This is a genomic window from Neiella marina (genome assembly GCF_002165625.1).
GTDB classification, from domain to species: domain Bacteria; phylum Pseudomonadota; class Gammaproteobacteria; order Enterobacterales; family Neiellaceae; genus Neiella; species Neiella marina.
In genome coordinates this window covers 1-115,343 of sequence record NZ_NGNS01000012.1, presented here as the reverse complement: position 1 = coordinate 115,343, position 115,343 = coordinate 1, and the positions used below count along the sequence as shown (strand labels likewise).

Below are 115,343 nucleotides of genomic sequence, written 5' to 3'. Positions count from 1 at the left end.
AATATCGAGATGCGCTAATTCTGGTTGCGGCTCAATTTTGCTGGCCAGCTCTGGCTGCTGCAGTAGCAAAGCAATGGCTTTGCGCACAGGCGTCATAGTCATTTTCTGCTGTTGGTGTTGATGACCACTTTGGTTGTCTTGCTGTTGAATATGCCGTCCTAATTGCTCTGGAGTCATACCGACTAATTGCGCCAGCTGATCTTGCATGATGTCGAAGTAGACACCGGGAGGCAGTTGTTCCAACAGAGGTTTGGCGGCAGCAACTAAGGCACTTTTACCCGCATCGGAGGCCGCATTGTGCTCGGCAAGTAAATGGTCGAACAATACCTTGGATAGTGGTGTTGCCTGCGCTAATAGTTGCTCGAATGCCTCTTTGCCTTGAGCTTGAACAAGAGTGTCAGGATCCTCGCCATCGGGTAAAAACACGAAATCTAGCGTGAGCCCATCGCGCAGCAAGGGGAGGGCATTTTCCAGCGCGCGCCACGCGGCACTACGACCCGCTTTATCACCGTCATAGCAACACGTGACATGACGGGTTTGGCGGAACAACAACTGTAAATGCTCTGGTGTGGTTGACGTGCCGAGTGAAGCAACTGCGTAATCAATGCCGTATTGAGCAAGCGCCACCACATCCATATAGCCTTCAACAATCAACACTCTGTCGATGTTGCGATGAGCCTGTTTTACCTCGTAAAGACCATATAATTCCTGACCTTTGTGAAACAGTGGCGTTTCCGGCGAGTTGAGGTATTTGGGCTCACCTTGGTCCAATACTCGGCCACCAAAGCCAATTACCCGGCCGCGGCGATCGCGGATTGGGAACATGATGCGATCTCGGAAACGATCATAGCGTCGACCGTTGTCATTTTGGATCAACATTCCCAGCTCTACGAGTTGCCGCTGTTGCTGTTCGTCGGTTCCGAAGGTTTGCAGAATGTTGTCCCACTCGCCACCGGCATAGCCGATGCCAAATTTTTTCGCAGTGTCGCCAGTGAGACCTCTGTTTTTCAGGTATTCAACAGCTTTAGGGCCCTGGACGTGTTGCTTTAAGTTGTGCCGGTATTGCATGCTGATTTGGTTCATCAGCTCGTATTGGTCATTGGCAACTTGCTTGGGTTGTTGCTTGCGCTGGCCACCTGAACGTTCCTCATACTGCACTTCCAAACCATGTTGGCGGGCAAGCTCTTCAATCGCTTCTGGGAACTCGAGGCGATCAAATTCCATTAGAAAGCCGACGGCATTACCATGGGCCCCGCAACCAAAGCAGTGATAAAACTGTTTGTCTGGAGAAACGCTAAAAGAAGGGGTTTTTTCGTTGTGAAACGGACAGCAAGCCGAATAGTTCTTACCGGCTTTTTTTAACGGTACACGCTCATCGATCAGATCGACGATATCAGTGCGAGCCAGCAAATCGTCAATGAATGATCGGAGTATAGCCATGCAGCGTTCGTCACCTCTACCGTTGGAGCAGCAACCAAATGATAAAGACAAACAAGCCGCGCTTAAAAAAGCACGGCTTATTCGAAAACAGTTTGTGGCCTGGGTTCAGGTTAGGCGTTTAGCTTAGCGCGAACCTTGCCACTAACCGCACCCATATCGGCACGGCCTTGAAGTTGAGGCTTAAGCAACCCCATGAGCTTACCCATATCCTGCATGCCTGCGGCACCGGATTGGGCAATTGCTTGGTCAATGATGTCATCAACTTCGCTAGCACTCAGAGGTTGAGGAAGAAATTGCTCAATAGTGACAATTTCATCCTTTTCTTTTGACGCCAAGTCATCGCGACCGGCTGCCTCAAATTGCGTCACTGAATCTTTTCGCTGTTTAACCATTTTGGTCAAAATAGCGATGACGTCGTCATCATTCAACTCAGTGCGCGTGTCGACTTCTTTTTGTTTAACTTCAGCAAGAATCAAACGTAAGGCACCAAGGCGCGCTTTATCTTTAGCGCGCATGGCATCTTTTTGTTGATCTTTAATCTGAGCTACTAAAGCAGACACGATAGACGTTCTTCAGTCTGTAATTAGTACAGGCGAATGCGACGAGCGTTTTCGCGAGCCACTTTCTTCTGAGCGCGTTTAACAGCAGCAGCTTTCTTGCGCTTACGCTCAGTGGTTGGTTTCTCGTAAAATTCGCGACGACGAACTTCAGACAGCACGCCAGCCTTTTCACAAGAACGCTTGAAACGACGCAGCGCTACGTCAAATGGTTCATTTTCACGGACTTTAACAACAGGCATTAGCCAATCACCTCAAAGGTATGTTCAGTAGTTTATCAATCAAGCCCTCAACCAGATAAATGGTATAAAAAAGAGAGCTCGGCTAAAAATGGTGCGGCATTGTAATCCGCTCGTTTGGCATTGTAAAGGCCCTTTGCGTCTTTATCCGTCGCAGGCTAAAATCCGCCTCCGTTTTGTATCTGTTGTTGATAACCAATTTGAGGCTAACCCATGCGAGTACTAGGAATCGAAAGCTCTTGCGATGAAACCGGCATCGCCGTCTATGACGATGAGCGGGGCCTTCTCGCGCATCGGATTTATAGCCAGATAAAGTTACATGCAGATTATGGTGGCGTGGTACCCGAGTTGGCGTCGCGTGATCACGTCCGCAAAGCCATCCCCCTCATCCGTGAAGTAATGGCCGAAGCGAATTGTACCGCAGATCAGATTGATGGCGTTGCTTATACTGCTGGTCCAGGGCTGATCGGTGCGCTGCTGGTCGGAGCGACGTTGGGTAACAGCTTAGCTTTTGCTTGGGACTGTGCGGCGGTGCCTGTTCATCATATGGAAGGACACTTGTTGGCGCCGATGTTGGAACAAGAAATCCCGGATTTCCCTTTTGTCGCTTTGCTAGTCTCTGGCGGGCACACCATGTTGGTTAAGGTAGAAGGAATCGGACAGTATCAGTTACTCGGCGAGTCGATCGATGATGCTGCCGGCGAAGCGTTTGATAAGACTGCAAAGTTACTGGGGCTTGATTATCCAGGTGGCGCTGCTTTGGCAAGAATGGCCCAAAACGGCACTCCTGGTCGTTTTAAGTTGCCGCGACCGATGACGGACAGGCCTGGGTTGGATTTTAGTTTCAGCGGTTTGAAAACCCATGCAGCAAATACCATTCGGGATAATGGCAATGACCCGCAAACTCATGCTGACATTGCCTATGCGTTTCAGGATGCGGTGATTGATACCTTGATCATTAAATGTCGCCGGGCATTAAAGCAAACGGGTCTTAATCGACTAGTTATTGCTGGCGGTGTCAGTGCCAATATTGAGTTACGGCGCCAGCTAGAGGTAGAACTAGGTAAACGAAACGGCAAAGTTTACTACCCGCGCCCGGAGCTGTGTACTGACAACGGCGCCATGATTGCTTACGCCGGTATGCAGCGTTTGAAAGCCGGTCAAGTGGCAAAAGCTGGTGTTGAAGTATTTCCACGTTGGCCGTTGGAGCAGCTACCGCCGGTATAGTGTCATCAGCATGTTGGCCTAATCAGTCGGTTTTTGCTTTTTTACGTTTGCGCTGAGTCTTATCGAGAATATGTGGCTCAGTGCCGTTGAGCAGACGGCTGATATTGGCACGGTGTCGGACGACCATCAGGATGCTGAGCATCACTACAGCAATGGTGTATTCAGGTTTTAACCAGTAAGCATATAGTGGTGCCAGCACCACGGTAACTAGTGAAGCCAGTGACGAATAGCGCCCGATCACCGCAGTAACTAGCCAAGTCCCGAGCAACAATCCGGTCATATCCCAACCGATGGGGCCGATGGAACCCAATGCCGTGGCCACAGCCTTACCGCCCTGAAAGCCAAAAAATACTGGGTACATGTGACCGAGACAGGCTGCTATCGCTATTAAGCCCAAGCTAAATGGCGGCAAGCCTAAAAAATAACTGCCGTAGACTGGCAAGGTGCCTTTGAGAATGTCGAATGCCAAGGTGGCAACAGCTGGCGCCGCGCCGCCAATCCGTAACACATTGGTGGCGCCGGGATTTCTTGAGCCTTTGGTTCTTGGGTCTGGCAAGCCGACGATGCGACAGATCAGTACCGCACTACTAATGGAGCCGAAAACGTAGGCGGCAGTGACCATTAGTCCGGTGAATAAAGTGATTGTCAGCGTTTGATCCATTGCGTATCTAAGGTATATTCGGGCGCAGTTAGGGTGCGTAGCCTACAACGCTAGCATGGCTAGCCCTATCCGACCAGCCGATAATCTAACCAAAGAGCTCCAAGTTTTGACCGACACTGTGTTTATTCAAAGCCTGAGCGTAGACACCGTGATTGGGGTTTACGATTGGGAAAAAAAGATTCAACAAACTCTGCTTTTTGATATCGAAATGACAACCGATATCGCAGCGGCTGCCGCATCCGATGATTTGGCTGACACATTAGACTACGAAGCGGTGTCAAATCGCGTTATCGAACATGTTAAAAATGCTCGCGTTGAGCTGCTCGAGACGCTGATTGAACAGGTGGCACAAATTATTCTTGTTGAATTTGGGGTCAAACAAGTTGCATTGACGGTTCACAAGCCGGGTGCCGTCAAAGCTGCCAAATCCGTCGGCTTGCAAATTGTCCGCCGAGCAGACTAACAGTATGGCTCAGGTTTACATCAGCGTTGGTAGCAACATCAATAGAGCGGCAAATATTCGCGCGGCTCGGCAGGCGTTGGTTGCCGAATTTGGTGCTCTAGTGGTATCGCAAGTGTATGAGAGTGAAGCGGTTGGTTTTAACGGCCCAGCGTTTTACAACTTAGTCATTGGCGCGCAGACTGAGCAATCGCCGCAACAAGTAGCACAACGCTTAAAGGCGATAGAACTTGATAACGGCCGTTGCAAAACGGCAGAGAAGTTTAGTAATCGAACCCTTGATTTGGATTTGCTGCTGTATGACGATGTGATCTGTGACGAGGGCGTACAAATTCCTCGCCATGAAATTACTGAGAATGCCTTTGTGCTTTGGCCGTTGGCTGAAGTGGCGCCGCAATTGCGCCACCCGCTTACTCAGCAAAACTACCAGGAAATGTGGGCCAGTTACCCGCACCAACAAAATTTAAAGCCAATTCCATTCGATTGGTATTGATTGAATCAATGTAACAGGGATGTCCTATGTCGGTATTTGAAGCTATTTTGTTAGCCTTGATTCAAGGGCTCACCGAATTCCTGCCCATTTCTAGCTCTGCTCATTTGATTTTGCCTTCGCAGTTATTTGGTTGGGATGATCAAGGGTTAGCATTCGATGTCGCGGTGCATGCTGGCTCGCTTATCGCGGTGGTCGGCTATTTTCGCCATGAAGTAAAGAGTTTACTTCAGGCTTGGTTGGCCTCACTTGGTGGCCAGCACAGTGGTGAATCACGCTTGGCATGGACTGTTATTGTGGCGACGATACCGGCAGTGATCGTTGGCCTTTGCTGCTCGTCGTTGATTGAAGGGTATTTGCGTTCTATCTGGGTGATCGCCACTACCACGCTGCTGTTTGCCCCTCTACTGTGGTGGTCAGATCGTTTTTGCAAAGGTGATCGCGATGAGTACAGTGTCGGCTGGCACCAATCTGTCATCCTAGGTCTGGCTCAAGCTCTGGCACTGATCCCTGGCACTAGCCGTTCCGGTATTACCATCACTGCAGGTTTGATGCTGGGTTTGACGCGCCAAGCCGCAGCACGCTATAGCTTCTTGATGTCGATTCCAGTCATTATGTTAGCAACCGCCAATCGCACCATGGCGCTGGCGAGCTCATCAGAATCTGCAGACTGGGGCATCTTACTGCTCGGTGCATTTCTTGCCGCGGTGAGTGCATACCTTTGTATCCACTACTTTCTTAAGCTGATTGATCGTATCGGCATGACGCCGTTTGTGATCTACCGAGCGTTGCTTGGCATCGGTTTGTTTGCTTTTGGCTGGTCGCAACTGTAACCAGCTGCAATGCCATGCCAATTTAACTCGCTACAGCTTTTGGAGTGGCATTAAAATGGCGCTTAAATTCGCGACTGAACTGTGATGGGCTGCTATAGCCAACCATTAACGCTGCGTCATTAGCGCGTTTGCCTTCATTGACAATTAATTCCTTGGCTTTCATGAGGCGCACTTTCTTCAAGTATTGTAATGGTGACTCCAAAGTCACTTGCCGAAATGAACGATGAAACGCTGAGACGCTCATGTTGGCTGCGGCCGCCAAATCTTCCACTGTGATTGTTTCAGCATAGGTTTGATGAATGCGATTGAGCACTCGAGCAATACGGGCGTAATGGCCGTCGTGCTGGGCAAGATCGAATAGCACATGACCTTTGGGGCCAATCAAAATGTAATAGATAATCTCAGCAACGATGGCTGAGCCGATGATGTTGGCTTCGGCATCTGATTGCAGAGCGATTAACAAGCGCTTGACGGCATCCGCCATCCGCTCATCCAACTGCACTGAGTGCAGTCCCAAGTCAGGATTGCAGCGCTCTGACGCACACTGATAGCCAAACCGAATGAGCTGATCAACTTGCTGGTGTAACAATGACGGTTCAACATCGATGTTCAATCCCAGTAATGGCTTTCCATCAACCGCAAACGCCTCACACTCCAGTGGCATTGGCACGCCAAGCACTAGGTAATCGCCTGGCCCATAGTTGACGTGTTGCTCAGCCAGATGAATGGTCTTGCAGCCTTGGGCCAAAATAATGACGCCAGATTGATAGAGCAAGGGCTGGCGCTCACAGCCGACACTGGAGCGATAAAACCGAACGCCTTCAATTACCGTATCGATAATGCCCTCGCGGTCATTTAACCCGTGTTGGTCGACATACGACTGCATGAGCTGGCTAAGCATGGACTACCTCTATCTGCTGATAAGTGGCTAGTAAACCTTTTTTGATAGAAATAGGCAATAAATTTCGATTAATTGCGGTTATTAACTATCTTTATTGGGATTATTATGCTTTTCGAAAATTGCCGACTAGTTTTGCTCATTACATTAAAAAGAGGCTGAGAATGAAATTTTCATACGTAAATCACACCCAAATTCATTTTGGCCAAGGCCAAATACAAGCCATCGCTCAGGCTATTCCAGCGGATAGTAAAGTGTTAGTCATTTATGGCGGTGGCTCGATCAAACGTAACGGCGTTTATGATCAAGTTGCAGAAGCACTCAAAGAGCACCAATGGACTGAGTTTTCTGGTGTCGAGCCAAACCCAACGAAAGAAACCATGGACAAGGCTGTGGCCCTGATCAAAGAGCAAGATTTAGACTTTATTCTTGCTGTTGGTGGCGGCTCGGTGATTGATGGTTCTAAATTTGCTGCGGCAGCAGCAAAATATGAAGGTGACAGCTGGGATATCATGACTGGCGTTCATCAAGTCGCTGAAGCTGTGCCTCTCGGAGTTGTTTTGACGTTGCCTGCAACTGGTTCAGAATCCAATCCTGCGGCAGTTGTTACCAAGGCAGCAACCCACGATAAACTGCCGTTTTTCGCTGACGCCGTTCAGCCCAAGTTTGCGGTGCTTGATCCTGATGTGATGAAGACATTGCCAGAACGCCAGTTGGTCAATGGTATCGTTGATGCGTGGGTGCACATTTGTGAGCAGTACTTGACCTCTCCAGCCGGAGCGATGGTTCAAGACGGTTATGCCGAAGCGCTGTTGAAAAATTTGCGAGTGCTCGGTGGCAAATTTGACCAGCGTGATAACGATGAATGGCGCGCCAATTTGATGTGGACGGCCAACCAAGCACTCAACGGCTTGATTGGCGCGGGGGTTAGCCAAGACTGGGCGACTCACATGATTGGTCACGAACTCACTGCGCTGTACGGTGTTGATCATGCTCGTTCTTTGGCGATTGTTCAGCCATCGTTGCTGCGTAATCAAATGAACTTCAAACAAGCCAAGCTGGAGCAACTCGGGCGCAACGTGTTTGGTCTTAGTGGTGATGATGTTGCGGAGCAAACGATTGTTGAAATGGAGTTGTTCTATCACAGTTTGCAGGTCGCCACCCAATTGACCGAACATCAAACGGATAAGGCCAGCGCCATTGACGCTATTATTGACCAGCTAGAGAGTCATGGCATGGTCGAGCTCGGCGAAAACCAAGCGATCACGCTTAAAGAGAGTCGCGAAATCCTAGAGATGGCAGTTGCCGATTAATTTGGCTACTGACAACCAGTTGAATAAAGAGCCGCAGCGGCATTTTGCCCTGCGGCTTTTTTCATCTCTGGTTGTCGGTTGGAAAAACAAAATATTGCAGCAGAAACTCCTGCTCTAGCGGCGATAAATCAAAGCGCAAACAGGCCTCTTCAACTGCATGTTGGTCATGCGCGTGAAAGTCAGACATCCATCGAATCGCTCGGCGTAGGGATTCGCCATGTAAAATCAAACCGGGGTGTTGGCTGAGCATATTCATCACCTCCACCAACAAGTCTAATTCGTTATCAGTGCGTCGATGTGGGGTCCGTCAAAGTTCTTGCTTTATTGCACTAATGGCCGCTTCGCGACGCTTTTCAAGCTCTGACCGAATGGCAGAACCTTGGATGCCGGAGGCAATGATTTCCTGGACATTGACGGCGTTGGCGGCTTCATAGCAGCGCCGGAGGTAATCGCCCTGAGGATAGGGCAGTTGTTCGAAATTTAATCTGCCACGATGATCAGCTTCGCAAGCCATTAAAAACTCATCGAAGCGCTGTGGTTTTCGCCAAGCGTCGAGCTGATTGAGCATGTTGACGATGGTATCGGCTCGCAACTCAAACGCGCGATGCACTTTACCGTGGAGTTCGCCGACCAACAGGGCCAAGTCGCGATGATCATTCGGCAATTTAAAACGATCACAAATGCCATTGATTAGTGGTAACCCCAATAGCTCATGGCCATGGTGTGACGGCCAATGCTCCGGTGGCGTCAGTGCTTTACCTAAATCGTGAAGTAATGCTGCAAAGCGTATGGTGCTGGTGGCTGTGAGTTTTGCTGCTTGCTCTAGCACCATCATGGTGTGTACACCGGTATCGATTTCTGGGTGCCAGCGAACTGGATTGGGCACGCCATAAAGCGCCTCTAGCTCAGGGAACAGTACGTTCAGAGCATCGCATTGTCGCAGCGTTTGGAAGTAAATTTGCGGGTTAGGGCCAACCAAACTGCGCTGGGTTTCTTTCCACACTCGCTCGGGTGTCAAGTGTGCTAACTCACCACTACGGGCCAGCTCGGTCATTAGTGACAGTGTTTCCGCCGCTATGGTGAAGCCATAGTCGTGATAGCGGGCAGCAAAGCGCGCTACTCGCAATACTCTCAATGGGTCTTCAACAAAAGCGTTGGAGACGTGGCGCAGCACACGATTGTTGATGTCAGCTTGACCATTAAACGGATCGACTAGGCTGCCATCATCGGCCTGAGCAATGGCATTGATGGTTAAATCGCGGCGCAATAGATCTTGCTCAAGGGTGACATCTGGACTGGCATGCACAGTAAAGCCGGTGTAGCCGTGTCCTGCTTTGCGCTCGGTGCGAGCTAAGGCATACTCCTCTTTGCTTTTGGGATGCAAGAAAACCGGAAAGTCTTTACCAACCTGAGTGAAACCTTTGGCTAACATTTGCTCGGGAGTGGCGCCTACGACAACCCAATCTCGCTCATGAAACGAGTGATTGAGTAATTGATCTCGAACTGCGCCACCAACCAAATAAATCTGCATCGTGTTTTGTTGCTTATGTCATACCCATTTAATGATGGCACAGCCTACCACTGCTGGTAAAAACCGTACAACTCAAATCAATATCCGAGGGCCCAGCTCAAAGCCAATGTGGTTGGGCTTTGACAACGCTTGATGCAGGCGATACCTTGACGCCAACGCACGGACAAAAAGCCACTATGTATACCGAATTTTTTGGTCTCTCTGAGGTTCCCTTTTCAATTGCCCCAGACCCAGCCTACCTGTTTTTAAGCGACCGCCACCGCGAAGCGCTAGCGCACCTGACTTTTGGGTTTAACGATACCGGCGGTTTTGTGCTGCTGACGGGAGAGGTTGGTACCGGCAAAACCACGGTTTGCCGTTGTTTGCTGGAGCAATTGCCGGAGAACACCCGCACTGCCTTTATTCTTAATCCAGCTCTTGATGCACAAGAATTACTCGCAGCCATATGCGACGAATTGCATTTGCCGTACGAGATTCATCAAGACACTATCAAGGTGTTGTTCGATCGCTTGCGCGATCATTTGCTTGAACGCCATGAGGCTGGTGAAAATACGGTGTTGATTATCGATGAAGCGCAGCATTTGCGGCCTGAAGTGTTAGAGCAGCTGCGCCTGCTGACTAACCTTGAAACCAATAAGAAAAAGCTGCTAAAGGTCATTTTAATTGGCCAACCCGAGTTGCAGGAATTACTTCGTCAGCGCGAACTGCGCCAGTTAGCCCAACGCATTACGGCGCGCTATCACTTGCTGCCATTGACTCGTGATGAAGTGATTCAATATGTCCAGCACCGACTAAAAGTAGCCGGTTGTCAGCGCCCAGTATTCACTCGCAATGCACTGAATAAACTACATAAATTATCGGGTGGCGTGCCGCGATTGATCAATTTGCTATGTGATCGCTCAATGCTTGCTGCCTATGCTGCTCAGCAATGGCAAGTGGACGGTAAGTTGCTCAAAGCCGCTTCGAGAGAAGTGCAAGGTTTGGTTGAGGACACCAGCCAAAGCAATTCTTGGTTGTGGCAAGGCATTTCCGCTGTGGCCGCTAGCGTCGTTTTGGTGATGCTGATTTGGCAATTCTGGCCAATGGCCAAGCCTGAGCCAGTCATTGCCGAAGCGCAACCCGAATCGGATTGGATGGCAGTGGCACAACAAAGCCGCAATTTGCCTGAGGGCTTTAAAGAACTCGCAGCAATATGGGGGGTTAATGAGCCTCGCTCCGATTGTCAAAGTTTGCGTCGCTACGGCTTGCAATGTTTGTGGAGCCAGCAGCCAATCAACCGGCTGACGGTGCTCGATCATCCCGCTTTGCTGAAACTACAAGATGATCAAGGCATGCAGTTCTATGCAGTGCTGACCGGAGTGCAGGGCGAGTCAGTGCAATTACATATGGCAGGGCAGCAATTAGAGACCGATATGGATTGGCTGCTCAATCATTATCAGGGCTCTTCGGTGTTGGTGTGGCAACCGCCTCAGGGTTATCAAGGTAGTATTGGTAGCAACGCGTCGGCATCGCAAATTCAGTGGCTAGAAACCCAATTGAGCTTTTTGCAGGGCCAGCCACCTCGAGTCTTGAAGCGCTATGATGCCCAACTGGCGGAGCGCATTCGTTGGTTCCAGTTAAGTCAAAACCTCGAACCTGATGGTATCGCTGGCGATCAAACTTTGATTCAGCTGAATGCCCAAATGGGCGATGTTCCGCTGCAGTTATCGCAGGAGTTGTAAATGTCATACATTCTTGATGCTCTTAAGCGCAACGCCAGCGATGCTGAAGTGGGTGATGTACCAAGCTTGCATACTCAAGCTGGCGTTGATAAACCAACGAAACGAAGCAACTGGCTACCACCATTAGTTGCTGCTGTTTTGGTGATTGTTGCGGTCTTACTCAGTTACTGGTTGCAGCCTTGGAATCGTCAGCCTGAGCCAGCTGAAGTCATTGTTGCCGAAGCACCAGAGCCAGATATTAAGGTATTAGGCACGGTGGATTACAGTCGCTACAAACCGCGTTCGCCTGTTGTGCTTGCGCCTGAACCAGAATCAGAACCAACTGCCGATCAATTACCACAGCAGCCGGTCAACGCCGGAATTGCCAATGGTGAGCAAGCGCCTTTGGTCGAGGCGGAGCCGTTACTAGGTGATGATGATCGTCTTGGTGGCGATGAGTTGGCGGCTTTGTTCCGTAAAGCGGTTCAGGAAACCGAGCAAGCTGCGCCACCACCACAACATCAAGCCGTGAGCAATGAAGTCGAACCATTGACTCGCAAATCGCAAGCCTTTCAAAATTCTGTGCCAACCATGGAGTTTAGCGCCCATTCCTATTCGTCAGATCCGTCAAAGCGAATGGTGAAGGTCAACGGTAGTGAGATCCAAGAGGGAGATTGGATTAACGATTCGGTACAGATTGTCGCTATCTTGCCAAACAAAGTGGTGATGGAGATGCAAGGACAGCGCTTTAGCTTGCCTGCTTTGAGCGATTGGTAATCACTTAGCTTAATGAAAAAAACGCCGCAATTGCGGCGTTTTTTGTGTCTAGCCCGCTGTTCTATTGATATCAACCGCAAGTAGGAAGCCATTCGGCCTAGCTCAGACTCGCCGAGAAATCATCCCTGATGACTCTGCCGCAGCTTCCCTGCTGCGGAAGGTCTTCGCCAGAGCAAACGACTTCCTGCTTGCTACGTTTGTAGGTTCGCGCAGTTAGCGCAAACTAGGCGTCACCAAGGCTCAATAAGTTCGCGTTGCCGCCAATGGCCGTCAGGTTGTTGGTGACTGTACGTTCAGTAACAAAGCGCTGCAGGTAGTGAGGGCCACCAGCTTTAGGGCCAGTGCCAGATAAACCCTGGCCGCCAAAAGGTTGTACACCGACCATGGCGCCGATCTGATTACGATTGATATAGACATTACCGACTCGAACTCGGCTAGCGATTGACTGTGCTAATCCTTCATTGCGGCTATGTATCCCCAAAGTCAGTCCGAAACCAGTATTGTTAATAGCGTCAATGACCTGAGCTAAATCTTTGGCTGGGTAGCGAACCAAGTGCAATATTGGACCAAAGTTCTCCTCTTTCAGATCAGCGATGCTGTTAATTTCAATCAAACTTGGCGGCACAAAGTGGCCATCAATCTTTTTAGGTAGCGGCGTTTGGTAGATGAGTTTGCCTTGCTCGCTAATGTGTTCGATGTGAGCCAACAGCTTGTGTTGAGCATTGGCGTCAATTACTGGCCCTAAATCGCTGGCGTAGTGACCGGGATAGCCGACACGAAGCTCAGCCATTGCCCCCTGCAACAGTTCGATCACCCGATCGGCGATGTCATCTTGTACATAAAGTACTCTTAATGCTGAGCAACGCTGGCCGGCACTAGCAAATGCCGAGTGCACAGCATCTTTGACGATTTGCTCTGGCAGCGCGGTACTATCAACAATCATGGCATTCTGGCCGCCGGTTTCGGCGATCAATGGCACAATCGCCCCATCACGTTGAGCCAAGCTTAGATTGATTCGCTTGGCAGTGGCAGTTGAGCCGGTAAAGCAAACCCCTGCGACTCGCTCATCGTCGCTTAACAGTTGGCCAACGACTGCTCCTGCGCCTGGCAGCAACTGAATCGCATAGTCGGGCACACCGGCATCTAGCATCAGCTCAACCGTTCGCCCTGCGATCAAGCTGGTTTGCTCAGCAGGCTTGGCTATCACCGTATTGCCGGTAACCAGCGCCGCAGCCACTTGCCCGAGGAATATTGCCAATGGAAAGTTCCATGGGCTGATGCAGGCGAACACGCCTCGGCCTTCAACCGACAATAGATTTGATTCGCCTGTTGGCCCTGGCATCAATTGTGGCTTGGCGCAGAGCTGTCGCCCTTGTAAGGCGTAATAGCGACAAAAATCGACCGCTTCGCGTACCTCATCGATGGAGTCTTGCAGGGTTTTTCCGGCTTCTCGTACGCACAGTGCAATCAACTCGCCACTATTTTGTTCAAGCAAGTCTGCGAGTTTCTCAAGTGTTTGTGCGCGCTGCTCTACTGGTACTTTGTGCCATTGCGTAAAGCCAGTGTGTGCTGCAGCAATCGCTTGGTGGGCGATTGCTGCCGAAGCATCGAACACTTGGCCGACAGTTTGTTCCAGCTTTGCAGGGCAATGTATTAAGCGCGGATCAGCGGACTGGAGGCGTTGGCCGTTAATGATGGGGCCAGCTTGCCATTGATGATCTTGCCACTTCGCCAATTCATCGCCAAAGGGCTGGCGCTGGGCGGATATGTGTAAGTTGACGCCAGCAGAATTGGAGCGGTCACTGAACAAATCTTTGGGCATGACGATTTGCTCATTGGCCAGCGACGCTTTTTGCTTCAATAGTAACACTGGATGAGCGGCCAATTGCTCTGGAGCAACTTTGGGATCAAGCAACTTGTGAACAAATGAAGTGTTAGCGCCATTTTCTAACAATCGCCTGACTAAATACGGCAACAGATCTTTGTGATCACCGACAGGGGCATAGATGCGGCAGCGGACATTGGCATTTTGTTGTTTAACCAATGCATACAGATCTTCACCCATGCCGTGTAGTCGTTGAAATTCAAAGTTACGGCCACCGGCGAAACTCAAAATAGTGACCACGCTGTGGGCATTATGGGTGGCAAATTGTGGGTACAGGTTGCCTTTGGTTTGCTCCGACAAAGCATAACGTGAGCAGGCCAGATACGACACATCAGTTGATGCTTTGCGGGTAAACACGGGGTAGTAAGATAAACCAAGTTGCTGCGCTAACTTGATTTCAGTATCCCAATAAGCGCCCTTAACCAATCGAACAGGAATTTCATCGCCTTGTTGCTTGGCCAGAGCGTTAAGCCATTGCAGCACAGGCAATGCGACTTTTGAATAAGTTTGCACCACCATACCAAACTGGCCCCAACCTTTGGTCTCAGGATGGCGATACAGCGATTCAAACAGTTTCAATGCAAGCTCTTGACGATCCGCTTCCTCGGCGTCGATGGTGATGCCCACATCAAGTTGCCGGGCTTTGCGAATCAAGTTGAGTACGGCGTCGCGCATTTCCACCAAAACTCGTTCTGATTGGGCTTCCTCGTAGCGCGGGTGCAAGGCTGATAACTTAATTGAAATCGATGCCGAACGAGCATCACCAGCGCCACGATTATCTGCGACTTGCTCAATTGCCAGCGAGTAGGCGTTATGGTATCTGGCAGCGTCATGGGAAGTGAGCGCTGACTCTCCGAGCATGTCAAACGAATGCCAGTAGCCTTCCTTGCGGTCTGTTGAGGCGGCTTTGAGAGCAGACTTAATGGTGGTACCAAGGACGAATTGCTTGCCCATGATTTTCATGGCCGCATACATGGCTTTGCGAACAATGGGCTCGCCAAGTTTGGATACTAATTTACCAACTAATTTTTCGGGTTCGGGATCAAGGCTTTCGGGTGTACTGATCACCTTGCCAGTCAGCATTAACCCCCAAGTTGAAGCATTAACGAACAAACTATCGCTGGCCTTGAGATGCTGTGACCAATTTGCAGTGGAGAGCTTGTCGCGGATCAGAGCATCGGCAGTTTCAGGATCCGGAATACGCAGTAGCGCTTCTGCCAAGCACATCAACACAATGCCTTCGTGGGTTTCCAAGCTGTACTGCTGAAGAAATGCGTCCAGACCGTCACCGGTATTGTGTTGCCTGACTTGCTCAATCAGCAGGCTGGCTTGTTGACTCTGCTGTCGGGCGAGCTGCTCATCATCGGGCAGCAGCGCCAATAGTTGCTCGACAACGGTGTTCTCATCTTGCAGAAAGAATGTGCTGATGTGAGATTGAATACTGGAAGCTGATGCATCAGCAGGGAAAAGCAGGGCATTCGCGTCTGGCGAAATCGGTGCGTCCTGAAACATAGCAAGACCTCAATTTGTATCGGTAGTTTAGTTCGTTCTGAGTTATTTGTTGACTTGATAATGGCCTCTATAAGCACAACAAAGGAGTGTTAAAACACTCCTTTTTCAAGTCTTTATTATGACGTCTGAACAACCGTATAGCGTCTTGAGTTGTGGTCGCTACATCCAGTTGTCCTGGCGTTTTTTGCGGCGAGGCAAGAAAGAAAGGATGACACCTAGCAACAAGCCACCACCCGCAACCAGCGCGCCATTAATCATCCATTGCATTTCAATCTCATCGGTGTAGCTGTTGAGTTGTTGTTGCAATACATCGCGCTGCTTATTGGCTTCCTGCACCACTTGGCGTTGTTCTGCCAGTTGCTGCTCCAGCTCGTCAATCAAGCTACTAAGGCGAGTAATTTCACCCTTGTCGGTGTTGATATCGGTACTAACCGTCATCAGCTTTTGATTGAGGTCATCAATCATCTGCTGCTTGGTCTGGCCTTGAGCGAGAGTTGATGTTTCAACCCAACCTTCGCGCTCGCGATCATCGCGAATTTTGGCAAACTTTCCATCATCGCTGGTTTCCAGCAAGACTACTGGGGTTGATGCGTTGACACTACCAAGGATTCGGAATTGTTTTCCCGGTCCAGTGTGCATAAAAGTGTACAAGTCTTCGGTAATAAAATAGCTATCTTGCTCCTGCGCTTGGAGCGAGAAGGAAGATGTAGCTAGGGTCAACAGCAAGCTGAAAACTGATGCGAAACAGAATGATCTCATAAGAATTAAGATGTCAGCAGATGGGGCTAATGTTCGATGCTCCCATGCTAGGAAGATGTGAGCAGAAAAACAAGAGGGAGCCTGGGCTCCCTCTTATATTTCAAGCGATTCTCATGAAGATAGTCACACCGTTAAGAGAATATTCCCTTGAGCGTGTAGAAGAAGATAATCGATAGAATTGCACCCGCTGGCAGAGTGACGACCCAAGACACCACGATGTTGCGCACAACGGTGAGGTTAAGCGCAGCGATACCACGAGCCATACCAACACCTAATACCGCACCGACCAACGTCTGAGTGGTTGAAATCGGCAGGCCTGTGCCGGAGGCAATAACAACGGTTGAAGCGGCAGCAAGTTCTGCAGCAAAGCCACGGCTTGGCGTCAGGTGGGTGATGCCTTTACCAATGGTGGCTATCACGCGGTGACCGAAAATTGCTAAGCCAGCAACGATACCAACGGCGCCAAGTGGCAGAATCCACCAAGCCAGTGCCGCTTTTTTCGCAATTTCACCGTCATGCTGAACGATACTAACAACAGCAGCCAATGGACCAATGGCGTTAGCAACATCGTTTGAACCGTGGGCAAATGCCATACAACAGGCGGTTAGCACCATCAGCACCGCAAAAATACGTTCGAGGTTCATGAACATAGTCCGTCGATCGGCTTTTTCATCCAGCTTCAAACGGCCAATAAGCACAGCGCCAATGATACCAATCATCACCGCAATGGCGACGGCCAGTGTGTAGGCTTCAACGTTGGTGAACTCCATACCAACATGCTTGAGGCCTTTTTTGATCGTGACCAAAGACATCACAAACCCAGCAAAGGCCATGTACATGGGTACAAAGCGCTTGGCCTGACGAATGGGGTTTTCGGTGTCAAAAATCAGCTTTTGGGCGGATTGGAAAATCAGATAGGCGAGGAAGCCAGAGATTGCCGGTGTTACAATCCAGCTACCAACGATGCCACCCACTTTGCCCCAACTGACCGAATCGATACCAACGCCAACAGCAGAGAAGCCAACGATTGCACCAACAATCGAGTGAGTGGTTGATACTGGCCAGCCCAAGTAGCTTGCCACCAACAGCCATAAACCAGCGGCCATCAAGGCGCCAATCATACCGAATACTAACAACTCGGGAACGTCGGTGTAGTAGCCGGCATCGATAATGCCTTTGCGAATCGTGCTGGTTACTTCACCACCGGCGAGATAAGCGCCAGCAAATTCAAAAATCATAGCCACGATAATGGCTTGTTTGATGGTCAGTGCTTTGGAACCTACTGAGGTTCCCATGGCGTTGGCCACGTCATTAGCACCGATACCCCAGGCCATGAAAAAGCCTACGATGGCCGCAATTGCAATCAGCATTGGGCCGTGTTGAACGAGTACGTCAACCATTACAAATCCTTACAAAGCGATATTTACGAGCGCGACAGCATTTGTTCCAAACGGATACCAGCTGAATCTGCACGGTTAGCAATAGAGCCAATTTGTTCCATCATTTTGTACAGGAACATTACGTCAATTGGGTTCATCTCTGACTCTAACTTGAGGAGTTGACCGCGCAGCAGAATTTGCATGTGATCGGTGTCATCTTCAATTACATCTAGTTCGCGAACCATGTTTTCAACTAAATCGGCTTCTCGGCCTGCGAAGCCGGTTTCCAATAGTTCATCTAGTTCGTTGACTGCTTTTTTCGCTTGTGTAACGGCATCAATACAACGCTTTACATAAGCCATAAAGTCGGTTTGCATCGGCGCTGGAATTTCCAGGCTACGGCCAGTAACAGGGCCCGATACGTCTTTTGCCAAGTTTGCCATCCGATCTTGCTGACCAATAAGCTCCAGCATGTCGGTGCGCTCTACCGGCATAAACAAACCGGCAGGTAAATTCGCTCGTGCCTGAGCTTTGAGGCTATCCGCTTCTTTCTCTGCTAGCGAAATATTCCGGTGCAACTCGGCCACAAGAGACCAATCTTTTTCGATAACAGCTTCAAAAAATGGGATTAAACCTTCGCAGCACTGGTGAACTTTATTAATATGCTCAACCAGAGGTTTAATCGGCGACTGGGCAAATACACCCATAATGTTCGTTAATGGCATGGTTCATCCTTATCCGCGCAAATGCACGGTTACTGATCGGCGCGCATGTTAACCGAAACGTTTCGCTGTTGGTACACCCGAAATTAAGAATAGGCAGAATTTGTTCGATCGATCTGTTTTAGAACAAATCGAGAACTGATGAAGAGACATGGATACAGAGATTGAGTTAAAGCTGTTGGTTGACCCCAACGACTTGGAAACACTCAGTAATTGGATGCAACAGCGTCCACAGGTCATCAAAAGCTATCAACGCCAGCTGAGTAATATTTATTTTGACACCGCAGATCGACAATTGCGGCAGCTCGACTGTGGTTTACGAGTTCGAACGGTCGATGATCGCTCCGAGCAAACCATCAAAACGGCTGGCAAAGTGATTGGCGGCCTCCATGCTCGACCGGAATATAATGTGCCTATTGATGGCCGGCGGCCTGATTTATTCTTGTTTGATCGTGACATTTGGCCAGATGATACCGATGTCGCAGCATTGCAAGAATCTCTGCTATCGCAGTTTACCACTAATTTTACTCGCCAAACTTGGTTGCTCAGTTACAGTGATGACGCCATTGTCGAAGTGGTCATTGATCATGGCGAGATCAGCAGCGGCGAGCGCAGCGTGCCGATTTGTGAAATGGAAATGGAGCTGGTCAAAGGGCCTCCGTCATTACTTTTCAAGTTAGCGCAAAAAGTCTGCAAAAAATTTGACGTCAGGCCCGGACAAGCGAGTAAAGCTGCTCGTGGTTATCGGCTGTTGGAAGGGGCGCCAGAACCTGAGCCTGTCGTTCTACCGCTACTCAACTTAGACCCCGCAATATCGGTTGAAGAAGCGCTGACTGAATTGAGTTCTGCTGCATTGCGGCAGTTGCAAAGCAATCAAGACGTGTTCTTTGCCAACGATAGCATTGCCGCGCTACAGGAAGTTCGCCACGGTTTGCTATGGATGCTGCAAATCCGGCATTACTTCAATGACATACTCGATGAGGCCTCATTGAACTTACTGGCCAATGCCAAAATCTGGTTGGTGAAGCTCCAATGGGTGGCAGATGCCTTGTACCGCAAGCACCTACTAGAGCAAAAAGATCAGTACATGAAACGTCTGGAAGATAAGAAAAAAGTTCGCCGGACGTTAAAAGAATGTGATAACAGCACCAACTTAAAATTGGCTTCAGCATTACTATCGAGTCGAGACTATAGTCAATGGTTATTGCAATTGAGTGAGTGGCTCACCTGTCAACATTGGCGTCTCGAGGGGTTGGCTCAGCCGCAATTAGATGAGCCCGTTGCGCAGTTGGCGCGTGATGTATTGGATCACTCGAAGCAATATGTCGCCGAGCGCTTTCCCGCCAATGAATGCCTTAGCGCCGATGATTGCGCCAAAGGTTGTGAACGACTAGAACGAGCATTACTCAGTGGTAATTGTTTTCGCCGGATGTTCGACCCTGAAGCAACTTCAGCCTATCGGGGTCCTTGGCATGACATGTTGCGAGGCTGTCAAGAGTTGGCGCTGCTGGCGTTTTTACAGCGAGTCGTTAACGGCATTGACCTAAAAGACGAAGAAGCATTTGAGCGTTGGTTGCAGCGCAAACGCGAATCCTGGTTAGAGCTTGTCGAACAAAGCAAGCAAGCGGCGTTAGCGATGGAGCCCTATTGGCGCTGATGCACGCAATGAGCATTAGCTGTTCAAATTACATTACAAGGAATTTCCATGACGATTAAGCCCGTCGCATGGCAAGCCTTGGCGACTGACTTGCAAGACCATGGTCAGCGGCAATGGCACAAACTCAGTGATCGCCACGATGTGGCCAATCTTCTCCCTTTCCAACACCAACTCAGTCACGCCTTTGCTTTATCCGACTTTCTGTTTGATGTGGTGATGTACGATCCGAGCGCCGTGGCCGATTGGTTGCAGTCAGGCTCGCTAAACCAAGCTCTCAATAAACAACGCATCGCCGAGCAAGTTACTCATCACATTCAAGGCGCCGATAGTGAGCCGGTGCTAATGACCCGATTGCGTCAAGCCCGTCGTCTACTGCAGTTTCATATTATTTGGCGCGACCTACTAGGCGACGCAGATTTGGATGAAGTGCTCGAAGCCACGTCTGCGCTAGCAGATGAGATTATTGTTCAAGCCAATGATTGGCTGTATCAGGATTTGGTCCAGCGTTGGGGAACCCCCTGTAACAAAACCGGACAACCGCAGCCGTTATTGATTATCGGCATGGGTAAGCTTGGTGGCGAAGAACTAAATGTCTCTTCCGATGTTGATTTAATCTTTACCTACCCAGAGCCCGGCGCCACTCAGGGCGTTCGACGCGAACGTGACAATCAGGAATTTTTCATCCGTCTTGGTCAGCGATTGATTCATGTGCTGAATCAAACCACCGCTGATGGTTCGGTGTTTCGGGTCGATATGCGCTTGCGACCATTTGGCGATAGTGGGCCGTTAGTGATGCCATTTTCGGCCTTGGAAGACTACTACCAGCATCATGGCCGCGAGTGGGAACGCTACGCTATGGTGAAGGCTCGGGTGCTTGGTGATAACAGTGAATATGCCACCGAATTGCGGCAGTTGCTGACTCCGTTTGTTTATCGTCGCTATATCGATTTTTCAGCGTTTCAGTCGCTGCGGAAAATGAAACTACTGATTGAGCAGGAAGTAAGGCGTCGGCAGCTGAAAGCAAACGTTAAACTGGGATCCGGCGGTATTCGGGAAGTCGAATTCGTTGCTCAAGCGGTGCAACTGATGCGCGGAGGCAGGGAGCGTGGACTACGAGGCAGAAATCTACTGCAAACACTCGCCGTTATCGAGCAGCTTAAGGCGCTGCCAGATACCAATATGCAATCGCTCGCCGACAGCTACCGGTATTTGCGAAAGCTGGAGCATGCCCTGCAAGGGGTTCGAGATGCGCAAACTCAAACCTTGCCCGACGAGGCGTTTGAGCAAGCCCGAATTGCCGCCATTATGGGCTGCAGCAGTTGGCAACAGTTGCTAGACGACCTGGAGCAGCAACGTCAAGTTGTTCATCAAGGCTTTACCATGGTGATCGGTGAACAGCCGGGCGACGAGGAGCCAGAACAGGAGGTCTTGCAAGCCCTGCCGTTATGGCCAGACGTCTGGCAGCAGGAACTCGTTGAGGGAATTTGCCGAGAGCTTGGGGTTGCTGAGCCGGATCGCTTCGTAGTTGACCTGCAGACTTTTTACGACAAGAGCAAAAAGCGTCAGTTAGGACCGCGTGGGCGCGATGCGTTGGAACGGGTAATGCCGATGGTGTTAGCCGCGGTGTGCCAAACTGACCGCCCCGCGCAAACACTGCCTTCGGTGCTTGGCGTCATCGAACCTGTGTTAACCCGAACGACCTATCTTGAATTACTGCTTGAAAACCCTAAGGCGCTCAAGCAGTTGGTGAGTTTGTGTCAGGCCAGCAGTTGGATCGCCAATCAACTCGCTTTCCACCCAATGTTGTTGGACGAGTTACTTGAACCGGCCCAGCTTTATCAGCCAACAGCACTTGATGCCTATGAGGATGAATTGCGTCAATATATGTTGCGGGTGGATGAGGATGATTTAGAGCAGCAGATGGAAGCGTTGCGGCACTTTAAACAAGCTCATCAGTTGCGGATCGCAGCAGCTGATGTTGCCGGTCAATTACCAATCACAAAAGTCAGTGATCATCTGACTCGGCTGGCAGAAGTTTTACTCGATTATTGCGTTCACGCTGCATGGCAGCAATTGACCGTGCGCCACGGTACTCCAGAGGGGGGGACCAGTGCCAATCAATGTGTGGCGGTACTGGGATACGGCAAGCTCGGTGGTTTGGAGCTAGGCTACAATTCTGACCTCGATATTGTGTTTTTTCACATGGTCAAGCCCGGTGTCACGACGGGGGAGAAACCCATTGATACCACGCAATTTTTGGTGAAGTTGGTGCAACGATTTAGTCACTTGATGACGACTCGAACGCACAGCGGTGAGTTGTACGAAATTGACCTGCGTTTGCGGCCATCCGGCGCTTCAGGGCTGTTGATTACTCACCTTGATTCTTTAGCTGAATATCAAAAACAAGAAGCATGGGTCTGGGAGCATCAAGCGTTGGTAAGAGCCAGAGCTGTGTTTGGCTCTGAGCAACTACTGGATGCCTTTGCAAGCTTGCGACGAGAGATTGTTTGCTTGCCACGAAACATGGCGGAGCTGGCGCTTGAAGTGGTGAAAATGCGTCATAAAATGCGCGACCATCTGGGCTCCAAAGATGACGATTCGTTCGATCTTAAACAAGATCCCGGCGGTATTGCCGATATTGAGTTTATTGCTCAATACTTAGTTCTCGGGTTTGGTCAGGATCTGCCCAGCATGGCTGATTGGTCAGATAATCTGAGAATATTTGAGACTGCGGCAGAGCAGCAATTATTGACCGCTGAGCAAGCCTCACAGCTTACCGAAGCTTATTGTTTGTATCGCAATAAAGGCCATCATCTGGCGCTTCAGCGGCAAAAGGCAAAGGTTTCGGCGACGGAGTTTAGCAATGAAAGGCAACAAGTTATCGCAGTTTGGCAGCATTTGTTTGCTGATATTGAGCGGCAGCTTCAGCAACCTAGCTAGAGCTGATTGTGAGCAAACGCTAGCCGAAGAAAAATCGGGGTATCGGGTGTCGCTAAGCTTAACCGGAGACTGCAATAAGGGCATGTTTGTGCTGACCATTGATATGCCCGATGGTACCCAACAAACGCTTTATGAAGCTTACGGCCAGCCGTTTGCAGAAATGTGGCTTGATAAATTAGTTGGTAACCCCCAGCCAGATATCGTTTTGTTGCAACAGGTTGAAGAGCGCTTTGCCGGCTTATTGGTCTATTCTTGGCAAAACAACCGCTATAAAAAACAAACCATTAATCAACCCACAGATAGCTTGATGAGTGATTATGCTGAGCAAGATAAAGTGTATGTTCGGTGGGGGGCTCTGGTCAGGCAAATCAAGCTAATCGACCCAGAGGGGCCGGGTTGGCGACGTTTGAGCTATGACTTTGACAAAGCGAGTTGGGTCGAGTCGAACTAACAAGCTCAATTGAGTAACAGCAAAACGCCGCACTAGCGGCGTTTTTGGTATCGAGAAGGCAACTCTTTATTGGGCCTGGTTTTAAAGCGTCGGTGAACCCAAAGGTATTGTTCAGGGTGACGCCGAACATTCGCCTCAATGATGGCGTTGACGCGAGTCGTATCGGCATGTTCATCACCACTTGGAAAATCTTCGACAGGCGCTTGAACTTCTAACACGTAGCCGGAACCATCGGCTTTGCGGTACTGGAAAAAAGGCACCAGTGCGGCCTTGCCTAGCGCTACCATCGAACCGGTCGCTGGTGTTGTTGCAGCATCAGGGATGCCGAAGTAGGGCACAAAGATGGAACGTCTAGGACCGAGATCCTGATCGGGTGCATACCATACCGCATGCCCCTTTTTCAGTGCTTTAAACGCGGATCTGATATTGTTGCGATTGAGCATTAAAGCGCCAGTCTGACTGCGACCTCGATACTGAAAGTATTCCATCACGGCGTTTTTGTTTGGCCGATAAATGCCTCCAGCTGGGTAGTCGATGGCGAATCGGCGGCAGCCAACTTCCAAGCTCATCATGTGGCACGCGAGCAAGACAATACCTTGTCCTTGTTGCTGAATCTTCTCGAAATGCTCAACACCTTTTAGTTCGGTGATTTTTCGCAGGCGCCGCTCAGGCCAAAACCAAGCGATACCCGTTTCCATTAACGCCGCACCAGCTTCTTTGAGGTTTTGTTTGAGCATCTGGTGACGTTGCTGCGCCGTCAATTCGGGAAAGCATAGTTCAATGTTGGTTGCGGCAATATGGCGGCGGCGTGGCATTAACACCCCCGCTAACGTGCCTAGACCATAACCGATGGCGATAATCCAACGAAACGGCAATTGCACCAACAGCCAAAGCAAGCCATAGCCAAACCACACCGGCCAATATTTGGGGTGCAACATAAACCACTGGAAATCGCCGGGGGTCTTTTCTGTCATGAATTCATTAAGCGACTGCAAAAAAACGAGTCGGCTATTCTAACTAAGCTGCTGATGTGATGAAAGCTACTATAGAACACAAGACTCCCTAGAGGTGGTCCATGTGTTAGACTGTGCGCCACTTAACTTCTGACTCAGCCTTTTCGATCGGATCCGCTATGAAATTGACCTTACCCGACTATTCCACTGCCAAGGTTGCCGTTGCTGGCGACCTCATGCTTGACCGATATTGGCAAGGTCCGACGGGCCGAATTAGTCCGGAAGCACCAGTGCCTGTTGTCAAAGTAGAGCAGTTTGACGACAGACCTGGCGGAGCTGCTAACGTTGCTCTCAACCTCGCAGCATTAAAAGTTAATACCCGACTGTTGGGGATGACAGGTAACGATGAAGCCGCCGAAGTGCTGCAGCGCGCATTAACTGGCGTCGGTGTAGCAACTGATTTTCAGCAAGTTGAAGACTTGCCGACCATCACTAAACTGCGGGTGATTAGTCGCCATCAACAACTGATCCGTTTGGATTTTGAAGAGAGCTTTGCTGCCATTGATGCTGCGCCAATGACCGCCTCATTTGAACAGGCATTGGTTGAGGCCAATGTGGTGGTGTTATCTGATTATGCCAAGGGCGCGCTAAGTCAGGTGGCTGAGCTCATTCGCCTCGCTCGCAAAGCAGGCCGTATTGTGTTGGTTGATCCGAAAGGTACAGACTTTGAGAAGTACCGCGGGGCGACCTTACTAACGCCCAACCTTGGCGAGTTTGAAGCCGTTGTTGGAACGTGTAAATCCGAGGCCGATCTGGTCGCCAAAGCACATAAATTGCGCCATGATTTCGAGCTAGATGCGCTGTTGGTGACCCGAGGTGAGCATGGCATGACACTTATCTCCGGTGATGGTGACGAGCTGCATTTGCCGGCCATGGTAAAAGAAGTGTTTGATGTGACAGGTGCTGGCGACACGGTGATCTCGGTACTAGCTGCGTCGCTTGCTGCGGGCACGCCGATTGCTGAATCTTGCGCTTTGGCTAACATTGCCGCCGGAATTGTGGTTGCTAAGCTGGGCACGTCAACCGTTTCACAAATGGAGTTGGCCCAAGCCATTGCCGAAGGCACCGAATCGGGTTTTGGCGTGGTGACTGAGCAACAGTTAGGCTTTGCGGTTGCACAAGCGAAAGCTCGGGGTGAGCGCATCGTGATGACCAACGGTTGTTTCGATATTCTTCACGCGGGCCATGTGTCCTACCTACAAGCCGCTCGGGCATTGGGCGATCGGCTGATCGTTGCTGTCAATGATGATGCCTCCGTCACGCGACTAAAAGGCCAAGGCCGACCGGTAAATCCCATTGAGCGGCGCATGGCTGTATTAGCAGCGCTTGGCGATGTCGATTGGGTGGTACCCTTCAGCGAAGACACTCCGGCTCGGGTGATTGGCGAGACCTTGCCTGACTTGTTGGTGAAAGGTGGTGATTATAAGCCTGATGAGATTGCCGGTGCCGATGCCGTTTGGGCCAATGGTGGCGAGGTACAAGTACTGCATTTTGAAGATGGCTGTTCAACGACAAAGATTATCGAACAGATCAAGCAACAGTAACCGAGTACATCAACAAATAAAAAAGGAGCGCGTAGCGCTCCTTTTTTGTTCTCTCAATGGGCTAATGACCCTAGCTGGTTGGTCGAGTTAGGCCATTGTTAATCAGAATAATATCCTGCTCAGACAAGTTACCGGCGGCAAACTTCAATTGCACCACACTCAGAATGTAGTTGTAGCGCGCATCTGACAGACGACTTTTGGCGTCAAACAAGTTTCGTGTTGAGTCTAAAACGTCAACGATGGTACGAGTACCCACTTCAAAACCGGCTTCAGTAGCTTGCAGTGAGCTTTCCCGAGAAATTACAGTTTGTTCGAACGCTCGAACGGCACTGATTGAGGCTTTAACGTTGTTATAGGCGTTAATCACGCCACGCATTACAGCGCGATAGGTTTCATTGAGTACCTGACTCGCTTCAACAAAGTTAGCGCGAGCGACGCGAGTCTGGGCAGTTGTGCCACCACCAGTGTAGATTGGTAGGTTCATCTGCACACCGATAACATTGTCGGTGTATGACGATTTGCCGATTAGGTTGGAGTCATAATCGTTATCGGCAGCATTCAACTGAGCGAATAACGAGAACGTTGGCCAGTGACCAGATTGCGCTAACTCAATGTCTTGCATTGCGATATCAACACCCAACTGACTGATAATCAGGTTGAGGTTTTTGTCGTTGGCCATTTTTTGCCAATCGCTCGACAGTTTCGGGTCCGGTTGCACTGGGCTGAAGCGTTCGGTGTTCAACACGTTCAGGTCCTTGTGATACATGCCGGTGATTTCACGGAGGCCTTCATAGCTGTTTTCGAGTTGATTCAGTGCCACAATTTCGTCGGCAACTGACTGATCGAATTCCGCCTGCGCTTCGTGAACATCGGTGATTGCTGTCAGACCTACGGCAAAACGTTGTTTAGTTTGCTCTAATTGGCGGGCAATGGCTTTCTTAGTCGCTTGGACAAATTCAAGTTGGTCACGTGCGCTCAACACATCAAAGTAGGCTTCGCTCACTCGCACCATTAAATCTTGCAATGCCGCCTGGTAATTGGTGTCAGCTTGACTGGCGACTTTTTCAGCACGATCCAGACCGACCCAATTGGAGCGGTCATAAATGCTTTGATTAAGGCTCAGGCTTGCGGTGCCGCGATCTAATTCTCTTACGTCACGGTTACTGCCTGTCGTGCTGTAGTCTGCGGTAAGGTTTATTTGTGGCAGTAATGGTGCCCGACTTACGCTTATCGCTTCCATCGCTGAGTCACGCTGGGCGATCGCTTGTTGTAAAACCGCGTCTTTTTCCAGAGCTTTTTGATAAATCTGATGAAGATCATCGGCGAAGGATGGAGTGCTGCACACTGCGAGAGCAATTCCCATGCTCAATGCACGAAGTGTTTTTGTCATTGGTGTAATCCCATTCCTGATCTGTTGCTAGCAACTAGTGTATACGATTATGCACACGTATTATGAACTTATTACGGCTGCTGCCAACGTTAAAAATGTAAAATTCTGTTGGTAGCATAGACGGTTACAAACGGTTAACAAGTTCAAGGAGCAGTTGATGAGCAAAAAAAATGAAATCTCACAGTCAGGTTCAGGCTTGAGTGTTAGTGATGTTGAGATCGTTGCAACGGAAGCTGCTTACCAAGGATTCTTTCGTTTAAGTAAGTATCAGTTAAAACACCGGCTGTTTGCTGGTGGTTGGACCCCTGTCATTGAACGTGAAATGCTTGAGCGAGGTCACGCTGCTGTACTTTTACCCTATGATCCTGTTTTGGATCAGGTGGTTATGGTTGAACAATTTCGTCTCGGTGCGGTCGAAACCTCGGACTATCCTTGGTTACTTGAATTGGTAGCCGGGATCATCGAAGAAGGCGAATCGGCGGAAGATGTTGCTCGCCGTGAAGCTGTTGAGGAAGCTGGGCTGAATGTTGAACAGGTGGAACTGATTTGCAGTTATCTGCCAAGTCCGGGAGGCTGCAGCGAACGAATCAGCCTGTTTATCGGTCAAGTTGATAGCAGCGGGGCGGGCGGCTTACATGGTCTGGCAACAGAGCATGAAGATATTCGTGTCCATGTTTATTCAATTGAAGAGGCGTTAAAACTGCTTGATTCGGGAAAAATTGACAATGCTGCCAGCATTATCGGGTTACAATGGCTAGCAATGAATCATCAACGTATTCGACAACAATGGCTGGAAACCAAGCTCAGCGACAACTAAACAATAAACGCTATGTTCCAAATATCTCGGAGCTGCATGCATGTTGTGCGCGTAATTATGCGAGCTTGACCCGGCTGATCAATGGACTCGCAGGCGAAGCCACCATGACGTTTAGTCAAGCCGGCGAAACCCTTGGACTGGATATTGAAGATGAAGCGCCATACACCACGACTATTCGGTTAACCCAAAGTCGGCAGGGGATGCCGAAGTATTTGGCTCCGACCATGCAGGTGCGGTTGTACCATGATGCGAGGATGGCAGAAGTGTTAAGTTGTCAGCAGATCTGCAGTGTTCGGGCAAGCTATGATTATCCGAATATTCGCATGCATCAGCGTGACGAAAAAATGCAGCTTAATCAGTTTCTTGCCGAATGGATTGAATTTTGTTTAGACCACGGTGTCGGCTCAAATAACGAATTACATAAAAAATTGATAAATTGGTAATAAATTGAATAATCAGGATTTTCTGACATTAGCTGAGTCGGAAACTGGGACGCTACGAATCCTTCAAATCACAGATACTCATTTGTTCGGCGATCCAGCGAAAGACTTACTCGGAGTAAATACTCGCGACAGTTTTCTTGCGGTTCTGGCAAGCATTAAGTCTGACAACCAGTTGTTTGATTTGGTCGTCGTGACCGGTGATATTTCGCAAGATGATAGTCCCGCCTCTTATCAGGCGTTCGCTGAAGAAATCGCGGTTTTTGGCAAACCTGTGGTGTGGTTACCCGGTAATCATGATGACGGTTTGATCATGCCTGATTTACTTGGTGCAGAACCGCTGTCTAGCGTTGATCGAGTCCTTACTGACCACTGGCAACTGTTGATGCTCAATTCTCAGGTTCGCGGTTTTACCTTTGGCGAACTGGCGCAGTCTCAGCTTGAATTTGTTGCCCAGGCGCTGAGCGATAACCCCAACCATTTCACTTTGGTGTTTGTTCATCACAACCCGGTGCCAATGGGTTGCCGTTGGCTTGATCAGCATCGGATGAAAAACGGTGAAGCATTATTGTCATTGCTAGCACAAGCGGATAACGCTCGAGGTGTGGTATGGGGTCATGTCCATCAGGATTGGCAGCAAACTCGTGATCACTTGCATTTGATTGCAACACCATCAACGTGTATCCAGTTTAAACCGCGTTCAGAGCAATTTGCGCTCGATAAGCGGCCACCTGGTTATCGCTATCTGATGTTGGCCCAAGATGGCTCGTTAGCGACGGAGCTGAAGCGTTTAGCATCTGACGCATTTGTTCCCAACTTGCGCGCGCAGGGTTATTAATTGCAACAAACTCTGTTTTATATTCATGGCTTTATGAGCTCGGAGCAATCCCATAAAGCACACTTGACCGAGCAATACCTAAGTCAGCATATGCCGCAAGTTCGGTACGTAAGGCCGCGGCTGGCTGATGAGCCTGATGCCGCTATTCGGCAACTCAACAGTCAAGTAGAACAAGCGCTCGTTGACTCTCAGGTAGCTCTGATTGGCTCATCTCTGGGTGGCTTTTATGCCCACTATTTGGCCGAACAGTTTGATGTCCCGGCGGTGTTGATTAATCCGGCGGTGGCGCCATATGAGCTGTTGCAAAATTATCTAGGGCCGCAAACTAACCCATACACTGGCAATACCATTGATTTGGGGCAACGTCACATGGCGCAGCTTAAGGCCATTGAGCGCGATGTTAAAAGTGACCAATTGCTGCAGCTTTGGCTTGAGACTGGCGATGAGGTGCTTGATTATCGCCAAGCAGAGCAATATTTCCAGCGTTGTGATTGTCGCATTCGTTCCGGAGGCGATCACAGCTACCAGCATTTTGCTGAAGATTTACCCAAGATGTTGAAATTTCTGCTGGCCTAGCTCAAGTACTCCGGCCATAGAGCGCCAGCATAGTTGACATCCCAGCGCCCTTTTTGAACTATTAGGCAACCTAAAATTAACGACCCGTCTTATGTCAGAGCAATATACGTCCGATGCCATTGAGGTGCTCAGCGGTTTAGATCCGGTGAAGCGCCGTCCTGGTATGTACACCGAAACTACTCGACCCAATCACCTTGGGCAGGAAGTGATCGACAACAGTGTCGATGAAGCACTTGCTGGCCATGCCACCAAAGTGGAAGTTATCCTTCATGACGATCAGTCATTGGAGGTTATTGATGATGGTCGCGGCATGCCGGTTGATATTCACCCGGAACATGGGGTCTCGGGCATTGAGCTAATTCTCAGCAAACTGCATGCTGGTGGTAAGTTCTCTAACAAAAACTACCAGTTTTCGGGTGGTTTGCACGGGGTTGGCATCTCGGTGGTCAATGCTCTGACCAAGAGGCTGGAAGTGGTCGTTAAGCGTGACGGCCAAGTGCACGAGATTGTCTTTGAGAACGGTGAAAAAGTTCAAGAGCTCACCGTTACTGGCACAGTTGGCAAACGAAATACCGGTACTCGTGTGCGGTTCTGGCCTGATGCCCGCTATTTTGACTCGGCCAATTTCTCTGATTCTCGCTTGCGACACCTGCTCAAAGCCAAAGCTGTACTATGTCCTGGCTTACAGGTCAAGTATCACAACAAGAGTAAAGATGAAAAGCATGAGTGGTGTTATCAAGATGGCTTGAAGGACTATCTGGTCGACTCCGTCAAAGAATTCGAAATGTTGCCGGATACGCCGTTCACCGGCAATCTGGCAGCCAATAATGAAGCCGTTGACTGGGCCGTGGTTTGGCTACCCGAAGGTGGCGATGGTCCACAAGAAAGCTATGTCAACCTCATTCCTACCGCTCAAGGTGGTACTCACGTCAATGGATTCCGAAACGGCTTGCTTGAAGCGATGCGAGAGTTTTGTGAATTCCGCAATATTTTGCCGCGCGGAGTGAAACTGACACCGGATGACATCTGGCTGCGCTGCAGTTACATCCTATCGGTGAAGATGCAAGATCCGCAATTTGCTGGTCAGACAAAAGAACGGTTATCGTCGCGCCAATCGGCAGCATTTGTCTCCGGTGTGGTGAAAGATGCCTTTAGCTTGTGGCTCAATGAACATGTCGATTTTGCTGAAGCGTTGGCGGAAATGTGCATTTCCAATGCGCAAAAGCGGATGCGCTCGCGGGCCAAAGTGGTTCGCAAGAAAGTAACGTCTGGGCCTGCGCTGCCCGGCAAGCTGACGGATTGCTCTAGTGATGATCCGATGCGTGGCGAACTATTTTTGGTGGAAGGTGACTCGGCAGGCGGCTCTGCTAAACAAGCGCGCGATCGAGATTTTCAGGCGATCATGCCGCTGCGAGGTAAGATCCTCAATACTTGGGAAGTGGAATCAGAACAAATTCTTGCTTCGCAGGAAGTTCACGACATTGCGATTGCGTTGGGGATTGACCCTAACTCTTCTGACCTAAGTGGCCTGCGCTACGGAAAGATCTGTATCCTCGCCGATGCCGATTCCGATGGCCTACACATTGCCACTCTGCTGTGCGCATTATTCATGCGCCATTTCCGCACGTTAGTGCAGGAAGGACATGTTTATGTCGCGATGCCGCCGCTTTATCGCATCGACATTGGCAAAGACGTTTACTACGCCTTGGACGAAGCAGAGCGCGAGGGAATCCTCGACCGCATTGCTGCCGAAAAGAAAAAAGGCAAAGTAAACGTCCAACGATTCAAAGGCTTGGGTGAAATGAATCCACTGCAGTTGCGCGAAACTACGATGGATCCAAATACGCGCCGCCTAGTCCAGCTAACCATTGATGAGCTGCAGCATACCGAAGAGCTGATGGATATGCTGTTGGCCAAGAAGCGCTCCGGCGACCGCAAAGAATGGCTGGAAACCAAAGGCAATTTGGCCAGTATCGACTAACAGAATAACAACACGCTAACGACAGAATTACTATGACTGATGACGCAGCTGACTTAAGTCTGGAAGGAATCGAACGACTTCCACTGCATAGCTTCACCGAGCAAGCGTACTTGAACTATTCGATGTACGTGATTATGGATCGGGCCCTGCCGCACATCGGTGATGGCTTGAAGCCGGTTCAACGACGCATTGTCTACGCCATGTCTGAACTTGGCCTATCGGCAGTAGCGAAATACAAAAAATCGGCTCGTACCGTCGGTGACGTGTTGGGTAAATACCATCCCCACGGCGACAGTGCTTGTTATGAAGCCATGGTGTTGATGGCTCAGCCGTTTTCCTATCGCTACCCGCTGGTTGATGGCCAAGGTAACTGGGGCGCGCCGGATGATCCGAAATCATTTGCCGCTATGCGTTACACCGAGTCCAAGCTGACCCGCTTTAGTGAAGTGTTACTGAGCGAGTTGGGACAGGGGACCGTTGATTGGATCCCGAATTTCGATGGCACCATGAAAGAGCCATCGGTATTGCCTGCGCGCTTACCTCATATTTTGCTTAATGGTGTCACCGGTATCGCTGTTGGTATGGCCACTGACATTCCTCCGCATAATGTGCGCGAATTGGTCTCAGCCTGTATTCATTTACTCGATAATCCCAAATCGACAGTCGAAGAGCTGATGGACTTTGTGCTCGGTCCAGATTATCCGACTGAAGCGGAAATCATCACCCCGAAAAAAGATTTGCTTGCCATGTACGAGAAAGGTCGAGGCAGCATTCGAATGCGTGCGGTGTGGAAGCGCGAAGATGGCGATATTGTGATTTCGGCATTGCCTCATCAAGCCTCCGGGGCCAAAATTCTGGAGCAAATTGCTGGCCAGATGCAGGCCAAAAAGCTCAGTATGGTGGCTGATCTGCGTGACGAGTCCGATCATGAAAACCCAACTCGCCTCGTCATTGTACCGCGCTCAAATCGGGTGGATTGCGAGCAACTAATGCAGCACCTGTTTGCTTCGACCGATCTGGAGAAAACTTACCGGGTCAATGTCAACATGCTTGGCCTTGACGGTCGACCTCAGGTGAAACCGCTCAACAAACTGCTTAACGAATGGTTGGTGTATCGCAAAGACACGATTGTTCGACGTCTGCAGTACCGCCTCGACAAAGTGCTTGACCGTTTGCATGTGCTTGAAGGCTTGTTGGTGGCATTCCTCAATATTGACGAAGTCATTCACATCATTCGCACTGAGGATGATCCGAAAGCCGCTTTGATTGCCCGTTTTGGTATTTCTGAGCGTCAGGCAGAAGCGATTCTGGAACTGAAGTTGCGCCACTTGGCGAAACTTGAAGAAATGAAAATCCGCGGTGAGCAGTCAGAACTGGATGCTGAGCGGCTCAAACTTGAACAGTTATTGTCGTCGGATCGTCGTTTGAAAACCTTGATGAAAAAGGAATTACAAGCTGACTCTGAGAAGTATGGTGATGATCGCCGTAGTCCGATTGTCGAGCGTAGCGAAGCCAAAGCGCTAACCGAAAAAGATCTGCTGCCATCCGAAGCAATTACTGTGGTGTTGTCAGAAAAGGGCTGGGCGCGAGCGGCCAAGGGCCACCATATTGATGCAGAAAATCTTAGCTACAAAGCCGGCGATCAATATCAAGACAGTGCTGAAGGCCGGAGTAATCAGCCGGTGGTGTTTATGGACTCCTCGGGGCGAACATTCTCGACCGATGCTCACACCTTGCCGTCAGCGCGCTCCCAAGGTGAGCCAATGACCGGCCGCTTTAGTCTGGTTGCCGGAGAAAACCTTGAATATGTGTTGATGAGCAGCGATGAGCAGAAGTACCTGATCAGCTCGGACGCTGGCTATGGCTTTGTCTGTAAGTTTGACGCCATGCTCAGTCGTCAGAAGGCTGGTAAAGCGCTGCTGAACAAACCTGCCGGCGCTAAAGTGCTGGAGCCAAAACCTGTGCCTGCAGATGATGCCTTAGTGGTGACCGTCACCACCGAAGGACGGATGTTGGTATTCCCGATTGATCAACTGCCTGAGCTTGGAAAAGGCAAAGGCAACAAAATTATCCAGGTGCCGCCAGCCCGAGTGCAAAGCCGCGAAGAATACGTCAAACAGATTGCCTTAGTACCGCCGGGCCTCTCTGTGGTGTTGAAGGCTGGTAAGCGCAAATTAACCTTGAAGCCAGCGGATCTCGAGCATTACAAAGGTGATCGTGGACGTCGCGGTAACAAACTTCCTCGGGGCCTGCAACGTGTTGAAGAAATTCTGGTTGAGCAACCAGAAACGCCCGAGGTTATTGAGCCGGATAGCGATTCCTAGACTCGTGCTCTGGAGCGATTGGCTGCCTCGCTAACTGGTAGGCAGTCAAACGTCAGACCTAGTTTTGGGCCGTCAAATCACTATGGCGGCGATCTCTAGTAAATAACTGTTTCAAGCAATGGACTGCCTAATGAAAGCGGCTATACTGCCGCGACATAAGTATGAAAGGCATTGTCCATGCTATATCCCCTCCGAGTTGTTGTCAGTGTTGGCTTTTTACTGCTCATGGCAGTGCCTTTGCTCATACTTTGTTTGTTTCGACCATTTCATAAAAATGCGGTGTATTGGGTTTCTCGGCCTTTCGGCTGGGTTGCACCATTGCTTGGGTTTAAGGTGCAAGTAAACGGCCGCGAGCACATCAACAAGCTTGGCCCCTGCGTGTTAATCTGCAATCACCAGAGCACCCTTGACCTGGTAATTTGTCCGGCACCGTTTCCGCAAAATGCAGCCACCATTGGCAAAAAAAGTTTGATTTGGTTGCCTGTCTTTGGCTTGTTTTTTTGGCTCAGCGGTAACATATTGATTGACCGCCGTAACTCAGGGAAAGCCAATGATACGCTGCGCCAAGCCGCGACCGAAATCGATCTTAAACAGCGCAAGGTATGGATGTTTCCAGAGGGGACTCGAAGTTATGGCCGGGGATTACTACCTTTTAAAACCGGTGCATTTCGGCTCGCCAAGTTAGCCAAGGTGCCGCTGGTGCCAATTTGCGTCGCCGATACATCTCAACTGGTTGACTTAAAGCGCTTTAGTAATGGTGTTGTGCCGGTCCGAATTCTGCCGCCGATACAGTTAAACGAGGCTGATGATGTCCGTATCGTTGCCGATGAGCTTCATCAAAAAATGGCTGCTACAATTGCCGAACTGACCGAGCAGGCACTGCGGCAGCGCGCTAACAGTTAAATTCTAAGGAACAACATGGATCAAGAACTCGAATCACTCCAACAATTTAATCGCGAAATACGACAAGCATTACTTGATGACGGTAGTGACCCAGATGGCCTTTATGTGTTGGAGCATCATTTTTCAGCTGAGGATTTTAATCTATTAGAAGCCGCTGCTGTCGCTGCATTTAAAGCCGGTTATGAGGTCACTGATGCCGAGCAAGTGGAAGATGAAGATGGCAACAACCTGTTTAGTTTTGATGTTGTCAACGAGCAGCCTCTAGATTTGGCAGTACTTGATGATGAATGTAAAACCATGCTGGAAAACGCAGAAAAATGGGGCGTTTATTACGATGGCTGGGGCACCTATTTTGTTGATCCAGATGGTACCGAAGAGCCTTCCGAAGACAACTCATAGGCTCATAGTTAGAATCATCGCAATGACAGTAAACGCTTAGTCAGGTGGTTTGCCTAACGAGTCAAAAACTATTGGAACCAATTCGTCATGGTTTTGCCATATACAGCCGCTATGCTGGCCAAAGGTGCCAGAAGGACAAGTGCTTGACGGCAGGTATTGGTTTTCAGCCTTGATTGCTGATTGAATTGAAAGAGATTTTCCGATGAGACTTTATGTAGGCAACCTGTCGTACAAATTGACTGACGAGGGGTTAAATGAAGCATTTGCACCGTTTGGCGTGGTCAGCTCGGCGAACATTGTCATGGACCGAGAAACAAATCGCTCAAAAGGCTTTGGTTTTGTTGATATGCCGGATGATGGCCAAGCACAATCAGCCATCGAAGCATTGAATGGTCAGCCATTGGCTGGTCGCAATTTGGTCGTTAACAAAGCTCGCCCTCGAACGACTCGCTAATTGGCTCCTGCATGCTTAATGGCCGAGCCACTGAGCATGCTTGCTAACCCACCTAATTTTCATTTCCTCGCGTCATTGATTACAATGGCCGACTCAGCCATTGTGGTTGAACTGGCGCTATAATCAGCCCAAACTAGTGGCGAGCCTGAAACGAAGTTAATCGTCAAGGCAGTTGCGTGTCGCTTGGCATGGATATGCCAAGCTATCAAGGAGCTTGAACCCCATCCATGAACAGTTCGTCGACAGCTCCAGCTGTTAGTGTCTTTATCATCACGCTGAATGAAATTGAGCATATCGAGCAAGCGATTCGCAGTGTTCAGCATCTTGATGAGATTATTGTCGTCGATTCTGGTTCTACCGATGGCACAGTCGAAGCAGCTAAAGCTCTTGGTGCAACCGTGGTTCATCAGGACTGGCTTGGTTACGCCAAGCAGAAACATTTCGCGATGCAGTTATGCCGCAATCAGTGGTGTTTTAACCTCGATGGGGATGAGGTTGTGCCGGCAGCTGTGCTCGGCGAGATCCTTGCCTTGGTTGCTGATGATCAATGTGATGCCATTCGGGTTCGTTTTGAAGACTTTTTCATGGGTAGTGCGATGCATCCAAAGTCTCATAAACGATCAATCGTCCGCGTGTACAAAAAGGATCGCATTGAGTTTCCATTGCACAAATCGGTACACGAAAATGTCAAGGTGACAGGTCGTGTGGCGAAGATAAAGGGCTGTATTCACCACTACGGCTACGATTCGGTGGCCAAGCTGCTTGGCAAGCAAAACAAGTATTCAAGCCTCCGAGCGGCAGAAAAATATGCCGGTGGTAAGCGCAGTCGTTGGCTCAAGTTGCTATTGGTGATGCCAGTGATTTTTGCCAAAAGTTACTTTTTACGACGCATGTTCTTGTCAGGATGGCGAGGCTTTATCCATGCCGTTGTAGAAGCTATGTATGCATTTCTTAAGGAAGCGAAATTGCTTGAATTAACCCGTGTCGGCAGCTCAGAGAAGGAAAAGAGCTGGCCCAACGGCAGATTAAAATAAAGACTCCAGATGTTGTTATCTCACAAGCACAATTTTTTGTTTGTTCATATCGCCAAAACTGGCGGTACCAGCGTGCGCACCGCTCTGTCCAAGTATCGCTGGGGTCACAAATATAGCTTGCCGCAGTTTGTTTGTAGCAAGTTGAGCCAAATGACGGGGCACCACATTGGCTCTAAGTTTCCGCGTCACTCAAAGGTCATTGCAGCCAAGGAAATGCTGCCCGGCGACTACTTTGAGCAATTGTATAAGTTCGTGTTTGTGCGCAACCCTTGGGATTTACAAGTTAGTTCGTTCCACCACATCAAACGCGAACGTCCTAAGGTGATGGCTGGAAAAGATGATTTTGAAACGTTTTTAAAATGGAAATTTGATCCAGAGCGCCCATATCAGTACCACATTGATACTTCTATCGAGCTACAAACTGATTACTTGGTCGATTTGCACGGTAACGTCATTGTTGACTTTATCGGTCACTACGAAAATTTGCAGCAGGACTTCAATAGCGTCTGTGACAAGTTAAAATTGCCGACTATCGAGCTACCTCATAAGCGCAAAGCAACCGATCGGAAAACCTACCACGATTACTATACCGACGAGACCGCGGAACTGGTTGCTAAACACTTTAAGCGTGACATCGATATTCTTGGCTACAGCTTCGATTGATTGCTAGAGGTATTGACGCTTCAACTGCTCAATCAATGAATCTGGCGGGAACTGGTGATTCTTGTCGATCTTCTTGGCGGCTAAATATTCATTCCACAAATGCAATGCATAGGTGTTGCTGAATAGTCGGTCGTTGGCAAAAGTGCGGTCGAAAATAGCATCACAATTGGTGGCGTGGACGGGGTAGAAGTAAGTGTAGGGCTTAGCCTGATCCATAACGCCAAAGTGTTTTGCTGCTTGGGTAAAGCCTTTCGGACCACCAATACTTCCTCTTGATCCAAATTGCGCTGAACGCGGCAGCGCTTTGCGGAAAAAGCGCTGAATCTTATGCTTGGTTTTGTCATTTGGCCAGGGCGCTGTGGGCTGGCGGCAAGCCTGCGCCATAAACTGACAGACTCGGTGACCGGCCGGAAATTTCAGCATGGCGACGTTTAACTCAGCCATTTTTTGACTGCCAAAAACCACGTCCTCGGTAAAGTCGAACGGTTTAATGCACACCAAATCCATATCTACCCAAGTGCCGCCTTGCTGGGAGAGCAATTCCCAACGAAACCAGTCGGCAAAAATGGCCAGACTGCCGCCGTTGGCTTTGAAAATACTTTGCTCTGGTAATATTTGATTGGCATCTAGGATTGTTGTGCCTTCCGGAATACCTTTCACTGGTCCATAGGTGTACAAGTGGAACTGGTGACCATTGGCGAGATATGAACAAATAGTCAATTGTTCGAGAACGGATAGTTGATTGCCAATCCAGAGAGATTGCACCACCAGATTACTGTTGCCATTTTGAGTGACCATGATACGTCCTATGGTTGTTGCATGTTGCTGTATAAGTCTTGTTTAGAAAGCAGCCGCTCAGCAGTGCTGGCGTAGTCAACGGCAGCGACGATGGCTTGGTAGACGATGGCTCGCTTAGGGTTGAACAAACGATAAAAAAGGGCCTTGCGTTTCGCTTTGCGCCAGGCTTTTGGGTTGATTTCAATGGCAGCAAGTTCTGCGATCTGATAGTGGTTTGCCGCTTCAATAAACAGCTTATTAGCTAAGTACTTTCTCGGCTCGCTTTGGTGCGGCTGCCAAGGCTTAGGTCGGTTGATATAGTGAATATTCACTTTGGGTAGAGCGCCAGCTAGTTGGCTGGCATTGACTGTTTCTAACACCCAATTATTACTCTTTTCTATCACAGTTTTGTGGCCTTGGCAGACCATATTGATGATGGTTTGGTCGGCGTGGGTGAGGTGCTCAAGGCCGATATCTGAGACCCATTGCAGTACCTTGGTTAATGGTAAATTGCATCGCATCCAATCTAAATTCAATAACAGCAGGCCAGCATTTAAATAGGGATCATCAGGCAGCTGTAACTGCTCTGGGCAGGGACAGTCATGCTTGATTGTGCCAATTGGATCTCGGACCCCGACAATCGCCTCTGCACCAGTTTGATGAACAATGAAATCCTCAACCCCTCGTAAACACAGGATGTCAGAATCGAGATAGACGACATGGGATTCGTCGATCATGTCGGCCAATAAGAACCGTGCATAGGTGATCCACGAGCCCAGATGTTCGGGCAAGCTGGCGATGGTATCAGTAGGTGGCTTGATCACAGCTAGTTCATAACTGGCGCCATTGAGTAAGGCAGTATGAGCTAGCTTTTGTTCGAGAGCAGTGATTGAAGATGCGGCTAACCCGCAATCGATGACATAGAGTTTGTAGTGATAATGGCCACTCGCCTGAGCAAAACAAGAAACCATAGCCATGGTCAGACCGATGACATAGTTTTCATCGGCACAGCAGGCAACTGCGATATGGGGCTTGGGCATTCCGTTATCTCTGGCTTTGTTCGTTGCAATCGGCGGTTAAGTTAAAACTGATAACCCAGTATTTCTAAGTCTCGTTGGTAATGCTGCTCTACGAGCTTGATGTCTTGATCTGAATAATATTGCTGGTAGCCACTGCGGCTACTTGCTTTGCGTTTGTGCGGTAGTGCGAGTCGTGGAATGCCGATGGCATCGCACGCTTCATCAAAATCATGCTGTAGTTGTTCGAAGCGGCAAATTTTATCAACAATGACCTTACCATGGAGGTCAACCACATAGTCAGATTGCAGCGGTGCATGCAGTAGCTCCTCAAAAGGGCGTTCTGGGTCCAGCCGCACGCTGAGGAACTCGGAGAAGTTACTGATGTTGTAGCGTTTGAAGATCTGTGGATGCTCTTTTTTGATGTGGTAGAACGAGCTCACTTGTAAATCGAAAGGGTTGCGCACCACACAGAATTTGTAGAGGCCATTGAAATACTCTCCCGGTAGCATTTCTTTGGCGGCAACGGCTTTGCAATGACGAGGAAATTTGGCGCCGATGTGATGACCGGTCAAGCCGCTGAGGCGGCTAGCTAGCCATTGAGGCAAGGAGTAACGGTGTCCCCATCGATATTTGGCAAGCGCGGAGCGGACGCTGGTACCACCGGTTTTAGCAATGTGGATAAATAAAAATTGATGTTTGTGGGAAAGTAACAAAGGCTGGCCCCGGTGGCATAAAAAACGCCCCGATAATAGCTCAAAATCAAGAGCTTCAACAGAGCGTTTGAAATGCCAGTAACGGGGGGAAGGTTAGCTTACGGCGCTGTACATTGCCTCGATTTCGTTTTGATAACGTGAATAAATGACTTTTCGGCGCAGCTTCAGCGTTGGTGTAATTTCTCCCAGTTCCATTGAAAATGGCTTGGTGAGCAAGGTAAATCGTTTTACTTGTTCGTAGCGTGCAAGGCTTTTTTGCAGGGCTTCTAAGCGCTCATTGAACATAGCGACGATTTGCGGATGCTTGACTAATTCTAAGCGCTCTTTGTAAGCCAAATTGAGTGCTTTGGCGTGCTCTTCTAAGGTTTCGAAGCAGGGCACAATGAGGGCAGAAACAAAGTTACGGGCATCGGCAACAATCGCAATTTGTTCAATCAAGCGATCTTTGCCAAGCGTTCCCTCAACTAACTGCGGCGCCACATACTTGCCGTTAGATGTCTTCATCAATTCTTTCAAGCGTTCGGTGAACACTAGGTCGCCATGATCATTGATGTAGCCAGCATCTCCGGTCTTCAACCAGCCATCTGCTGTCAATACTTCAGCCGTTGCTGAAGGCTTGTTGTAATAACCTCGCATGACGGTATCGCCTTTGACCCAGATTTCATTGTTAGGGCCCTGTTTAAGCTCGATACCAGGCATTGGTGTGCCAACCGTGCCAAGGGTAAAGTCTTGATCATTGAAGCAGCTGACTGTCGCTGTAGTCTCAGTCATGCCATAGCCCAATTTCAAGTGTATGCCGGCAGCGAGAAAGAACTGATGGACATCCTTATCTAGCCCCGCCCCGCCAACCGGGAAGAAGCGACAATTACCGCCAAAACGAGCTCTTAGTTTGGTAAACACTAGTCGATCGGCCAGTTTGTACTGTTGTTCAATCCACCAATTCGAAGCCAAGCCACTTTGGCTTCGGCGCAAGCGAGCTAAAGCGATCTTGCTCGCCCAGCTAAAGATTTGCTGGCGCAATTTAGGCGCTTGAGCCACTTTGGCGTGGATAGTGGCGTAAGCTTTTTCATAAAGGCGAGGGACCGCGCACATGACCGAGGGTTTTACTTGCTCAATCACATCCATCACTCGGCTTGGATCGCGTAAGTAAACGTTGGTGGCTCCTTTGAACAAGGCAAAGTAAGTCCAGCCGCGCTCATACACGTGGGACAATGGCAGCATGCACAATGACACATCGGATTCGTTCAGTTCGAGACGCTCATCGTGCACTTTCATTGCCGCCGCAAAGTTAGCGAAATCGAGCATGACGCCTTTCGGTTCGCCGGTAGTACCCGAGGTATAAATTAAGGTTACCAGATCCGTCATATCGAACTGTTCCGAGCGATTGAGCAGTTCACTATGGGCGTTGCTATCGGCAGCGACGAAATAGCTGGAATAAACCGCATTGGTGCAGCCTTTTAGATCAACACTGTCATCAAACACGATGATTTGCTGAATATCGCCATTGTTCAACAGTTCGAGAGCTAAATCGTATTGGCCTTGCTCGCCGACGCAAAGGATATCGATATTGGCGTCTTGGATGATGTAGCGCGTTTGCGCCAGGGTATTGGTCGGATAAATGGGGACAACCACACCGCGTGCGGAGAGAATACCGTAGTCGGCAATTGTCCACTCTGGCATATTGCGGGAAAAAATGCCGACCTTATCGCCGACTTGGTGACCGCTGCTGATTAAAGCTTGAGCGAACACTTGTACTTGCTCGCCGAATTGTTGCCAGCTAATAGAGCGCCAGCCGCCATTGGCCTCGTAGCGCATTGCTTCGTTGTTACCACTTTGCGAAATCCTTTCGCGTAAGAGCTCCACTAAGTGATATCGAGTCATAGAACAGTCTTTTGTTGATGCGGCCATAGTCCGCCGCAAGCCTACTTATTTTCCATTGAGCTTACAAGTGTTCCCTGAATGTGGGTTGAATGACGACGCGGTTTACCTGTAAAGAGCAGACTCCAAGAGGTAACTGAGGGGGCTGGCACAAATTGCCAGCACGCCGAGCTAGGGCTCGATGGTATTAATGTTCAGCAGCTGCGATGGTATGCATCCAAGTGCGGCTGAATAACTTGCGAAAAAACAGTATCGCTTTGACGATTTCTTCACAGTAAACCATGAAGTAAACCCAGATGAAGGGCCACTGCATTTCGACTGCTAACCAAGTCATTGGGATGCCAACGCACCACATGCCAAATGTATCTGATAGCAAGCAGTAACGGTTTTGTCCGCCGGTACGCAAAATGCCCATCGACAAGGTCATGTTGGTGACCTTCAACCAGCTTAATAATGCCATCATCAACAATATCTGACTCGCTAGGCGCAGTGTTTCTTCACCCAAGGCTGCGTAGGGAGCGAGCACATATTGATAGTTGAGTGCCAGCACGATACCTACCAACATTGCGACCGCGGGATTGTAGAGCGCAAAACCACGAGCCAATGTCCAAGCTTGCTGATGATCGTTGGCGCCCAGTTTCTGCCCAACCAAAATGGCGCTGGCAGATGACATGCCAAAGAACAGAGCTAGCATTGCCCCTTCAATTGGCGTCAACATGCTGGCAATAGCCAACGCCTCGGTACTGACCCGGCCATACAACATGACATAAACGAAGGTGCCACAGGACCAAATACCAAAGTTCACCATCATTGGCAGGCTCAATAGCAAGTAGCGACGCCAAGCAATGAGTGAATTGGTGACGGCCAAGTTCTCCAATCTTGGCAGCGTCACGTGACGCCGCCACAGCATAAAGCCAAGTAACATGGAGACGTGCAGCGAGCGAGCTACAGATGTCGCTATCGCAGCGCCAGCAACCCCCATCGCCGGAATCGGGCCCCAACCAAAGATAAACACAGCATTGAGCACAATGTTGAGAGCAATTGCTGCGGTACTGATTGCTAATGGGGTTTTGACTTCGCCGACACTGCGCATCGCAGCTTCAAAAATGATCAAGAATAAGCTACAAATCAGCGCGATTAAGGTTAGCCGCAAGTAATTTGCGCCTAACGCAATCACTTCCTGATCGGGAGAGCCCCAAGCCACTACCACTTCTGCCTGTAGCCAAAGCCAAACCACTACCGGAGCCAATAATGCAGACCCACAAATGGTGGCGAGCAGCACCGAATTGCGGATCCCTCGAATATTCTTTGCTCCCCAGTACTGCGCGACCAAAATGCTCAGGGCCGTGCCAAGGCCAGCAAAAATAACAATGATGACAAATTGAATTCGGTTACCTAATCCCACCGCAGCAACAGCAGCATTGCCCAAATGGCCCACCATCATCACATCGACCATTCCCAATACTGTCATTAGTACTTGTTGGATCGATATTGGCCAGGCTAAAGCAAAGCTGGTTTTGAGGGCGTTTGGTAACTGCATTATTTGTCCTCCACATCAAACAGCGTATGAGAAATAGCGAATAATAAGGCTGTGATTATTCTTGGTGACAAAATGACCAGCCGAGTAATAGGGGCGAAGTATAGGGCGAAGCGTGAAGTTGAGTAGGTTCAGAGTTATCATTGGTATGTTTAAAACTATCATCGAGGTGATTGATGGAATGGCGCGATATCTTCCATTTGCATCCTGATTGTGAGGAGCGATTTGTTGCGACCTTGGATGTACCGGAACTGAAGAACGCCGGCGTGACCCTCGCCGGGCAATCATTGTTGAAAACCAGTTATCGCATTGGTCGTGCTGTACCTGACTATCATACAGTGCTGTTTACTCTGGCTGGTGGTGGACTGCTGCAAACCCGAGATGGGCATTGTCAGATCGAACGCGATAGCATTATGGTATTGCCTGCACGCGCACCCCACTTGTTTGTGCTAGAACAACATGAACAATGGCAATGTTGCTGGTTTTTGCTAGCTGATGATGAGCGTTGGCAATTTCTTCATCAACAACAAAGCCGAGTTGAGCCTATTTCCGGGCAGGGCGAACAGTTCAATCAAACCCTGTCGCTTCTTGCGGCAGAGTTGAAGCGTCCGGCAGATATCCAACAACTCGATTTACTGGCAAAAGTGCTGCTGAACTTTCTGGATCGTATTCTTGATCGCAACAGTGAATTGCCACGGCAGCAAATCAGACTTCAACGATTATTCGACGAAGTTGGCCGCCAGCTCCATTTCCCTTGGACCGTCGCCGAGTTGGCACAACGTATGTTCTTGTCGGAGCCACAGTTTTATCGTTTAGTTCGACAGCACCTTGGTGCCAGCCCGATGCAATTTATTACCCGCATGCGTATTCAGCGTGGCCAGGATTTGCTGATTCACTCGCAACTATCGGTCAAGCAAATCGCTCAATCATTGGGTTATGAAGATGGATTAAGCTTTTCTCATTGTTTTAAAAAGCATGTTGGCCTGTCACCGCAGCGCTGGCGTAATCATCAGCGCAATCTTTAGGGCAACTGAGACACCACCGATTTGTTGTGCAAAGCGAGAAATGCTTTGAAGCTTGCCAAATCGCGATTGATGATTTGCGTCGACGCCAATCCCACTTTATCGATTGCTTCTAAGCTTTTGCTGAATTCACCAAGTTGATAGCTGATATGGCTATCGCTACCGACACTGACCAAACCGCCTAGCTCCTTTACCACCTGCAAAATGCCCATGCAGTTAGGTTCGCTGCCGTGGCGAGATTCCAAAAACGAGCTGTTATTAATTTCAATCGCTACGTTGTGTTGTATCGCGGCTTCAATCACGGCTTGATAATCGAATGGAAAATTGGGGTTGCCGGGATGACCAATGATCTGGCATTTGCCAGATTCAATGGCACCGATTAGTGCTTGAGTGTGATCACTTTTACTGGTTGGTTTGATGACTGGTTCATGAAAACTCGCGATCACCAGATCGAGTTTATCGTGGAGCGCGTCGGGCACGTCTAGACGGCCATTACTGTCGAGGATGTTTGCTTCCATTCCGCGGAAGATAGTTATGCCATCAACACTGCGTGGAAATATTTTCATGTTGACGAAATGATAGATGTGCGGGCTATCGGGCATAGCCACTCCGTGGTCGGTAATGGTAAAACCCTGTAAACCGCGCTCTTTGGCAACGATCAGGTAATCGTGAACGGTACTGTAAGCATGAGTGCTGGCTATCGTGTGAGCGTGGGTGTCGACCAAAATTCTCATGGTTACCTCTTAATATCGGTTGCGCTGCTTTGTGGCAAAATTGTGAAGCGGAGAAAACCCATTTATTTGCTGCTTTTCTATACTAAAGCCTGTCTATGGCAAAGGTATTAAACCATGAATAGGCTCTTCATCTCGCTAATTGCTCTGTTAAGTCTAGCTGCTTGTAGTTCAACTGAAACGCAAGCGCCGGTTGTTCAGCTTAGTCAGCTCAACTTACCCACTCCCAGTCATCAAGTGGGGCAGGATATCCCGTCTCGCAAGCAGATTTTTGCCCTATCGAGAGAAGCAGAGTTACTGCTCAACAAAAAGTTCGCCATCGACCGTTCAGATAAAGACCGCTTGATGTCGTCATTTCGCCGCTGGATGGTCAAGCCCAGTGGTTTTCAAGTGGATTATGACAATAAAACCACCTTCACCGCTGCTCAGGCGTTTGAAGAACGAGCGGGCAATTGCTTGTCGTTGGCTATTCTGACTCACTCATTTGCTGAGCATTTGGGCTTGAAAGCTTACTTTTTAGAGCCGGATGTGCCGTTTTTCTGGGAGATGCATGATAGCTTCGAAACGTTGGGCGATCACATCAATGTCTACGTTCGAAGTCCTCATAATATGGATCAGGTATGGGGTCCAAGTGGCTTTATTGTCGACTTTACTGAGAATGATCTATACCGCTATGCCAAGCGTTATGAGCTGACTAAAGATGATATTGTCGGCTCGTTTTATCACAATCGAGCGGCCGAATCGCTGGCGGCCAATGATTTAGACCTTGCGTACAGTTTCTCTTACCATGCGCTTCGGAATGCTCCGCAAAAATCGAAGAGCTATTCTCTGATAGGTATCGTGTTGCGCCGGATGGGAGAAGTAGAGTTGGCGGAGCAGGCTTATAACATTGGCATGCAACTCGATGCCATGGATCCGGTATTACTGAACAATTTAGCATTCTTCTACCGCGCCGAAAATCGAGATTATGAAGCGTTACTGATGTCACTTCGGCTTGATCAGATCAAGCTAGAAAGCCCTTTTGTTTTGGCTCGAGAAGCCGAGGAGTACTTTTCAGAAGGTTCTTATAATGATGCCCTAAGCCACTACAACAAAGCCATTCGGCGGGCTGATTACATTCATAATTTTTACTTTGGCAAGGCCAGGGTATTGTTGGCTCTGGGCGAGTATGAGGATGCTTTAGTGGCGTTAGAAAAGGCTCAAGAATTGAGTACAACCCGAGAGCAAAACGCCAGATATGGCGGCAAAATTGCCGCCCTTAATAACCTATTATAGGTTGCTTATTCAGGCAGCCGAGGCCGCATGTAACTGGCGAATCGAGGCTTACCGCTATTAGTGAAGCCACTGTAGCGGTAAGTAATGGTGGTGCCGACAGAAGGGGGCTGCCGTCGCTCTTGGTCGCTAAATCCGGTGCCGATTTTAAATATTTGGCCACTAGCTGCCCGAACCACCAAAGCGCCCAGTTGTCCCGAGTACTTTCCTTGTCCCGGGCGATGGCCAATGACTTCCGCTTCGGCATCTTGCCATGGTTTCAATTTGAGTAGCTGCATGCTTCGTTTAGGTTCGTAAAGACTATTGCGATGGCGAAACATCAATCCCTCCCCGCCACGTTGAAGGACTTTAGCTAGAGCGTGGCGAACATCATTATCAGTGCTCAGAGTTTGCTGCTCGACCCTTTGCAGCTGCGGATGATCGAGTTGCTCCAGCAAGTTGCCCAACTGACCATACCTCATATCGAACGGTGCTCGAATTGTTGGTAAATCGAACACCATGAATAGGACATTTCGCCATTGAGCTTGTTGTGTTGTCGCGCTGTTTAGTAGCGCAGTTAACTGGCTGAATTGGCCATAGCCAAACCACAACTCGCCATCTAAAGGGATTTTTGGAAAACCTTGAGTAAACCAGTCTGGCGCGTTGATGAGATTGCCCGAACGAGTGAGCAAGTGCTGGCCATCCCAGAAGGCGCGAATGCCATCGAACTTTTCGCTAACTAGATAATTTCCCAGTTGAATATGCTCTTGGTATTCGCTGGCAAGCATTAGTGGTGGTTGTGGGTGTTGTCCAGCAAGTAATGCCGGAGCTGGCAGTAAAGCGCAGCCAATTAGTGTCAGAGTGTGGCTTTTTAGCATGAGTAAATCCTCCATGATTGTGACTCACAAATTCAGCCTAGCTCAAAAATCAAACAGTATTGCAATTGTTGTAGGATTTCTGTCACTTTTATCTGTTCAGGTCGTCATCACCGCCACTAGCCAGATGGCTCGGCGGCATAGAAAGAAAACAGGGAGAGAATCAATGATTGTTTACGGTGATATTGCGTCAGGCAATTGCTACAAAATTAAACTGCTACTGTCTTTTCTGAAACGTCCCCACCAGTGGCACCATGTCGATATACTTGGCGGGGAGTGTCAGCAGCCAGAATTTAAGCAACTAAACCCAAACGGCAAGATCCCGTTATTGCAGTTGGCTAGCGGCGAAACCCTATCTGAATCAAACGCGATTTTGAATTATTTGGCCCAAGGAACATCATGGTTGCCGGAGGAGCCATGGCTGCGGGCCAAAGTGTTGCAGTGGCAATTCTTCGAGCAATACAGTCATGAGCCATACATTGCCGTCGCCAGATACATCGCGGTTTATTTGGGGTTGCCAGATGAACGCAGAGCTGAGTATGAGAGCAAGCAGGAGGGAGGCCACAAAGCACTGCATGTGATGGAGCAGCAATTGATGCAATCAGATTTTTTGGTTGGCCCTTGCGCTACTATTGCTGATATCAGCTTGTATGGTTATACCCATGTTGCAGCAGAGGGTGGTTTTGACTTATCAGGCTATCCGGCCATTGTCAGATGGCTGCAGCGGATGACTCAACTGCCTGATTATATTCCAATGCAAGACAATGAGTTGTAGGATTCAGGTAGAGGATTGCTTGGCAATCGTAGTTTGTAGGATAAGCCATGGACTTTTTTGTCATTAAGAAACTGGTAGCGACCTTAGTATCGCCAATGCCATTTGCATTTTTGCTGATGACTCTGGCTTTGCTCGCTGCTTGGTTTTCTGGTGCATCGCGTTGGGTCCGCTGGCCATTGAGTTTTGCTTGGTTGGTACTTGGCGCTCTCAGTGTCTATCCAATATCCTCGTCATGGTTGCTGAAATACGAGGGGATGTATCCAGCCTATAGCGCCCGACTTGATCGTCCTGTCGAACAAATCATTGTCCTTGGCTGCTATGGCATTGAAGATCCGCAGCTACCGGTTAGCTCACAACTTCATCCATGTTCATCTATTCGTCTAATCGAAGCGATGCGGATATGGCGCTTTCACCCCAATGCTAAGCTGATTTTATCCGGTGGTAAGACTCGCTTTGGACAGCTCAGTAACGCCGAGTTAGGAGCCAATTTGTTGATTGCTCTGGGGGTGCCAAAAGACGCCATTGTCATCAGCCCGGTAGCTCGCGACACTGAAACTGAAGCCATTGCAGTGAAGAAATTACTCGGTCCAAACCCGCCTGTATTGGTGACCTCAGCGACCCATATGAAACGGGCTGTGCGGCTGTTTGCGCGTCACGACATCGCTGTCATTGCGGCACCATCTGAACATTTAGTCCGTGCTCCGTCGGGCCAACAAAGCAATTGGCGCGAGTGGATCCCGAAAGCGACCAACCTCTACAACTCGGAACGAGCTTGGTACGCGACCTTGGGGAATACCCTTGTGACCCTGCAAAATTTGTTTGCCAGTAAAGACAAGCCGCAACCACCAGCACCACTTGATCTATCGCCCAAGCAGACCGATGAGGCTTCCGACAGCGATGCAAATGACGACACTGATAATCGCGCCGAGACAATGCCTGAGCCGCAATAAAATCATCGTCTTTGTCTGCGCTTGCTGGGCAATATACGTTCCTCAATACACCATTCAAATAGTCACCCTAACGATAGATTAGAGAAACTAATCTGGATGCCTATTTGTTTACGGTATCATTTTAATTGTTAACTAGTTCGTCGTTTCATCATTACCTCACTTGACCTAGATCAATACAAACTTAAAACTTCGAACTGAGCCATGAAATTGAATATTTAACAAACAAAAAATCGTAGATTGTTAACAGAAAACCGGTTTCTTTGTTGCGGAAATGTCAATGTCGCATATGTTCAGCGGGCAAGTTCGGGGATCGAGTCTGGGGGGAATCGTCAGTCCTGAGCTTGTTTATCTAACTTATAAATCTAATGCACTAAGGGCAGCGATAATGATAAACAACAGATTTAAATTAAATTCTGTTTATATGGCGATACTGATGGCCACCGGATCAGTAGCTACAGCTCACGCAGCTGAAGGACAAGCAGAGCAAGACCAGAATGGAGAGGTTGAAGTAATCCAAGTATCTGGCATTAGAGGTTCATTAACTAAGTCGGCTGACGTTAAACGTTCATCGTTTGGTGTGGTTGACGCAATTACCGCCGAAGACATCGGTAAGTTCCCCGACACCAACCTTGCAGAGTCTTTGCAGCGTATTTCCGGTGTTTCAATTGATCGCGATAATAACGAAGGTAATCAGGTTACTGTTCGCGGTTTTGGCCCGAACTTTAACTTGGTGACCTTGAATGGACGGCAAATGCCGAACTCGTCGGTGCTGCAGTCGGCGGGCATCTCGCGTAGCTTTAACTTTCGTGAAATCGCATCAGAGACGGTTTCAGGTGTAGAAGTACATAAAACCGGTAAAGCATACGTCAGCTCTGGTGGTATTGGTGCCACCATTGATATTCAAACTGCCAAGCCGTTTGACTACGACGGATTTAAGGCGTTTGCTAGCGCCAAGGCCATTCACGATACCAGCGTTGAAGAAGGCGATGATTTGACGCCGGAAGTGTCTGGCATGATCAGCAATACCTTCCTCGACGGTAAACTTGGGGTGTTGCTGTCAGCTTCGTATTCTGAACGCCATAGCCATCGTGACCGTGCTGGTACCGAGGGTTGGGTCCGCAACCGTGGTAACCGCGACAAGATCGACACCAGTGCCATTGATACCAGCAAAAATCCAGAGCAGGCATTTTGGACCGCGTGGACGGCAACATCGGAGCATTATGATACCGAGCGCGAGCGCACCAATGCCCAACTGGTATTGCAATACTCGCCAATTGATTCATTGACGGCCACTGCTGATTACACCATTTCTCGCTTTGAGGAGACCAGTTTAACAAACCGCTCATCGTTTTGGTTTGATGACCCTAGCGGTGCCACTGATGCCAATGGCACCTTGGTGATGCCGCGTAACCCCAATGACGAGTTGAACTTCTGGGCTTGGGAGTTCTACGAAGAGAAAGAAAATGATTCGTTAGGCTTGAATTTGCAGTGGGACTACAGTGACAAACTCAGCTTTGAGTTGGATTTCCACGATTCAGAATCGCATTCAAACCCAGATGGTGATACTGCCGAAACCCTAGCCAACTTGAAAAACCCGCCAGGCTCAGTGGATCTTATCGGCGCTGATTTTGTTGGTGATATTCCTGCCATTATTGTTGATGATTCATCGCTGCCAGGTGGTGCATACGACAAAGCCAATATCGTTTCTGATTTGTATCAGCAGCGCGGCTATGAAATGGAAAACAACATCCAACAAGTGCATTTGTCGGGCACTTGGTTCAATGATGGCTCCGGCGATCTCAACAAGATCACCTTTGGTATCCACAAAACCAAATACGAAGTAGATACCTATTTGAGTGAGGTCTTTGCCTTCGTCAACGTGCCGCTTGATGACCTAGATCTGAAGTTTGTCGACGCCGGTGACACGATGGATGAGTTTTCGGGTTACAAAGATTTGTTCCCGTACATTCCAAAATACAATGTTCACGATTTTGTCGATATTGTTGAAGCGGAGGGCGTTTATCAGGAGCCAAATATCACCTCCAATGGGATGGAAGAAGACACCTTAGCTGCGTACCTTTCGGTTGATATCGAAACCGAGTTCAACGAGTTGCCTGTGCGTATTAACGCAGGGGTGCGTTATGAAGATACCGACGTCGATGCATATTCGATTCAGCCCGGTATTATCGCGATGAACTACAACCACCCAGAAGAATTGCGCGAAGTGTTTGCCGATGATGCCACGCCGCAAAAGCTGTCAGGTGATTACACTCGGATCTTGCCGAATGTTGACTTCCAATTGGATGTCACCGACGACATCGTCACCCGCTTCTCTTACAGCCGGACCATTTCTCGCGCCGATATTAGTGCCATGTTCCCTGGCACCACCACCGATGCGCGACCTGATGGCCCTTATCTGGCTTCGCAAGGTAACCCAAGCTTGCTGCCAATCACCTCGGACAACTTCGACTTCTCATTGGAGTGGTACGGCGATGATGGCAGTTATGCGTCGGTCGGTTACTTCAAAAAGTTTGTTGAGAACTTTATTGGCGCCGGTGTTGAAAACCGCACCATCGCTGATGTCAACGGTAATGCACTGACCAATCCGAGTGTCAATCCGCGTCCAGGTTGTCCTGACGCATCGGCCACGCCAAATCCAAACTGTTTGAGCCAGCCGGATGATCCAGTGATTATTTGGGAAGTCTCGACGCCATCAAATCTACAAAACAATGAGATTGATGGCTGGGAATTCAATGTGCAGTACATGTTTGGCGAAACTGGCTTCGGTACTGTGGCGAACTACACCATTGTTGATAGCGATGAGAGTTTCAATCGCTTTGACTTTGACACCACAGTGGCGCTGACCGGCTTGAGTGACTCAGCCAACTTAGTGGGCTTCTATGAAAACGATAGCTTGCAAGTGCGGTTAGCTTATAACTGGCGCGATGACTTCTTACAAGCGCTAGGTAATGAGCCAACTTACACTGAATCCTATGGTCAGTTGGATGCCAGCATTAGCTACGACATCAACGACACCTTCTCGGTATTTGCCGACGGTATCAACTTGCTCAATGAGACCGTGCGTCGCCACGCTCGATTCGAAGAGCAATTGTTGACTGCCGAGCAGTATGGCCCGCGCTACACGGTTGGTGTTCGCGCCAAGTGGTAACACTAATGGCCCAGCCGTTTGTGGCTGGGCATTAGTGAAACAACACCAGAGTTTGCCAAGGAATATACAGGTGGGCTCTGAGTTATTGTTTGAAGGAGTAGCTAAATGAGTCAGGCAGTAACATCGATTGTCATTGTTGGCGGCGGCAGTGCCGGTTGGATCACCGCTGGCACTTTAGCGGCGCACATTTGCAAACAACATGGCAGTGCCATTCAAGTCACCCTGATCGAATCACCGGACGTTGCCACCATAGGTGTTGGCGAGGGCACTTGGCCGACGATGCGCCGGACCCTCAAAAATATGGGGATCCGCGAGACCGATTTTATTCGCCGGTGCCAGGTGTCCTTCAAGCAGGGGGCGAAATTTGCCCGCTGGACCACTGGTACCGCCGATGACTATTACTACCATCCGCTGGTTTTGCCGCAAGACTTCGACAACAGTAATTTAGTTTTGAACTGGCTCGAACAGCATCAACACAAGTCATTTTCCGACTCCGTTTGTTATCAGCAAGCCTTGTGTGAGCAGGGCCTTGCGCCGAAATTGATTACCACTGCCGAATACGATGCGCTGGCCAACTATGCCTATCACCTTGATGCTGGCGCGTTTGCCGACTTTGTCCGTAAGCACTGTGTTGAGCAATTGGGTGTTCGCCATATTCTTGATCATGTCACTGGCATTGACGCTGCCACCAACGGTGACATTACCGCTTTGCAGACCGCTAATCATGGTCAGCTTGCTGGCCACTTATTTATTGATTGCACCGGCTTTAAATCGTTGTTGTTAGGCCAGCATTATCAGGTGCCGTTTGTGTCCTGCCGCGATGTATTGTTTGCCGATCGCGCGTTGGCGACCCATGTGCCATACCCAAATGAGCAAAGTCCGATTGCTTCCCACACTATCTCAACAGCGCAAAGTGCAGGTTGGGTATGGGATATTGGCCTGCCATCGCGTCGCGGCGTTGGCCATGTTTTTTCCTCTGCTCATATTAGCGAGCAGCAAGCCCATCAAGAGTTGATTGATTACATCAAACCGAGCTATTCAGATGCTGAGTCGTTATCGGTACGGACCATTGAGATTAACCCTGGTCATCGAGCTAAATTCTGGGTCAATAATTGCGTAGCGGTTGGCATGGCTGCAGGCTTTTTGGAGCCACTCGAAGCATCAGCGCTGATGCTCATTGAAATCGCCGCTAACACTATTGCCGAGCAGTTGCCGGCGACTCGCAGCAGCATGGATGTTGTGGCCAAGCGCTACAACGAAAGTTTTGATTACCGTTGGCAACGGATCATCGATTTTCTCAAGTTGCATTATCTATTGTCGCAGCGCACCGACAGCCAATTCTGGATTGACAACCGAGCAAGCGGCAGCATCCCCGATCACTTGCAGGAAATGCTCACCCTTTGGCAACACCAGCCGCCATGGCACAGTGATTTTGACCGCCTGCAAGAAGTGTTTCCTGCCGCCAGTTATCAATATGTGATGTATGGCATGGGCTTCCAAACTCAATCGCCACATCCTCTGACCGCAGCGAGCCATGCCAATGCGAACAAATGGTTCGCCAAAAACTCGATGCAAATTAAACAGCTACTGGCGTCGATGCCGAGCAATCGAGAGCTTCTGAATAAGATTTATCAGCATGGCTTACAACCGGTGTAACTGCACAAGATTGCAGGCATTGAGCACCGCCAGTATGAACAAACTAAGGAATAATGTAGTGAGCAATTTTACCCCGCTCGATCCAGCTAGCCATCAAGACATCCGCGTGATCACCGACCGCGGCGCCGACTATGGCGAAAACATTCATTTGGTGCCAGTGGTCGCCGATGAGCTACGCCAGCTGGTGTTGGAGTATCCAGTGTGCCTGTTAAAAGATCCCAATACCGGTCAGTTTGGTATGCATGCGCTACTGGGATTTGAACCAGGCAACAATTTGTTTTTGCAAGCAGAACGTTGGCAGGCCAATTACATTCCGCTGCATATTCGTCGGCAGCCATTTATGGTGGCGGTCAACGGTCCTACAGGTACTCCGGCAACACCAGAAAACACGGTGGTTACGATCGATATGAACCACCCAAGGGTGACTCAAACCGGTGGCGAGAGTTTATTTTCTGCTGAGGGAGAGCCATCGGAGTACACCCGCCAAATCAGTAGCTTACTGGCGGGCCTCATTCCGGCAGTGATCCGCACCGAGCGTTTTGTCGAAGCCCTTGTTCAACATCAATTGATTGAAGCAGTTCAGTTCACTGTCAATCTAGCCGATGGCAGTAAACAGAGTTTTGGCGGGCTTTACACCATCAATGAAGAAGCCTTGGCTCAGCTCTCTGAGCAACAGGTGATGGAGTTTCATCAGCAGGGCTATTTCCAAGCCTGTCACTTACTGCTGGCATCCATTGGCAATATTCAAAAGCTAGTGACATTGCAAAGTCAGCGGAGATAGTTGATCCAGCTATCATGATGTAAATTATTTTGTAGATTGTTGACAATATGTATTGTTAAGCTAGTTTGACATTGGTTTCATGATTGGAGCGTCAACGCTTGATCACATCATTTATTGCTATCGAGTCTGGCAATCAAATTAACTGTCGCAAGGATGCGGCGGTAGACCCATCAAGGACGATGTAAAGGTCTCAAGACCAGACAAATTGATTGTTCCGCCGCAATAAGACAGCGCTACCTTATCGAGCGTTGTTCGTGTTCGGTTGGAAATAATTTGATTCGATTTTGGTGCACTGTCGATTTGAGCAATCGCCAGTGCCAGTGATAAATAAGGATCCTACCCATGGATTATCCAACGCCATTGGGCGTGTCTCTGCGTCCGTTAGCGCTCAGTTGCGCCCTGTGTTTTGCTGCAACCACTCTGGTTGCCTGTAATGAAACGTCAACCCAACAGGCATCTGCTAGTGTGGCAGAGCAGCCAGTAAAAGCCGCGTCGTCTACTTACACTGACGCCTTCGCCAATGAACAAAAGCTACTGCAACTGGTTGATTTTGATAAACACATGAATTGGCTGTCGGCCGAAGGTGTGACGGCTAAAGCGGTCAAACAACACAACGCCACTATGCTGCAGCTCGATTTTGCCAGTGACCACAACATCCCCGAGTTGTTGATTGCACCGCCCAAGGCGTGGTCGTTAAGTCAGTACGGCAATTACAACCTTGCCTTTGATGTGGCAAACAACAGCACCATTTCAACTCATCTTTACCTCAACTTGATCAACCCAGAAGGCAAAGCCATCAGCAAATCCATTGCCTTAGCGCCAGGCTTTGATGGCACGGTTTATATCCCGCTAACTGGCGTGGAAGCCGAGACAGAAGCGGGCTTTTGGGGCGATGTGCCGGCATGGCATAGCGAAGATAAGCAAATGGTGTGGCGCTCGTGGCGCTCGGACAATGTCGACTTATCGACGCTGGCCGCTTTGAAGTTTTTTACCATTGGCAACCTCCAAGATCGCCAGGTGGTGATTGGTGATATTCGCTTGCGGGCTAATCCTCCGACGCGAAAAGACTGGATGATTGGACTGATCGATCGTTTTGGTCAAAATGCCAAAACGCCGACAGAATTAACGGTTGAGAGTGAGCAGCGGCTCAAACAGTTAGCCGATCAAGAACTCGCCGATCTAGCCAAATCAGAAGGCATGCCGCATCGCTCAAAATTCGGTGGTTACACCAATGGTCCTCAGCTTGAAGCCACTGGTTATTTCCGCACCGAGAAGGTCAATGGCAAGTGGTGGATGGTCGATCCAGAAGGCTACCCATTCTTCTCTCACGGCCCCGCCAACGTTCGTATGGCTAACCTATCGACCCTGACCGGTATCGACTTTAAAGATGACAGTATTCGCGTTCGTCATGCTGATGAAGTGACGCCCGAGGATTCCATGGGCATTGTTCAGATCCCAGAGCAGGCTCGTGCAAGTCGCTATGTCGCCTCGACCATTCGTCACAACTTATTTGAATGGCTGCCTGATTACACTGACCCACTGGCCGATCATTACTCTTATCGCCGTTCGACCCATAAAGGCGCAATGCCCCACGGTGAAACCTTCAGCTTTTACCGAGCGAACCTAGAGCGGCGTTATGGCGATGATTATCTGCCAATGTGGCATCAGGTCACCATGGATCGGATGAAAGACTGGGGCTTTACCTCATTTGGTAACTGGGTTGATCCGGCTTTCTATCATGCCGAGCAGGTGCCGTACTTTGCCAATGGCTGGATTATCGGTGACTTTAAGACGCTCTCCGGTTATGAGAACCACTGGGGCTTGATGCCTGATCCATTTGATCCTGTGTTCAAGGAACGAGCGGTCGCCACTATTGAGGTGATTGCCCGCGATGTCAAAAACTCGCCTTGGTGCGCCGGTATCTTTATCGACAATGAGAAAAGTTGGGGCGAGCGTGAAGGCTCGGTACCGCAGCGCTATGGCGTGATCCTTGACGGTTTAAGTAAGTCTGCTGAGCAAAGCCCTGCCAAAGCGGCATTTGCTCAACGCCTGCAGCAACAATATGGCTCCATTGATGCGTTGAACAAAGCTTGGCAGAGCAATTTCGATAGTTGGCAGACGCTCAATGAAGGTGTCGCATTGGATAGCTATTCCGATGCCATGGTCAATGACTTGTCGATGTTGTTGGAAATGCTCGGAGAGCAGTATTTCAATGTCGTTCACAACACCCTCGCAGAGCTGATGCCGCACCATTTGTACATGGGGGCAAGGATGGCCAACTGGGGTATGCCCGATGAAATCATCAAAGCATCACTGAAATACTCAGACGTGTTGAGCTTCAACATTTATGAGGAGGGGATGCAAGATCATTACTGGCAGTTCCTCGAACAAGTTGATTTGCCGGTGGTGATTGGCGAGTTCCATATTGGCACCACGGATGACAGCGGCATGCTCAATCCGGGCATTGTTCACGCTTCTGATCAGGCCGATCGGGCTCGAATGTACAAAGATTACATGAAGAGCGTATTGGAGAAGCCGTATATGGTTGGTGCCCACTGGTTCCAGTACGTTGATGAGCCAGTATCTGGTCGCGCGTTTGATGGTGAAAATGCCAATATTGGCTTTGTGACTGTTGCCGACATACCGTATCCAGGGTTGGTGCAAGCAGTCAAAGAAGTGACCTCGACTATGTATCAGGAGCGCTTAGCGGAATAACCTCGTATCTTTCCTAGCACTGCCGCTATTTGGCGGCAGTGCTGTTAGTTCGAGGCCTTAGACGCAGCCAACTGAGAACGATGATAACCGCGCAAAAAGCAACAACTGTTGACCAGTAGAAGCAAGCCACTTGTGCTACTGAATAGGCTTTGAGTTGACTCAGATTCACTATGTCATGGTTCTCGGACAGTTTGACTAAGTTCTTCGATAGATCATGCAATACGGCTTGACCATTGGCCAATGCCGAGAAGTTTCCTGCGGTAAAAACCAGATAGCCAATCAAAATAAACAGCGGTTCTTTGAAGGACTTTGTCGCTTTTTCGCTGCCAATAACGAAGCCTGCGGTACCCATGCTGACGACGCCAAAGTAATTCCATATCTTATCGACTTGTTAGAGCCTGTTGATCTTTGCTGTGTGTTTTTGCAGCAATTTATTGGTGATTTAGGCAAGGAAGTGGTTATGAAGTTGACTGGCCGTCAATGAATAATCGCTGACGCGGAATAAATTGCCAATAAACGCTGCCCGAAGGGTTCGTCAAAATGCTCATTTCGCTACGTCACTCGCTATTTGTATAGATTGCTATACGGCATAGCTCGTTTCTTGCTCATATGAGCATTTTGAACGAACAAAATTCATACACCAAAGATCAACAGGCTCTAGTATTGAAGGTTGTATATATCAAATAGCGCTTTTATTTCTTCCATGTCATTAGTCCCTATTGTTCAAATTGCTATTGGTTGATGATCATCAAACAGTTTTGGGTTTTGCGTTAACAGCTTACCAACGATTTCAGCCATACCTAAGGCATCGCACAAGTAGCTATTGGCATCACCAATCCGCCCTTGTCTCGCCACCCCTTGGCGCAAAAACTCTGGAATCATTTTGTCGTAGTGTTGCGAAACATCGCCCCTAGAGCTGTGGTGTTTATGTTGCGGGCAGTCGAGTAGATTGCCGTTTGGCTGGCGAATACGGTACATGGTTGCTGAGGTGGCTAGACGATCAGGGATCTGGTGCCATTCCTCAACGCTATGCAAAAATGTATTGGTCTTGGGGCTGGCACCTAAAAACAGAATCTTGGCGTTAACTGCAGCCAAGCGACCCCAGCAGCCAAGTTTAGGGCAAGGCGACCGGCTCAGTTCTTCACCATAAATATAAGATTCAGCGTCTTGACCCAGTGCACCGATCGAGTGAGTTGGGTGCCACGATCGAACCACTCCAGGCCGGCGACGAAACAATTCGGTCAGAATACCAACACATGATGGTTCGCTCTGCGGATCAAAGATGTTGGCTTGGCAATTCCAGTCTTGCCAAGTGTGCGTGGGCAGCAACAGCAAGCCTTGTTTAGCGATGGTGTCGCTTAGCGCGTCAAGTACCGTCTCTGCGCCACCCTCAACCTCACCAATGGCCTTCATCGAACTATGCACCATCACCGTATCGGTGGCTTTGATGCCAAGGTTGATGAGATCTTGGCAAAGTGATTGATATCCATGCATGTGACTAATCCCTATAAGGCTTGTCATTGAGCGCACCTTCCAGCGCCTGTTGGCGAGCTTGCGGAGAGCGGCTAAAACCAGCGAGTAGATTATACAAACTTGGGATCACCACTAATGTGATGATGGTCGACAACAACATGCCGCCGACAATGACCACGCCGATGGCAAAGCGGTTTTCTGATCCTGCGCCGGAGGCTAGCAACATCGGCAGCGCGCCAAGTAAGGTGGTACATGCCGTCATCAAAATAGGGCGCAGTCGATATCCGGCAGCGGTCAGGGTAGCGTCAATAATTGACTTGCCTTGATCGCGCAATTGGTTGGCAAACTCAACAATCAAAATGCCGTTCTTAGTCACCATACCAATCAACATCAGTAAGCCTAACTGGCTGTAGATGTTGAAGGTTTCTCCGGCTATTAATAGGCCTAACAATCCACCCAGCAACCCTAAGGGGACCGTGATCATGACAATGCTGGGGCTGATAAAGCTTTCAAACTGGGCTGCTAGTACCAAATAGCACACCAACAGTGCCAAACCGAATAGTAGGGTGACATCGCGCTGACTATCAAAGTACTCTTTTGATTCACCGGCGTAGTCAAAGGTGTAGCCAGATGGCAGCAGTTGTTGTGCTTCGGTGGCAAAGAAATCCAATGCTTCACCTAGGGTGGCATCAGCCGTTAAATTGGCTTTGATATTGATGGATTTCTTGCGTTGATAGTGGAATAGCCCCCGAGCTGACGCTTGCTCTTTAGCCATCACCACAGTGTTCAACGAAATTAACTCACCGGATTCACTGGGCACATAGACTTTGGCCAAGTCCGTTTCGGACATGAATTGGCTTTCATCGGCCTTCAAGTAAACATCGTATTCATCACCGCGTTCTTCAAAGCGGGTTTGATTGCGACCGCCAAGCAGCACTTCCAAGGTTGAGGCAATGGCTTGAACTGAAACGCCAAGCTGGCGCGCAGCTGGTAAATCGACCGTCAGAATCAGTTCAGGTGTGGTTGGGTTGTAATCTAGATCGACCCCTTCCATTAAGCCACTGGCACTGGCTTTGTCGGCCAACTCTCGAGCATAGTGCCAAAGCAATTGATAATCTTCGCCTTGCACGACAAATTGTACTGGCTCGCCCATGCTACCGCCGAAACCGGGCACGTACGGAATGACTTTGACATCCGGGACATCAATCGTTGCAGCGCGGATCATTTCCACCACGTCATAAGCACTCTCTTCGCGATCGGCCCAATCCTCCAGCTGAATAATAAAAAAGCCTTGATGATCAGCCCATGAGCCAAATGCTGGAGAAGAGTAGTTGAGCGAACGAATGGGGCCGTCATCACGCAGCGGAATTAGTCGTTGCTCGATCGCCGACATGCTTTTAAGCATGCGCTCATAGCTAGTGGCTTCGACGCCAGCGACATAGACATTGACGGTGCCGCGATCTTCTTTCGGTGCAAACGCCTTCTTTTGTGCCTGAAAGCTAATGACCAGCGCAACCAAAGCAACGACTACCAATGATAGGGCCAGCCAGCTATGTTTGAGTAACTTGCCAAGTAAGCGAATATAAGCCAATCGCAGCTTTTCTAAACCATTGTTGATGGCCGCTTGAAAGCGATTTTGGCGACTGCCATCGTCTTTAAACAGAGCGCCACCCATGACCGGCGCTAGGGTCAAAGCGACCAATGATGACACTACAATTGCGGCCGATAATAGCACTGCAAACTCGGTGAATAGGCGGCCCATTTGACCGTCCATAAACAGTAACGGCAAGAACACCATGACCAACACCACCGTGGTGGCAATGACTGCAAAATTCAGTTCCCGCGCGCCTTTAAAAGCCGCCACCAATGGCGATTCACCATTAGCCCGATGACGGGCGATGTTCTCGGTGACCACTACGGCATCGTCAACCACCAAGCCAATGGCCAATACCATGGCCATTAAGGTCACCAGATTGATCGAAAAACCTGCTAGATAAGCAACAGTGAGTGAGGCAATCAGCGAAATTGGCACCGTGATGGCAGGGATCAAGGTGGAGCCTACTCTGCCTAAAAACACATACAGCACCAACAGCACAAACACCGCAACGTAGGCTAGGGTGTAGTAAACCTCATTAATCGCCGCGCGAATGAACTTGGTGCTGTCGTAATCGATGTAGAGCGCTGTGCCGTCGGGCAAGAATTGCTGCAAATGTGGCAATTGGCGCCGCACTTCATCCGCTACCTCCAGCGGGTTGGCTTGCGACATCGGCACAATGCCAATGCCGTAGCTATCAACGCCGTTGGCACGAAAAGTGGTAGTGTCTTTTTTAGCGCCGATATAGATATTGGCGACATCGCGCAGATAAACCGGACCATCAACGCCACTGGTCAACTGGATGCTCTCAAAATCTTGCTGTGACTGATATTGGCGATCAACCCTGACAACGCGATTAAGGGTTTCATTGCGAATGTAGCCGGCGGGTAATTGGATGTTTTCTTGCGCCAGTACATCAATAATGTCTTGGGTGGTTAGGCCGCGAGCGGCCAGCTGGGTGGGGTCGATCTCAATGTACATGACCCGCTCAACTACACCGGAGGTATTGACCGCGCTGACGCCGGGCAACAAGCTCAAGCGTTCGACCAATACTCGCTCAGCAAAGTCGCTCATATCGACACGGTCAAGTTGGGAGCCGACCAAGTTGAGCCACATGATTGGCGCGTTGTCGCCATCGTCTTTGCGGATCACCGGTTCATCGACATCATCGGGCAGGTCGTTGCGTGCTCGGTTGACCGCGTCGCGCACATCACTCAACGCCTCGAGCATGTCATGACCTTGCTTAAAGGTAATGGTGACACCTGACCAGCCATCCCATGAAGACGACCAAATGTAGTCGATGCCATCTATGCCGCTGAGTTGATCCTCAATTGGGTTGGTGATTTGGCTTTCAACGATATTGGAGGCGGCGCCGCGATAGGCGGTGCCAACCGAGATCACTGGGTTGTCGATGTCGGGCATTTCCCGCACCGGTAACAAGGATAGCGACACTATGCCAAACACCACGAGCAGAGCGCTGATCACAATGGCCAGCACTGGCCGGTACATGGCTAAGTCGGACAATCTCATGAATTAGTTTGCTCAATGACTAGCACTCGAGTGCCGTCATTTAGTTTAACCAATCCTTCAGTGACAATCGCATCACCTGGATTCAAACCGTCAATGACCTCAACTTCATCGGCATTGCGAGCGCCGAGTTCAATTTCAACTTTTTCGACGTAATCGCCACTTAGGCGGTAGGCAAAGCGCTGGTGACCTTCGTAGGCAACAGCTTGCAGCGGCATGCTAAGTACCGCCTCGTCCGCCAATGGCAAGTTGCCGGTAAGAAATGAACCCGGCAGCATGTAGCCATTGGCATTATCGATCACCAGTTGCAGACGTAAATTCAGCGTGGTCTCTCTAACTCGAGTATCCATGTAGGCTAACTTTGCCTCAACCTGATGGCCGTGAAGCTTATTAGTGCTCAGCATAAAGCGAGAACCGAGTCGAATGCGGTGCTGATATTTAGCGGGCACCGACGCGTTCAGTTTCAATACGCTCGTATCATCCAAGGTGGTTAGCACTGAATCACTATTGACCAACTGACCAAGGCTCAGATCAACCAAGCCAATAGTACCGGCAAATGGCGCTCGAATAGCGCGATCAGCCAATGCGGCTTTGGCGAGCTGCAGTTCAGCTTGTTGGATAGCAACTTGGGCATCGGCGCGGTCAACTTCGGTTTCAGAGACGGCTTGCTGATCAAATAGCTGACGGATTTGTTGCTGGTGACGCAAGTCATCTTGCAGTTTCGCTTGCTCGCGACTGACATTGGCCTGCTGGTGGCGATCATCAAGTTGAATGAGCAGTTGGCCCTGTTTCACGCGCTGACCTGATTCGATTTCAACGGCAGTAATACGGCCATCAACTTCCGGGGTGATATCAACGGCGTGATGGGAAAAGACCGTACCTTGCAACGGAATACTTTCGGCAATCGAGGCTTTATCGAGTGTTTTCACCCGAACGCTAACCGCAGGAGACTGTTGCCGCAGAGATGCTTCAGCTGAATCGCTCGATAGTGCCAACCAACTGCCTGCCGCTATCAATGTCACGCCACAAACCAGAGTTGTTAACCGCATCGGTTACCGCCTTTTTGTCATTGAAAATACTAGCCTTATACGGGCGCGAATTTTACCAATAAGTGTGGTTGCAAATCGCCCACAGACAGGTTTTATTTCCGATCTGTTTTGTTGCACAGGTGTGGCTGATTGTTAAGTTAGTGTTGCGTTGCGAGGAGGGCGGCCGATGACGATTCAATGGCTTGACAGGTGCCAGATTGTTGCGGGAAAAACTGCCGGATTAAGCAAAAAAAGGCCCAGAGTATTCTGGGCCAAAGCTAGGTAATTACTGATAAGGGTGGAGAAAAATTGATTAGTGGTGCGTTGCCTCCAATGCGTAAAAGGTGGCTTGGGCATAATCTGAAATGCGCGGGTCATCGCTGGCGTATTCACTGATGTCTTTTTCCAGTTTGTCCTGAATGTAAACACCTGCTTTGAAATACATGTATTGGTCAGCAGAATCATAGCCACTGCCATTCATGCTGATTGATTTGGTAATGGTGTCTTTACCTTCGCGCAAAATACTGACGCTCAGGGTGTTGCCTTGAACATGAATCTCATAGCTAAATTTCTCGTTTAGGGCGATGCCGTCAGCTGGATTTTCGGCGTCGGAGTCTTTTGAGCCAATCAATTCAAACCATAAGTCGGAACGATCAATGGGTTCATGGGCAAAATATATCGAGCCTTTATCATTGCCGGGCAACTTGCGGTAATAGAGTCGAATGGGTTCATCATCGTTGGCATGGATTTGCCCGATGACGATCCGGCCAACGCGATAGTCACTGCCGTCTTCAACGGTGGATGTGACATAGTTAACCGCTAGGGTCGCTTTTAATACGCCATCAACGCCACCGGCGGCGGATTGTGCAGCACTTGGCGCAGAGCTAAAGACCCAGTTGTTTTCATTCACCCCTTGGGTTCGGATGCTGGTGTCGCCAGAGCGTAACATGCCGCGCAATTCAACGCGGGTGTAGCTGGTGTTCGTGGAGGTTTTATAGCCATAGATTGGGCAGACAAAGGTCATTCCACCATCGTTGGTGGTGTAGAAATAGGTTTGATCTTGATAACCCGCGTTTAGCTCGGCTTCGTAAATGCTGTCAGACTTACCATTGCCATTGGTATCGGTCGGCACGCTCAGGTACCAACGACTTAAATCGAAGTTGCCCGATGGCGGCAAGCTCGAATCGAGAGCAACCACTGGTAGCGGCTGAGATGGCGTTCCATCGGGTGTTGTTACTTCCTCTCCCGGCTGTTCGGTTGGATCAGCCGGTGGTTCAGGCAGCTCAAGCTCTTGGGTGACGGAGTTGGTAGCTCCGCAATCCGCAACTTCAATTTCAAGCAAGCTGTTCCAGTTGTTGTCAGCAGCAGAGTTACCGTGCCCGATAACACGAATGTAGCGGCCATCGGCATCGCTAACCGGCCATGTTTCAAATCCTGATGTGCCTATTGTTGATTGATATTCCTCACCAATGAGCTGCCAAGTTTGACCATCCAATGAATACTCAAGGTCAAAGTAAGATGATCGCTCTTCTGCTTTGTACCACGCGGTGCGAACCTCGCGAATATCAAATGCTTCGCCTAGATCGACAATCAGCCACTTGCCATCCCCTTCGGAAGACCAACGCGAGCTTTCCTCTAGACTGCCATCAATGGCATCGGTCGGTGAATGGCCATCATTGCTGCCATCATCGTAGGCGGCAACTAACGTTGTTGTGGTTGGAAGGGTACAAGCCTCTGGCTCTGCCGGAGGCGTAATAGGTGTTCCTGTATTCGGGGACGAGGAACCACCACCGCCACCACAGGCGGTCGCAAGCGACAATGTCGATACTACGATAAGGCAAGTTGAGCGAATTGGTGTCATGGGCACTACAAATGGTCGACAAGTATTGTTGATTGGTATGTTAATTTGTAATGTCTATTTTGTATTTGTGTATGACCAATTTGTTTGCTCGGGATTTAGTTTTTTGTTAGGAGCTGAAATACAGCAATCAGAAGAAATAAGAAAACTTCGTCGAACTATCGCGATTTGAACTGATTTAGATCTTAAATTTGGATTTGTTCTTTTTCCGGGCCGGTAAAGTCAGTGCCATAAGCAATTAAAGTTGCTAGTATCCTGCGCCTGCAATGCTGGTGTTTAGGGTCTTGCCCTGCTGGTGTTTGCATAACGTGATTCGTTTAGGGAATAAATCCGTGGCCGTGATAGCAGCTGTTATTGCCAACCGCGGTGTGATTTGAAAAGGCAAAGTACAAATAATGTCACAACAAAATCTAGCCCCTGAGGGGCAAACGCCAATGAAAGCTGAGCAATCTTGGGCGCTGGTGCAAATTGCCCAGGGCAACACCCTGCCACGCGGCAAGGTGTTTGATGCATTTCGCCAAGCCGACGTTAACCAAGCTGCCAAGGTGAGGCCTGTTGCTCAACCAAAAGTACAACAGGTTGTAGAAGCTGAACCTGTCGCAGCTGAGCCCGCCGCCGTTACTGGCTTGTCTGATGCACAAGCAAAGGCACTTGCGGAATTGCAAGCTGCCGCTGATTGGGTGGATGCAAAAGCGCTAAGCGCTCGCAAAAACACGCTTGATGCGCTGGTGAAAAAAGAACTGGCCGAAAGCCAGGAGCAAGATGGCGCGGTTGCTTATAAAGCTAAGTAGTCACGCATTTGCGATAAACCAAAAAAACGACCCGAGGGTCGTTTTTTTGGTTTAACTCATTGTTATTTTTATGATGTTTCTATCAATTAGCTTCTATTGTCATAGAAACAACTGAATCGATGGAGGCGTTTAACCTCGGGTCTTTCGCTCTCAACCCAGCGTTCGCAAGACTGAGTCACCTCTTCGGATGAGTAATTAACAGTAGTCGCGAGCTTAATGGTGTTACTTGAGGCGGGGCTACTCGGATAAAAGCTAATTACAAAGGTAGTAATCAGTAGTCCGAGGGTTGTCATACAGGCTTTAATTGACATAGTTCAAACACTCCATGTGTATCGCGTAGCATATTTTCGTGCCGGTACGTTTCAAAATTAACAAAATGTGAGCCTCGTCACAATAGTTGGTTGTTAAATTTATGTTGATCGATTTGAAGTGTTGAACAAGCCTGCTGAAATGAGCTGGGATCTCGTCACAGCATTGCGGTGCAACCGGTGATGTCATATCGACTTTTGTTACTATGGGCGACCGCTATTGACGCCGTGAATGATATTGAAAACGCTACTTAGAGGTTAGAGGAATCGATGAAATCATTTCAATGGAGCAGTAATTTTGTCACCGGCATTGATAGTGTCGATTCTCAACATCAAGAGTTGATTGCCTTGGTGAATCAACTTGGTGATTTACTGTCTGCTGCTGACAATTCTCAGGCCGAGTTAATGCCAGTACTGGAACAGCTAAAAAACTATACCGCCTATCATTTCAGCGACGAAGAAGACTTAATGGCTAAGTGGCAAATCGACAGTCGCCATCTTCAGCCTCATATCCAAGCACATCAGCGTTTTCTATTTGAAATCGACACATTGCAGCAAGATTTGGCATCAAATGGCTCTGGCAATGCGCGCTACTTGATGGAGTTTTTGGTTCATTGGCTTGCTTACCATATTCTTGGCCAAGATCAGAATATGGCTCTACAGCTGGACCAGATTCAACAGGGATTATCGCCGCAACAAGCTTTTGAAGCTGAAGAACGAGGCAAAGATCGTGCAACAGCCCCTCTGTTATCGGCAATGAACGCCTTGTTCGAGCAAGTGTCTCAGCGTAACCGAGAGTTGGTGCAACTGAACCAAACGCTCGAGCAAAAAGTGAAACAGCGAACAGAAGATCTGTATCAGGCAAATAAGTATTTAGAGCAGCTGTCATTGACCGATGCACTGACGTCGCTGGCCAACCGGCGCCGTGCTATGCAAGCGCTTGAACATATGTGGCTGCATGCACTGGAGAGACGACAACATGTTGGTTGTATGATGATTGATGCAGACCATTTCAAACAGGTCAACGATAGCTATGGCCATGAAGCTGGCGATCAGGTACTGGTGGCGCTGGCTCAGACCTTGGCAACGTCGGTGCGCAATGACGACTTGGTTTGTCGTCTCGGCGGTGATGAGTTCTTGGTGCTTTGTCCCAATACCGATCTTGACGGCTTGCAAAAGGTGGCAGATAAAACTCACCAAGCCGCAACAAGACTTGAAGTTGCCACTGGCGGAACTCCCTGGCCAGGCAGTATTAGTGTTGGTATTGCTGCAATGGTTCCGACCGACGGAGATTTTAAAGTATTGTTGAAGTTGGCGGATGATGGCGTTTATGCCGCTAAGGAAGCGGGAAAGAACTGTGTCAGAGCAAGCGCTCCGGTTGTGAGCTGAAACAGACAGCGTGACTAGCTAAGAAAAAGGCGCCCCGTAGAGTCGCCTTTTTCTATTCTGAGCCGCAGGTTACAGTGCTTTTAGCTGCTCGATTTGCGTTTCCAGCTTAGCCATATCGCGCTGAGCTTCGGCCAGCTTTTCTTTCTCTTTGGCAACCACGGCTTCTGGCGCCTTGGCAACAAAGCCCTGATTGCTGAGTTTGCCTTCAATGCGGGCGGCATCTTTCGCCATTTTCTCAAGCTGCTTGCTGATCCGAGCAATTTCCGCTTCGGCATCAATCAGGCCAGCCATTGGGATCATCACTTCCATATCGCCAACCAGTTGAGTGGTCGACATTGGCAGTTCGGCATCGGCCGCTGGGATCTCAATGGACTCAACATTCGCCATCGCCTTCAAGAAGGTCTGGTTTTCGTCCAAACGACGCTGGGCTTCGGCATCGACGTTGCGCAGCAAGCAAGTCAGTCCTTTGCTCGGTGAGATGCCGAGCTCGCCACGAACATTACGTACCGCAACGACAAATTTCTTCACCCACTCCAAGTCATGAACGGATAACTCATCGACTTTGCTGTCATCAAAGCCTGGGTAGGCTTCGAGCATCACCGAATCAGCGTCGATGCCAACCAGTACTTTCACTTGCTGCCAGATTTCTTCGGTGATAAACGGCATCAGTGGGTGCATCAGACGAAGCAACTGCTCTAATACAGAAACCAAAGTATGGCGTGTGCCGCGCAACTCTGCTTCAGTACCTGATTGCAGGGCAGGCTTGGTGAGCTCCAAGTACCAGTCACAGAACTGGTTCCAAGTGAATTCGTACAAAGCGTTAGCCGCCATATCGAATCGGTAGCTATCGAGTGCTTCGCGGACATCTTTCACGGTTTGATTGAAGCGGCCAATGATCCAGCGATCGGCCAAGCTCAATACCATTTCTTTATCGGCGTCAGCACCAAAGCCGCAATCTTGCTCTTGGGTATTCATCAGCACGTAACGGCTGGCGTTCCAAAGTTTGTTGCAGAAGTTGCGATAACCTTCAAGGCGCGACATATCCCAGTTGATGTCGCGGCCGGTTGAGGCCATCGCCGCCAAGGTAAAGCGCAGGGCGTCGGTGCCGTGGGCTTCAATGCCATTAGCAAACGCTTTGCGAGTGTTCTTTTCAATCTTGGCGGCAAGCTTAGGCTGCATCATGTTGCCAGTGCGTTTTTGTACCAAGCTTTCCAAATCAATGCCGTCGACCATGTCGAGTGGGTCGAGCACGTTACCTTTCGACTTCGACATCTTGTCGCCGTTTTCATCACGGATCAGACCGGTGACATAAACGGTTTTGAATGGCACTTGCGGCTTGCCATCTTCATCTTTCATGAAATGCATGGTCATCATGATCATGCGCGCCACCCAGAAAAAGATGATGTCGAAACCAGTGACCAAACAAGAAGTCGGGTGGAAGGTTTTCAGCGCATCAGTATTGTCAGGCCAGCCTAGCGTTGAGAAGGTCCATAATGCTGAGCTGAACCAGGTATCCAGTACATCGTCGTCTTGGCGCAGAGCGACATCGGCAGCCAACCCGTTATCGGCACGAACTTCTTCTTCGCTACGGCCGACATAAACGTTGCCGTTGTCGTCATACCAAGCCGGAATGCGGTGGCCCCACCACAACTGACGGGAAATACACCAATCCTGAATATCGCGCATCCACGAAAAGTACATGTTTTCGTATTGTTTTGGCACAAACTCAATGTCGCCGTTTTCAACCGCTTCAACCGCAGGCTTGGCCAGCACATCGGCACGGACATACCATTGATCGGTCAGCATTGGCTCAATCACCACGCCACCACGGTCGCCATAAGGCACAGTCAGTTCGTGATCTTTGATTTCTTCCAGTAAGCCCAGCTCTTCGAATTTAGCAACAACCGCTTTGCGCGCAGCGAAGCGGTCCATGCCAGCGTATTCAGCTGGTAATTCGGTGCTGTAGGCATCGGACGCTTCACCTTTGGTGTTGAACACTTCCGCTTCGGAACGGATGGCAGCGTCAATGGTGAGGATGTTGATCATCGGTAACTGATGACGCTTACCCACCTCATAGTCATTGAAGTCGTGGGCTGGGGTGATCTTCACACAGCCGGTACCTTTTTCCATATCGGCGTGGTCATCGCCAACGATTGGAATGCGACGGCCAACCAATGGCAGTTCAATGAACTTGCCAATTAAGTCTTTGTAGCGCGGATCTTCTGGATTCACTGCCACACCGGTGTCGCCGAGCATGGTTTCCGGACGAGTGGTAGCAACCACGATGTAATCTTTACCATCGGCAGTTTTGACGCCGTCAGCCAGTGGATAACGGAAGTGCCACATGTGGCCTTTTTTGTCTTTGTTTTCCACTTCCAGATCGGAGATCGCCGTGTGTAGTTTTGGATCCCAGTTGACCAAACGCTTGCCGCGGTATATCAAATCTTCTTTGTACAAACGAACGAATACTTCGAGAACAGCTTTCGATAAGCCTTCATCCATGGTGAAGCGTTCACGATCCCAGTCCACTGAAGCGCCCAAACGACGCAGCTGCTTGGTGATGGTGCCGCCGCTTTCGCCTTTCCAGTCCCAAACTTTTTCTAGGAAAGCCTCACGACCATAGTCGTGTTTGGTCTTGTCTTCTTCGGCGGCGATCTTGCGCTCAACCACCATTTGGGTGGCAATACCAGCGTGGTCAGTACCCACCTGCCATAAGGTGTTTTTGCCTTGCATGCGCTGGTAGCGGATCAGGGTATCCATGATGGTGTCTTGGAAAGCATGACCCATGTGCAGGCTGCCGGTCACGTTTGGCGGCGGGATCATGATGCAGTAGCTGTCTTTGCTGGTGTCACCATGTGGCTTGAAGTAGCCCTTTTGTTCCCATGCCTGATACATGGCGCGCTCAACCGCGTTTGGATTGAAAGTTTTTTCCATGACGTCGTTCTTAAAGTAACTCGTTGTAAATTAGTTGAATGCAGGTAACTGCTGCTCTGACCCTGTGGTGGGCGCTAAGCCGTAGCTCTGATACAGGCGATAGCGATCGCGCGCTTGCTGTTTCAGATCGGTTTGTGTTGGCACCAGGTCAAGAATGTGGCGGCATTTTACAGTATTCGACGGCCCTTTGGCAGAAAGATTAATCAGCAGCGGAACAAAATTTGTTGGCTCGCTAGTGCTAATCATCACCGGCGCCCCGTAACGAGGGGCAAACTGGCTTTGAGCGTGCGGTACGAACTGTTCAAGCGGCGCGGCAAATAACTGATCATCAATGAATTCTGCTTGCTCTGCGCTATCGACCAAAACATGTAGTTTTAAACCGCGTTGTTGGTAGTTGATGCAAAGCGTTGCTGCCAACTGCAAGTGAGCGGCCAAAGCAAAAGGAGCAGACCCTTCGGTCTGCTCCTCATCATTGCCTTGGTCCATCAGGACAAAATGGGCGCTTGCAGCCATTTATTCCTCGGTTTGCGAAGCGCGAGTCAGTAAGAACTGAGTCAACATTGGCACTGGGCGGCCGGTTGAACCTTTGTTCTTACCTGAGCGCCATGCGGTGCCAGCAATGTCCAAGTGAGCCCAGTGGAACTTCTTGGTAAAGCGGCTTAGGAAACAGCCTGCAGTGATGGTGCCGGCAGCTTTGCCACCAATGTTGGCCATGTCAGCAAATGGGCTGTCGAGCTGTTCTTGATAGTCTTCCCACAATGGTAAACGCCAAGCTCGGTCGCCGCTCTGGTTAGAGGCGTTTTCCAGTTCATGTGCCAATGGATTGTGGTTACTGAGCAAGCCGGTGGCATGGGCACCGAGGGCAATGACACAAGCGCCAGTCAAGGTAGCCACGTCAATCACGCATTCTGGCTCAAAACGCTCGGCGTAGGTTAGGGCATCACAAAGTACCAAGCGGCCCTCCGCATCAGTGTTAAGCACTTCAACGGTTTGACCAGACATAGTGGTGAGGACATCACCTGGACGGTAAGAACGACCATCAGGCATGTTTTCACAGCCGGCTAAAATACCAATGACATTGATTGGCAGGTTGAGTTCCGCCAATGCTTTCATGGTGCCGTAAACACCGGCTGCGCCACCCATGTCGAACTTCATTTCGTCCATGCCTGCGCCCGGCTTGAGCGAAATACCGCCTGAGTCGAAGGTTAGACCTTTACCGATTAACACAATCGGTGCCGTGTCATCGTCACCACCACGGTAGTGGATCACAGACATCATGGATTCGTTCTCGCTACCACGACCAACCGCTAGGTAACTGGTCATTCCCAGTTTTTCCATCTGCGACTCGCCGATCACTTCGGTGGTCACATTGTCGTAGTCTTTGCCTAGCTGCTTGGCTTGCTCAGCCAGATAGGCTGGATTGCAAATATTCGGTGGCATGTTGGCCACGTCTTTACAGACAAATACACCTTCGGCCACAGCCAGGCCGTGAGCAATGGCCTTTTCGCCAGCAGGCAAATCGCGGCGAGTCGGCACGTTAAAAGTGATCTTACGCAGTGGACGGCGGGTTTCACCTTTTTTGGTTTTCAGCTGATCAAAGGCGTAGAGCGAATCCTGTGTGGTTTCTACCGCTTGACGAACTTTCCAATAGGTATCGCGACCTTTGACGTGTAGTTCAGATAGAAAGCACACTGCTTCCATTGAGCCTGTCTCATTCAACGTGCTGATGGTCTTGGCGATGATTTGCTTGTATTGGCGCTCATCCAGCTCGCGTTCTTTGCCACAACCAACCAGCAATACTCGTTCACTGAGAATATTTGGTACTTGGTGCAGCAGTAACATTTGGCCTGGCTTGCCTTCTAAGTCACCGCGTCGCAGTAAGTTAGACAGGTAACCGCCACTGATTTTATCGAGCTGTTCAGCTACTGGGGTGAGCCGTCTTGGATCAAAAACGCCAACAACGATGCAAGCACTGCGTTGTTTTTCGGGGCTGCCACTTTTTACACTGAACTCCATGGATGCTCCTATTATATAAAGACTTATAATTCTATTTGTTGGATAATCAGCGCCTGCTATTTGGTGCAATCGCTGCGTCGGTAAAGAAAAGTATTCTTTTTGAGCTTTTCTATAGATAATGCGTGTTAAGCAGGCTTACTAGCAAATATTAGTAAAAACCTGAGGTTTGTCGCAAATCATAGTCTCAGGCATTAAAAATGACACATTTATCAGTCAGGAACAAACCTTGATTGTATTTCGCTTTTTACTCGTTGAAGTTCTGAAGTCCACGCTCGCTGTATTCAGCGTGCTGATGGTGGTTTTTATAAGCCGCGAACTGGTCTCCATTCTGGCAGATGCCTCTGAAGGCAAAATTGCCGGTGCCATACTGTTTCAATTGTTGAGCCTTAATGTTCCCGCCTTGGCGACAATGATCTTACCTTTGAGCTTGTTTTTGGGCATTTTGATGGCTCTTGGCCGAATGTACGTGCAAAGCGAGATGGTGGTTCTGTTAGCAACCGGTGTTAGTGAGTGGTATGTAACCCGCGTCACACTTATTCTCGCCGCTGTGATTACTATTGTTACCGCATTCTTAACGCTTTACTTGGTTCCGGTGAGTAAAGAGCGAGAGTTACAGTTATTAGAACAGGCAGAAGCCGATACCAATGTCCAAGCCTTAGTCGAAGGCCGTTTTCGTCAAAGTAAAGACGGTAATACGGTGATTTTCGTAGAAAATATTAGTAAGCGTGGTAATCAACTAGACAAGGTGTTTGTCGCGCAGATGGCCGATGGCTGGAGTGCCGATAAACGAGGTAGCCTAGTTTTGGCTGAACAAGGCGTGTTAAAGGAGCAAGCCGATGGCTCAGTTAATCTTGAGTTGAGCAACGGCGAACGATACGAGGGTTCGCCGAGTCAACAGGATTATAATCGCGTTACCTTTGATACCTATGTAATTGACGCGAAGGCACAAATTTCTGAACGCAAACGCCGCAAACTCGATGCTGTGCCAACCACAGAGCTCTATAACAGTGATGATCCAGACCGGGTGGCTGAATTTCACTGGCGGATCGCTCTACCATTGGCAATTCCTATTCTTACGCTGTTAGCTGTGCCGCTTTCAGTGGTTAATCCGCGGCAGGGTGCTTTTGCTAAAATGCTGCCGGCAATCTTACTTTATCTTGCCTACTTCATCTTTTTGATGGCGGGCCGAAAAGCCCTGCAAAGTGAAGCGATTCCTGCATGGATGGGACTCTGGTGGGTGCACTTGATTGGCTTGGCAATTGCGGTGAGTTTGCTATTGAGTGGTCGTGAGACCGGCGCCAAGTTCAAGCGCAAGCTTATGGTTTGGAGGCGCGCTTAATGTACTCAATTATCGACCGCCATATCGGTCGCACTCTGCTTGGCACTACCAGTTTAGTGTTACTGGTGCTGGTAGGTTTGTCTTCTCTTATCCGTTTCGTTCAACAGCTCAAGCATGTCGGCAAGGGTGACTATGACATCGTTGATGCAGTCATTTTCATGCTGTTCTCTGCGCCGCGAGATATTGAAATCTTCTTCCCCGTTTGTGCTCTGATGGGGGCTTTGGTTGGCTTGGGCATGCTGGCATCCCACAGTGAATTGGTGGTGATGCAATCCTCTGGTCTGAGCAAGTTGAATATTTCCGGCTCGGTACTTAAAACTGCGATTCCCTTGGCGTTACTCATGATGGCTATTGGTGAGTGGGGAGTTCCGGCCAGTGAACGGTTTGCTCGAGAGTTGAAGTCAGCAGCGATTTCCGGCGGCAGTATCTTATCGAGTAAGTCGGGAACCTGGGCCAAAGATGGCGACAGTTTTGTTTACATTGGCTCGGTGCTCGATGCTGATGAGCTGCATGCAGTGACTCAGTATCATTTCGATGAGCAGAACCGCTTGCAAGAGGTATTTCACTTTCGAGAAGCACACTACAGTGGCAAGGGCTGGCAAGTGAATGAAGTCCACCACACGCGTTTTACCGACAGCCAAATTTCAACTGACTTCAAAGAGCAAGCGCAGTGGAATAGTACCCTGACGCCGAATAAATTGAGTGTCGTATCGATTAAACCCGATGCCTTACCGATAGCTGGTTTGATGGATTACGTCGATTACTTAAAAGCGGGCAAGCAAGACTCGACACTTTATGAGCTGACGATGTGGCGCAAGATCCTTAAACCGCTAGCTGTGGCCACTATGATGCTGTTGGCGTTGTCATTCATTTTTGGCCCGCTACGCACGGTAACCATGGGCGCTCGGATTGTCTTGGGGGTGATTGCCGGTTTCGCGTTTCATCTGGCTGATCAGCTATTTGGTCCGCTGTCGGTGGTGTTCGCGGTACCGCCATTGATCTCGGCGGCACTGCCATCGTTACTGTTCCTCGGTTTTGCGATTTATCTGCTAAGGCGAAGTTAACAACAACTATTTCCGCGTCGAGTGGCACGATTAGCGCCGCTTGAGCGGTCCATTTTCGCCTTTGGGCAGTGTCACTACCATCGAATCGGACAGTCGATCTTGCAGCGCTCGCTTGTTCTGCCAATCAACTAGAATCAACAGATTGCCCAAACCGCCAAGGGCAAAACACACTCTTACCACCGCCTGACGGGGGTGAATCGGCGTGCCATCGTCATTTTGAATTCGCAGACGCCAAGCTTTCATCCCCAGTGTTTGGCCGCCATGGGTCCAGAACCACATGAAGAAAATCGCAACTGTCGATGCAAGAAATAGCAAGTGAGCTGAGCGATAGGTGGCTAGGAAGCCAACGAGGCCTTCTTTGTATTGTTCTAAGTTGAGTACATCGCTTTGGGCAACAATGATCAGCACAACACTCAGTAATAAGTGAGCAATGACGACAATGGATGCCGCGAGCAGTAAATCATAAATCAAAGCGGCAAAACGGCGAATAAAGCTGGCAGGTGGATAGTTGACTGACATGAAGCACTACTTGCTATTGGCACAAAACAGAGGCGCTATTGTAGCAGCCATTATTGTTGCGATGTAATGTCAATGGCGTTGATTGCCTTGGTTGAGGTTGTTGCTGCCAGTTCTGTTGAAAATATCAACGATATTGAGCTTCTCTGAGCAACAAATAATCATTCGAGCTTGGGATTGCAATCAGAACGACATTTTTTTTTAGTTTAGGGCTTGTCAGCCTCAAAACTAACGATATAATGGCGCCCACCTTGATTGAGGTGGTGCTGACAAAAGCGCGAAAACAATCATGCCAGAGTGATGAAATTGGTAGACATGACGGATTCAAAATCCGTTGCCTTCACGGGCGTGGCGGTTCAAGTCCGCCCTCTGGTACCATTATTCCGAAGCCCTGCTCATCTGAGCGGGGCTTTTTTGTTTGTGCTCTTCTTGCTTTCTTACAAACTTGTTTGTTTCAAATTGTTACCAGAATTAGAGCACATATAATTGGGTCGTTTCGGTATGCGTCAATAACAACTGCTAGTAGCGATGCTTACTGTGAGCGCGCTTGAGCTACTCAAGTTCAATTCAACTCAAGGCCAGCTGGTTCGGTGGGGCGGTATTTATGCGCTTTTGCTGAGTAGTTAGTCAAATCGCTGATGCCGTGGAAAATTCCGCCGAGCAAATGGCTTTGCTATTAAAAAAACAGCTAATGTATAGTCACTGCGCAAAATAAAAAAACAACAAAAAACCAACAACTATCTACTACCGAGAAAGAAAGATCAGGAGACAAAAGGAAATGAGTTTCAATCCTTCATCTGTGCGTCAATCTGTCATTGCCCTATCAATCGCTTTGGCATTGGGCGCATGCTCTGAACAACCCAAGAATGAACAAGTAACCGCAGAAGTTGCTGCTCCTCAAACACAGCAAATTGCAGCGGAAAACCCGGTACAGCAAACCAACCCATTTTTCACTGAATACGACACGCCGTTCCAAATTCCACCATTTAGCAAGATTAAAGATGAACACTACATGCCAGCTTTCGAGAAAGGCATGCAAGATCACTTGGCGGAAATTGATGCCATCGTGCAGAACCCGGAAGCACCGACTTTTGCTAACACCATTGAAGAATTGGAGCGAACCGGTAAGTTGCTCGGCAAAGTGCAGCGTGTGTTTTATAACCTAGCTGGCTCAAATACCAATCCGCAATTGCAACAACTGCAGCGAGAGTTGAGTCCACTGATTTCTGCCCACTACGACAAAATCAACCTCAATCAGGGGCTGTTTGAGCGGGTCGAAGCGGTCTACCAAGCTCGACAAGGGTTGGATTTAACTGCTGAACAACTGAAGTTTCTTGAAGATACTCGTAAAGACTTTGTTCGCAGCGGCGCGCTATTGTCTGCTGAGCAAAAACAGCAAATCACCAAGATTAATTCTGAGTTGTCACAATTGACCACCCAGTACGGCCAAAATCTGCTAGCAGAGACCAACGGCTTTGAGTTGATTCTGGATAAATCCGATCTCGAAGGTCTGTCCGAAGGTGTTATTCAAGCAGCGGCGAGCGCAGCTCAGCAGAAAATGGACGCAGCTGAAACTGACGAAGACAAAGCGAAGTACAAAGACAAGTACGTGTTCACCCCGCATCGCTCAAGCATGTACCCATTCCTGACCGAGTCGGCCCGTCGCGACCTGCGTGAAAAGTTGTATAACTCATACATCTACCGCGGTGATAACGACAACGAATTCGATAACAAGGCTGTTGCTGCCAAGATTGCTAAATTGCGTGCCGAGCGGGCCAAAATTATGGGCTATGAAACCCATGCTCATTTCATCCTAGAAGAGCGCATGGTCAATACCCCAGAAGGTGTTTACGACTTACTCATGCAGCTTTGGGCGCCAGCGTTGGAGCGAGCCAAGCGCGAAGTCGCTGACATGCAAGCAGTTGTTGATGCCGAAGGTCATGACTTTAAAGTCGCGGCTTGGGATTGGTGGCAGTACGCCGAGAAAGTTCGTAAAGCCAAGTATGACTTAGACGAAGCCAGCCTGAAGCCCTATTTGTCGTTGGACAATGTATTGAAAGGCGTATTCGATACCTCAAACAAGCTTTGGGGCCTGACCTTCACAGAGCTGCACGATATTGATACCTACCACCCAGATGCTCGCGTGTGGGAAGTGAAAGATAAAGATGGTAGCCACTTAGGTATCTTTATTGGCGACTACTTCACCCGCTCGAACAAACGTGGTGGCGCTTGGATGAGCAGCTTCAAAGGCCAATCCAACTTGGATGGCGTTGAGCGCCCAGTGGTGGTTAATGTGTGTAACTTCCCAGGTCCAGTTGGCGATGCACCAGCGCTGTTGAGCTTTGAGAATGTCACCACTTTATTCCACGAGTTCGGCCATGCCCTTCATGGTTTGCTAACCAATGTGACCTATCAGAGCATGTCAGGTACTTCAGGTCCACGTGACTTCACTGAATTCCCGGCTCAGATCCTTGAGCATTGGGCCGCTGAGCCAGCCATTCTGAAGACCTTTGCTACCCACTACGAAACCGGCGAAGTGATCCCTGATGAGCTGATCGCTAAGCTGTTGAAAGCATCGAAGTTCAACCAAGGCTTTGCTAACACCGAGTATCTGGCTGCATCACTACTAGATATGGATTGGCATACCCTGACTGCTGATGATGAGCTCAAAGATGCCGGCGAGTTTGAAAAAGCGTCGATGGCGAAAATTGGTCTCATCGATGAGATTGCTCCGCGCTATCGTTCCACCTACTTCTCGCACATCTTTGCTGGTGGCTACGCTGCGGGCTATTACAGCTACGTTCACTCAGCGGTACTCGATTCAGATGGCTTTGAAGCCTTTAAAGAAGCCGGTGATGTGTTCGATCCTGAACTAGCCCAGAAGCTTCGGACTCATGTCTATGAGAAAGGCTCAACTGAAGACGCGATGACCTTGTACAAGAAGTTCCGTGGCCGGGCGCCGACCATTGATGCTTTGCTGAAGGTTCGCGGCTTGGACGGCAGCGAAGACTAAGCTCATGACCACGCTGTTAATGAGGCCTGTTATCAGGCCTCTTTTTTTTCTCAAGATACTGTTGGTTGCTTTGTGGTTATCTTGTTTGATGCCCTCAAGTGCTCACGCTCATCCGCAGGATGAAGACATTATTCTCGATATTGAGCTGGGTGAAATGCAACTTGAAGCAGGCCAAATCGATGAAGAATATCAGGCAGCTCTGAAACGTAAACGACTGCGTAAACTCGCCGCGATGTCATCGTTGGAGAAATTCCAGCTTTATATCGGCGCTGGCTTTGAGCACATCATTCCCAAGGGGCTGGATCATATCCTGTTCGTGTTGGGGCTGTTTTTCTCAAGTCTGTTATTGGCCTCGCTACTGTGGCAGATCACGGCGTTTACTCTGGCCCATTCGATTACCTTGGGGTTAGCTGCGCTTGGTTTAGTCGCGGTGCCGGGCAGTATTGTCGAGCCATTAATTGCCTTATCGATTGTTTGGGTGGCGGTTGAAAACTGCATCTTCAAACAGGCTTCGAAGTGGCGACCGGCAGTGGTGTTTGGCTTTGGTTTACTGCACGGGCTCGGGTTTGCCTCAGTGCTCAGTGACTATGGTTTGCCAAAAGATGACCTTGTTCCTGCCTTGCTTGCTTTTAATCTTGGTGTTGAATTCGGCCAGATCAGTGTCATTCTGTTCGCCTTTATCGCCACCTTTTTGATTCGCAATCAATCTTGGTATCGCGCTGCGGTGCAAATACCTGCCTCGGCGCTAATAGGCTTGGTTGGTCTCTATTGGTTTATTGAGCGGGTGTTCTTGTAGGTGTTCTTATAAGTATTGGTGCCCCGCAATGCCATGCGGGGCAGTATTCACTTGCTCGAAGGTAACAGAAAATTCTGCCCCAGCTGGCCACCTTCGACTTCAGTTTCATCTTTCAAATCCACGCCGGTATAGCCTCTGCCCAGCGCTTGTTGAATTAGATAAAGCAACCTTTTGGTCGCTTCTTGCGGGCTCAACCCGCCCTCGCGGATGTTGGATAAGCAATTACGTTTTGAATCGGGTGTTCCGACCTCGGGTTGAAAGGTCAGGTAGGCCCCCATGCTATCGGGTGAGCTTAGCCCTGGTCTCTCTCCAACCAATATCAGCACTAGTTTTGCGTTGAGCGATTGACCGATGGCATCGGCTACTGCGACTCGCCCTTGTGTAACGATGGAAAGTGGCGCCAGCGACAACTTGCTGTTGTCTAATGCCGGTAGCAACACCTCAAGTAATTTGCAGGCATTGGTTTCTATTGCCAACGACGATAGCCCTTCGGTGATCACGATGGCGACGTCGTAACCGAACTTGTGCCCGGCTTGATATGTTTGCAGTTGCTGCAGCGAGGAGTCATCGAGTAGGCGGCCAAGATCTGGCCGTTGCAGGTAAGTGGCGCGGTCTTTCGCCTGGCTGTGGAGTAGTAAGGAGGACAAGCCAAAGCCGTCTAGTTGGCGTTTCAGCAACTGGTAGTCAAGTGGCAGATGAACGGCATCGCGAGCGCGGGCATGGGCGAGTTGAAACTCTAAATGGGCTTGTGTCGGCAAACTGTCTCCGACCCGCCCCAAGGCAATTCTGGCATCAGTATAACGACGAAGTTTTTGCCATGGGTTGGCTTGAACCGAGGGTGGTTGCTTTGGCGTTTGACTCATGACGACTCCAATTCGCTGCGCAATTGTTGAGAGAAGGCGGGTGGCAGCTGATCGGTAATCATCAAGCGACCGGCTTGATCGGTGATCTGCAGTTCTGATAACCAACGCTCAAACTCAGGAGCTGCGCTTAAACCAAGAAGTTGGCGGGCATAACGGGCATCATGAAATGAGGTGGTTTGGTAGTTCAGCATGATGTCATCGGAACCGGGAATGCCCATAATGAAGTTGACGCCTGCAGCGGCTAACTGGGTCAACAGCATGTCCATGTCATCCTGATCGGCCTCTGCATGGTTGGTGTAACAGATATCGCAGCCCATTGGCAGACCTAATAGTTTGCCGCAAAAATGATCTTCCAATCCAGCTCGAATGATTTGTTTGCCGTCGTACAAGTATTCAGGGCCAATGAAACCGACCACGGTATTGACCAGCAGCGGCTGGTAACGCCTGGCAACGGCATAGGCTCTTGCTTCACATGTTTGCTGATCGACGCCGAAATGGGCATTGGCACTCAAAGCGGATCCCTGACCGGTTTCGAAATACATGCAATTGTTGCCAATGCTACCGCGCTTGAGGCTTTTGGCGGCATCCCAAGCTTCATCGAGAATCGCTAGGCTAACACCAAATCCATCATTGGCTTTTTCAGTACCGGCAATTGACTGAAACACCAAATCTACTGGGGCACCGCGCGATATTGCTTCAATGTGGGTGGTAACATGGGTGAGGACACAAGATTGGGTAGGGATTTGATAATGCTGGATGACATCGTCAAGCATATTCATCAATCCAGTCACTGCCTGCAGGTTATCGGTTGCCGGATTAATACCAATCACTGCATCACCATTGCCATAGAGTAAGCCGTCGAGCACGCTCGCTGCGACACCGGCTGGATCATCGGTTGGATGATTCGGCTGCAAGCGCGTCGACATCGTCCCTTTGAGCCCTATGGTGTTGCGAAACCTGCTTACCACTTCACATTTACTCGCCACCAGAATGAGATCTTGGATGCGCATAATTTTGCTAACCGCTGCCGCCATTTCTGGGGTTATACCGGCGGCAACAGCAGCCAAGGTGGCACTGTCTGTTTCATATTGCAGCAGCCAATTTCTAAAGTCGCCGACGGTTAAATGGCTAATTGGCGCAAATGCACTGGCATCATGACTATCGATGATTAAGCGTGAGACTTCATCCGACTCGTAGGGAATAACTGGCTGCTGCAAAAACGTTTTGAGTGGCAGGTCAGCCAATGTCAGCTGCGCCGCAACGCGCTCTTGCATGCTGGTGGCGGCAATACCGGCTAGCTGATCACCGCTGCGAAGTGGTGAGGCTTTGGCCAATAAGGTTGCTAGATTATCGAAGTGATAGCGTTGGTAACCCAGAGTGGTGCCAAACTGTGCCATTTAAACTCCCAGATAGAATCCGCCTGAATGCCAATCATAGTCGTTGATTGGCGCAACGTAATACCGCGCCTGATTGACATTGCTCAGCTTCATTTTAGCGCTTGATCAAGCAAAGCAAGTGCCAATTACAGACATCACAAGGACTGATACTGCAGGCTTCCTTGGCGTTCAAGATGTGCCACACCTGCTCATAGAGTAACTGCACTAAAGGTGTGGTTTTTGTTCGATTATTGGGCGCTATATTTGTGCGCGAGTGCATTCACCAAGTTGGTAGTGGCCAACTTTACCTAGTCTTCGAGCTTACTGCTGCTAAGGCTTTGAACCGGCAAGTCGTTAATTTCTGTCAGTATCGTCAACATTTAGTGAGCTATCTCAAGGCCGCATTGCGGCATTTTTTCATGGCATGTTTTTTCTGGCTCGGTTGTTGCTTTTGTGTTCATACCCAATGAGTTGTCGGTGTCAGATCCGACCCGGCAGCTGCGTGATTATGCAACGAAGCTTTTCGCGACAAGGAATCTAAATGCCAGGATTTATCTGTGCCTATGTGACTTATGTGGATGCGTTTAACCGACGTATTGGTCGTTTGGCGATGTACGGAATATTCCTCATGGTGGGCGTCCTGATGTGGTCGTCAATCTCTAAAACCTTCTTTATGCCATCGCTATGGACCCTAGAGTCAGCTCAGTTTCTGATGGTTGCTTATTATGTTCTTGGTGGTGCCTACGCCATCCAGCTCAATGCCAATGTTCGAATGGATTTGTTTTACGGCAATTGGTCTCCTGTTAAACGCGCTTGGTTCGATGCCTTCACCGTTTTCTTCTTAATCTTTTATCTTGCCGTTTTACTTTATGGTGGCTTCGAAAGCCTGATGTATTCCTTCGACTATGGTCAACGAAGCCGTACCGCTTGGCGCCCTTATCTGTGGCCGATTAAAGCCGTGATGTGTTTCGGCTTTGTGATGATGATCCTGCAAGCCATTTCCCAGTTATTCAAAGACATAGCCTTAATTCGAGGAGTAGCCATTAAATGAGTTACGGAGTGATCGCCGCGGCGATGTTTTCACTAATGATGTTGCTCATGGCCACAGGTCAACGAGTGTTTGCAGCGATTGGCGCAGTGGCTGCAATCGCCGCCATTGCGCTGTGGGGAACCGGCGGAGTTGAGATTCCATTTACCGCCGCGATGAAATTAATGAACTGGTATCCGATGTTGACCCTGCCAATGTTCATTTTTATGGGCTACGTACTGTCCGAATCGAAAATCGCCGATGACCTTTACAAGATGTTCCATGTTTGGATGGGGCCCATGCCCGGCGGCTTAGCGATTGGCACCATTGGTTTGATGGTCTTGGTATCGGCGATGAATGGCTTGTCGGTCGCAGGGATGGCGATTGGAGCCACCATCGCATTGCCGGAATTGTTAAAGCGTAAATACGATAAAAAGATGGTTACCGGGGTGATTCAGGCAGGATCGTCCTTGGGTATTTTAGTGCCGCCATCGGTGGTACTGGTGTTATACGCCATGATCGCCCGTCAGCCGGTGGGGCAACTGTGGTTAGCTGGCATCGTTCCAGGCTTGCTGATGGCCACGCTGTTTATTGTCTACATTGCCGTGCGCTGCCGAATGAATCCTAAGCTAGGGCCGGTGCTGGCTAAGGAAGAACGGGCGGTGCCGATGCCGGAAAAACTGCGGTTACTCGGCGCTGGCATGCTGCCATTGGCGATCTTCGCGGTAATGATGGTGCCGTTTGTAAACGGCTGGACCAGCTTGGTGGAAAGCTCGGCGATTGGCGCCATGGCCTCGCTATTGGCCGCTATTTTGAAGCGCCGCTTGACTCGCAAAGTGTTTGAAAACTCAATGCGCAGCACGCTTGGGATCTCGTGCATGTTTATGTGGATCATCCTTGCTGCACTTGGCTTTGGCGCAGTGTTTGACGGTCTAGGCGCGGTGAAAGCCATCGAGCATTTGTTCACTGAGCAGCTCGGACTGAGCCCTTGGACCATCTTGATTCTGATGCAGCTGTCGTTTCTCATTATGGGCACTTTTCTTGACGATACCGCCATGTTGGTGATCGTCGCACCGCTTTATGTGCCGCTTGTCCATGCCCTTGGTTTCGACCTGATTTGGTATGGCGTGCTGTACACAGTGACTTCGCAAATCGCCTACATGACGCCGCCCTTTGGTTACAACCTGTTCTTGATGCGCGCCATGGCACCACCTGAAATCAGTTTAAGAGACATTTACGGCTCGATCGGGCCATTCGTCGCCATCATGTTGGTGTCACTCATTCTCATCATGGTGTTCCCACAACTCGCGATGTGGTTACCAGAAACGGTTTACGGCAATTAGCCCACAGTGGGCTTGTTACCAGCTACAGCAACAACGATTGAAATCCCGGCGTGGCGTTGTGCTCGCCAAGACATTGTTTATCGGAGGAACAACCATGACATCAAGACGCAAGTTTTTAACGTCCGCCGCCGCACTGGCAGGCGCTACCGCATTGGCTCCGGCGCGTACCTTCGCCGCTAAACCGAAAATCACTTGGCGCATGCAAACCTACGCCGGTCCTGCACTGGCTGAGCACGTGGTCAAACCGGCGATTGAAATGTTTAACCGAATTGCCGGTGAAGAAATGCAAATTGAGCTGTATTTTGCCGATCAGCTGGTACCAACAGGCGAGCTATTTAGAGCGTTGCAAAAAGGCATTATTGATGCGGTGCAGTCGGATGATGACTCCATGGCGTCACCCACCGAAGTGACCACTTTCGGCGGTTATTTCCCATTTGGTAGTCGCTATTCGCTTGATGTGCCGGTGCTATTCAACCAATACGGTTTGGGTCAGATTTGGGAAGAGGAATATGCCAAGGTCGGGGTCAAACACTTATCTGCTGGTGCTTGGGATCCATGTCATTTTGCCACCAAAAAGCCAATCACCAGCTTAAATGATCTGAAGGGATTGCGGGTCTTTACCTTCCCGACTGCGGGTCGTTTCCTTGCCAAATTTGGTGTCGTGCCAGTCTCGATTCCTTGGGAAGACGTCGAGATGGCAATGCAAACCGGTGAGCTTGATGGTATCGCTTGGTCAGGCATTACCGAAGACTACACCGTCGGCTGGGCGAATGTAACGGACTACTTCCTCACCAACAATATCTCTGGCGCTTGGATTGGCTCTTTCTTTGCCAACATGGACCGCTACAACGAATTGCCAGCTCACCTCAAAGATTTATTGCAATTGACCATGGATAGCTCTCACTATTACCGTCAGTGGTGGTATTGGGGCGGTGAAGCCAATCTGCGGGTGAATGGCACTAAGATGAAGCTCACCTCGATTCCTGATGAAGAGTGGGCGACGGTTGAAGCGGAAGCGCACAAGTTCTGGGAAACCATTGCCAAGGAATCGCCAACCAAAGCCAAAGTGGTGGAAATCTTTAAGAAGTACAATGCCGATATGGCCAAAGCAGGCCGACCGTATCGGTATGGCTGACCATCAATTGATGGCGAATTATCAATAGGCCCGCCGCTTGCTGTGGGCCTTTTTTGTGGCGGATTTTGACCGTTGCTCAACGTACAACTACGCAATAAACAACTATTCAATCGCAAGGCTTTGATCTCAATGACGGTCATTCCCATAAACAAACAAAATATTCAATAAAATGAGAACACTATGGTTCAACGACGACATCGATTGGCAGCTTGCAGCTGGCTGGTTTTGCTGTCAGCAAGTTTTCAAAGCACTGCTGATACTCTGGAAGTTGATTGCTTAACCAGCAATAGCTGTGAACAACCCAAGCCGTTGTGGGAAGCCGGTATTGCCGCTGCTGTGGTCTATGGCCCTGATTATCCGGCGTCAAATCAGCGTCATGCCAACCAGCTGGTGGTGCCTTACTTCATCTACCGTGGTGAGGTCATTCGAGCAGGCGAGGATGGGCTGATCAAAGCTCAAGCCTTTGAAGATGATCGTTGGCAATTGAGTGTGTCCATTGATGGCGCGTTTAACGCCGATTCTGATGATAACGATGCTCGACAGGGCATGGATGACTTAGATTACCTGTTTGGCATTGGCCCAGAGTTAAACTACAAAATTTACCAAGCACAACAACAGGAGCTGGAACTCAAGTTGCAGCTGCGCTCGGTGTTCTCGACCGATTTTTCCAACCTCAATCAGCGTGGCTATGCCTTTGAAACCCAGTTGCGCTATGAAGATCGTGAGTTCTTCGGCCAACAACTGAAGTTTGTTGGCACCGTTGGACCGGTGTGGGCAACTGACAAGCTGACACGCTATTTCTATCAGGTCGATGAGCGAGATGTCACCGACCAACGGCCTCGCTACAAAGCGTCCGGTGGGTACATGGGCACCGATGTTGGTATCGGTTTTGTGTTACCCATGCTCAACAAAAAAGCGACCTTATTTTTTGGCGGGCGGGTAAGTTTCCACCATGGCGCGGCCAACGATGATAGCCCGTTATTTCTCGATAAAACCACCTATGGCGTGGGCCTCGGCTTTGCTTATCAATTGTTTGCTAGTGACGAACATGCACGTTAATGGCTGGTCATTCGGCCATTGTAGGATGAGATCCATCAAAGCCGATTAACGAAACAATCACTGCCTCATTAGTATGCCGCCATCGCAGCGGGCGATTTAAAACTTTTGAGGTAGGTATGTTTGTTATTCATTGTGAAATAGTTCATTCGTGGCGAGCCTGCGGGCCAGCCTTCATCCAAGCGATTCCAGGAGGCCAGCAATGAGCCTGTTAGAATCCTTGTTCCAAAGCGCACCTTACATTGCGCTGTTTATCACCTTGGCCCTAGGTTATTGGGTTGGCAAGATTACCATCGGCCGATTTGTCCTTGGTGGCGTTGCCGGCACCCTGCTCATGGGCGTGTTGGTTGGCCAGGTTGGTGTTGACATCGATCCTGGTGTTAAAAGCATCTTCTTTGCACTATTTATCTATGCCGTAGGCTTCCAAGGCGGGCCGCAGTTTTTCGGCGCGTTGAACCGTAAAGCCGTTAAGATCTTGCTATCGGCGGTGGTGATGACTGTTGCGGGTTTGCTGTGTGTGTTGGCGGCGGCCTATCTGTTTGGCTTAGACCGAGGCACTGCAGCAGGTCTGGCTGCCGGTGGTTTGACCCAATCGGCAATTATCGGTACCGCAGGTGATGCGATAGCGAAGCTGGCCGGTGTTAGTGCTGAAGCGAAACAGATGATGCAAACCAATGTTGCTGTTGGTTACGCGGTGACTTACATCTTTGGCTCTCTCGGACCAATTTTGATGGCGACTTGGATTATTCCGAGCTTGATGAAATGGGATATTCGCAAAGAAGCGCTTGAGCTGGCTGAGCGGAATAACCATGGTAAAACTGAGTTAGCACCGGGTGAGTTCAATGCGATTACGCCACTTGATTCACGTGCTTATCAAGTGAACCAAGATAGCCAATTGATTGGTCGCTCACTGGCAGAAGTTAATCAGCAGTTGGTCGATGCCAATATTGCCATGGTGCAACGCGATCAATCCTTAATGGATAGCGACACTGACGTTGAAGTTCAACAGGGCGATATCTTGGTCATCAATGGCCGTCGTCAAGCCGTCAAACGTTACGGTGATTCACTTGGCCATGAAGTGAGTGTGCCAGCCGATGTGACCTTGGTAGAAGAAAACCGTCAGTTAATCGTAACTAACCGCAAATTGGTTGGTAAGAGTCTGGCAGAAGTGAAACAACTGGCGCAGAAATCACCGATGCGTGGTATCTACATCACTGGCTTGGTGCGCTCAGGCAAAGAGCTTGATATTACACCCGAGCTGGTGCTTGAAAAGCATGACGTGATGCAGTTGACAGGAAAGCCAGCGGATCTCAATCACGTCGCCGGTATTGTTGGCCAGCGCTTGGGCTCTCAGTATGCCACTGATTTCATTCTGTTTGGCCTAGGCATGGTTGCCGGTTTGCTGATTGGCATGATTAGCTTCAAGATTGCCGGTATCCCAGTGACCATAGGCTCAGGTGCAGGCTGTTTAATCTCTGGTTTGTTTGTTGGCTGGTTACGCAGTAAGAATCCGAAAGTTGCATCTTTCCCAATGGGGGCATCGAGCTTTATTCGTGACTTTGGCTTGGCGGTGTTCGTCGGTATTGTTGGCTTGCAAGCTGGTCCCCAAGCGATTGATGCAATTCGTGAAAACGGCTTGTCACTGCTAGCTCTTGGTGCTGGGGTGACCATCATTCCACAGTTTATCGGCTTCTTTTTCTCTTACTACGTACTGCGAGTGAGAAACCCAATTGAAGCGTTGGCCGCATTAACTGGTGGTCGCAGTGCGAACCCTGCTTTTGCTGCGCTGTTGGAAAAAGCAGGTAATGCTACCCCAGTGTTTGCATTCACCGTGACCTATGCCATTGCTAATGTGCTGCTGACATTATGGGGGCCAATTATTGTTGGCATCATTACCACCAATGTCACACCATAACCGGAGTGAGCTGCGCAGCTAGGCGCTGGCTAATGACCACAACTGGGAGCCTATATGGCTCCCTTTTTTGTGCTTTTTCGCGTGGCCGATTGGAGGTAAGAAATGGAGCTCAAAGTCTAATTCAGTAAAGTGCTTGTAACGTATTTATGTCCCGTAACGTGTTTCGATTCCTTCGAGCCGCGCATGCTACGGCTCTTTTTGTTTGAACGGTACCAGAACACTGATTGGTTTAAACAGCTACAAGCACAAAAGCCGATTTTGGCTTCAAAAAATCGCACTTTCTCGCAAGTGACAATTTTTATCTTTATGATTTGAAACACGAATTAGCTAGGGCTAATGTGTTTATATAGACCTACATAAATCTTCATTCTCACTTTCCACACCAAGGACTGGTTCGAAAGTAGCTCCTCAGCTCTCCTACCTCCTTGTTCTTGATGGAAAAATCAGGAATGGACCACTAAAAATTTAGATTGCGAATTTCGGGCTTACTGCGAATTCGCAGTAATACACTGTTATGAACTAAACCATGAATAAGCATCTAAAAAAATCTTGCCTATGGATAAAAGAATACAAGCACGCTCTTAGAGTAATCGGCGGCATCTTTTTCGCGTTAGCACTGATAGCCGGACTATTTTGGATGGCCGGTAAAGATATCGAGCCCGTTGCCTTTGTTCTTGGCCTACTGAGCTCCTTGTTCTTAGCTTCTCCATCAATTGCAGAATATTTCCTGCCCGAGCGTAAGCCGGTCAAGAATATGACCTTCGAGGAGATACTGAGCTTTATCCCTACGACTAATGCCAAGGAAGATTGGCATGGGATATCGACTGATTGGATTAGCGAACGATTCTTAAAAGAAGATCCACGGTTGAGGTTTCGAGCAAAGTACACGGACGATGGTATTCAGAATAATGACTTCAAAGAACAGTGGGCCAACCGGCATCCCGATAACAGGGCCGTGGGGTATTGGTACGACCTTTATTATGACGGAGCGTTTCTAGATAGAATTATTCTAGTATCTGTAGATGGCGGGCGGGCTAGTCTTCCGCCTCCAGAGTTTTCTTCAGGAAAGGTAAGTTTATATAAATATCATGTGGCAAAAATCCATGACACACTTGGAACAGTCGACCAATATTTAGGCCGCTCAAAACTAGAGTTAGAAAATTCATAACAAGCAAAGACAGCATCGCCCTACGGGCTGGACGCGCTAACGCGCACCCCTGCTTTGAGCGTTATGTGTCACTAGGAGTATGTTTTTGGAACAGATGGACGAGCTTTCCTTCACTTTTTTCAAGCTCTTTTCACGAATGGAGTATGCCTTAAAGGCTGCTTCGTTCAACAATGGGGACGGTAATGCAAATGCAAATTGGACCGCTTTTGCTGGCCATATTGATGCGGCTTTTCAGGCGCTTGATGATTCGTCCCTTAAGGAGGCGATAGAATATATATTGAAAAATCCGCCTAAGAAGCAAGTGATTAAAGATGGTTTGATTAACTGGTCATCAGTAGAGCCATCTCATCAAAATACTACTGACCTGCTGATATTGTATATTCGACGCGTAAGAAACAACCTTTTCCATGGTGGAAAGTTCAATGAACATTGGTTTGATCCTGAGAGAAGTGAAGAGCTTATATCGAGCTCCATTTGTGTTTTGGAAAGTGCACTTCCTCTTAGCCAAGATGTTCAAGATGCGTACGATGGGTGAGTGAGCCACATAACAAGTGACTGTGGTCTTCCGTCAAGTTAATCGAGCAAGGTGCCTTAAAACACAGGGCACTGGACTTCGGCGCTTTGCGCCTCGCCCCTTATTAAGATCGTTTTGAATTCTCCCTAGAATCGCCATATCGCATTGAAGTGGCGCAGTCTTGGCCAATGCTCGAATCCCTGCGTTGCAAAAATTACTATTTTTTACCTTATTTTTCGTTGCGCTAGCTAGTTTCAATAACGTCCCACTTATTGCTTTTTATGAACTTATTTTCAATAAAAACATCATGTTGTGTGGTTTTGTTCGGTGATTTGTGCCAATGGTTTGGCGGCCAAATATGACTTTGTAGGATGTGATCCTACAAAGCCGATTAACGCGATATTCCCTCTCTCCCTACTATGCCCCCATCCCGACGGAGGGGGCTAAACAAGCTTTTAGTCGATCCGAATTGAAGCTCAGTGTCAGCAGTTGACGCGGGCCAAGCCACTTACATTTTTTTGACTATTTTTATTGAGGATACAACCCATGCAAAACATCGATTTCAATCAATTTGCCGACTTAAGCCCATTTGAATTGAAAGACAAACTGATTGATTTGGCCAACACCGTTCCTGATCGCACCTTGCTTGATGCCGGTCGCGGTAACCCTAACTTTCTGGCGACCTTACCTCGTAAAGCGTTCCTGCGCTTGGGTGATTTTGCGCTGGAAGAAGCGGAGCGTAACTACTCCTATTTAGATGGCGGCTTCGGCGGCATTCCAAATGGCGACGATGTGGTTGCTCGTTTTGACACCTTCGCTAAGCAGTATGGTGATAAAGAAGGCGTCCAGTTCTTACAAAAAGCGTTGAGCTATGCCAAAGACCGTTTGGGAATTGAGCAAGAAGCATTTTTGAATGAATTAGTGTTGGCGTTCTTGGGTTGTAACTATCCAGTTCCATCACGCATGTTGACCCACATGGAAACAGTTGTGAAGCAGTACATTGGTGAAGAAATGTACGGCAACGTGCCAATGACTCAGAACTTTGACGTATTCGCGACCGAAGGTGGTACAGCGTCAATGACTTACACCTTCCAGACCATGTTCAACAATGGCTTGTTGAAAAAGGGCGATAAAGTAGCGCTAGTGACACCGATTTTTACCCCGTATCTGGAAATCCCAGAACTGTCCGAGTATGAGTTGGAAATTGTTGAATTGCGTCTTGATGAAACAACGTGGCAGTTGCCTCTCTCCGAGATTGAAAAACTGGCAGATCGCGACATCAAGCTGCTGTGTGTGGTGAATCCAGCGAACCCAGCTTCGGTCAAAATGTCAGATGAAACACTCTCCTTGTTGACTGATTTCGTGAATGAAAATCGCAAGGACGACCTGTTCATCGTCACCGATGATGTGTACGGCACTTTCGCAGATGACTTTGTGTCGCTGTTTGCCACACTGCCATACAACACCTTGTGCGTGTATTCGTTCTCAAAATACTTTGGTGCCACTGGCTGGCGTTTGGGCACGATTGCGATTCACGAAAACAATGTCTTTGATGATGCCATGCGCCGCTTACCGGAAGCTCATCAGCTGCAGTTGGATGATCGCTACAAAACGCTGACCACAACGCCTCGTGATATCAAATTTATTGACCGCATTGTTGCCGATAGCCGCTCTGTGGCGTTAAACCACACTGCTGGTTTGGCATTGCCACAACAGGTGCAAATGGCGCTGTTCTCGCTGACTTGTTTAATGGATTCAGCTGGTAATTACAAAGCTGCTTGTAAGCGTATTATTCGTGACCGCTTCAAAACCTTGTTCAGCAACATGGGTATTGAAATGAAGCAAGACAAAGACCGAGTCGATTACTACACCCTGTTGGAGTTGGATGACATTGGTGGCCAACTGTATGGCGCTGAGTTTGTTCGCTGGTTCAAAGAAAACGGCAAGGGTAAGTATTTCTTGTTCCAACTGGCACAAGCTACCGGCGTAATTTTGCTGCCAGGTAAAGGTTTTGACACTGTCAATGCTTCCGTTCGAGTGTCACTGGCCAACCTGACGCATCACGAGTATGAGTTGATTGGTCGTGAAACTCGTAAAGTATTGGACCAATACTACGCTGAGTTCCAAGGTCAGTAATCACCACCTTACCAGCAAGGGCCGTTTGGCCCTTGCTCCGATTGTTCTCATAGGAGCCGCAAGATGAAAGGCATTATTTCAATTCAATCGCATGTGGTTTATGGCCACGCAGGCAATAGTTCGGCGGTGTTTCCAATGCAGCGACTAGGGCTGGAAGTCTGGCCGATTCATACCGTTCAGTTCTCCAATCATACCCAGTACGTTCAGGGTTGGACTGGTCAGGTTTTTGCCGCCGAGCAGATCCATCACTTGGTGGCGGGGATTCAGGCAATTGACAAACTCGACCACTGTCAGGCGGTGTTATCTGGTTATCTGGGTAGTGCTGAGCAGTGTCAAAGCGTGTTGAACGCCGTTGAGCTGGTGAAGCGAGCGAATCCGAAAGCGCTTTATATTTGTGATCCTGTGATGGGCGATCCGGACAAAGGTTGCATCGTTGCACCTGAAGTGCATCAGCAGATGATTCAATTGCTGTTGCCTCAGGCCGATGTCATTGTGCCAAACCAGTTTGAACTCAGTCAGTTGGCTGGCCGAGCCATTGATTCGTTAACTGAGGCGGTTGAGGCCGCTCGGGCGATTATGGCAAAAGGGCCGGACATGGTGCTGGTGAAACATTTGCATTGCTTGTCGGCTCATCAGTTTTCGATGCTGTTAGTGACGGCCAATGAGGCTTATCTGATTCAGCGACCACAGCTGGATTTCGACCGTGCGCCAGTGGGTGTGGGCGATTTGATATCAGCATTGTTTAGCGCACAGCTGATACTGGGTAAGACCCCGCTGATGGCATTTGAACATGCTCATAATGCGGTGTTCGATGTGTTGAAGAAAACGCAGCAGTTAAACCAGTGGGAGTTGCAAACGATTGCCGCGCAGCAACAGTTGGCAACGCCAGATAGCCAATTCAAAGCGCAGTTGATCTCGGATTCGTGATTGGTTGCATTGCAGCAATTTGTACTTGTGGATCAATCGTTGTGAACAAGTACTGATAAATAGCTACTCATGAAAGGAAACAGAACCGAGTATCCTACCTGATGCTGTCGCACTTTATGGATGAAGTGCTTCAGCATCAACTTTGATGACTAGCGAGCAATCACCCCTGGCCGATGGATACGGTACTGTTCAATAAACTGCAGCAATACTTCCGCGATGTGCTTTTTGACTTCCAATACTGGTTTTGAATGAGGGAACCAAAGTGCCAACGGCACATAGAAATCATCCTTGAGTTCATTGAAGGGTAATTCTTTTATGCCGAGTTCAGCCCCGACTTGCTTGGCAGTAACAACAGGAAACATCGCCCAGCCGACTCCTTCGCTGACCAAATTCAGTAACAGTTGCATGTCACTGACCACCTCATAGTTGGGGGATAGGATCATTTTTTCAGCCATACCGTCTTCAATGTAAGCCTCAAGCAGGATTTGTTTATTGCTCTTTAGATGACTTAATCGCTCAGGCTCAGGTAGCAGCTGCAAAGGGTGGTCGGTGGCGGTAAAGATCGAGTGTGAGACGTTGGTCAGAAACGTTGCGTCAAAGCTGGTCATGGCTGATCGGGTGTCAATGTTGACGATGCCAATTTGAACCTTGTCTGCCAAGATGGCTTGTTTAATCTCATCTTTCGACATGACGAGAAAGTGCACCTTCATGCTAGGAAAGTGCTCGGCCAGCTTTTTCCTAATAGCCACCAGTGGCTCGGCAGGTATAAAGCGGCAGTAAGCGATAGAGATTTCTTCAAGTTGGCCAAATGACAAACTCAGCGCCATTTTATCAAACGAACTGGCTTGCTCGATGGTTTGCCGCGCATAGCGATACAACAATTTGGCTTCGGGGGTTGGCTCGGCGCTGCGGCCGATACGCTCGAAAAGATCCACTGCCAACTGATCTTCGAGGTTGGTGATCACCTGACCGATGGTGGTGCGGTGCTTTTTTAGTTTCACCGCAGCATCGCTGAATGAGCCTTTCTCGAACACGGCAACAAAGGCTTTGAGTTGCTCCAAACTAAATTGCATGAGGGTGAGATCCTTCACTTTCATGAAAAACTGTTCTGAGCATAGCAGCTGCTAGCCAATTGCATCGGCTAACTGAGGATTTGATCCTACAAATGCGATTAACTCGTTTTGCTTCAGGCCCATAAAATCTTCCCCAACATTGTTGAACACACTGACTCGATAGAGCAGAGGGGCATATGAGTTTGGATTACGTGGCAAAAGAGTTAATGGTCGGCGAGTTGTTTTTTCCGCCACTGCTCATCGCAGTGCTTTGCGCATATGGCTTAACCAGCCTGACCATGTTGGGTTGCGCAAAAGCGGGTTGTCTGCGCCACATTTATGCCCCTGCAATCGTCGAATTGGCATTAACCACTATCTATACAGTGCTTCTTAGCCTGTTGATTTTTCAAGGGTAAAATCAGGTAAATCGTGATGAAATCAAAATTATTAACGCTCGCTTTGGTGGTATTGGCGATAGCTGCAGTGGTACTTAAGTATCAAACATATATGACCCACCCATGGACCCGAGATGCCTTGGTTCGTGCCAATATCGTCGAGGTAACGCCTCGGGTAACCGGCCCTATTACCCATATTCATGTCGCTGACAATTCAGCGGTTGTCGCTGGTCAACTACTGTTTGAAATTGATGATCGAATTTATCAGGCGGCACTGAAAAAAGCTCAAGCAACGCTGGCACAAGCCAAGGTTCAGCTGCAACGGGCGCAAAATGAATTGCAGCGCATGACCGCATTGGAAAGCAAAACCCCTGGAGCAGTACCAATACTGACGCTCAATAACTTAACAGATGACGTTGATGCCGCAATTGCCAATGTCGCGGCGGCAACCGCAGGCGTTGATAATGCCAAACTCGATTTGGAGTTCACTAAGGTTTATGCCACCAAGACGGGTTACATCACCAATTTTAATGTCGCAGAAGGCGCGCACGTCGTCGCCAACCAACCGGTGGTCGCACTCATTGATGGCGATAGCTTTTGGATTGAAGGTTTTTTCCAAGAGACCGATTTAGAGCATGTTCATGCCGGTGATAGTGCCAGTGTGACGTTGATGTCATACCCAGATTATCCGTTTAACGGCACGGTGATAAGCCTTGGTTATGGCATCGCTCAGGCTGATGGGGCAACCAGCGCGCAAATGCTGCCGACTGTGAACCCTAACTTTGAGTGGATTCGTTTGGCGCAGCGCATTCCGGTCAAGATCAAGGTTCAGTCGTTGCCGGAGCAAGTCGAGCTGAGAGTTGGCACTACCGCTTCGGTGATGATTTCGCCGCAAGTAAAGGGGTAAACCGATGACTGTTCAGGGGAAGCAGGCCATTAAAGTTGCCCTAAGTTTGGCGCTAACCATTTTCTTAGCGCTCAGCTTTGGCTGGGAAAAGCCTTACTGGGGGGGCTTGGCTGTCGTCGTCATGGCAACGGCAGAAAGTTACAGCCATGCCTTGTCAAAAGGCCGCCAGCGTTTACTTGGTACTGTGCTCGGAGTGATCTTGGCATTTGTCTGGATTAGTTTATTTGCGCAGCAGCGAGAGCTGTTTTTTCTGAGCTTTGTCACTACCGGTGCTATTGCTGCTTACGCCTCGGCCCAAAGTCGCTTTAGCTATGTCTATAAGATGACGTTTTTAGTCGCCTCCATCGTCAGTTTGTCGGGCGGACTAACAGAGCAACATAGCTTTTATCTCGCTATCTTGCGGGGGCAGGAAACCTTGCTCGGAGTGATTTGTTTTTCTGTTGTTCATTCGGTGTTGTGGCCATCAATGAATCAAGATTCGAGCACAGCATCGGCGTCCGGTTCAATCGGTTTAGTTTCGCCACATCGCACCGGGTTAACCAGAGCTGCCAAGTTTATTGTCATTAACTCGGCTGCTTGGCTGGCTTGGATATACTTACCAATTCCCGGCGGATTCTTGTTTCCAATTTTGATGGCATCGTTGAGCAATGCTTTGGTTGAGTTTCCTGCGCGTTGGTTCAACCAGCTGATGTTGCTAGTGATTGGTTGGGCGGTCGTGGTGCTGTTGCAGTATGTATTGCTGTTGCCGCAACTGACCGCCGGTTGGCAGTTGGCATTGTTCTATTTCGCCAATTGCTTTGTCGCCTGGCGCTTGTTTCATCGCCCGGAGCAATTGCCATTGCGAATGCTCGGCGCACAAATGCTGCTGATGCTGACCATGACTGCGCAGTATTTGCGGCCGGTTTACGACATTATTTTGCCGTTGCAGATGCTGCTATACATGTTAATTGCGATGGCGCTCATTCGTTTGGTTTGCGCTGCGGTTGAGCAAATGCTTGAACCGCAGTTGGGTGCTTAGGCCATGTCAGTACTCTGGCTTGACGCCTGCCATTCAATAGCTGGCCAATGGCTGTTGAGCGCACCGCTAAATCGTAAAGCAGCAAGCAAATGGTCACTGTGGTAGCCGATACTAACAGTAGCTTGATGGACCAATGCAGAGCCAGGTCCGCCACCGCTACTTGCAGCCAAACCACGACAGGAAGATGGCTCAAGTAAAGCCAATAGGAGGCATCTGCAAGGTAGCGAACAATGGCATTGGGTCGCTGACAACAGCGTTTGAAAATGGCAATAGAAAGCGCCACAAGGGACCACATCATGACACCATAGCCGATGACAAAAGTGAGCTTTAGCCATTCATAGCTGGTGTCGCCAACTTGCTGTTCAAACTGACTAAAGTAGCAACAGACGATGATGGCGCAGCACACTAGCAGCAGCTTGCGCCAAGTCAATTGGCCAAACTCAGCGATCAGTGTAGGTTGTCGGTGTAGCAGCCAACCGAAGATAAAGAAGCCGCCATAAATTAAACTAACGGGCAGATGAGGTAGCAAGGATCGATCGGGTGTATCCATGCCCCAGTGCGCCATAAACCAAAGGCAACTGGCGGTGCAACAGGCCAACAGCGGTGTGGCAAGACATGATCGGCACAGCCAACGCATTGTCAAATCGGCAGCCGATACACTGCGTTGGTAATAATGAGGCATAAAGCTAAGTAATTGCCTGACGGCAACCAACAGCACTGTCACTATCAGCAGGTAGTACAAAAACCACAGATGGGAGCCGACCAAAAAACTATTGGGAAACGCCAATAACGTCGAAAAGCCGTTGGCGATAGCTGGCCAAACATGAGTTTCTCCGCGCATGCTCTCTGCCCCCATTAGCCATCCTGAGACCAGTAGCGGCCGGAGCACAAACCAGCCGACAACAAAGGGTACGGCAATTCTGAGCAGCCGCGAGCGAACAAACTCAACGACGCCTTTTGAATGCAGGGTCAGGTGACTAAGGAACCCTGCGATCAAAAAGAACAGTGCCATTCGAAAGGAGTGACTGACTAACGTAAAAGCCGATACCACTGCGCTGGTGGATACATCCATTACCGCCCAACCAATAAAGACCGGAACGAAGGATAAACTGGCGTGGAAAACCACCCCAAGCAATAAGGCAAAGGCCCTCAAAGCGTCAACGTAGTGGTAGCGATTAGCTGATTGAACGAGTTGTGTCATGGCTGCAGTACCTAGTCGATAGCGTTAGTAAAAACTCACTTCATCGAGCTCAAAACTAAAATCGCCCGGCTGCACACCATAGGCAACGATACTCAAGCTGTTAATCGTGGCTGGATTGAGTGGGGTAGGGGCAGACCATGCCCGTTTCATCCTGTCAAAGGGCACTTTGAACTCATGGAACTGGCCATCCGACTTCACCATGACAGGTGCTGCATGGTAATCGAAATTGTCGATCTCGGTGCTATTGGCGGAGACAGAAACAGTGCCTTGAATAACCTTGATCAGCAATCGAATGCCCTGATATTCACTGGCATCCTGTGGTTGGCCGCCAGCATCAAGCAACAACACTGAGCTAGCCCAGCCTGGTTGACCGCGCGGCGGAACGATTTTTCCCGACACTGACAAGACGCCATCAGCAATGGTTTGCTCGGTGCTGGTACTGCCGCCAGCCAAGCTGTCATTTAAGTATTGGCGTGCCAGCCCGAGGTTGTTTTGGTGTGGATCGCTAAAGTCATCAACGACAGGTGGAATGGTAGCTGCGGCGGTGGCGGAATAGGCCGCGATGACAACACTGAGCAGGGTATTGCGGGCATTGCGTGGGGTTAGAAAGTGAATCATGGTTGCTTCTCCGGTCATTAATCGACGATAAGCCCCGTCATTTCGTTTGGGATAAAACGAAGCCTTTGGGGTCATAAGTGCCAGCAACACAGCAGAAGGTGACAACAAAAAGGAATGAGACTGTGGAAACAGCGAACAGCGGCGCGCAGCTATCCCTTACAAACTGCGTGTATTCCTCAATCGATGGTCGATGTAGGCTGATATCAGTTGCGTTGACTACACAGAGGTTTGGATATGGCTGAAGCCAATAAACTTGATTCTGCTTCGGAAGGCAGCCCGTCGATGATTGAAAGGATTGGTAAAGCTATTCCCGATCCTGTCGTTATCTTCATGTTCCTGCTGGTATTCGCTGTTGTTGCAACGGCGCTGGTGGGAGGCTTGAAATTTGAGACTCAAGGGTTAGATGGCGGCGCCATCACACACACAATCAAGGATATGACCGCGACAGAACATGTTCGCTGGTTGTTCGATAATGCCCTGCTGCAAAACTGGTTGGCATTTGGCAATGGTGTCCTTGGCGTGATTCTGATTGTGATGCTGGGCGTTGGCGTGGCCGAGCATTCTGGGTTGCTGACGGCGGTGATTAAAAAGCTAGGAACCCGATTGAGTGATCGCTTTTTAGCGCCGGCCGTGGTTTTCCTCGGTATTATGAGTTCGATAGCCACCGATGCTGGCTACTTGGTGCTTATTCCGTTGGCAGGCTTGCTTTATGCTGGTTTGGGTAAAAACCCGTTGATTGGTATGGCTGCTGCGTTCGCAGGAGTTTCTGCCGGTTTTAGCGCCAATCTGATTCCAGCCACTCCGGTAGATGTCATCCTTGGAATGAATGCCAAGGTGTTCGCTGAATCACAGGGGGTTCCTTTTGCTGCGGGTGATGGCACACCGCTGACACCAGCCACCATGCACTATTACTTTATCTTTGTGTCGACGTTTTTATTGGCATTCCTTGGCGCTTGGGTCACCAATCGATTTGTTGCACCGCGATTAGCGAACATGACATACCAGCTTCCGGACGAAATTGACTTATCAGACTTTGCTGTCACGCCACAAGAGCAGCGCGGTTTGCGAGCCGCATTTTGGGGGCTAGTGGTGTCGCTGTTGCTTATCGTGTTGTTAGCAACTGGGCCGTTAGCGACCTACGTAGATGACACGGGCAAAACCATCTCTCCTTATTTGAACAATGTTATCTTATTGATTGCTATGGTATTCACCATAGTCGGGGTAGCTTTTGGTTTCGCCGCAGGGAAATTCACCAAGCTGATGGATGTGGTGCAAGCCATGGTGAGTCAAATGAACACCATGGGTTACATTTTGGTATTGACCTTTTTCTGCTACAACTTTCTCGGCCTGCTTGGTTATTCAGGTCTTGGTACTTATGTCACCTATCTTGGCGCCAGCTTCCTGCAATGGCTGGGGTTGCAACAGTTTCCCATCTTGCTAATAGTTGGCTTTATTTTGACAACGGCGGTGATTAACTTATTTGTCGGAGGGCTGACATCGAAGTGGATGTTACTCGGGCCGATATTTATTCCAATGTTGTATCAGGTCAACTCGTCCATGACACCTGATATGGTCACTGCGGCATATCGCGTGGCTGATTCATCCACCAATATTATTACCCCGATGATGAGCTATGCAGGGGTGATTTTGGCCTTTATGCGTAAGTACAAACCCGATCTGTCGTTTGGTGATTTAATTGCCATGATGGTGCCATACTCGGTGGTGTTCTTGATTTCTTGGACGTTGCTGTTGGTGACTTTTTTCGCCTTTGGTATCCCGCTAGGTTTTTAATTCCCGGCGAGGTAATACAAATATTGAGGAGATTCTGTCACCTTTAAGCAATGAGTTGGCACCTTTAGGTTTTAAACTGATGAAAAAGGCATGATTTGATGTTTAAGACTGCTGTTGCGCTATCCGATGCCATATCCGACGCCACTGATGCAGCTTTGGTGGTGGCGTCATTGGGCAATGATCATGACGCCTTTGCCGAGATCGTCAGGCGCTACCAAGGCCTGCTGTGCTCGATTGCCTATGCTGCGGTAGGTGACATTAAGCATAGCGAAGACATCGCTCAGGAAGCTTTTGTTGAGGCATGGAAAAAGCTCGATACGCTGCGCGATCCTGAGCGACTGAAAGCTTGGCTGTGTGGCATTTTAAGATTTAAAGTCAGCCGTCATCGGCGCAAGCAAGCGAGTCAGCCCGAGCAGGGGGCTGAGGCGTTATCGGAGCGCAATGATCGCGCTTGTCAGGCAAGCATGGTTGAACAAGGAGCAATCGAGCAGCAACAGCACGCTTTGCTGTGGCAAACGCTCGAGAACATGCCGCACAACTACCGCGAACCCTTGGTCCTTTTCTACCGCGAACATCGCAGTGTGGAGCAGCTTGCCGATGATTTAGAGTTGTCACAAGACGCGGTCAAACAGCGTCTGTCCCGTGGCCGCAAACTATTGCAACAAGCCATGATTAACTTCGTTGAAGATACCTTGTCGAAAAGTGGCCCTGGCGCCGCATTTACCATTGCAGTGATGACAGTGGTTAGCACTATCTCGCCGCCGGTTAAGGCCGCGGCTCTCAGCGCAGGTGCCGCCAAAACTGGCTCATTGTTTAAGTGGACCAGCATTGTTGCCGTGATTGGCAGTTTTTCAGGCCTGATTAGTGCTTACTTTGGCCTCCGTGCCGGTTTAGCTCAATCTCGTACCGAGCGAGAGCGCCGCAACGTCATCCGTTTTACTGTGCTATTTCTGCTGTTTGCGGGCTTGTATGTTGGCGGCATGTTTTTGTTGCGTTTTATCGCACACAGCAGCAGCGCAAGTGCTGGCTTGTTTATTACTGCGTCGCAAGTGTTTGTCGGTGTGTTTATTGTCAGCTACATGATGTTGCTGCGGGCCATGTTGGTCGGCATGCCAAGATTACGAGCGCAGGAGCGACTCACCAATCCAGCGGCGTTTTGCGATCATCCTACTGGCAGTGAACGCGAGTACAAAAGCCGTTTGCGTGTGTTGGGTATTCCTCTGGTGCATTTTCGCCTCGGCATGCCTGAGGCCAATGACGGTCCGGTCGTGGCTTGGATTGCCGGTGGAGATATCGCCTATGGTGTGCTGTTTGCGTGGGGCGCGGTGGCCGTTGCTCCCATTTCTGTCGGTATTGTGGCCGTTGGCGTTGCGAGCGTCGGCGTCATTGGGATCGGTATTCTAGCGACTGGCACGGTCGCCATTGGCGTGATTGGCTTTGGAGCTTCCGCCATCGCTTATAAAGCATTTGCATCTCTGTCAGCGATTGGCTGGCAAAGTGCCATCAGCGGTGGTTTTTCTGCCGCCAAAGAAGCCGCTATCGGCCAGTTCGCTATTGCCCAGCAAGTCAATAACGAGCAGGCCGCGGCCATAGCCAACTTAGCAGCACTAAATCAATATTATGTTTGGGCGCTGGCTGCAATTGCGGTACTGGTTATCGTGCCGGCTGCATGGCACTCAAACAAGGTACGGCAACGGATGGGGCGCCGCCAAGCAAGTTAATTTGCTGCGGCGCGCTATGAGATCGGCTATTGCATTTTAAGTTGTGGCAGCGGCAGTTTGATCGGTTGCTGACTGACTGGCTGGTCAGCAAAAAATGCCTCCATTCGCTGCAGTACTTCGGGAGATGAAGTGAACAAGTTGTGGCCGCCATTTTCAACCGTGATATGACTAAGGTTGGATAACCCCTTGACTGCATTGGCTTGTTCTTCGGGGTAGGTTCGACCATCGAGCGTTCCGGTGAACAGCAAGGTCGGTACCTTGCTCTTCGGCCCCGCTCTAAAATCATCGCCTAAGTCGAGCTTGGCATCGAAACGGTTCAGTAGTGGCATTGGGAAGTTTAGCGACTGCCCGAGCAGAGAGGTTTTTGCTTCGTCGGTCACTTGCATCAGGCGCGGTTCGCTAATGCCGGATGCGACGTCCATTGCCAGCGGCATCAAACGGAAACTAACAGCTTGGTCGCTGAACACGCCTCGCTCCAGAATATGGGTCAGTAGGCTGCTATCACCGGCATCAAGGCTCAGGTACAGCTGAATAAGCATGGCTAGATATTGATTCGGATCGGCAACCATCATGCTTGCCAGACGCTGCAAGTAAGGCTTTTGAAACAGAATCTCCGATTCTTGATCCTCAGATAAGGTAAATCGCAGCGTCATTGGTTGGTTGTCCAGCTTTTGGTGAACACGTTTCATTAATTTCGCCAGATCAGGAACTTGTTGCTTTAGCGGTAATTGATTGATTAGCTGCTGAACGCGCTGGAAGTAAGCATCAGTTTGGCTCGGTAATTTGACCGTTTGATCTAAGCCCTCGGCACTGGCAATGACGACTTTGTTGATCTGCTGAGGAAATAATTTGAGGGCAGCAAGTGCTAAGTGACTACCGTATGAAATGCCCCACAATGATACCGTTTCGGCCCCAAGGTGCTGGCGCAAATCGTCAATGTCCAGTGCATTCTGGACGGTGGTGTAGCCATAAGGATCAATGCCTTGCTGCTGCCATTGGCGGAAGCACTGTTTAGCCGCTTCGGTGTATGCGCGCTTGACTGATTGTTCATCGAGCTTGTCGTTGAGTGGCAGCGACCAGCTCGATACACAGGTCTCAGCTTGTTCCGATTGACCCGTTCCGCGCTGGTCAAGCGCGATGACATCACCATACTTGCGTAATGCCATGAACAAAGGGTAGCGCCGCCACTTCGCGGTACCAATTCCTGAGCCGCCAGGGCCGCCGGAAAGATAAATGATTGGCGGCCCTTTATGTTCCCCTGTCGCAGGGAAGCGAACATAGTTGATGCGAATTTTCCGACTGGCGGAATTGTTGCGATTCTCTGTAACCATAATATGACCCGAGAAGGCATTGGTGGTCTCGCCGCTATCGGCTTGAAACTCGATCGCTTGCTCATTGCTGAGCGCTGCTGGTGACTGCGGTGGCGAAATCTTAGTCGCTGCAAATACCTGACAATGAATTGAGCTGACGACAAATACGGCAGTGAGCAACAGTATCTGTGCTGGCGTTTTAACTGCTGATGGAATTGGCATAGTATGATCCTCTGTTTGGCCTAGTGGTATTACTCCATCAACACTTCAGCTTGCACCAGAGAAGTTCGTTTAAAGGCCTTAATATTCAGTCTGATACCGATTAACGGTAGGAAAATATCGATAAATGGTAGGAGATAACTTGGGATATTGCGGAAGCGTTCGTCGTTGGCTGGTGGTACCAATCATATGCTTGGTTCTACTATTCGTTGCAGAAGCTCAGGCCAATGATGTGGTATTGCCATTGACATCCGAACAAGCCATTACGGTTTGTCAGTTTGAACAATTTCGCGACGAGCTTCCTGATTTCAATGAGCCCGAGTGCAAGTCGTTACAGTTTCGAGATGTTGACCCGCAGCATCAGTCGTTGTGGCTGCTAATCACGTTTGACCAGCAGCCGTCTTGGCAGTATTTGCAACCACCCTATGGTTTGTATTTGTTTGGTAAAGCTGCATCGAGCGTCTATTTCAATGGCCAGCTGTTGGGTTCCAACGGCATGCCCGGCACGCCGGATTCTGAGGTTGCAGGCCAAATGGATACGGTGTTTTACCTGCCTGAACCGCTTGTTCGAGATCGGGCTAATCAGTTGGTTATCCATCTCTCGGGCCACCACAGTGTATTGCCGCTCAATGCGCCGATGCATTTCATTGGCATCGGCCAATTTGGTGATGCCAAGCGGTTTCTCCAGCGCCTTAGCAAATGGGGTTTGGTGTTGGTTGGTGCTTTTGTTGTCGGCGCTTTGTTTTTCTGTATGTTGAGTTTTGGCCCAAATGGGCAGCCATCACATCGGCTTTTTGCTGTTTTATGTTTGCTAGCAGCTATCCAGTTGAGTACCGAAGTGGCCCGTGGCCTTATTAGCTACAGCTACCCTTGGCACGATATCAGGCTACTAGTGGTCACCGGATGTTCAGTCATTTTTGGCATGCTACTACTACTCTATAGTTCGCTCAAAGTCGCTTCTGGGCAAGCTATCCATTGGATCTATGGTGGTTTGCTTTGCACCCTTGCTGTGGTGTTATATGCCCCAGGTTTTGATGCCAAAACCACCGCAGGAGTGTTTGTACCGCTACTTATTAGTTCGTTGCAGTTATTACTTTACTGGCGAGTGAGCAAACATAGAGCGACATTGCGTTGGTTTCTGGTGCAATTGGCTATCGTGATCACCATCGTCGTTAATACCCCAGGTTTTCATGAGATCATTCATTTCTCTATCATTGCTGTGCTGTTGTGTTACTTATTCATCCAGCAAGCAAACGAGCACCGAGCTCAGCTTCAACAACTGCAACACGATCAGGCTCGCATTGCCAAGCTTGAATACAAGCTTAGTGAAAGTGCTCAAAGTAACTCGCCTGCCAAGCTGGAAATCTCTGTCGCTGGCCGTACCGAGTATATCGACACGACGTCAATCGCTTATTGCAAGGCGGCGGGAGACTATGTGGAGTTGTACCTGACCAATCTCGACGAGAGATTGTATTCTGGCTCGCTGAAGCAGCTCGAAGAAATGCTGCCGTCGACGTTCTTGCGAGTGCATCGTTCCTACTTAGTCAATTTACATGAAGTGGTTGCATTAGATTCGAAACCATCGAAAGAGCGCTCCGGTGTGTTGTTGCGTTTGGCCCAAGAACAAAGAGTCCCTGTTAGCCGGCGACTGCTGCCTGCGGTCAGGGATTCGTTAAAGCAAACCTTAGTGTGAAAACAGCGTGGTGTTTTATCCCTTCAGAGAGTCTTGTTGAGGTTATTTTTGTAACCGAAGTGCACGCAAATCAAACACTGTGTGTGACTCTATCGAACAAGGCTCAAAGGCTATGGCTGCCTTTGCCGACGTCTGGCAGACCATTTTATGCCGTTATTGGTAACGCTTTAGATTGCTCCAAAAACGTCCTTAGGCCTTGCTTGAATAGCTTTTTGTCAATTTAAACATAAGGTTAAATGTTGCTGCTTTTGGCCACTCAGATGCAATAAATTCGACTGTCGTAATGAAATCGTTTTTAGTTTTGTTGTGTGATTTATATACTTTAGTTGTAGTTAATTTGAACTGGCAAATCTCTTTTTAACTAAATTTAATAGCTGAAATAAAAAATAATGAGTGATCTAGATAACGTTTTCATTGATTTGAGAAGGGTTCTTGTATTCTGTATAAATTATTGAAATATATACATAAAAAATCATTTAGAGAAAAACGTAACACACCTCACACTATTCCGTAACAAGTTTGTTTGACATTTTTAATGACTAGGTACCAGAATCTTAATGCTTCGTAGCAGGACTGCAAATGGCGAAGATAACGTTTTCAGTGGTGGGGTCTCGTCAACAATAACAAAGAGTCCGAAAGTGCGAACCATACAAAGATAATAATGAAACCGGTTTACTTTCTAGAGATCACTCTAAAAGGACCAGAAAGGGACAAAAGATGATAAACAAACCTCATAACTTCAAATACTCTGCAATCGCACTAGGGGTGGCTAGTTGTTTGACTGCAGGACCTTTGCTCGCCCAGGATGCAGCACCTGGAGATGACGTAGAGGTAATTCACGTAACGGGTGTACGTGGTTCTCAAGTAAAATCGATCAACGTCAAGCGAGCGGCGGACTCAGTTGTTGATGCTATTTCCGCTGAAGATATCGGTAAGCTGCCTGATGCGACGATTTCTGATTCGTTGCAGCGTATCTCTGGTGTTCAAATTCGTCGTTCTGCTGGTGAGGGTGGTTCAGTCAATATTCGTGGTTTGCCACAAGTAGTGACTCAGATGAATGGCGAGCAATACCAAGGTGCCAATTCAGTTGTTTCAAGTCAGCCTGATTTTGGTGATGTACCCGCGCCGTTGTTTCGTGGTGTTGAAGTGTATAAGTCACCGACCGCTAGCTTAGGTAATGCTGGTATCACAGGTACCATCAACTTGCAGACCTACCGACCATTTGATTTTGATGTTGGCTACACCATATCTGGTAGCGCCGAAGCTCGCTATGGTGTTGAGACTGAAAGTACCGATCCAGCCGTTTCTGCGTTGATCAATTGGAATGACGGCAAGTTCGGCTTTTTGTTTGCCGCAGCCATTTCCGATGTCACTTTGTCTAACTCATACAATGGCTTTAACACCGGTAGCCCGGGCGAAGTAGGTTGGACGGGTCGCTTTACCGATGCGCAAGTGGGTCTTGAAGATCTGGGCCGCGTGTACATGGGGGCACAAGGTTTTGCAGCTTGGAACCAAGAAACCGAGCGTGAGCGGGTGGGCTTAAATGCGTCGTTCCAAGTTGATTTGGGCGAAGGCTTTGTCTTTACCGGTGATGTGTTTTATACCGATCAGGAAGAGTACAACCGTAAAATCGGCATGAGCGCCACCAACAAATGGCAAAGCTGGGATTGGTTTACTCCTACCAGTGAAAAACCGACCGGTGCACCGCAAGATGGCGGGGAGTTCTATTCTTGGCAATCGGTTAATCTTGATCCGAAACGTTTGAAATCGTTTACTCAAAATGACTCTTACTTAGCCGATTCAACCAACATTAACTTCCAGCTGGATTATGATAACGGTGGTAACTTCACCGGTAACTTCCGCGGTATTGTTGGTCGAGCGAACCGCGATAAACGCCATGGTTACAACGAGGGTGATTTAACCAATGGTTCGACGACCTTGGGCCGTACCACTAACTTCCTGCCGGCGGAGAAATGTCGCCCAGGTGATGAAGTTGTCGGTGATAAAGGCGGTTGCTATCAGGAAATTAACCCTCTGGGCTACAGCGAAAATCCGCAGTTGACGTTGGATACCAGCGGTGAACACCAACGTTGGGGTGGGTTTGATACCGAAATCGATGGTGGCTTAGGAGAAGGTGCCACCGTTGCTGACTACATGGCCAACCTTGATAGCTATAACATCGGTGCGTTCTCATCTGAAAACAATGAAAACTCCGATTCCGACCTGCGAGCCTTTAGCTTGAACGGTAGCTACGCCTTTGACTCTGGCTTTATTACTAGCGTTGATATGGGCGCGCGATTGTCAGATCGCGATGTTGAGTTCGAACGTTTCCACTTGTTTTCACCATTCCACAACGCAGGGTGTGAGGCACAATGGAAAGCGACCGACGTGACCTTCGGCTCAACGGCGCCGGGTGCATGTACCGATGGCGAAATGGTCAACGGTGCATTCGAACCTTATGTGGTGTTGGAAAACGTGGCGCTGGACCAGTACAACAACGTTCAGTTCATTACCGATTTTGGCCCAGCTAAAGGTATTCCAGGGATGTGGGCGGTTAATCCGAAGGATTATGACAACCCAGAAAAATTCCACAATCGGGTATTTGGCTCGACCAGAAAGCAGATTATTCCAGGTCGTAGTTTTGAGGTTAGTTTAGAAGAGTTGTCTTATTACTTGCAGACCAACTTTGAGTTCCTCGACGGTGACTTGACTGGTAACGCCGGTATGCGAGTGGTTGAGACCGATTTGTCAGTGAAGCAAAACATTGCCGGTGCTGGTATTCCTTACGGTAACTCCAATGCCGATGCTGGCGATATTCTCACTAATCGCGAATACACCGATTACCTACCATCGGTCAACGTGGCGTATGAAATCAGCGAAGATTTGATTTTGCGTTTAGCCTTTGCCAAGAACATGGTACCGCTGGATTTGAACCAGTGGGGTGATGGTTTGAGCATCAACTATGCACTCGATTCGGATCCTGATAGTGGCACCTTCAACCAGTTTATTGCTACCTCTGGTACCTCAGATGGTAACCCTGAGCTTGACCCTTGGCGTTCTGATAACTGGGATATCTCACTGGAGTACTACATTGGTGAAGCCAGTATGTTGAATGCTGCGGCCTTTAAGGTTGACATCGACAGCTTCACTGAAAACCAAACGGTACAACGTGCGGTGCCAGATGCTGACGGTATTGTTCGCCGCGAAGTGCCAGTCACCACTAACGTGCAAGGTAAGGGCGGTACCATCGACGGGGTGGAAGTGGGCGCTAAAGTCGCAATGAGCGATTTGATTGGCGACAACAGCTTCTTCTCAGACTTTGGTTTTGACACCAACTTCACTTACTCGCCAAGTGAAGGTCAGGGTAAAGATATCAATGGTGATGATTTGATGTTGCCAGATAACTCCGAGCGTCAATTCAACTTGATTGGTTGGTATCAAGCCGATCGATTCCAAGCGCGTGTCGCATACAACTACCGTAGTAAGCGTTTGGCGGCCCAAGGTGGTGCGTGGGGTGCATTGAACTTGTATCAAGAGTCAACCGGTTATGTTGATGTCTCGGCTAGCTATGATGTCACCGATGAAGTGTCAGTTTACTTTAGCGGCTCTAACGTGACAGAAGAATACGAGAACTACTACATGGAGTTTAAAGACCAGTTCGCGTATCAAAACTACTATGAAGCTCGTTACACCGTGGGTGTCCGTGGCACCTTCTAAGTCGTAGCTGCACAAGGCACTAACTCATTAGGGTTAGTGCCTTTTTTTGTCTTTATTGTTTGGTGGGGGGAGTGGTTGTATGGAGCCGCAGGTATCTAATAACCAAGTACAAAACGTTGTTATTGTTGGCGGAGGCACAGCCGGCTGGATGACCGCCGCAAGCTTAAGTCGCTACTACCAAAAGTTGAACATTACCTTGGTGGAATCAAGCGATATTGGCACTGTCGGTGTTGGTGAAGCGACCAATGCCACCATTCGGCGTTTTTATGGTGCCCTAGGTATGAAGGACCTGGATGTTCTCAAAGCGACTCAAGGAACTTGCAAGCTGGGGATTGAATTCAAAAATTGGTACTCGACCAATGATACATTTTTCCACCCTTTTGGCCTTTATGGTCAAGATGTTCAGGGCGTTTCTTTTCATCATTACTGGCTCAAACTAAAACAACTTGGGTTGGTTTCGGATTTTTCGGACTACTCATTAGGCTGCACACTGGCGATGAATGATAAGTTCACTACGCCATCGCCGAATCCGCCATCGACGCTTTCTATTTTTGACTGGGCGTTACATTTTGATGCCAGCTTATTCGCCAAGTTGATGCGTCAATTTGCTGAAGCTAATGGCGTGAAACGTATTGATGGCAAGATCGATAAGGTCGAATTGAAAGCCGAAAACGGCTTTATTGATCATCTGGTTTTGGCCAATGGTGACAAAATCGAGGGAGACTTGTTTGTTGATTGTTCCGGTTTCCGCGGTTTGTTGATTGAGCAAACGTTAGAGTCAGGATACGAAGATTGGAGTGAGTGGTTACTCTGTGACCGCGCCGTTGCGGTGCAAAGTGAATTGGTTTCGAAAGCGAAACCAAGAACTGTATCCACCGCCCATCAAGCCGGTTGGCAATGGAATATTCCGCTCCAGCATCGGCAAGGCAACGGTCATGTTTATGCAAGTCAATACATTAGTGATGATGAGGCAACCAATGTGCTCATCAACAATATTGATGGGCCGTTGACCACCGAACCTAACTTGTTCAAGTTTACCCCAGGTCGACGCAAGCAAGCGTGGGTGAAAAACTGCGTGGCGATTGGGTTAGCCGCTGGCTTTTTAGAACCACTGGAGAGCACCAGTATCGCTATGATCGAAACCGGCATCGAGAAGTTGCGGATGTTGTTCCCAGATAAGTCGATGAACCAAGCTTGTATTGATGAGTTTAATGACATGACCAAGCTGGAGTGGGAACGGGTGCGAGATTTTATTGTACTGCACTACCACTTGAGTTCGCGCACCGATTCGGCGTTCTGGCGGCAAATCAAGCAAACGCCAATCCCTGAGACCTTGCAGCACAAGATCCGCATGTTCAAAGCCAGAGGTCATTTGGTGAAATATCGCTGGGAAATTTTTCAGCCTGCTAGTTGGTTGGCGCTTTACGATGGCAACAAGGTGTACCCAGAAACATATGATCCGATTGTCGATAGTTTCGCAACCGACTATCTCAGTAACAGCTTGGCGGAGATGAAACAGTCACTACAGGGCGCGGTGGGTAAGATTCAGAGCCACCATGAGTTCTTACGCCAGCACGTCATGGCATAAAGCTCAAATGTAACTAGGCCTGCCAATCATATTGGCGGGCCATTTGACTCTTGCCAATAGATTGGAAAACTACCAGAGGTCAAGCCATTTGCGATAGATATTGGCGATGGTCTGGAAAGTTCAGGCTGCTACGGCGCAGAAACTCAGCAATCCAACGCCTGTCTTGCTCTACCTGGATAGTCGATTCACCGGGCGCTAAAGGCGGTAATACGCCCATTCCTGTTAATAAGCACATCCAGGAAACATCGCTGTAATATCGGTCAATGCCCTGTTTTCGCAGTGCTTCGCTGAAATCCTTGCCTTGCATCCAGCTCTGAAATACATACCGCAACGAATCGGACAATTGATCATTTTGGCCGTTGTCACGCCAGTATTGGCTATCTTTGCGGCCGGAAGTTTTGTAGTGGGCCACAATGTAGTCGCGAACACCGTCAAACTGAGCATTGATGTTGCTATTAAACTGGTTGCGATTAGTGTCGGTGAAGTTGCCTTTCTCAAAGGCTAGGATGAAGTTTTCAACGGTGTATTGCACCAGCATTAAGGCCGTTGCCTCCAAAGGCTCGATGAACCCCTGAGATAAACCCACTGCTAGACAATTGCTGTGCCAATGCTCTGCTGCGCGTCCGACTTTCATTTTCAGGTGTTTTGCTTCAACTGATGCATCTAGCAAACCGAGCTGTTGGCGCAGTTCTAACTCTGCATCATCGGAATTGCAGTACTGCGAGCTATAGACATAGCCATTGCCAACTCGGTTAGTCAGCGGAATATGCCAACGCCAGCCATTGGTCATGGCTGTTGATGTGGTCAGCGATGGCAGTAACTCGGTTGACTGAGTCGGCAGGGTCACCGCTGCATCGTTAAACAAGGCATTGGCATAAGAGACAAACGGCACTTGCAATGTGCCTTGCAGCAACAGCGACATAAAGCCGCTGCAGTCAACAAAGAAATCGGCCCCAATGGCACTGTGATTGTGAGTCACTAGCTGCCGAATACCGCCTTGAGTCGTCAACTGAACTTGTTCAACATCGGCTTCAATATGCTCAACGCCTTGCCCGATGGCCCGCTGCTTTAGAAAGTGGCCAAGGGCAGCGGCATCAAAATGGTAGCCATAACTCTGCTCAAACGGAAAGCTCTCACTTTCTTTGGGAGCTTGATGTTGCTCAGCTAAGGCGTTTGCCAAGAAGTAGTCATCAGGCGATTGATAGCTATTGTGCCCCTGGCGCCGCGCATTGATATGGTGATGAAAGTAAGCCAACACATTGTTATCGAGTGTTGAGGTAAAAGGGTGAAAATAACTGTCATAGCCAGTACGACCCGCCCAATTGGCAAAGCGAATACCGCACTTGAAGGTGGCAGAACAAGCTGGCATCCACTCTGATTCGGCAATACCCAGTTTGTCGAAAAACTGTTTTAGCGCCGGAGTAGAGCCTTCACCAACACCAATGGTGGGCACGTTAGCGGACTCGACCACGGCGAACTGGAAGCCCTTACTAGCCCAAGCGTGATGCAGTAAAGACACGGTCATCCAGCCAGCGGTACCGCCGCCTAATACCACAATCTTTTTCATTGTCAGCTCCTATGCACCGGCTTTACAGTGCTTATTGATAAAGGCGGCGTGCGACCCGGCAAAGCCAACGCCTTGTTCAATGGCATGTTGGATTTGTTGGAGTTGCTGGTGGAGCTGTTGCTGCGGCATCATCTGAGCGCTGGTCTCGACCTGTTCTGGCATTATCGCCATACCGCTGAGAATGCTTAACCAGCTGTCGCGTTCAAACGATTCACCATCGTATTTGATCAGGTGGCCGCGTTGTTTGAATAGTTCAATTTTGTGCTTAAGCGAATCTGGAATATCGATCCGCTGGCAGTGTTGCCAGAACGGTGTGTCGATGCGCTGAGTGGCACAGTAATGCAGAATAATGAAGTCACGAATGCGCTCATATTGCAGGTCATTGAGGCGATTAACTTCATCAACTTCTATTTGCTTGATGCCTGCAAATGGGAAGAACTGATGAATATGAGAGATGCCGTTTTGGATCATGGCGATACTGGTTGATTCCAGCGGCTCTAAAAAGCCCGAAGCCAAGCCGATAGCGACACAGTTTTTGTGCCACATTTTTTGTCGTTTACCGGTGATAAATCGAATGACATTGGGATCCGCCAGCGGCTCGCCGTCGAGTTGACCGAGAAGCCAATCGGTTGCTTGCGATTCACTCATGTAGTCACTGCAAAATACCACGCCATTACCGGTTCGATGTTGCAATGGAATGCGCCAGCGCCAGCCTGATTCCATTGCAATCGATTGAGTGTACGGCGTGATATCGGCAACCGATTGACAAGGAACGGCAATTGCCGAATCGCAGGGCAACCAGTGACGCCAGTCATCATAGCCAACGTGTAACGCCTTTTTGATCAACAGGCCGGCAAAGCCGGAGCAATCGATAAATAAATCTCCAGCGATGACGCGACCATCTTGTAATTCGACCGATTCGATATCGCCGTTTTCAACGCCAACATGAACCTTGCTAATACGTTGTTCAATACGTTTGACCCCAGCTTGTTCGGCGAATTGTCGCAGATAGCGGGCATATGCAATGGCATCAAAATGAAAAGCATAATTGAACACCGACAACGGGTTATTGTTGTTCATGCTGGGTTGAGCAAATTTGTTGTTCATTGCCAACTGAGTGGCAAGGCAGTAGTCGCCCAATTCGCCTGCTGCACCTTCGACTTTGGCGCGGTGCCAATGGTGATAAAAATCAACGCCATGCATTGGCGCGCCATAGCCAGCAAATGGGTGGAAAAAGGAATTGCCAAGTTGATGCCAGTTTTGAAACTCAATGCCCAGTTTAAAGGTGGCATTGGTGGCTTTGATAAATTCGACTTCATCAAGTCCGAGGTAATGATTGAATTCTCTTATCGCTGGCAGCGTTGCCTCGCCCACGCCGACTGTGCCGATGTCGGCCGATTCAATCAAAGTGATAGAAATATCGTGCCCGGCCAGAAATTTACTTAGACTGGCGGCAGCCATCCAGCCCGCGGTGCCACCGCCGACAATGACCACTGATTTCGTTGCTTTATCCATTGTGCTTGTTCTCCCTCAGCATCATTATTGTCGCGCTTAATCGCGCCATTATTCGAATTGTTATGGGCGTTTAAGAAAACGATTTCATTTGTTGCTGGAAATAGTAAAAAGGCGCTGATGATTTGACAAAATCCAAGGTCACAGAATGGCAATTTGATCGCTACTAAATGCAACAATTGAGAGGTCGTCGCTAGCTTGCCAAAGTATCAAAGTCAGTGAGCTAGCGACTGTTACTGACCGCATTACCTTCGCTGCATGTCTTGATTAAACTGTTGGATCAATTCCAAGGTGCTGGTGTCCGATGAAAACACGGAGTTGAGGCCTTGAGGCTCTTGTGGTGGGTCGCCAGAAAAGTCATCGCCGGGCTGCCACTTTCCGGTTTTCATGTCGCTCACCGGTTTTGCTTCGCCGCCAAATCCCCAAATATTTACACCGGCGAAAGTGCAATCTTCGGTAGCGAGCAATTCATCAAAGATACTCTTAAAGAACCGATTGCGATAACTGATGTCGGCATCGCGGTTGAGTTGCTCTTGTCGGCGCGGGAAGCCAAACTCAGATAATACAATCGGCCGCTGTTGTTCCCGTGCCACGGCAAGGTGGCGAGCCATGTAGCTCTTGGCTTTATCAATAGCTAATTGAGTGGACGCTTGCTCATTCTCGGCATCGTACCAAGACCAGTTTTTTGGCCACACATGCATGGTTAGGTAATCAATGCTGGGGTTGCTGTGCAAGCGCTGCCAGATGGCAACATCACCATAGCGATCTGGATCATTGGGGTTAGGGCCATAAGTACCCGCTTCGCCCTCTGAACCAGTGGAAATCAGTTGCTTGGGCGCTAGCTGATTAATTTGATCAACAGTCCGGTTAAGCCATGCGGCAAATGCCGGTTCGTGTTCGGCGTTTCGGGCTCTAGGCTCGTTACCGACTTGCCAAGCCATGATGGTTGGATCATCAACATAAGCGACGCCAGTAACACTATTGGTGCGAGAAATGATGAAATCAACATGGTTAGCAAATGCCTCCATGCAAGGCTGACAGGAATGAAAGCGGGCTGTGTAATCTTGAAATTTGTCCCAGTCGTGAGGTGGTAGAAATGGGTTAGGGATTTTGCCTTGGCCATTCCACTCCATGTATTGGGCAAATCCGCCAGACCAGATCCAGTTGTTAGTTAGGTACAACACTGCCACCATGTCGCGTTTGGCCATCTCAGCCAGCAGAAAGTCGAGTCCTTCAAGCAGGCTTTGATCATATTTGCCTTGCTCATATTGCAGTGCTGGCGTCACCATGGAATCGTCCTGACCGCCATCGCCGCCAGCTAATACCCGCAAGTTGGTAATGCCATATCGTTGCATCAGATCTAATTCTCGGCGCAGACGAGCTTTGCCTTCGTCACTGGTTCCGAGTAGTGGCCCATACCAGTAATTAAAGCCAACAAACTGATAGGGTTTGCCGTTTCGAACAAACTCACCGTTATCGACGGCAACAAATTGTGTCTTTACTGCTTCGCTAGTGGGATCGACTTGATTTGATTGGCAAGCAGACAGAGAGATTAGCGCCAAAGTTGCCAACAGAATTGATAAGGCTCGCATCCAAGTTCCTCGTAGATTGGCTAAAGGAGTTATGCTAAATTTATTTGTAAACGTTTACAGTTGTCATGACATTGTAAATGGTTGCTTGAAAGCTTCAATTGCCTTTTCATTCTGACGTGTGGTCGATTACAAAATAAACAATCTGCTCGAGTTGATTGAAGGTGCAATTAATCTGAGTTCGAATATTTCGACAGAACCTTTTGGTTATTTTATTTATATATTTCATTGTTTTGTTGTTTTTATTTTATGGTTTGGAATATTTTTTGTCTGCTTTCGAAACTAACCTAATTGCCAATTTCTTAGCTTTTACCCACTTTGACTTCGCTTCTAAATCACCCCAATCAGTCAATTTTATCGCTTTGTGCGGTGGCGCACATTGAGCGGAATAATTTGACTTGAAATGTAAACGTTTTCTGATAATAGTTAAATTATGTAAACGTTTACTGCGGCTTTGGTAAGCTCGGATTAGGACTGGACCTATGGTTGCTATGGGAATTGGAATGAAGGATGAGTGACGTGACCATCGCCTTCTTGGCGGGTTGTCAAAAGGCTGCTCATCTTGAAGTGGAGCACATTGCCGATTGGTGGGCGACCTACACAGTTGATGAACACCATGGTGGCTTTTATGGCGAGGTCAGTCGGGACAATACGCCGTTGATTGAGTCGGAGAAAAGCATCAT

General features: G+C 49.2%; 91 protein-coding genes and 1 tRNA gene (1 of these 92 running past the window's edge). 55 read left to right on the top strand and 37 right to left on the bottom strand.

Annotated elements, in window-relative coordinates; translation table 11 throughout:
* The 3 genes from dnaG to rpsU form a co-directional block, all read right to left on the bottom strand.
* Nucleotides 1-1,440: the 5' portion of a DNA primase gene (gene dnaG / locus CBE68_RS10885; protein WP_087506115.1), read on the bottom strand. Its footprint begins 327 nt before the window's first position; 1,440 of the gene's 1,767 nt are visible here — the first part of the coding sequence; it begins with the start codon at nucleotides 1,438-1,440; its stop codon lies beyond the left edge, outside the window.
* Between the two features lie 110 nt (nucleotides 1,441-1,550).
* Nucleotides 1,551-2,000 (bottom strand): GatB/YqeY domain-containing protein, encoded by a 450-nt coding sequence (locus tag CBE68_RS10880; protein WP_268234481.1) that lies wholly within the window; start codon nucleotides 1,998-2,000, stop codon nucleotides 1,551-1,553.
* 23 nt (nucleotides 2,001-2,023) lie between these two features.
* Nucleotides 2,024-2,239 (bottom strand): 30S ribosomal protein S21, encoded by a 216-nt coding sequence (gene rpsU, locus CBE68_RS10875; RefSeq protein ID WP_087506114.1) that lies wholly within the window; start codon nucleotides 2,237-2,239, stop codon nucleotides 2,024-2,026.
* Nucleotides 2,240-2,449: 210 nt separating this feature from the next.
* Between rpsU and tsaD the strand changes: the two genes are divergently transcribed.
* Nucleotides 2,450-3,463, top strand: coding sequence for a tRNA (adenosine(37)-N6)-threonylcarbamoyltransferase complex transferase subunit TsaD (tsaD, locus tag CBE68_RS10870; RefSeq protein WP_087506113.1), 1,014 nt, complete (start codon nucleotides 2,450-2,452; stop codon nucleotides 3,461-3,463).
* Between the two features lie 22 nt (nucleotides 3,464-3,485).
* Here the strand turns inward: tsaD and plsY are convergent, their stop codons facing one another.
* The gene (gene plsY / locus CBE68_RS10865) at nucleotides 3,486-4,106 is read right to left on the bottom strand and encodes a glycerol-3-phosphate 1-O-acyltransferase PlsY (protein WP_229744742.1); all 621 of its coding nucleotides are present in this window, start codon (nucleotides 4,104-4,106) and stop codon (nucleotides 3,486-3,488) included.
* A gap of 73 nt (nucleotides 4,107-4,179) precedes the next feature.
* Between plsY and folB the strand changes: the two genes are divergently transcribed.
* Genes folB through CBE68_RS10850 form a run of 3 tightly spaced genes read left to right on the top strand, consistent with a single transcriptional unit; the run spans nucleotide 4,180 to nucleotide 5,907 of the window.
* A complete protein-coding gene (gene folB, locus CBE68_RS10860; protein WP_087506111.1) occupies nucleotides 4,180-4,587 on the top strand; it encodes a dihydroneopterin aldolase in 408 nt (135 codons plus the stop codon).
* Nucleotides 4,588-4,591: 4 nt separating this feature from the next.
* Nucleotides 4,592-5,077: a 2-amino-4-hydroxy-6-hydroxymethyldihydropteridine diphosphokinase gene (gene folK / locus CBE68_RS10855; RefSeq protein ID WP_087506110.1), complete on the top strand. Its 486-nt coding sequence runs from the start codon at nucleotides 4,592-4,594 to the stop codon at nucleotides 5,075-5,077.
* A gap of 26 nt (nucleotides 5,078-5,103) precedes the next feature.
* Entirely contained in the window at nucleotides 5,104-5,907 is an 804-nt protein-coding gene (locus CBE68_RS10850; protein ID WP_087506109.1) for an undecaprenyl-diphosphate phosphatase, read from the top strand.
* Nucleotides 5,908-5,929: 22 nt separating this feature from the next.
* Here the strand turns inward: CBE68_RS10850 and CBE68_RS10845 are convergent, their stop codons facing one another.
* Nucleotides 5,930-6,808, bottom strand: coding sequence for an AraC family transcriptional regulator (locus tag CBE68_RS10845; protein WP_229744740.1), 879 nt, complete (start codon nucleotides 6,806-6,808; stop codon nucleotides 5,930-5,932).
* Nucleotides 6,809-6,969: 161 nt separating this feature from the next.
* Between CBE68_RS10845 and CBE68_RS10840 the strand changes: the two genes are divergently transcribed.
* Entirely contained in the window at nucleotides 6,970-8,118 is a 1,149-nt protein-coding gene (locus CBE68_RS10840; RefSeq protein WP_087506108.1) for an iron-containing alcohol dehydrogenase, read from the top strand.
* A 61-nt stretch (nucleotides 8,119-8,179) separates the two neighbouring features.
* On the opposite strand, the gene CBE68_RS10835 is transcribed toward CBE68_RS10840, so the two are convergent.
* Nucleotides 8,180-8,374, bottom strand: a complete 195-nt coding sequence (locus CBE68_RS10835) for a hypothetical protein (RefSeq protein WP_229744739.1) — start codon at nucleotides 8,372-8,374, stop codon at nucleotides 8,180-8,182.
* Between the two features lie 51 nt (nucleotides 8,375-8,425).
* Nucleotides 8,426-9,649 carry a multifunctional CCA addition/repair protein gene (locus tag CBE68_RS10830; RefSeq protein ID WP_087506107.1) on the bottom strand — a complete coding sequence of 408 codons (1,224 nt, stop codon included), beginning with the start codon at nucleotides 9,647-9,649 and terminating at the stop codon, nucleotides 8,426-8,428.
* Between the two features lie 176 nt (nucleotides 9,650-9,825).
* Here CBE68_RS10830 and CBE68_RS10825 point away from each other — a divergent pair, with 176 nt between their 5' ends.
* Together CBE68_RS10825 and CBE68_RS10820 are read left to right on the top strand one after the other, a co-directional pair.
* A complete protein-coding gene (locus CBE68_RS10825; RefSeq protein ID WP_087506123.1) occupies nucleotides 9,826-11,370 on the top strand; it encodes an ExeA family protein in 1,545 nt (514 codons plus the stop codon).
* Complete coding sequence (locus CBE68_RS10820; protein WP_087506106.1) at nucleotides 11,371-12,126, top strand: general secretion pathway protein GspB; 756 nt, start codon at nucleotides 11,371-11,373, stop codon at nucleotides 12,124-12,126. It abuts the gene before it with no gap.
* A gap of 223 nt (nucleotides 12,127-12,349) precedes the next feature.
* Here the strand turns inward: CBE68_RS10820 and putA are convergent, their stop codons facing one another.
* The 4 genes from putA to CBE68_RS10800 all read right to left on the bottom strand — a co-directional run bounded on the left by putA (nucleotide 12,350) and on the right by CBE68_RS10800 (nucleotide 18,386).
* Complete coding sequence (putA, locus tag CBE68_RS10815; protein WP_087506105.1) at nucleotides 12,350-15,523, bottom strand: bifunctional proline dehydrogenase/L-glutamate gamma-semialdehyde dehydrogenase PutA; 3,174 nt, start codon at nucleotides 15,521-15,523, stop codon at nucleotides 12,350-12,352.
* Between the two features lie 159 nt (nucleotides 15,524-15,682).
* Nucleotides 15,683-16,249: a TIGR04211 family SH3 domain-containing protein gene (locus CBE68_RS10810; protein ID WP_158100576.1), complete on the bottom strand. Its 567-nt coding sequence runs from the start codon at nucleotides 16,247-16,249 to the stop codon at nucleotides 15,683-15,685.
* A 164-nt stretch (nucleotides 16,250-16,413) separates the two neighbouring features.
* Nucleotides 16,414-17,682 (bottom strand): inorganic phosphate transporter, encoded by a 1,269-nt coding sequence (locus CBE68_RS10805; RefSeq protein ID WP_087506103.1) that lies wholly within the window; start codon nucleotides 17,680-17,682, stop codon nucleotides 16,414-16,416.
* A gap of 23 nt (nucleotides 17,683-17,705) precedes the next feature.
* Nucleotides 17,706-18,386, bottom strand: a complete 681-nt coding sequence (locus CBE68_RS10800) for a TIGR00153 family protein (protein ID WP_087506102.1) — start codon at nucleotides 18,384-18,386, stop codon at nucleotides 17,706-17,708.
* A 148-nt stretch (nucleotides 18,387-18,534) separates the two neighbouring features.
* Between CBE68_RS10800 and CBE68_RS10795 the strand changes: the two genes are divergently transcribed.
* Genes CBE68_RS10795 through CBE68_RS10785 form a run of 3 tightly spaced genes read left to right on the top strand, consistent with a single transcriptional unit; the run spans nucleotide 18,535 to nucleotide 23,431 of the window.
* Nucleotides 18,535-20,040 carry a CYTH domain-containing protein gene (locus CBE68_RS10795; RefSeq protein ID WP_087506101.1) on the top strand — a complete coding sequence of 502 codons (1,506 nt, stop codon included), beginning with the start codon at nucleotides 18,535-18,537 and terminating at the stop codon, nucleotides 20,038-20,040.
* A 48-nt stretch (nucleotides 20,041-20,088) separates the two neighbouring features.
* Entirely contained in the window at nucleotides 20,089-22,980 is a 2,892-nt protein-coding gene (glnE, locus tag CBE68_RS10790) for a bifunctional [glutamate--ammonia ligase]-adenylyl-L-tyrosine phosphorylase/[glutamate--ammonia-ligase] adenylyltransferase (RefSeq protein WP_087506100.1), read from the top strand.
* Nucleotides 22,904-23,431, top strand: a complete 528-nt coding sequence (locus CBE68_RS10785; protein ID WP_087506099.1) for a hypothetical protein — start codon at nucleotides 22,904-22,906, stop codon at nucleotides 23,429-23,431. The genes glnE and CBE68_RS10785 overlap by 77 nt, the downstream gene beginning before the upstream one ends.
* Nucleotides 23,432-23,463: 32 nt before the next feature.
* Here CBE68_RS10785 and lpxL read toward each other — a convergent pair whose 3' ends face one another.
* Nucleotides 23,464-24,405, bottom strand: a complete 942-nt coding sequence (gene lpxL, locus CBE68_RS10780) for an LpxL/LpxP family Kdo(2)-lipid IV(A) lauroyl/palmitoleoyl acyltransferase (RefSeq protein ID WP_087506098.1) — start codon at nucleotides 24,403-24,405, stop codon at nucleotides 23,464-23,466.
* A gap of 158 nt (nucleotides 24,406-24,563) precedes the next feature.
* On the opposite strand from lpxL, the gene hldE reads away from it, so the two are divergent.
* Complete coding sequence (hldE, locus tag CBE68_RS10775) at nucleotides 24,564-25,988, top strand: bifunctional D-glycero-beta-D-manno-heptose-7-phosphate kinase/D-glycero-beta-D-manno-heptose 1-phosphate adenylyltransferase HldE (protein WP_087506097.1); 1,425 nt, start codon at nucleotides 24,564-24,566, stop codon at nucleotides 25,986-25,988.
* 70 nt (nucleotides 25,989-26,058) lie between these two features.
* On the opposite strand, the gene tolC is transcribed toward hldE, so the two are convergent.
* A complete protein-coding gene (gene tolC / locus CBE68_RS10770; protein WP_087506096.1) occupies nucleotides 26,059-27,378 on the bottom strand; it encodes an outer membrane channel protein TolC in 1,320 nt (439 codons plus the stop codon).
* Between the two features lie 157 nt (nucleotides 27,379-27,535).
* Here tolC and nudF point away from each other — a divergent pair, with 157 nt between their 5' ends.
* The 11 genes from nudF to CBE68_RS10715 all read left to right on the top strand — a co-directional run bounded on the left by nudF (nucleotide 27,536) and on the right by CBE68_RS10715 (nucleotide 37,807).
* On the top strand, nucleotides 27,536-28,195 hold the full coding sequence (gene nudF, locus CBE68_RS10765) for an ADP-ribose diphosphatase (RefSeq protein WP_087506095.1): 660 nt from the start codon (nucleotides 27,536-27,538) through the stop codon (nucleotides 28,193-28,195).
* Nucleotides 28,129-28,638, top strand: a complete 510-nt coding sequence (locus tag CBE68_RS10760; protein WP_087506094.1) for a DUF1249 domain-containing protein — start codon at nucleotides 28,129-28,131, stop codon at nucleotides 28,636-28,638. Before nudF ends, CBE68_RS10760 begins: the two co-directional genes overlap by 67 nt.
* 4 nt (nucleotides 28,639-28,642) lie before the next feature.
* The gene (cpdA, locus tag CBE68_RS10755; RefSeq protein ID WP_158100574.1) at nucleotides 28,643-29,473 is read left to right on the top strand and encodes a 3',5'-cyclic-AMP phosphodiesterase; all 831 of its coding nucleotides are present in this window, start codon (nucleotides 28,643-28,645) and stop codon (nucleotides 29,471-29,473) included.
* Nucleotides 29,474-30,049: a YqiA/YcfP family alpha/beta fold hydrolase gene (locus CBE68_RS10750; RefSeq protein WP_087506092.1), complete on the top strand. Its 576-nt coding sequence runs from the start codon at nucleotides 29,474-29,476 to the stop codon at nucleotides 30,047-30,049.
* 91 nt (nucleotides 30,050-30,140) lie between these two features.
* Nucleotides 30,141-32,030: a DNA topoisomerase IV subunit B gene (gene parE / locus CBE68_RS10745; protein WP_087506091.1), complete on the top strand. Its 1,890-nt coding sequence runs from the start codon at nucleotides 30,141-30,143 to the stop codon at nucleotides 32,028-32,030.
* Between the two features lie 32 nt (nucleotides 32,031-32,062).
* Nucleotides 32,063-34,354 (top strand): DNA topoisomerase IV subunit A, encoded by a 2,292-nt coding sequence (parC, locus tag CBE68_RS10740; RefSeq protein ID WP_087506090.1) that lies wholly within the window; start codon nucleotides 32,063-32,065, stop codon nucleotides 34,352-34,354.
* A 177-nt stretch (nucleotides 34,355-34,531) separates the two neighbouring features.
* The gene (locus CBE68_RS10735) at nucleotides 34,532-35,257 is read left to right on the top strand and encodes a 1-acylglycerol-3-phosphate O-acyltransferase (RefSeq protein ID WP_087506089.1); all 726 of its coding nucleotides are present in this window, start codon (nucleotides 34,532-34,534) and stop codon (nucleotides 35,255-35,257) included.
* Between the two features lie 15 nt (nucleotides 35,258-35,272).
* Complete coding sequence (gene rraB, locus CBE68_RS10730; RefSeq protein WP_087506088.1) at nucleotides 35,273-35,656, top strand: ribonuclease E inhibitor RraB; 384 nt, start codon at nucleotides 35,273-35,275, stop codon at nucleotides 35,654-35,656.
* A gap of 202 nt (nucleotides 35,657-35,858) precedes the next feature.
* Nucleotides 35,859-36,110, top strand: a complete 252-nt coding sequence (locus CBE68_RS10725) for an RNA recognition motif domain-containing protein (protein ID WP_087506087.1) — start codon at nucleotides 35,859-35,861, stop codon at nucleotides 36,108-36,110.
* A 227-nt stretch (nucleotides 36,111-36,337) separates the two neighbouring features.
* Nucleotides 36,338-37,144, top strand: a complete 807-nt coding sequence (locus tag CBE68_RS10720; protein ID WP_087506086.1) for a glycosyltransferase family 2 protein — start codon at nucleotides 36,338-36,340, stop codon at nucleotides 37,142-37,144.
* Between the two features lie 9 nt (nucleotides 37,145-37,153).
* Nucleotides 37,154-37,807 carry a sulfotransferase family 2 domain-containing protein gene (locus CBE68_RS10715; RefSeq protein ID WP_087506085.1) on the top strand — a complete coding sequence of 218 codons (654 nt, stop codon included), beginning with the start codon at nucleotides 37,154-37,156 and terminating at the stop codon, nucleotides 37,805-37,807.
* A gap of 3 nt (nucleotides 37,808-37,810) precedes the next feature.
* On the opposite strand, the gene CBE68_RS10710 is transcribed toward CBE68_RS10715, so the two are convergent.
* The 5 genes from CBE68_RS10710 to CBE68_RS10690 all read right to left on the bottom strand — a co-directional run bounded on the left by CBE68_RS10710 (nucleotide 37,811) and on the right by CBE68_RS10690 (nucleotide 43,734).
* On the bottom strand, nucleotides 37,811-38,605 hold the full coding sequence (locus CBE68_RS10710; RefSeq protein WP_087506084.1) for a hypothetical protein: 795 nt from the start codon (nucleotides 38,603-38,605) through the stop codon (nucleotides 37,811-37,813).
* Nucleotides 38,606-38,613: 8 nt separating this feature from the next.
* On the bottom strand, nucleotides 38,614-39,624 hold the full coding sequence (locus CBE68_RS10705; protein WP_087506083.1) for a glycosyltransferase family 8 protein: 1,011 nt from the start codon (nucleotides 39,622-39,624) through the stop codon (nucleotides 38,614-38,616).
* 41 nt (nucleotides 39,625-39,665) lie between these two features.
* Nucleotides 39,666-40,316, bottom strand: a complete 651-nt coding sequence (locus tag CBE68_RS10700) for a sulfotransferase family 2 domain-containing protein (RefSeq protein ID WP_087506082.1) — start codon at nucleotides 40,314-40,316, stop codon at nucleotides 39,666-39,668.
* A gap of 93 nt (nucleotides 40,317-40,409) precedes the next feature.
* Complete coding sequence (locus CBE68_RS10695) at nucleotides 40,410-42,197, bottom strand: AMP-dependent synthetase/ligase (protein WP_087506081.1); 1,788 nt, start codon at nucleotides 42,195-42,197, stop codon at nucleotides 40,410-40,412.
* Between the two features lie 184 nt (nucleotides 42,198-42,381).
* Nucleotides 42,382-43,734, bottom strand: coding sequence for an MATE family efflux transporter (locus CBE68_RS10690; protein WP_087506080.1), 1,353 nt, complete (start codon nucleotides 43,732-43,734; stop codon nucleotides 42,382-42,384).
* 173 nt (nucleotides 43,735-43,907) lie between these two features.
* Between CBE68_RS10690 and CBE68_RS10685 the strand changes: the two genes are divergently transcribed.
* Entirely contained in the window at nucleotides 43,908-44,756 is an 849-nt protein-coding gene (locus CBE68_RS10685) for a helix-turn-helix domain-containing protein (protein ID WP_087506079.1), read from the top strand.
* Here CBE68_RS10685 and CBE68_RS10680 read toward each other — a convergent pair.
* Nucleotides 44,753-45,487, bottom strand: a complete 735-nt coding sequence (locus CBE68_RS10680; protein ID WP_087506078.1) for a phosphatase — start codon at nucleotides 45,485-45,487, stop codon at nucleotides 44,753-44,755. The genes CBE68_RS10685 and CBE68_RS10680 overlap by 4 nt on opposite strands.
* Nucleotides 45,488-45,601: 114 nt before the next feature.
* Between CBE68_RS10680 and CBE68_RS10675 the strand changes: the two genes are divergently transcribed.
* Nucleotides 45,602-46,759: a tetratricopeptide repeat protein gene (locus CBE68_RS10675; RefSeq protein WP_087506077.1), complete on the top strand. Its 1,158-nt coding sequence runs from the start codon at nucleotides 45,602-45,604 to the stop codon at nucleotides 46,757-46,759.
* 5 nt (nucleotides 46,760-46,764) lie between these two features.
* Here CBE68_RS10675 and CBE68_RS10670 read toward each other — a convergent pair whose 3' ends face one another.
* Complete coding sequence (locus tag CBE68_RS10670; protein ID WP_158100573.1) at nucleotides 46,765-47,613, bottom strand: DNA ligase; 849 nt, start codon at nucleotides 47,611-47,613, stop codon at nucleotides 46,765-46,767.
* 163 nt (nucleotides 47,614-47,776) lie between these two features.
* On the opposite strand from CBE68_RS10670, the gene CBE68_RS10665 reads away from it, so the two are divergent.
* The 7 genes from CBE68_RS10665 (at nucleotide 47,777) to CBE68_RS18650 (ending at nucleotide 58,140) form a co-directional block, all read left to right on the top strand.
* Nucleotides 47,777-48,385, top strand: a complete 609-nt coding sequence (locus CBE68_RS10665; protein WP_087506122.1) for a glutathione S-transferase family protein — start codon at nucleotides 47,777-47,779, stop codon at nucleotides 48,383-48,385.
* 47 nt (nucleotides 48,386-48,432) lie between these two features.
* Nucleotides 48,433-49,335, top strand: coding sequence for an ElyC/SanA/YdcF family protein (locus CBE68_RS10660; RefSeq protein ID WP_087506075.1), 903 nt, complete (start codon nucleotides 48,433-48,435; stop codon nucleotides 49,333-49,335).
* Nucleotides 49,336-49,720: 385 nt separating this feature from the next.
* The gene (locus CBE68_RS10655; protein WP_087506074.1) at nucleotides 49,721-52,504 is read left to right on the top strand and encodes a TonB-dependent receptor; all 2,784 of its coding nucleotides are present in this window, start codon (nucleotides 49,721-49,723) and stop codon (nucleotides 52,502-52,504) included.
* A gap of 105 nt (nucleotides 52,505-52,609) precedes the next feature.
* Nucleotides 52,610-54,160 carry a tryptophan halogenase family protein gene (locus CBE68_RS10650; protein ID WP_087506073.1) on the top strand — a complete coding sequence of 517 codons (1,551 nt, stop codon included), beginning with the start codon at nucleotides 52,610-52,612 and terminating at the stop codon, nucleotides 54,158-54,160.
* Between the two features lie 58 nt (nucleotides 54,161-54,218).
* Nucleotides 54,219-54,941, top strand: a complete 723-nt coding sequence (locus CBE68_RS10645) for a SapC family protein (RefSeq protein ID WP_229744738.1) — start codon at nucleotides 54,219-54,221, stop codon at nucleotides 54,939-54,941.
* 342 nt (nucleotides 54,942-55,283) lie between these two features.
* Nucleotides 55,284-57,656 carry an agarase gene (locus CBE68_RS10640; RefSeq protein ID WP_087506071.1) on the top strand — a complete coding sequence of 791 codons (2,373 nt, stop codon included), beginning with the start codon at nucleotides 55,284-55,286 and terminating at the stop codon, nucleotides 57,654-57,656.
* Between the two features lie 214 nt (nucleotides 57,657-57,870).
* Nucleotides 57,871-58,140: a hypothetical protein gene (locus tag CBE68_RS18650; RefSeq protein ID WP_143824542.1), complete on the top strand. Its 270-nt coding sequence runs from the start codon at nucleotides 57,871-57,873 to the stop codon at nucleotides 58,138-58,140.
* Nucleotides 58,141-58,379: 239 nt separating this feature from the next.
* Here CBE68_RS18650 and CBE68_RS10630 read toward each other — a convergent pair whose 3' ends face one another.
* The 4 genes from CBE68_RS10630 to CBE68_RS10615 form a co-directional block, all read right to left on the bottom strand.
* Nucleotides 58,380-59,177, bottom strand: a complete 798-nt coding sequence (locus CBE68_RS10630) for an AAC(3) family N-acetyltransferase (RefSeq protein WP_087506069.1) — start codon at nucleotides 59,175-59,177, stop codon at nucleotides 58,380-58,382.
* Nucleotides 59,155-62,253: an efflux RND transporter permease subunit gene (locus CBE68_RS10625; protein WP_087506068.1), complete on the bottom strand. Its 3,099-nt coding sequence runs from the start codon at nucleotides 62,251-62,253 to the stop codon at nucleotides 59,155-59,157. The genes CBE68_RS10630 and CBE68_RS10625 overlap by 23 nt, the downstream gene beginning before the upstream one ends.
* The gene (locus tag CBE68_RS10620) at nucleotides 62,250-63,299 is read right to left on the bottom strand and encodes an efflux RND transporter periplasmic adaptor subunit (protein ID WP_087506067.1); all 1,050 of its coding nucleotides are present in this window, start codon (nucleotides 63,297-63,299) and stop codon (nucleotides 62,250-62,252) included. The genes CBE68_RS10625 and CBE68_RS10620 overlap by 4 nt, the downstream gene beginning before the upstream one ends.
* A 292-nt stretch (nucleotides 63,300-63,591) precedes the next feature.
* Nucleotides 63,592-65,139, bottom strand: a complete 1,548-nt coding sequence (locus tag CBE68_RS10615; protein ID WP_087506066.1) for a polysaccharide lyase family 7 protein — start codon at nucleotides 65,137-65,139, stop codon at nucleotides 63,592-63,594.
* 392 nt (nucleotides 65,140-65,531) lie between these two features.
* Between CBE68_RS10615 and CBE68_RS10610 the strand changes: the two genes are divergently transcribed.
* Nucleotides 65,532-65,927, top strand: coding sequence for a hypothetical protein (locus CBE68_RS10610; protein ID WP_087506065.1), 396 nt, complete (start codon nucleotides 65,532-65,534; stop codon nucleotides 65,925-65,927).
* A 578-nt stretch (nucleotides 65,928-66,505) separates the two neighbouring features.
* On the top strand, nucleotides 66,506-67,624 hold the full coding sequence (locus tag CBE68_RS10605) for a GGDEF domain-containing protein (RefSeq protein ID WP_087506064.1): 1,119 nt from the start codon (nucleotides 66,506-66,508) through the stop codon (nucleotides 67,622-67,624).
* A gap of 69 nt (nucleotides 67,625-67,693) precedes the next feature.
* Here CBE68_RS10605 and CBE68_RS10600 read toward each other — a convergent pair whose 3' ends face one another.
* The 3 genes from CBE68_RS10600 to pepA are packed head-to-tail and all read right to left on the bottom strand — an operon-like array spanning nucleotide 67,694 to nucleotide 72,574.
* The gene (locus CBE68_RS10600; RefSeq protein ID WP_087506063.1) at nucleotides 67,694-70,558 is read right to left on the bottom strand and encodes a valine--tRNA ligase; all 2,865 of its coding nucleotides are present in this window, start codon (nucleotides 70,556-70,558) and stop codon (nucleotides 67,694-67,696) included.
* 30 nt (nucleotides 70,559-70,588) lie between these two features.
* Nucleotides 70,589-71,071: a DNA polymerase III subunit chi gene (locus CBE68_RS10595; RefSeq protein ID WP_087506062.1), complete on the bottom strand. Its 483-nt coding sequence runs from the start codon at nucleotides 71,069-71,071 to the stop codon at nucleotides 70,589-70,591.
* Nucleotides 71,072-72,574 carry a leucyl aminopeptidase gene (gene pepA, locus CBE68_RS10590; RefSeq protein WP_087506061.1) on the bottom strand — a complete coding sequence of 501 codons (1,503 nt, stop codon included), beginning with the start codon at nucleotides 72,572-72,574 and terminating at the stop codon, nucleotides 71,072-71,074.
* 226 nt (nucleotides 72,575-72,800) lie between these two features.
* On the opposite strand from pepA, the gene lptF reads away from it, so the two are divergent.
* Together lptF and lptG are read left to right on the top strand one after the other, a co-directional pair.
* The gene (lptF, locus tag CBE68_RS10585; RefSeq protein WP_087506121.1) at nucleotides 72,801-73,913 is read left to right on the top strand and encodes an LPS export ABC transporter permease LptF; all 1,113 of its coding nucleotides are present in this window, start codon (nucleotides 72,801-72,803) and stop codon (nucleotides 73,911-73,913) included.
* Nucleotides 73,913-74,977 (top strand): LPS export ABC transporter permease LptG, encoded by a 1,065-nt coding sequence (gene lptG, locus CBE68_RS10580; RefSeq protein ID WP_087506060.1) that lies wholly within the window; start codon nucleotides 73,913-73,915, stop codon nucleotides 74,975-74,977. Before lptF ends, lptG begins: the two co-directional genes overlap by 1 nt.
* A gap of 30 nt (nucleotides 74,978-75,007) precedes the next feature.
* On the opposite strand, the gene CBE68_RS10575 is transcribed toward lptG, so the two are convergent.
* Entirely contained in the window at nucleotides 75,008-75,496 is a 489-nt protein-coding gene (locus CBE68_RS10575) for an RDD family protein (RefSeq protein WP_087506059.1), read from the bottom strand.
* A gap of 288 nt (nucleotides 75,497-75,784) precedes the next feature.
* Here CBE68_RS10575 and CBE68_RS10570 point away from each other — a divergent pair.
* From CBE68_RS10570 to CBE68_RS10560, 3 genes are all read left to right on the top strand, one after another.
* A tRNA-Leu gene (locus CBE68_RS10570) sits at nucleotides 75,785-75,871 on the top strand.
* A gap of 400 nt (nucleotides 75,872-76,271) precedes the next feature.
* Nucleotides 76,272-78,506: a M3 family metallopeptidase gene (locus CBE68_RS10565; protein ID WP_087506058.1), complete on the top strand. Its 2,235-nt coding sequence runs from the start codon at nucleotides 76,272-76,274 to the stop codon at nucleotides 78,504-78,506.
* A gap of 88 nt (nucleotides 78,507-78,594) precedes the next feature.
* On the top strand, nucleotides 78,595-79,302 hold the full coding sequence (locus tag CBE68_RS10560; protein ID WP_229744737.1) for a HupE/UreJ family protein: 708 nt from the start codon (nucleotides 78,595-78,597) through the stop codon (nucleotides 79,300-79,302).
* Between the two features lie 47 nt (nucleotides 79,303-79,349).
* On the opposite strand, the gene eutC is transcribed toward CBE68_RS10560, so the two are convergent.
* Together eutC and CBE68_RS10550 are read right to left on the bottom strand one after the other, a co-directional pair.
* Nucleotides 79,350-80,165, bottom strand: a complete 816-nt coding sequence (eutC, locus tag CBE68_RS10555; RefSeq protein WP_087506056.1) for an ethanolamine ammonia-lyase subunit EutC — start codon at nucleotides 80,163-80,165, stop codon at nucleotides 79,350-79,352.
* Complete coding sequence (locus CBE68_RS10550) at nucleotides 80,162-81,562, bottom strand: ethanolamine ammonia-lyase subunit EutB (RefSeq protein ID WP_087506055.1); 1,401 nt, start codon at nucleotides 81,560-81,562, stop codon at nucleotides 80,162-80,164. The genes eutC and CBE68_RS10550 overlap by 4 nt, the downstream gene beginning before the upstream one ends.
* Nucleotides 81,563-82,082: 520 nt before the next feature.
* On the opposite strand from CBE68_RS10550, the gene CBE68_RS10545 reads away from it, so the two are divergent.
* The 9 genes from CBE68_RS10545 (at nucleotide 82,083) to pdxY (ending at nucleotide 92,762) form a co-directional block, all read left to right on the top strand.
* Nucleotides 82,083-82,592 carry a TRAP transporter small permease subunit gene (locus CBE68_RS10545; RefSeq protein ID WP_087506054.1) on the top strand — a complete coding sequence of 170 codons (510 nt, stop codon included), beginning with the start codon at nucleotides 82,083-82,085 and terminating at the stop codon, nucleotides 82,590-82,592.
* Nucleotides 82,589-83,911, top strand: coding sequence for a TRAP transporter large permease (locus tag CBE68_RS10540; protein WP_087506053.1), 1,323 nt, complete (start codon nucleotides 82,589-82,591; stop codon nucleotides 83,909-83,911). The genes CBE68_RS10545 and CBE68_RS10540 overlap by 4 nt, the downstream gene beginning before the upstream one ends.
* Before the next feature lie 94 nt (nucleotides 83,912-84,005).
* Entirely contained in the window at nucleotides 84,006-85,046 is a 1,041-nt protein-coding gene (locus CBE68_RS10535) for a TRAP transporter substrate-binding protein (RefSeq protein WP_087506052.1), read from the top strand.
* 180 nt (nucleotides 85,047-85,226) lie between these two features.
* Nucleotides 85,227-86,105 carry a MipA/OmpV family protein gene (locus CBE68_RS10530; protein WP_087506051.1) on the top strand — a complete coding sequence of 293 codons (879 nt, stop codon included), beginning with the start codon at nucleotides 85,227-85,229 and terminating at the stop codon, nucleotides 86,103-86,105.
* Nucleotides 86,106-86,304: 199 nt separating this feature from the next.
* Nucleotides 86,305-88,017: an aspartate-alanine antiporter gene (aspT, locus tag CBE68_RS10525; protein WP_087506050.1), complete on the top strand. Its 1,713-nt coding sequence runs from the start codon at nucleotides 86,305-86,307 to the stop codon at nucleotides 88,015-88,017.
* Between the two features lie 526 nt (nucleotides 88,018-88,543).
* Nucleotides 88,544-89,185, top strand: a complete 642-nt coding sequence (locus CBE68_RS10520) for a hypothetical protein (RefSeq protein ID WP_087506049.1) — start codon at nucleotides 88,544-88,546, stop codon at nucleotides 89,183-89,185.
* Between the two features lie 85 nt (nucleotides 89,186-89,270).
* A complete protein-coding gene (locus CBE68_RS10515; RefSeq protein ID WP_143824541.1) occupies nucleotides 89,271-89,720 on the top strand; it encodes a hypothetical protein in 450 nt (149 codons plus the stop codon).
* Nucleotides 89,721-90,245: 525 nt separating this feature from the next.
* Nucleotides 90,246-91,835 carry a bifunctional aspartate transaminase/aspartate 4-decarboxylase gene (locus tag CBE68_RS10510; protein WP_087506047.1) on the top strand — a complete coding sequence of 530 codons (1,590 nt, stop codon included), beginning with the start codon at nucleotides 90,246-90,248 and terminating at the stop codon, nucleotides 91,833-91,835.
* A 63-nt stretch (nucleotides 91,836-91,898) separates the two neighbouring features.
* Nucleotides 91,899-92,762, top strand: coding sequence for a pyridoxal kinase PdxY (gene pdxY, locus CBE68_RS10505; RefSeq protein ID WP_087506046.1), 864 nt, complete (start codon nucleotides 91,899-91,901; stop codon nucleotides 92,760-92,762).
* 149 nt (nucleotides 92,763-92,911) lie between these two features.
* Here the strand turns inward: pdxY and CBE68_RS10500 are convergent, their stop codons facing one another.
* The gene (locus CBE68_RS10500; protein WP_087506120.1) at nucleotides 92,912-93,835 is read right to left on the bottom strand and encodes a LysR family transcriptional regulator; all 924 of its coding nucleotides are present in this window, start codon (nucleotides 93,833-93,835) and stop codon (nucleotides 92,912-92,914) included.
* A 176-nt stretch (nucleotides 93,836-94,011) separates the two neighbouring features.
* Here CBE68_RS10500 and CBE68_RS10495 point away from each other — a divergent pair, with 176 nt between their 5' ends.
* From CBE68_RS10495 to CBE68_RS10485, 3 genes are read left to right on the top strand one after another with little or no spacing between them, the layout of a single operon-like run.
* Complete coding sequence (locus CBE68_RS10495; protein WP_087506045.1) at nucleotides 94,012-94,230, top strand: DUF1656 domain-containing protein; 219 nt, start codon at nucleotides 94,012-94,014, stop codon at nucleotides 94,228-94,230.
* A 16-nt stretch (nucleotides 94,231-94,246) separates the two neighbouring features.
* Nucleotides 94,247-95,116: an HlyD family secretion protein gene (locus tag CBE68_RS10490; protein ID WP_229744736.1), complete on the top strand. Its 870-nt coding sequence runs from the start codon at nucleotides 94,247-94,249 to the stop codon at nucleotides 95,114-95,116.
* 4 nt (nucleotides 95,117-95,120) lie between these two features.
* The gene (locus CBE68_RS10485; RefSeq protein WP_087506043.1) at nucleotides 95,121-96,134 is read left to right on the top strand and encodes an FUSC family protein; all 1,014 of its coding nucleotides are present in this window, start codon (nucleotides 95,121-95,123) and stop codon (nucleotides 96,132-96,134) included.
* Here CBE68_RS10485 and CBE68_RS10480 read toward each other — a convergent pair.
* On the bottom strand, nucleotides 96,076-97,335 hold the full coding sequence (locus CBE68_RS10480; RefSeq protein WP_087506042.1) for an acyltransferase family protein: 1,260 nt from the start codon (nucleotides 97,333-97,335) through the stop codon (nucleotides 96,076-96,078). The two genes, CBE68_RS10485 and CBE68_RS10480, sit on opposite strands and share 59 nt — an antisense overlap.
* A 24-nt stretch (nucleotides 97,336-97,359) precedes the next feature.
* Nucleotides 97,360-97,953: a CIA30 family protein gene (locus tag CBE68_RS10475; RefSeq protein ID WP_087506119.1), complete on the bottom strand. Its 594-nt coding sequence runs from the start codon at nucleotides 97,951-97,953 to the stop codon at nucleotides 97,360-97,362.
* Nucleotides 97,954-98,187: 234 nt separating this feature from the next.
* Between CBE68_RS10475 and CBE68_RS10470 the strand changes: the two genes are divergently transcribed.
* Both CBE68_RS10470 and CBE68_RS10465 read left to right on the top strand, forming a co-directional pair.
* Complete coding sequence (locus CBE68_RS10470) at nucleotides 98,188-99,744, top strand: AbgT family transporter (protein WP_087506041.1); 1,557 nt, start codon at nucleotides 98,188-98,190, stop codon at nucleotides 99,742-99,744.
* Nucleotides 99,745-99,842: 98 nt separating this feature from the next.
* Nucleotides 99,843-101,465, top strand: coding sequence for an RNA polymerase sigma factor (locus tag CBE68_RS10465; RefSeq protein WP_087506040.1), 1,623 nt, complete (start codon nucleotides 99,843-99,845; stop codon nucleotides 101,463-101,465).
* A 26-nt stretch (nucleotides 101,466-101,491) separates the two neighbouring features.
* On the opposite strand, the gene CBE68_RS10460 is transcribed toward CBE68_RS10465, so the two are convergent.
* Nucleotides 101,492-102,997, bottom strand: coding sequence for an alpha/beta fold hydrolase (locus CBE68_RS10460; protein WP_087506039.1), 1,506 nt, complete (start codon nucleotides 102,995-102,997; stop codon nucleotides 101,492-101,494).
* Nucleotides 102,998-103,121: 124 nt separating this feature from the next.
* On the opposite strand from CBE68_RS10460, the gene CBE68_RS10455 reads away from it, so the two are divergent.
* From CBE68_RS10455 to CBE68_RS10445, 3 genes are all read left to right on the top strand, one after another.
* Nucleotides 103,122-104,687: a LytR/AlgR family response regulator transcription factor gene (locus CBE68_RS10455; protein WP_087506038.1), complete on the top strand. Its 1,566-nt coding sequence runs from the start codon at nucleotides 103,122-103,124 to the stop codon at nucleotides 104,685-104,687.
* Nucleotides 104,688-105,404: 717 nt separating this feature from the next.
* Complete coding sequence (locus CBE68_RS10450; protein ID WP_087506037.1) at nucleotides 105,405-108,404, top strand: TonB-dependent receptor; 3,000 nt, start codon at nucleotides 105,405-105,407, stop codon at nucleotides 108,402-108,404.
* Nucleotides 108,405-108,483: 79 nt separating this feature from the next.
* Entirely contained in the window at nucleotides 108,484-109,992 is a 1,509-nt protein-coding gene (locus tag CBE68_RS10445) for a tryptophan halogenase family protein (RefSeq protein WP_087506036.1), read from the top strand.
* Nucleotides 109,993-110,071: 79 nt separating this feature from the next.
* Here CBE68_RS10445 and CBE68_RS10440 read toward each other — a convergent pair whose 3' ends face one another.
* The 3 genes from CBE68_RS10440 to CBE68_RS10430 form a co-directional block, all read right to left on the bottom strand.
* Nucleotides 110,072-111,559 carry a tryptophan halogenase family protein gene (locus CBE68_RS10440; protein ID WP_188708253.1) on the bottom strand — a complete coding sequence of 496 codons (1,488 nt, stop codon included), beginning with the start codon at nucleotides 111,557-111,559 and terminating at the stop codon, nucleotides 110,072-110,074.
* Between the two features lie 9 nt (nucleotides 111,560-111,568).
* Nucleotides 111,569-113,074, bottom strand: a complete 1,506-nt coding sequence (locus CBE68_RS10435) for a tryptophan halogenase family protein (protein WP_087506034.1) — start codon at nucleotides 113,072-113,074, stop codon at nucleotides 111,569-111,571.
* Nucleotides 113,075-113,316: 242 nt separating this feature from the next.
* Nucleotides 113,317-114,663, bottom strand: a complete 1,347-nt coding sequence (locus CBE68_RS10430; protein ID WP_087506033.1) for a glycoside hydrolase 5 family protein — start codon at nucleotides 114,661-114,663, stop codon at nucleotides 113,317-113,319.
* Nucleotides 114,664-115,343: the final 680 nt, after the last annotated feature.

Bases quoted from the DNA above. Each gene is read 5' to 3' on its own strand.
- CBE68_RS10625 (WP_087506068.1), bottom strand. From the start codon at position 62,253: ATGAGATTGTCCGACTTAGCCATGTACCGGCCAGTGCTGGCCATTGTG.
- CBE68_RS10760 (WP_087506094.1), top strand. From the start codon at position 28,129: ATGGCTAGCAATGAATCATCAACGTATTCGACAACAATGGCTGGAAAC.
- CBE68_RS10835 (WP_229744739.1), bottom strand. From the start codon at position 8,374: ATGAATATGCTCAGCCAACACCCCGGTTTGATTTTACATGGCGAATCC.
- CBE68_RS10630 (WP_087506069.1), bottom strand. From the start codon at position 59,177: ATGACAAGCCTTATAGGGATTAGTCACATGCATGGATATCAATCACTT.
- CBE68_RS10540 (WP_087506053.1), top strand. From the start codon at position 82,589: ATGAGTTACGGAGTGATCGCCGCGGCGATGTTTTCACTAATGATGTTG.
- rraB (WP_087506088.1), top strand. From the start codon at position 35,273: ATGGATCAAGAACTCGAATCACTCCAACAATTTAATCGCGAAATACGA.
- CBE68_RS10710 (WP_087506084.1), bottom strand. From the start codon at position 38,605: ATGGTCACTCAAAATGGCAACAGTAATCTGGTGGTGCAATCTCTCTGG.
- lpxL (WP_087506098.1), bottom strand. From the start codon at position 24,405: ATGACAGAAAAGACCCCCGGCGATTTCCAGTGGTTTATGTTGCACCCC.
- CBE68_RS10685 (WP_087506079.1), top strand. From the start codon at position 43,908: ATGGAATGGCGCGATATCTTCCATTTGCATCCTGATTGTGAGGAGCGA.
- CBE68_RS10615 (WP_087506066.1), bottom strand. From the start codon at position 65,139: ATGACACCAATTCGCTCAACTTGCCTTATCGTAGTATCGACATTGTCG.
- glnE (WP_087506100.1), top strand. From the start codon at position 20,089: ATGACGATTAAGCCCGTCGCATGGCAAGCCTTGGCGACTGACTTGCAA.
- CBE68_RS10795 (WP_087506101.1), top strand. From the start codon at position 18,535: ATGGATACAGAGATTGAGTTAAAGCTGTTGGTTGACCCCAACGACTTG.
- CBE68_RS10450 (WP_087506037.1), top strand. From the start codon at position 105,405: ATGATAAACAAACCTCATAACTTCAAATACTCTGCAATCGCACTAGGG.
- CBE68_RS10705 (WP_087506083.1), bottom strand. From the start codon at position 39,624: ATGCCCAAGCCCCATATCGCAGTTGCCTGCTGTGCCGATGAAAACTAT.
- CBE68_RS10595 (WP_087506062.1), bottom strand. From the start codon at position 71,071: ATGGCTGCAAGCGCCCATTTTGTCCTGATGGACCAAGGCAATGATGAG.
- CBE68_RS10520 (WP_087506049.1), top strand. From the start codon at position 88,544: ATGAATAAGCATCTAAAAAAATCTTGCCTATGGATAAAAGAATACAAG.
- CBE68_RS10500 (WP_087506120.1), bottom strand. From the start codon at position 93,835: ATGCAATTTAGTTTGGAGCAACTCAAAGCCTTTGTTGCCGTGTTCGAG.
- CBE68_RS10565 (WP_087506058.1), top strand. From the start codon at position 76,272: ATGAGTTTCAATCCTTCATCTGTGCGTCAATCTGTCATTGCCCTATCA.
- CBE68_RS10445 (WP_087506036.1), top strand. From the start codon at position 108,484: ATGGAGCCGCAGGTATCTAATAACCAAGTACAAAACGTTGTTATTGTT.
- CBE68_RS10620 (WP_087506067.1), bottom strand. From the start codon at position 63,299: ATGCGGTTAACAACTCTGGTTTGTGGCGTGACATTGATAGCGGCAGGC.
- CBE68_RS10840 (WP_087506108.1), top strand. From the start codon at position 6,970: ATGAAATTTTCATACGTAAATCACACCCAAATTCATTTTGGCCAAGGC.
- CBE68_RS10490 (WP_229744736.1), top strand. From the start codon at position 94,247: ATGAAATCAAAATTATTAACGCTCGCTTTGGTGGTATTGGCGATAGCT.
- eutC (WP_087506056.1), bottom strand. From the start codon at position 80,165: ATGAGTCAAACGCCAAAGCAACCACCCTCGGTTCAAGCCAACCCATGG.
- rpsU (WP_087506114.1), bottom strand. From the start codon at position 2,239: ATGCCTGTTGTTAAAGTCCGTGAAAATGAACCATTTGACGTAGCGCTG.
- putA (WP_087506105.1), bottom strand. From the start codon at position 15,523: ATGTTTCAGGACGCACCGATTTCGCCAGACGCGAATGCCCTGCTTTTC.
- CBE68_RS10530 (WP_087506051.1), top strand. From the start codon at position 85,227: ATGGTTCAACGACGACATCGATTGGCAGCTTGCAGCTGGCTGGTTTTG.
- CBE68_RS10830 (WP_087506107.1), bottom strand. From the start codon at position 9,649: ATGCAGATTTATTTGGTTGGTGGCGCAGTTCGAGATCAATTACTCAAT.
- CBE68_RS10800 (WP_087506102.1), bottom strand. From the start codon at position 18,386: ATGCCATTAACGAACATTATGGGTGTATTTGCCCAGTCGCCGATTAAA.
- CBE68_RS10715 (WP_087506085.1), top strand. From the start codon at position 37,154: ATGTTGTTATCTCACAAGCACAATTTTTTGTTTGTTCATATCGCCAAA.
- folB (WP_087506111.1), top strand. From the start codon at position 4,180: ATGGCTAGCCCTATCCGACCAGCCGATAATCTAACCAAAGAGCTCCAA.
- CBE68_RS10670 (WP_158100573.1), bottom strand. From the start codon at position 47,613: ATGCTAAAAAGCCACACTCTGACACTAATTGGCTGCGCTTTACTGCCA.
- CBE68_RS10650 (WP_087506073.1), top strand. From the start codon at position 52,610: ATGAGTCAGGCAGTAACATCGATTGTCATTGTTGGCGGCGGCAGTGCC.
- parE (WP_087506091.1), top strand. From the start codon at position 30,141: ATGTCAGAGCAATATACGTCCGATGCCATTGAGGTGCTCAGCGGTTTA.
- parC (WP_087506090.1), top strand. From the start codon at position 32,063: ATGACTGATGACGCAGCTGACTTAAGTCTGGAAGGAATCGAACGACTT.
- CBE68_RS10495 (WP_087506045.1), top strand. From the start codon at position 94,012: ATGAGTTTGGATTACGTGGCAAAAGAGTTAATGGTCGGCGAGTTGTTT.
- CBE68_RS10640 (WP_087506071.1), top strand. From the start codon at position 55,284: ATGGATTATCCAACGCCATTGGGCGTGTCTCTGCGTCCGTTAGCGCTC.
- CBE68_RS10850 (WP_087506109.1), top strand. From the start codon at position 5,104: ATGTCGGTATTTGAAGCTATTTTGTTAGCCTTGATTCAAGGGCTCACC.
- CBE68_RS10560 (WP_229744737.1), top strand. From the start codon at position 78,595: ATGCCCTCAAGTGCTCACGCTCATCCGCAGGATGAAGACATTATTCTC.
- CBE68_RS10575 (WP_087506059.1), bottom strand. From the start codon at position 75,496: ATGTCAGTCAACTATCCACCTGCCAGCTTTATTCGCCGTTTTGCCGCT.
- CBE68_RS10475 (WP_087506119.1), bottom strand. From the start codon at position 97,953: ATGATTCACTTTCTAACCCCACGCAATGCCCGCAATACCCTGCTCAGT.
- CBE68_RS10470 (WP_087506041.1), top strand. From the start codon at position 98,188: ATGGCTGAAGCCAATAAACTTGATTCTGCTTCGGAAGGCAGCCCGTCG.
- tolC (WP_087506096.1), bottom strand. From the start codon at position 27,378: ATGACAAAAACACTTCGTGCATTGAGCATGGGAATTGCTCTCGCAGTG.
- CBE68_RS10805 (WP_087506103.1), bottom strand. From the start codon at position 17,682: ATGGTTGACGTACTCGTTCAACACGGCCCAATGCTGATTGCAATTGCG.
- CBE68_RS10695 (WP_087506081.1), bottom strand. From the start codon at position 42,197: ATGACTCGATATCACTTAGTGGAGCTCTTACGCGAAAGGATTTCGCAA.
- CBE68_RS10720 (WP_087506086.1), top strand. From the start codon at position 36,338: ATGAACAGTTCGTCGACAGCTCCAGCTGTTAGTGTCTTTATCATCACG.
- CBE68_RS10675 (WP_087506077.1), top strand. From the start codon at position 45,602: ATGAATAGGCTCTTCATCTCGCTAATTGCTCTGTTAAGTCTAGCTGCT.
- CBE68_RS10605 (WP_087506064.1), top strand. From the start codon at position 66,506: ATGAAATCATTTCAATGGAGCAGTAATTTTGTCACCGGCATTGATAGT.
- CBE68_RS10510 (WP_087506047.1), top strand. From the start codon at position 90,246: ATGCAAAACATCGATTTCAATCAATTTGCCGACTTAAGCCCATTTGAA.
- aspT (WP_087506050.1), top strand. From the start codon at position 86,305: ATGAGCCTGTTAGAATCCTTGTTCCAAAGCGCACCTTACATTGCGCTG.
- CBE68_RS18650 (WP_143824542.1), top strand. From the start codon at position 57,871: ATGCAATACGGCTTGACCATTGGCCAATGCCGAGAAGTTTCCTGCGGT.
- CBE68_RS10680 (WP_087506078.1), bottom strand. From the start codon at position 45,487: ATGAGAATTTTGGTCGACACCCACGCTCACACGATAGCCAGCACTCAT.
- CBE68_RS10610 (WP_087506065.1), top strand. From the start codon at position 65,532: ATGTCACAACAAAATCTAGCCCCTGAGGGGCAAACGCCAATGAAAGCT.
- CBE68_RS10820 (WP_087506106.1), top strand. From the start codon at position 11,371: ATGTCATACATTCTTGATGCTCTTAAGCGCAACGCCAGCGATGCTGAA.
- pdxY (WP_087506046.1), top strand. From the start codon at position 91,899: ATGAAAGGCATTATTTCAATTCAATCGCATGTGGTTTATGGCCACGCA.
- CBE68_RS10430 (WP_087506033.1), bottom strand. From the start codon at position 114,663: ATGCGAGCCTTATCAATTCTGTTGGCAACTTTGGCGCTAATCTCTCTG.
- CBE68_RS10455 (WP_087506038.1), top strand. From the start codon at position 103,122: ATGGTAGGAGATAACTTGGGATATTGCGGAAGCGTTCGTCGTTGGCTG.
- CBE68_RS10600 (WP_087506063.1), bottom strand. From the start codon at position 70,558: ATGGAAAAAACTTTCAATCCAAACGCGGTTGAGCGCGCCATGTATCAG.
- CBE68_RS10545 (WP_087506054.1), top strand. From the start codon at position 82,083: ATGCCAGGATTTATCTGTGCCTATGTGACTTATGTGGATGCGTTTAAC.
- CBE68_RS10735 (WP_087506089.1), top strand. From the start codon at position 34,532: ATGCTATATCCCCTCCGAGTTGTTGTCAGTGTTGGCTTTTTACTGCTC.
- CBE68_RS10485 (WP_087506043.1), top strand. From the start codon at position 95,121: ATGACTGTTCAGGGGAAGCAGGCCATTAAAGTTGCCCTAAGTTTGGCG.
- CBE68_RS10690 (WP_087506080.1), bottom strand. From the start codon at position 43,734: ATGCAGTTACCAAACGCCCTCAAAACCAGCTTTGCTTTAGCCTGGCCA.
- CBE68_RS10845 (WP_229744740.1), bottom strand. From the start codon at position 6,808: ATGCTTAGCCAGCTCATGCAGTCGTATGTCGACCAACACGGGTTAAAT.
- folK (WP_087506110.1), top strand. From the start codon at position 4,592: ATGGCTCAGGTTTACATCAGCGTTGGTAGCAACATCAATAGAGCGGCA.
- CBE68_RS10535 (WP_087506052.1), top strand. From the start codon at position 84,006: ATGACATCAAGACGCAAGTTTTTAACGTCCGCCGCCGCACTGGCAGGC.
- CBE68_RS10665 (WP_087506122.1), top strand. From the start codon at position 47,777: ATGATTGTTTACGGTGATATTGCGTCAGGCAATTGCTACAAAATTAAA.
- CBE68_RS10660 (WP_087506075.1), top strand. From the start codon at position 48,433: ATGGACTTTTTTGTCATTAAGAAACTGGTAGCGACCTTAGTATCGCCA.
- pepA (WP_087506061.1), bottom strand. From the start codon at position 72,574: ATGGAGTTCAGTGTAAAAAGTGGCAGCCCCGAAAAACAACGCAGTGCT.
- CBE68_RS10480 (WP_087506042.1), bottom strand. From the start codon at position 97,335: ATGACACAACTCGTTCAATCAGCTAATCGCTACCACTACGTTGACGCT.
- CBE68_RS10825 (WP_087506123.1), top strand. From the start codon at position 9,826: ATGTATACCGAATTTTTTGGTCTCTCTGAGGTTCCCTTTTCAATTGCC.
- tsaD (WP_087506113.1), top strand. From the start codon at position 2,450: ATGCGAGTACTAGGAATCGAAAGCTCTTGCGATGAAACCGGCATCGCC.
- hldE (WP_087506097.1), top strand. From the start codon at position 24,564: ATGAAATTGACCTTACCCGACTATTCCACTGCCAAGGTTGCCGTTGCT.
- CBE68_RS10440 (WP_188708253.1), bottom strand. From the start codon at position 111,559: ATGAAAAAGATTGTGGTATTAGGCGGCGGTACCGCTGGCTGGATGACC.
- CBE68_RS10435 (WP_087506034.1), bottom strand. From the start codon at position 113,074: ATGGATAAAGCAACGAAATCAGTGGTCATTGTCGGCGGTGGCACCGCG.
- lptG (WP_087506060.1), top strand. From the start codon at position 73,913: ATGTACTCAATTATCGACCGCCATATCGGTCGCACTCTGCTTGGCACT.
- CBE68_RS10460 (WP_087506039.1), bottom strand. From the start codon at position 102,997: ATGCCAATTCCATCAGCAGTTAAAACGCCAGCACAGATACTGTTGCTC.
- CBE68_RS10465 (WP_087506040.1), top strand. From the start codon at position 99,843: ATGTTTAAGACTGCTGTTGCGCTATCCGATGCCATATCCGACGCCACT.
- CBE68_RS10655 (WP_087506074.1), top strand. From the start codon at position 49,721: ATGATAAACAACAGATTTAAATTAAATTCTGTTTATATGGCGATACTG.
- nudF (WP_087506095.1), top strand. From the start codon at position 27,536: ATGAGCAAAAAAAATGAAATCTCACAGTCAGGTTCAGGCTTGAGTGTT.
- CBE68_RS10725 (WP_087506087.1), top strand. From the start codon at position 35,859: ATGAGACTTTATGTAGGCAACCTGTCGTACAAATTGACTGACGAGGGG.
- CBE68_RS10550 (WP_087506055.1), bottom strand. From the start codon at position 81,562: ATGGCACAGTTTGGCACCACTCTGGGTTACCAACGCTATCACTTCGAT.
- CBE68_RS10785 (WP_087506099.1), top strand. From the start codon at position 22,904: ATGAAAGGCAACAAGTTATCGCAGTTTGGCAGCATTTGTTTGCTGATA.